An 88,456-nucleotide genomic window follows, 5' to 3' on the forward strand; every position below is an offset into this window, starting at 1 on the left:
AGTGTTGAACGACTACTCCGTCGAGTAATCATCCAACACTAGATTAGTATGTTTTATCTTTTATTGTTTAATTGTCTTTATTCTTCATCCAGCCGGTCTTGGATCCAGTCCTTGACCTTTTCCACGTTCAGCTTGGTTTCTGAAGAAAATGGAATGAAGGAAACATTGTCCTTGTTCATGTCCAAGTGCTTGCGGAAGGTCGCCTCTGTCTTATTGAAGGCGTTCTTCTTGATCTTGTCCATCTTGGTGGCCACCACCAGGATTGGCAAGTCCAGGTATTGGGCATAGTCATACATGGCAATGTCATCAGCCGTTGGCTCATGGCGGCCATCAATCAAGAGGATCAAGCCCTTGAGATAGGCCCGGGTTTCCAGGTAGTCCTGGATCATTTCCCCAAACTCTTCTCGCTGCTTCTTCGACACCTTGGCATAGCCATAGCCAGGAACGTCAACCAGGTAAAAGTCATCATTGACCCGGTAAAAGTTCAAGGTTTGGGTCTTACCCGGTGAAGACGAGGTTCTTGCCAGATTCTTTCTTTGCAAGATCGTGTTGATCAGGCTAGACTTGCCCACGTTGGAGCGGCCAGCCAGAGCAATTTCGTCTAGGCCATCTTGAGGGTATTGACTCGCCTTGACGGCGCTAACGGCAAAGTCTGATTGCTTAATGATCATCGGCGGCACTTTCCTCTAATTCTTGACGAATTACCTTAGGCTGACCTGTACCATCAATGGTCTCCTTGGTAATGATGACCTTTTCAATGTCGTCTTCACTAGGAGTCCGGTACATGATGTCCATCATGGCATTTTCAATGATGGTCCGCAGGCCTCTAGCACCCATCTTGCGTTCGATAGCCAGGTCAGCAATTTCCTTGACCGCAGCTGGTTCAAATTCCAGGTCAACGCCGTCTAATGACAAAAGCTTCTTGTATTGCTTAATCAGAGCGTTCTTTGGCTCAGTCAAGATTCTGACTAAGTCGTCGCTGTCCAGCTTGTCCAAAGTGGTGATGATCGGAATCCGGCCGATAAATTCTGGAATCAGTCCGAACTTAACCAGGTCACCGGTTGTCAGGAAGTGGTTCCAGTTGTCATCGTCCACCTTGCCTGATTCTTGTTCTGCACCAAAGCCGATGGTCTTCTTGCCTAAGCGGTTCTTAACGATTTCTTCGATCCCGTCAAAGGCCCCGCCGACGATGAAGAGGATGTTGGTCGTGTCCATCCGGATCATTTCTTGTTGTGGGTGCTTGCGGCCGCCTTGAGGCGGAATGGAGGCAATGGTGCCTTCCAAGATCTTTAAGAGTGCCTGCTGAACCCCTTCACCGGACACGTCCCGGGTGATAGAGACATTTTCTGACTTCTTGGAAATCTTGTCGATTTCATCGATGTAGATGATCCCTCTTTGAGCCCGTTCCAGGTCGTAGTCAGCATTTTGCAAAAGCTTGAGCAAGATGTTTTCAACGTCTTCACCAACATAGCCGGCTTCCGTCAAGGTCGTGGCATCGGCAATGGCAAAAGGCACGTTCAAGATTCTAGCCAGGGTTTGAGCCAGGTAGGTCTTACCTGAACCGGTTGGCCCGATCAAAGCAATGTTGGATTTCTGTAATTCAGTAGAAGAGTCAACATCCATTTGACTGATCCGCTTGTAGTGGTTGTAGACAGCCACAGATAATACCCGCTTAGCCCGATCTTGGCCAATCACGTATTGGTCAAGTTCTTCTTTGATTTGCATTGGCTTAGGCAATTCGCGGGCTTCTTTTAATGAGTCCAGACGAAGCTCATCATCAATAATTCTCTTGGCAAGTTCGATGTCTTCGTTGCAGATGTAAACGCCGTTGCCAGCGATCATCTTCTTGACTTGGCTGGCTGACTTGCCGCAGAAAGAGCATTTCACTTCTTCTGGATCTGAAAACTTTGTAGCCATTAATTTCCTCCTATTTTTGCTAAGTTCTAGATTAGCATAAATACTGCCAATATGGGCGAAATTAGCTTTGAATTAGTGGACTTTTTTTGAAAAAAATAACCCCCGAACAGGGCAGTGCCATATCGGGAGTTATTTGGAATCAGGACGATTAGTCTTCGCTGTTTTCGTCTTCTGAGTCTTCAAGCTTAGCCTTAGCTACTTGCTTAGCAGTGTCAGTAATGAGGTCCATTGCCTTACGTACGTTGATGTCATGGGCCAGCATTTCGTCACTCAAAGCGTTGCGAACAGCCTTTTCGCTCATGTTGTAAGTATCTGCCAAGTCCTTGATTTCAGCGTCAACTTCTTCCTTGCTTGCTTCGAAGCCTTCCTTGGCAACGATCGCTTCAAGTACCAAGTTAGTCTTAACGCGTTCTGCAGCGTTAGCTGACAATTGCTTGCGCAATTGATCTTCAGTAGTGTTAGTCAACTTGAAGTAAGTTTGTGGGTCGATCCCTTGACGTTGCATGTCGCCCAAGTATTGGTTCAGTTGGTTGTCAACGTCTTCTTGGATCATCACGTCAGGAATTTCTTCAACAGTTGCGTTCTTAACAGCAGTTGAGATTGCAGCTTCTTGGATAGCAGCCTTAGCAGCTTCTTCCTTTTCGCTCTTCAAGTCAGCCTTGATCTTTTCCTTCAATTCGTCAAGGGTTTCAACAGAGTCGTCTACGTCCTTAGCAAATTCGTCGTCAAGTTCTGGCAATTGCTTTGACTTAACTTCGTGGATCTTAGTAGCAAAGTGAGCTTCCTTGCCTGCCAAGTCCTTTGCGCCGTAGTCTTCTGGGAAGGTTACAACGACGTCAACGTCTTCGCCAGCTTCGTGACCTACCAATTGGTCTTCAAAGCCTGGGATGAAAGTGTTTGAGCCAAGTTCCAGTGAGTAGTTTTGAGCTGAGCCGCCGTCGAATTCAACGCCGTCAACAGTACCTACGTAGTCGATAGTTACAGTGTCGCCGTTTTCAGCCTTGCCGTTCTTCAAAACCATTTCAGCGTTTTGTTCTTGACGCTTAGCAAGTTCAGCGTCGATGTCCTTTTGGTAAACGCGAGTGTTTTGCTTTGGTACTTCGATTTCCTTGTATTGGCCAAGTTCAACTTCTGGTTCAACAGTTACAACTGCCTTCATTTCCCAGTCCTTGCCCTTGTCCATGGATACAGGAACGATTTGTGGTTGGCCAACAGCCTTGATGCCAGTTTCCTTAACAGCAGCGGTGTAAGCAGCTGGCAAAGCGATGTTCAAAGCGTCTTCGTAAAGTGCTTCTTCACCGTAGTATTGGTTAAAGATCACCCGTGATACGTGACCCTTACGGAAGCCAGGTACACGCAAGCTCTTCTTTACACGGTTAAATGCTTGGTCAAGACTCTTCTTGACTTCGTCTTGAGAAATTTCGAAAGAAAGTTCACCAGTAGTCTTACCGGTAGTTTTCCAGTTTGCAGACATTAATAAAATACCTCCAATGTCTATTTTGAGTTTGAGTTGCTACTCTGCATACTTAAATATCTTACCTTAAAGATGGGCAAAAAACAATCATCAGGCCCCATAAAATAAGGATTTTTTCAATAAAAAAAGGCGCCCTTCATAGAAGGAGCACCTTTTCTACTTGTTAGAACTAAAATTCAGAACTAAATTAGTCGTCGATTTCAGTAACAGTACCGGCACCAACAGTTCTACCACCTTCACGGATAGTGAACTTAGTACCAACTTCGATAGCGGCTGGCTTGATCAAAGTAACTGAGAATTCAGTGTTGTCACCAGGCATAACCATTTCAGTACCTTCTGGCAATTCGATTTCACCAGTGATGTCAGTGGTGTGGAAGTAGAATTGTGGACGGTAGTCTGAGAAGAATGGAGTGTGACGGCCACCTTCGTCCTTGCTCAAGATGTAGACTTGACCCTTGAAAGTTTCGTGAGTCTTGATTGAGCCTGGAGCTGCCAAAACTTGACCACGAACGATTTGGTCACGGTCGATACCACGAAGCAATACACCAACGTTGTCGCCGGCTTCACCAAGGTCAAGAGTCTTGTGGAACATTTCCAAACCAGTTACAACTGAGCTCAAAACCTTTTCTACCAAACCAACGATTTCAACGCTGTCGCCAACCTTAACAGTACCACGGTCGATACGGCCTGAAGCAACAGTACCACGACCAGTGATAGTGAAGACGTCTTCAACTGGCATCAAGAATGGCTTGTCAGTTTCACGTTCTGGAGTTGGGATGTATTCGTCAACAACGTCCATCAGTTCTTCGATCTTCTTTTGAGCTTCTTCGTCGCCTTCAAGAGCCTTAAGAGCTGAACCACGAACTACAGGAACATCGTCACCTGGGTAACCGTATTCTGAAAGCAAGTCTCTTACTTCCATTTCAACAAGGTCGATCAATTCTGGGTCGTCAACCAAGTCGCACTTGTTCAAGAATACTACGATGTAGTTAACACCAACCTGACGAGCCAACAAAATGTGTTCACGAGTTTGTGGCATAGGACCGTCAGTTGCGGCAACAACCAAGATAGCACCGTCCATTTGGGCAGCACCGGTGATCATGTTCTTGATGTAGTCGGCGTGGCCTGGGGCGTCCATGTGGGCGTAGTGGCGCTTTTCAGTTTCGTATTCAACGTGGGCAGTGTTGATAGTGATACCACGTTCCTTTTCTTCTGGAGCTGCGTCGATTTGTGAGTAATCTTCAGCTTGTGCCAAACCCTTCTTAGCCAACACAGTAGTGATAGCTGCGGTTAAAGTAGTCTTACCGTGGTCAACGTGGCCAATAGTACCAATGTTAACGTGTGGCTTAGTTCTAACGTAATGTTCTTTTTCTGCCATTAAAATGACCCTCCTGAAATTTTACAAGAAGTCCGTTGAGACAAAACTAACGGATGATTCTCTGTTGAATATTGTACTACTTTCCTAAGAAGTACGCTAGTATCTAAGCGCATCTTCTTGAAAATATCCAAAAATGATTATACTAAAAGTTGCCGAAAAGTAAAGACTTTTGCTTCAAGATTAACCAGCATTTTTCGAATAAATTTTTTCCAGCAGTTTTTGGTAGGAATATGCCGGCTTTTTCTGTAAAAAATCAAGCAAATCCTTGGCAAAGGCATCGGGATTTGAGATAAAAACTTTTTGACAAGGATAAAGACTCCCAAGAGCAAAATTTGCTTCTGCTAGGTAAAGGGGCAGTTCACTTGGCCGGTTATGAAACTTGCCAGCGATCGCAGTGATAACCTCTTTATAAACCGTATCCTGGTTGAGCAGCGGCACCTCTTTAGGAACAAAGGCGTGATTTTGCCCCAAGATGGTAACCGTAAACTGCTCTTCGCTCCCCAGTTTTACCAGATCTTCAGTCAAAGCAACCTTGACGGTTGAGTCTGCTAAAGGATCGATCAAGACGCTTTGGACAAAAGCCAGGTATGTCGGCAGATCCAGCTTAAAGAGCTCTTGATACTGGCTTAAGGTGACCGCATTGCTAGAGCGAAATTGCTGCATGATCGCCTTTTGCTCAGTTGGCTTGGCCGGCTCCACCAAAAAATCCAATTCACCTTGGGTCAAATTCCTCACTTGCAGGGCTTCAATCAGATAATGGTTGGCAGCTAAAACTTTTTCATATTCATCTAAAACCTGCTCGATAGAAAAAAGATCAGGCACCGCCTTGATGACGGCATATGCCTGATCTTCTTGGCTGCTTTGCCGGTAAAGCTTAGAAAGCTCCAAGGCAATCTGGGTGTCAAAGCCCATTCTCAAGGCTTCTTCCAGGCTGTCGATTGCCTTTTGCTTTTGTCCTTTTTGGGCAAAGTCCTTGGCCAGTTCTAGCAGGTTGTCCTGACTGCGGTTAGTCATTCTTTACCTTGCTTTCACTTTTACTTGCTTTTGCATTATTTGCATTTTTACTGTTTGACTTCTTAGCAGCATTTGCTGGCTTTTTGCCGGCAGGCTTCTTCTTGCCGTTAGTCTTCCCCTTAGGTGCTGACCTCTTGGCAGGATTCTTAGCAGTCGTCTTGCTTTGCCGCTTACGCTTATTTGGCGCCTTCTTTGCGTCTTGCGTGCCCTTGCCGTCTGCTTGGTCCTCAGCCCGCTTTTGCATCGCCCGGTGGCGGTTTTGGTTGACTTCCATGACCACTGGCAAGACCACTGGGTGGCGGTTAGTCTGCTTGTAGAGGAACTTCTCTAGGCTAGAGCGCATGTCCTGCTTTAATTCAGTCCAGTCAAACTTCTTGTGTTCGAAGTTGGCTTGAATGGAATTCTTGATGACTTCAATAGCGTCATTCATCAGCTGGTGGTTGGCCTTGATGTAGACAAAGCCCCGGCTGGTTACTTGCGGTTCAGCAATGATCTTCTTTTTCTTGCGGTCAATCGTCACTACAGCGATAAAAATCCCGTCATCTGACAAGACTTCCCGATCACGAAGAACGATGTTGCCGACATCGCCCACGCCTGAGCCATCGATCATGGTGTCTTCACCAGGAACGGCATCCGTCTTAAAGAAGCTGCCGCGCTTAGCATCATATGCCAGGCAGTCGCCATTTTGGGTAATGAAGACGTCGTCTGGGTCCATGCCCGCTTCTACAGCCAGATTCTTAACAGCTTCAAGCAAGCGGTAGTCACCGATCACTGGGATCAAAATCCGCGGCTTCAAAAGGTCAACCAAAGTTTGGATGTCCCGACCAGTAGCGTGGCCGCTCGTGTGCATGTTCCGGCCTAGTTCAACTACCGTACCGCCAGCCCGGTAAACCATGTCGCTGGTTACGGCAACCGTCGTTTCGACTGAGTGGGATGGGGTCGTCGCGATAAAGACCAAGTCCCCTTCGTGGATCCGGATCATCCGGTGGCGGTTGTTGGCCATTTTTTGCAAGGATTGGAGCGGTTCACCCATCCGGCCTGTTTCAAGGATAACGGTCTGCTTGTCAGGCATGTCCTTCAGCTCTTTAAACTTCATCAAGAGGCCATCTGGCACTTCCAAATAGCCTAATTTCATGGCCGTATGAACGATCTTGTTCACATCCCGGCCAGTCAACAGCACCCGGCGGCCAGTTGCTGCGGCAGCGTTAATTACCTGTTGCACCCGGTTCAGGTTGGAAGCCTTGCCGGCAACGATGATCCGGCCTTTAGCATTGCGGAAAACGTCAGTAATGTAGTTTCCAACCTCGTTTTCGCTAGCGTTCGGGAAGTGAGCTTCGGCGTTTGAAGAGTCGCTCAAGAGGGCTAAAACGCCGCCTTCAGCAATCTCTGCCAAGCGGGTCATATCGGTCCGGTAGGCTGGGCTAGCAGATGGGTCAAACTTAAAATCACCCGTGTAAACGATCTGCCCTTGCGGAGCGTGGATGACGATCCCTAATGAGTCAGGCACGGAGTGAGTCGTGTGGAAGAAAGAGATGCTGGCATTCTTAAAGTCGATTTCGGTGTCGGCATCGATCACGTTAAAGAGGCGATTATTCCGCTTCTTGTTTTCTCTTTGGACGTCGATCTTAGCCAGTTCAATGGTCAATTTTGACCCAAAAACAGGAATGTCCCACTTGCGCAGGATGTATGGCAAAGCACCGATGGAGTCAGCGTGGCCGTGAGTTAGGAAAATCCCGGCAACTTTATCGCCATATTGTTCAAAAAATTCCATATCTGGAATGACCACGTCAATCCCGAATAATGAGCTGTCTGGGTACTTGAGCCCAGCATCTAAAACGTAAATTTCATCGTTGACTTGAACGGCAAACATGTCCTTGCCTTGTTCGCGGACGCCGCTCAAGATCATGATTTTTAACTGATCTGACATAGATTCCTCCTTTTCGTTTACTAAATCAAATAATATTTAATTGTTTATTTTCTATGGATCTGATGATCACAACGTTTTAAATCCTTTTAATTCTATCATAAAGTAACGAGGCTTGATAGTCGATAAGCTTAGAAGAAAAAGAAAAAGGCTTGGAGAATATTCTCCAAGCCCTGAAAGTCTTTATTAGATTAACGACGCAGACCAAGACGAGCGATCAATGCACGGTAGCGTTCCAAGTCGTTTTCTTGCAAGTAACGAAGCAAGTTACGACGGTGACCGATCTTCTTCAGCAAACCAACGTATGAGTGGTGGTCGTGTGAGTGTTCACGCATGTGTTCAGTCAAGTTGTTGATGTCTTCAGTCAAAACTGCAACTTGAACTTCTACTGAACCAGTGTCACCTTCGTGAGTTGCGTATTCCTTGATGATTTCGTTCTTTCTTTCTTTTGAAACTGCCATTTTAAAAGCACCTTTCTATAAATAATTGCCTCAAACAGCGTAAACCGCTAGGTGGAGCGAGTGAACAACGTTTGAGGTTCACATAACATATATAATCATACAGGATTTTTTTGAAAAAGCAAGTAAAATTTTGCTTGCATCTAGGCCAATCATTCAGTATAATAATTGAGTGAATTTTAATCAGTTATTGGAGGTGAACCTAATGCCACAAATCAAATCTGCTATCAAGCGTGTTAAGACTCAAGCTGCTGCTAACGAACGCAACGCTGCTCAACTCAGCACGATGAGAACTGCTGTTAAGAAGTTCAAGGCTGCTCAAGCAGCTGGTGCGGACAACGCCTCCGAATTACACGTAGCTGCTGTTCGTGAATTGGACAAGGCCGCTTCAAAGGGCTTGATCCACAAGAACAAGGCTAACCGTGACAAGAGTCGTTTGGCTAAGCTTGCTAAGTAATTAAATTAGCAATCAAAAGGCGAGAAACAATGTTTCTCGCCTTTTTTATTTTCTCTTATTAATCTCATAACTAATTTCTTCAGATTAACAATTCAGCAAAAAAAGCTCTAAAAAGCGCTCATCCCGGTATGTCCCGTTCTTGTAGCCATAATCCAGCTGGATCAGTTTGCCCAGCATTTGCTGCAATTTTTCCAGCTTAATGGAATTTTTCAGTGCTAGCTTGACCCGGTAAGGGTGGGCACTGAGTTCTTGGGCAATATCTTTTTCACTCCGCCTTCTTTTAGCCAAAGTCTTGACGCAGAGCAAAAATTCCACCTGGTTGATAAAGACAGCCAAAATCTGAACAGGATAGCTCCCCTCCCTGATTTGACCATTTAGTCGCTCAATCGCTTCTGGGTAGTTGCCCTTTAAGGCCGTCTCCAAAATGGCAAAAACATTCTGGGCAAGACTGCGGTCCACATTGCGGTCGACTAGGTCCCGGCTAAAGTCCTTATCCGGGCTGATCATCTTCAGCTTCAGATAGTTGCTAAGGGCCGTATCAAGCACCTGGTCGCTCCGCTCCATCAAGAGCGTGAAGGCATCTGGATAAAACTGGTAGCCTTCGGCCTTCACCAATTTTCTCATAAAACGGTCGCTGTCATAGCTCTTGACTTCAGCAGTAACCGTATTAAACTTCTTTTCTGCCAGCTTGGTGATCTTCTTGCGCCGGTCCAGCTTTTCATAGCTGGCCACCATAACAACTACATCGTCTAGCTGATCCAAGTGGTCAAAAATTTCCTGCAGCTGTTCTAGCTGCTTTTTTATTTTGGCCTGGTTCTTCTTGGGAATCGCCTTCCCCGTCAAAAAGTAGGGATTTTTCACCAGAACCAGCTTGCTCTGGCTAAAGAGACTGGCTTCAGTTAGGTCCGCAATTAAGTCATCCAAAGAATCCGTTTCGCAGTCCACCGTCACCTTTTCCAGGTCATTAAAGGCAGCTTGAGCGACATAGCTCCGGACTAAATAATCATTTAAAAAGTCGTCTGCCCCTTGCAAGAGCAAGTTTGGGTTATTGGGCTGACTGTTTGGAAAAAGCGACACTAGATTGGCCATGTTTGCACCTCTTACTTTTTTGTTAGCTATTTAATGATAACACAGCTGCCGCCCCTGCAAAAAGCTGGTAAAGTAGCTCAGCCCAAAACCGTAATGCCAGGTGATCATCCCTGAGTCTTGAGTCGACAGGTAGGGAATCCCTAATTCCTTCAATTTTTCTAGGGTAGCGGGCTTAGGGTGGTGGTAGCGGTTGTTGCGGCCTGCCGAAATAAAGACCAGCTGCGGCTTAATCGTCTCTAAAAATTTCAAAGACGAAGAAGTATCGCTGCCGTGGTGGCCCAGTTTAAAGTAATCGATCCGCAGATCAGGGTGTTCACTGATAATTTTTTCTTCGCCGGCCTGGTCCAAATCCCCGGTAAAGCCCCAGGTCTTGCCAGCCAGGTTGCAAATTAGCGACAAGGAATCCTTGTTTTCGCCTAAGCCAGGTTCTTCTGGGTGGAGGACCTGAAAAGGAATTTTTTCTTTAACGGTCATCCCGGCCTGCAGTTCCACTAGCTGGGTATGATCCACCCGCCCGGCCAGCCTTTGGGCAAAGCTGGGGTTCTGAATGAGGCCAACCCCCATGTAAAGGCGCTTGACCGGCATTTTTTCTAGCAGAGTGCTGAGGTCGCCCACATGGTCAGCGTCCTGGTGGCTGACAAAAACGCCGTCCAAGTGGTCAATCCCCTGAGCCTTGAGCATGGGCAGGGTAATTTGGTTCAGCTGGGCGCGCGTTTTCTTATGACCAAAAGACAGCTTGCCGCCGGTGTCAATCAGGTAGCACTTCCTAAAAATCGGAGTGGTCAGCAAAATACTGTCGCCTTGCCCCACGTCAATGAAGCTGACCTGCCCCATCAGGGGAAAGTGGATGCTGACAAAAAAGAGACTGTAGGCCAAGGCTAAGAATTTTAAGAGCTTGATCCTTTTCCTTTTTTCTTGAGCAAAGAGCAAGGCTAAGACAGTTAGACTTAGCAGCAAGAGCAGCTGCCAGGGCTTGATCTGGCCAAAAATCACCTGCCCCAGCCGCTGCCCAGCGATCCAGTCAATCCCCCATTCGGCTGCTTCTAAGATTTTTTCTAAAAATTGCCAGAGAGCTAAATTGGGAACAAACACTGCCAAAAAGGTCGCCGGCATGACCACAAAATTGAAATACGGCACAACCAGTAAATTGTAAAAAATCGTCGCCACGTTCACCTGGTAAAAGAAATAGAGCAAAAACGGCGTTAACAGCAAATTCAGCCAGGCTGATTGACTTAGCCCCTGTATTTCCTGGGTTAAGACCAGCCCGGCTGCCAAAACATAGGTCAGCATCCCCCCAGTTTGGAGGAGCAGGCGCGGGTTAAAGAACAGCTGCAGGCTAAAGACCAGACCCAAGAGGTCGGCAGACGTGATATTCAGCCCTCTATAGGCTAAAAAGCGCCCCAGGCAATACATCAGGCTGGCCCGGATAAAGCCCGGCTGAAAGCCGCTTAAAAAGACTTCTAAAAGCAAAAAGACACTAGTTACGGCAAAAACTTCGTCTCGCGGGATCAACAGAGTTGACCCGACAGCCGCAAAAACTAAGACGTAAAGGCCCACATGCATCCCCGAGATGCTCAGGATGTGGATGACGCCAAGATCGCGGTAATTGTCCAGATTGCCTTGATTTTCGCTATCGGGGTTTTCCGCCAAGATCAACTCGCTGGCAAAAAAAGCAAGAAGCCGCGGCAGCTTGGCCAAATATTGCTTGATTTGCCAGCGGATGCGGTGCAGACTAATCTGCCAGTTACTCCCAGCCACCAGCACCTGATAATTGGTCACTTTGACCTGGCCGGCCAAGTGCTGACTATAGGCGTAGCGGCGGTAGTCAAATTGGCCCGGGTTAGTCGCTGGCTCTGCCTCTTTGGCTTCGCCCGCAAGTTGAGTCAGGTAAACTGCCTGGCCCTGGGCAAGGGCAGCTTCTAGATCATTTTTAGCAGGACCATACAAGCTGACCTTTTGCCCCTGACAGTGGCCTTTGCCGCTTAACCAATTATCGCTGATTTTGGCTTCATCGGGATAAAGGAGAAGTGCCGTATTTTCCCCTAACTGAAAATTTTTTGCCTGCCGGTCGCAAAGAATGGCGCCGGCCATCAGCAAAATTGCTAAAAAAGCCAAAGCGAAGGCTGCTGGGTATTTGCGCTTGATCAGCCAGGCTAGATAAAGGAGAGTCATAAGGCTCACGATTTTTAAAGTGGCTGCCTGAGCATAGACCAAACCAGATAAACTGACTAAGAGCAAGCCCAGCAAAAAGTAAAAACCGCTCTCTAGACTAGATCGTAAGCTGGTCTTTAATCGCGGCGAAGGTCTTGTCGCCAATTCCCGACACCTCTTTCAGCTCATCGATAGACTTAAAGCCCCCCTTTTCCTGCCGGTAGGCAATGATCTGCTGGGCTTTCTTTTCCCCGATACCGTTTAGCTTTTGCAATTCTGTGGCCGAAGCCGTATTGATGTTGACCTGGCCGCCACTAGCGCCGCTAGCTGAATCTCCACTTGCTGCAGAAGCATCAGCGCTAGTACTAGTGGCCATACTTGCACTGCTAGCAGTAGCAGCACTCGCTGGCACGTTCTTTTCGCCCTTATAGGGGATGTAGATCTTGTCTTGGTCGCGGAGCAGCTGACTCCGGTTAATTGCCTTTAAATCGGCCCGCTTCGTCAACCCGCCGGCACATTCAATCAGGTCTTCCAGCCGCATCCCATTTTTCAGGGTATAAACGCCCTGGTGCTTGACGGCTCCAGAAATATCACAGACCACCTTATTTGAGGAAACTTGCATACTGGACGTCTGGGCATTAGCAGTTGATGACACTCCACTGGCGCTGCTGCCTGACGAAGAAAAGGACGATCCAGCAGAGCCTGACTGCGAGCTAGTCAGCAGGGCTGAATTATCAACCTGTTTTTGATTTGCCTGGTAAAAGTAAAAGCCACCTGCAACCAGGACGATCCCAATCAGGTAGATTTTCTTTTCTAAAAGCCAGTCAACGACTTGACGAAATTTGCTTTCTGTATGGTTTTCTTGATTCATTTTTTTCACCTCACTTATTAGTACACCGAAAATCGAAATTTTCACGAAAAAAGTTGTGGATAAGTCAATTTCATCCGTCTTTCAGAAAGTGTAAATGAAAAAATAAAAGCTCAGACACTTGGTCTGAGCTTTTACTCTCGAATAATATTCTTGAATTATTTTTTATCTTAGCGATTCACCTACTTGTAATGCTTTTGCAAGTAGGTCAAAGCATCATCAAAAGTCGCAACCGGCACGATCTTCATCTTGGTATGGATCTTCTTCGCCGTTCTCTTAGCTACCGCGTAGTTGGTTTGCGACTTCTTGACGCCGGTTTGGTCGGTTGGGGCAAAGAAGACTTCGGCTCCCGCCTTAGAAGCAGAAACCACCTTCTTGTCAACGCCCCCAATGATGCCGACCTTGCCGGTCGCATCAATGGTTCCGGTTCCGGCCACCTTGTGACCATTAGTCAGGTTGGTCTTAGTGAAGTTCTGATAGCAGGCTAAGGAGAACATGAGCCCTGCAGATGGACCGCCGACATCGCCGACGCTAATCGTCGTCTTCGGCGTCACTTCCACCTTAACCCGTTCAACCATGGAGATGCCGATCCCCGGCTTGCCCGTGCCCTTCACTTTAACAATTTTCCCGGTAAAAGTCTTCTGCTTGCCAGACCGCTTAACGGTAATGGTCACCTTCTGGCCGATCTTCTGCTTTTGCAGGTAGGCCATAAAGCCCTTGACCGACTTGAACTTCCGGCCATTGGCCGCCACGATCGTGTCTCCGATCAGCAATTTTTTCTTAAAAGAAGAGCTCTTTTGCACGGCCATGACGTACACGCCCTGGTACTTGAGCTTGGGATGGCGGCCTGCCTTTTTGGCGGCGTAATAGATCGCCGTCTGCTGGCTGGTCTGCATGTACCATTCCTGCAGCTGCTCATATTGCTCAGTCGTCGCGCCTCCCGTCGCCTCTTCTAAGGTCATCCGGTCTTCAAAAGGCTGGGTGAAAGACCAGAGGTAGTCGCCCAAAACGGCGCGCCGCTCGCTAACGGTAACGAAATAGAGGTTCTTCGGCGACTTCACGCCATCAGTTTTTAAGTAGTCGCCTACCACAAAGCTCTCGCCTGGCGCCTCAATCACGTAATTAGTCGGGATCAGGGCGATAATGGCCAAAAGCAAGGCGACGCCCAGGCCGATGAGGGGCTTGCGCCATCTGGAATGCTTTTGCTGATCTTGCTTAGTCTTCGCCATGCAGTTTCTCCTTTAATGCAATAGCGGCTTTTGCCGGCAAAAATTGCGAGATGTCGCCGCCATATTTGGCGATTTCTTTCACCATGCTGGAGGCAATTGCGGCATTTTCCCCGCGGGCTAAAAACAGGGCCGTTGGCAAAGCCGGTTCTAGATGCCGGTTCATTTCCGCAATCTGCTGCTCATAAAGAAAGTCGCTAGTATTGCGGACGCCTCTGACCAACACGCCGGCACCGAGTTCTTTGGCCAGCTTGACCGTCAATTGGTTGGGCCGGGCCAGTACCTCCACATTAGGAAGGTCCCTCACGGCGTCTTGGATCAGCACTACTCGCTCTTGTTCGCTAAATAGAGGCTTTTTACTGGTATTGGTCATCACGACCACCAGCAAGCAATCAAAAACGGCTGCTGCTTGCTCAATCGTGTCTAAATGGCCCAAGGTAATTGGGTCAAAGCTGCCTGGAAATAATGCAATCGTCATCTTATTCTGCCTTTTGATAAAATCTGACCAAGGTCTTGCCCAGATGGTGTTCTTTTAAGAGGTCATAGCCGGAGATCTCTGGCAAATCCGTCTCATCGTCGGTTTCAACGACTATTTTTGCACCGTTATTGAGCAAGTCAAGATTTAGCAAGGCGCCCATGTCCTTCACCATCTGCTGCTTGGCGTATGGCGGGTCTAAAAAGACTAGGTCAAACTTGATGCCTTGATCGGCGTAATACTTTAAAGCAGCCTTGGCTGGCATGTTGGTGACGACGAATTTGTCTTCTTCCTTGGTCAAGGCCACGTTCTTTTTGATGATTTGGCACGCAGCCCGGTTGATGTCGTTTAAGTAGGCTTGGTCATAGCCCCGCGACACGGCTTCAATGCCCAAGGCGCCGCTGCCACCATAGAGGTCTAAGACGGTGCCACCTGAGAAAAATTGGCCAAGAGAATTAAACAAGGATTCCTTCACTTTGTCGCTGGTTGGCCGGGTCTTTTGACTCTTCAGGGTAAACAAGTTGCGCTTAGCGTATTTTCCAGAAATAATTCTCACTTCATCCACCCCTTTTTCTTGCTGTCATCGTTCAAGATCTCTTCCGCTTCTTTGGCCAGGTCCTTGATCTGATCTTCAATTTGCTGGTTGTCCAAATCGATTTGGTCGGCTTCAGAAACCTCAACCTTTTTGACAAAAGTCAGCCTCTCTAATTGCTGCACCGTTTCTTCGACTTTTTCCTGGTCAACATACATGATCAGGTAGTGCATTTTTTTGGAAAAATAAACGATATCGCCAAAGCGGCGGAGCTTAAACTGATCGCTATTGGCATTGCGCAGGTAAACGATCAAGCTCGTTCTCTTTGGCAGATCCAAATCGGCTAATTCCTGATTAATAGTCACTTGCTGCCTCCATTTCTTCTTGCATTCTCAAATATTCTTTGTGTTCTTTCTCTTCCCGGTCAACATTCAAAACTAGGCCGATGGCGGCTGATAAGACCCAAAGAGATGACCCACCATATGAGATAAAGGGCAGGGTCACCCCGGTGATTGGCAAAAGGCCTAAAACCGCCCCGACGTTAAAGAGGGTTTGGAAGAAGATAATTGCCGTCACGCCAAAACAGATTAAAGACGTGTATTGAGATTCGGCTCTAACGCCCTTTTCCATGATCAAGAACATGAGGTAAAAGAGCATCCCTAAGACCAGTAAGGCCCCTAAAGAGCCAATTTCTTCGGCGATAATTGACAAGATAAAGTCTGTGTAAGGTTCTGGCAGGTAGCCCCGCTTTTGGATGCTGTTGCCCAGGCCCGAGCCAAAGAGGCCGCCGTTGTGGATGGCGTAGTATGAGTTAACCAGCTGGGCCCCTTCATTGGCCGCCGTTTTGAAGGGGTGCAAAAAGGCAATGAAACGCTTGTAGACGTAGACATTTTGTAAAAAGCTGGGGTTCCAGTGAACGATCAAGCTAAAGCCGCCGACAACCATGATCAAGATCCCCAGCAGACTCAAAATGGCATAGCCAGATGGCATCCCTGAAACGGAGTACATAATGGCCACCATGCAAAAGAGGATGGCCGTCCCCCCGAAGTCCGGTTCAATCAAAACCAAGAACATGGTAACCACCGCAATCAAAGAAGTTGGCAACAGCTGATTAATGATATGTCCCCTGACCAGACGTCCATCCAGCTTAAAGAGCATTTCCGCTAAATATAGAAGCAAGATCAATTTAGCCAGTTCTAGAGGCTGAATGTTGATCGGCCCTGCCTTGATCCAGCCCCGAGCCCCATTGACTTCTTGCCCAAAAAAGCGGACATAAAAAAGCAAGCCCCAACTAATCAGCGTTAGATACATTAGATTTCTTCCTTTCCGGAAAAAATCCAAGTTCAAGCTATAAAAAGTTAGGCATATCGCCACCCCAAAGCAGGCATAGATAAACTGTCTTACGCCGTATACCGTTGCCTTAAAGCCGTTAATCATCAAGATTTCGGAACTTGCCGAATATACGGCCACGATCCCGACCGTCATCAAGAGCAGGTAGACGATAAAAATGCGGTAATTCAGGTATTTAAACTTTTCCTTGAGCTGTTTTGCGAAACTTGGCTTGCTTTGTCCCTTCACGTTTTTTCCCTCATAAAAAATAGTCTTACCTTCAATTATAAAACAAAAAAGCCTCCACTCCTATATTTAGGAGCAAAGACTTTACTAAAAAGCTAAGAAATTATCGAAATTAGTTGTTCTTGGCCTTCTTCTTGTCGAACTTTTGCCGTTCTGAAGTGTTCAAGATCTTCTTCCGCAGGCGCAAGCTTTCTGGCGTTACTTCACAGTATTCGTCATCGTTCAAGAATTCGATTGATTCTTCCAAAGTCAAGGTCTTTGGCGTTCTGATGGCTGCTGCGTGGTCCTTACCGGAAGCACGGGTGTTAGTCAAGTTCTTACCCTTAGTGACGTTAACGGCGATGTCACGGTCACGTGAAGATACGCCGACAATCATCCCTTCGTAAACTTGAACGCCGGCACCGATGAAGAGTTGGCCACGTTGTTCAACTGATTGCAAGGAGTAAGTGGTTGATTGGCCTTGGTTGATAGAAACCAAAGCACCGTTGCGGCGGCCTGGGTTCCAGTTCTTAACGACTGGCTTGTATTCGCTGAAGGTGTGGTTCATGATCCCGTAACCACCAGTTGCAGACATGAATTCGTTGTTGTAACCGATCAAACCACGTGAAGGAACTGAGAATTCCAAACGGGTTTGGCCGTTGCCCTTGGATTCCATGTTTTGCATTTCACCCTTACGTTGGGACAAACCGTCGATAACGGAACCAACGTATTCGTCTGGAACGTCAACTTGAACAGCTTCGTATGGTTCGCACATTTGGCCATCAACTTCGCGGTAGATAACCTTTGGACGAGACAGTTGCAGTTCAAAGCCTTCCCGGCGCATTTCTTCAACCAGGATGGACAAGTGCAGTTCCCCACGGCCAGATACAGTCCAAGCGTTCAATTGGTCGGTTGGTTCAACCTTCAAGGAAACGTCAGTCCGGGTTTGCCGCATTAAGCGTTCTTCCAACTTAGCTGGAGTAACTTGTGAGCCTTCTCGGCCAGCAAATGGAGAGTCGTTGGCAACAAAGTCCATTTGCAGGGTAGGTGGGTCGATCCGCAGGAATGGCAAGGCTTCTGGTTGGTCCTTAGCAGCAATGGTTTCACCAACGAAGATGTCGTTAATCCCGCTGATGGCGATGATGTCGCCGGCCTTGGCTTCCTTGATTTCGTTACGCTTCAAACCGAAGTAACCAAACAGCTTAGTAACGCGGAAGTTTTGCTTTGAGCCGTCCCGCTTCATAACCGTTACTTCGTCGCCGACCTTGATCTTGCCCCGGTAAACGCGGCCAACACCGATACGGCCAACGTAGTCGTCCCAGTCAAGCATAGTAATTTGGAATTGCAGTGGTTCGTCTTCGTTGTCAAGCGGAGCTGGGATGGCCTTCAAGATGGTGTCGAAGATTGGATCCATCGTTTCTTCTTGGTCAGCTGGGTCATCAGAGTAGCTGGAAGTACCGTTCAAAGCTGAAGCGTAAACAACTGGGAATTCCAATTGTTCATCGTTAGCACCAAGTTCGATGAAGAGTTCCAAAACTTCATCCAAAACTTCTGCTGGACGCGCACCTGGACGGTCGATCTTGTTAACGACAACAACTGGCTTAACGCCAGCTTCCAAGGCCTTTTGCAAAACGAAACGAGTTTGTGGCATTGGACCTTCGTAGGCGTCAACCAAAAGCAAGGCACCGTCGACCATGTGCATGATCCGTTCTACTTCACCACCAAAGTCGGCGTGGCCTGGGGTGTCCAAGATGTTGATCGTGGTACCCTTGTAGCTAACAGCAGTGTTCTTGGACAAGATGGTAATCCCACGTTCACGTTCAATGGCGTTAGAGTCCATTGCCCGGTCTTCCAAGTTCATGTGTTCTGGTAAAGTATCAGATTGCTTAAGCAATTGGTTAACCAAAGTAGTCTTACCGTGGTCAACGTGGGCAATAATTGCAATATTTCTGATGTTTTCTCTTCTCTTTTGATCTGCCAAAAATGTTTCCTCCCCGTTCCTCATAAAAAGAACTGTGACTTACGCACAGTTCCCTTTAGCCTGATTCAGGCTGGCCGAAGTTTTCCGTTTATATTTTTTACAATCATTTATTGTACAACCTCAAAGAAAGCAGGTCAACTGATTTCCTTTAGTTGATTATCGATTTAGGCAAATATTTCCCCATACCCGGCTATTTTGTGGTAAAAATATAGTAGCAAGAAAATACATTTTAAAAAGGAGTCTTAAATTTTGATTTTAATGAAAGATATTGTCCGCGACGGCGATCCAGTCTTACGGCAAGTTGCCAAGAAGTTGACTTTCCCTTTGTCTGACCATTACCGCAAACTGGCAGACGACATGATGGAATACCTGGTTAATTCCCAAGATCCAAAGACTGCGGCTAAGCACCAATTGCGGGCCGGCGTGGGTCTGGCAGCTCCGCAAGTTGGCGAAGGCGTGTCCATGGCAGCCTTACTTGTGCCAAATGACAAGGGCGAAATCATCTTTAAAGAAGTTTACGTTAACCCAGAAATCATTTCTGAATCAGTCCGCAAGACCTGCCTTGGCGAAGGCGAAGGCTGCCTGAGCGTAGACAAGGTAATCGATGGCTACGTTCCGCGCCCAAACAAGGTAACGATTCACTACTGGACCGTTGACGGCGAAGAAAAGACCATTCGCCTCAAGGGCTACCCAGCCATCGTTTCTGGCCATGAAATCGACCACTTGAACGGTCACCTCTTCTACGACCGCATCAACAAGAAGAACCCATTTGAATTAGCAGACGACACCATCGTGATCTACTAATTCCCTTGGCCCAAGCTAGGCTAGACCTTTCGTCTACCTGACTTGGGCTTTTTCTTACTATTAACTATGTTGTTTTCTAGCCTTGTATTTTCAAATATGCTAAAATTTAACTAGCTATTGAATATTTTTGACAAACTATCTCAAATTGAGATCTAACAAACAGTTATAATTAAGGAGATTTTTATGATCTACAAAGTTTTATATCAAAAGGACAAGATCGTTAACCCACGCAGAGAAACTACCCAAACTCTCTACATGGAAGCTGACAACGTGGTTGAAGCCAGAGCCCTTGTTGAACAAAACACCCCCTACAACATTGAGCTTATCCAAGAATTAACTGGCAACTCTTTGAAGTATGAGCAAGAACATGCCGACTTCAAGTTGACCACTTTCGGCACTGACAATAGTGAAGATTAAGAAAAACGAAGTTGCCGTTTTCGCAATCGGGGGATTACACGAAATCGGCCGGAACATGTACTGCGTCCAATACCAAGATGAAATCATCATCATGGACTGCGGGATCAAGTTCCCTGAAGATGAACTCTTAGGGATCAACTACGTAATTTCTGACTACTCTTACCTGGTTAAAAACCGGGAAAAGATCAAGGCCTTGGTAGTCAGCCACGGCCACGAAGACCACATCGGCGGGATTCCCTTCCTGCTGGAAAAGATCCCTGAAATTCCGGTCTACGCAACGCCTTTTGCCCTAGCCTTGATCAAGAGCAAGTGTGAAGAACACGGCATCTTGGACAAGACTGAGTTGCACGTTGAAAGCGAAGACCTGGTTTTGCAATTTGACAAGCTGAGCGTCAGCTTCTTCAGAACCACCCACTCCATCCCTGACACCTTGGGGATTGCCGTTCATACGCCACTTGGCGCTGTTGTCTTCACTGGCGACTTCAAGTTTGACTTGACGCCGGTCATGAACCAGCCAGCACCAAACTTCCAAAGAATGGCTCAGCTGGGCGAAGAAGGGGTCTTAGCCCTCTTGTCTGACTCAACCAACGCTGAAGTGCCACAATTTACCAAGTCTGAGCGCTTTGTTGCTGGTTCACTTCACAACATCATTACTGGGATCAAGGGCAGAATCATTTTTGCCACTTTTGCTTCAAACCTTTACCGGGTTTCAACCGCTATTAAGGCTGCCATTGATACTGGCCGCAAGGTTGCGGTCTTTGGCCGAAGCATGGAAAATGGGATCCAAAATGGGATTGAGCTCGGCTATTTGAATGTTCCAGACAACTTGATCGTGGATGCCGAAACCATCAACTCCCTGCCACCGGAAAAGGTCATGATCCTGTGTACTGGTTCTCAGGGTGAACCATTAGCTGCTCTTTCCAGAATTGCTAATGGCACCCACCGGCAAATCAAGCTGCACCCAGACGACACGGTCATCTTCTCTTCAAACCCAATTCCAGGCAACACCCTGAGCGTCAACCACCTGATCAACAAGCTGATGGAAGGCGGCGCGCATGTGGTTCACGGCAGAGTCAACAATGTCCACACTTCTGGGCATGGCGGCCAAGAAGAATTGAAGCTGATGGTCGAGCTGGCCAAGCCGAAATACATGATCCCTGTTCACGGCGAATATCGGATGCAGGTTGTTCACGCCCATCTGGCTCAACAAGCTGGCGTACCTGCCGAAAATACCTTTGTCCTGAAAAATGGTGAAGTAGTCTGCTTCAGCCCAGAAGGTGCTAGAATCGCTGGTGACCTCCACGTCAAGGACGTCTTCGTTGATACTTCAGGTGCAGCCGACGTTGGCAACGTGGTTGTCCGCGACCGGCAGATCCTGTCTGAAGAAGGTTTGGTAGTTGCCGTAGCCACGGTTGACTACAAGCACAAGCGCGTTTTGGCCGGACCTGACATCTTGAGCCGGGGCTTTGTCTACATGCGCGAATCCCAAGACCTGATCAACGCTGCGCAAAAGCACGTTTACCACATCCTGAAGACCGAAATGGCCAAGGATGAAAAACCAAAGGACAGCGAAATCAGAAAGGCGATCATTGAAAATCTGCAAGACTTCTTGTACTCAAGAACCGAAAGAAGACCAATGATCCTGCCAATGCTGATCGAAAAGAAATAAGGCTTGATAGCAAAAAAGAACTCCTCTCCGGAGTTCTTTTTTTATGTCCTTTTGTCATTTTTTACTGCTTAAAGAGATCGTTAAAGGCCTCGCTCATGGTCGGGTGGGTGTAGATTTGGTCGCGCAGGAAGCTGTAAGGCAGCTTGGCCTGCATCGCCAAGGTAATTTGGTTGATCAGCTCATGGGATTCCAGGCCATACAGGCTGGCCCCCAGGATCTGTCCGCTTGCCGGGTCAACCAGGGCCTTGAAGAAGCCCCGGCTGTCCTTGGCTACTTTGGCCTTTGGAATAGCGGCAACTGGCAACTTGAAGAGCTGATAGCTGATCCCGGCTTTTTGGGCGGCTTTTTCATTAAGGCCAACAGCTGACAGAGGCGGAGTAATGAAGACGCTGGTCGGCAGGATTTGCCGGTCACTGACTTTCCGCTTGCCTTCGCCAAAAAGCTGGTCCTTGACAATCCGGAAGTCATCTAAAGAAACATAGGTAAATTGCGGTCCGCCCTTGACGTCCCCTAAGGCCCAGACCTGGTTGGCGCTTGTTCTTAAATGGTCATCAACCTTGATGTTGCCCCGGTCATCTGTCTCAATCCCGGCTGCCGCCAGATTAAGGTCAGCCGTGTTGGCCCGCCGGCCAGCCGCGACTAAGATTTTGTCGGCTGAAAGCTGCATTTTTTCACCGCCTAATTGGTAATGGGCCACGACCTTATCAGCTTCATCGCTGACTTTATCGACATCCGCGCCTAAGATGAATTTAACTCCAACTGCTTCCAGGTCAGCCTTGACAGCGGCTCTGATATCATCGTCTTCTCTTGGCAAAAATTCCGGGCTATGGTCCAAAACAGTCACCTGGCTGCCAAAATTGGCAAACATGGCCGCGAATTCCAGACCAATGTAGCCGGCCCCCAGGATCAAGAGCTCTTTTGGCAGGTCGTTTAGATCCATGGCTTGGGTGGAGTCCAGCCGTTTCTTGCTTTCCTTTAAGCCAGGAACTGGCGGCAAAACCGGGCTGGCCCCGGTGTTGATGAAGATCCGGTCACCTTGAAAAATCTGCTTGCCTGCCGGCCCAGTGACTTCAATCTCTTTTTCGCCGATAAAATGGGCTGCCCCATCAAGCACGGTCACTGTCTCTTCTTGGGCCAACATCTGGTAGTTTTTCTCCCGCAAAAGGGCTGTCATTTCATTTTTACCAGCTACTGCCTCAGAAAAATCACTCCCGACCCCTGCTTCCAAAATCAAGCGCTTAGACGGCAGGCAGGCGATGTTGATGCAGGTTCCCCCGTACATCTTGGGTGACTTTTCAACCAAAAGAACCTCTTCGCCTTGCTGGCCCAGGAACTTAGCTAGAGTTTTGCCCCCCTTGCCAAAACCAATGATGATGTTTTTGACTGTCTTCATTGTTTCGTTTTCTATCATTTTTAAACCAACTTTCTTAAGCCATAACTAACTTTTTGTAAGTTGGTTTAAGTATACCTCATCTCTTCCTTTTTGTCAGCACTTTACTTACAAAAAGTAACCTTCTTATTTTTGGGGTAAAAAAGAAAGACCGGTCAATCCGATCTTTCTGTCAAAAACTTTCTTAAGTTAAGCTCCCGGCCCCTTGGTCCGGACAATTTCCGCCAGATTCTTGCATCCCTGAACCAGGTCCGCCATGCCAACCATCGGGGAAATCTCTCCCCGGCTGATCCGGGCCCCGGTCAAGATGTAGTCTTCGACTTTTTCGTCTACAGCAGGAATCTTCTCTTCAGGGGCACTATTTTCTTGCCCTTCATCTGCCTTTTTGCCTTCTTCAGGCTTAAAGTGATCCTTTAAGAGCCAAACCAGGTTGGTCCGCCGCTCATTGCCCTTCACGGCCAGGGCTTGGGCAAAGGCGCGCTCTTCCCCAACCATGACCAGCTTGCTGGAGGCCCGGGTAATGGCCGTATACAAGAGATTGCGCTTCAGCATGATGTAGTTCTGCATGGTCAGGCAGAGGATTACCAGCGGAAATTCTGAGCCCTGAGACTTATGGATGGTGATGGCATAAGCCCGGGTCAGGTTGTTTAAGTCCAGCTGAGTTAAAGCAACTTCCTTCCCGTCAAAATTGACGATCAGCTTGATATCATCATCCTCATCTTCCATTTCGGGTTCAACCGCAATCACCTTGCCGATTTCTCCGTTGTAGATGCCCTTATCGGGGTTGTTTTGCAGCTGCAGAACCCGGTCATTGAGGCGGAACTGCTCTTGGTGGGCTTCTACGACTTTGCTAGTCTCGCTCACCGGATTAATGACGTTCTGCAAGACGTCATTTAAGTGGGTAATCCCGCTCTCGCCCCGGTACATGGCACCTAAGACCTGGATGTCGTCAGCTGGAAAGCCGCTCTTGAGGGCGGCGCGGGTAATCTGTTCTACTGCGCTGGCAACATTGCGGGGACCGCATGGAATAAAGGAGTAGCTCTTGGTCTTTTGCGTCAGCATCTCCGGATTAGCCCCTTGGTTGACGGCGTGAGCAAGCGGGATGATGGTTGAGCCATCTTTTTGCCGGTGAACGACCGTCAACTTAGTAGTTGGAATAGTCCTTGAGGCAATTAAATCTGCAAACACGTTGCCGGCCCCTACCGATGGCAGCTGGTCCTTGTCCCCCACGAAGACCACGTGCTTAACGTTCTTGATGGCTTCCAGCAATTTTTCAAACAAGTAGATGTCAACCATCGACATTTCGTCAATGATCAAGATCTCGCCTTCCAGCTCATTAAGGTCAGCGTCTTCCCCGTCAATCCCTAGGCCAAGCAGCCGGTGGATGGTTCTAGCTTGGTAGCCCGTCACCTCGCTCATCCGCTTGGCGGCCCGGCCAGTTGGGGCGGCTAGCAGGATATTGTCTTCAGCTTCCTCTTCGTCAAAACCGGTCAGTTCTTTTAAGGCTAAAAGGATGCCGTTGATGATCGTCGTTTTCCCACTGCCGGGACCCCCGGTCAAGATAGAAACCGGCTTGGTTACCGCATTTTTGACCGACTGCTTTTGCTCAGGGTCATAGGATATCTCAAGGCGGGCCTCTGCATTTTCGATGGCCTCGCTTATTTCCGCATCCTCGTAGTCGCTGTCTTTCGTCTTTAAAAGGCGCTCAATCTCAAAAACAATATTGCTTTCAACCTCATAAGGCTGCTTGAGGCTGGCCCGGTTATTGACAGCCACGACTTTACCCTTTTCCTGCAGGCTATTGACGCCATCGGCTAGGCGGTCAAAGGGACAGTCAGTTAATTCATTAGCACGCTTTAAGAGGTCCTCTAAGTCTAAATAGGTTTCCCCATCTGCCCCTAGCGCTTGGAGCAAGACCGCGATGATGCTGCCTTCGGCCCGCTCAAGAGATGTCATTTTGATGCCAAAATGCCTTGCCAGCTGGTCAGCCATCTTAAAAGAATAGCCGGTCACGTCAAGAGGCTCATAGGGATTGACCTGGAGCTTTTGCAAGGTTTGGTCATGGAACTTTTGGTAGAGTCTAGCCGCAACTTTTTTATTAACGCCAAAAGGAGCCAATTTTAAGTAGAGGTCGTCAAATGAGTCAATGGACTTCAAGCCGGCCAGCAGGCTGTCTTTTTGCTTTTGAGTCAGGTCCAGCTGGGCCACCTGGCTTGGATCAGCCTGGAGGCTCTTTAAGCTGTCTGGGCCCAGCTGCTGGACGATCTTAGCTGCAGTTTTTTCCCCGATACCCGGAAACTTGTCTGAGGACAGGTACTTTTCCACGCTGCCATCCCCGCTTGGCAAGACTGCTTGGCAGGCATCAGCTTGAAACTGCAGGCCATAGCGGGGGTGGGTCACCAGCTGGCCAGTAAACTGGTATTCTTGCCCCTCTTCCAGGTCGCCAAAGGTGCCAGTCACCTTGATCTCATCGTCATCGTAATCTGGCACGGGACTAGTCAGGTCAATCACCAGAATTTTGTACATGTTTTGTGGATTTTGGTAGATAATGCTCTTTAAAGTACCGGTAATTTCCGTCATCTTGCACGTCCTTGCTTCTCGCTCTTACTTCTTAACTTGCCCGCCCTGCTTTTGGCTGACCAGTTTTAACAGTGACTGGTACTGGTCTTTAGCCTGTTTGTAGTATTTGGGATCCATTTTTTCTGCCTTGGCAAAAAATTGGTCCGCCCGGTCCCGGTCAGCCTCAAGGCAGCTGACCCCCAGCAAAAAATTCACCTTAGCTGAGCGCTTTTTCTCCGGAATGGCCAAAAAGCTGCCTTCAGCTGCTTTTAGATCGCCCAGTGCCAGCCAAATGTCACCAAGTAATTCTTTGACCTTGTCGCCTTGCTCTTTAATAGACAGGGCATGGGCCAAGGCACGTGAGGTCTGCCCCATTTTGAGGTAAACCAGGGCCTTTTGATAGAGGGTCAAGTCATCATTCGGGATGTTTTTTAACAATGCCAAGGATTTGTCAAAGTCACCATTGGCATAATAAGCTACAGCTAGGTCATAGTCCAGGTCGCCAGGATTGTCGACTAATCCTCTAGCCTTCTCCAAAAGCTCCTGGGCTTGTTCTGGGCTGCCCTGGTCTAATAAATAAGTGGCCAGCTGCATGTAGTTATTGGCGTTTTTGGGCTTTTGGTCAATCAAGGCAATCAACTGGTGAATTGCCTCTTTGCTCTTGCCAGCTTGGTAGAGCTCATCAATTTGCTTGTTTTCGTTCATCATAGACCGTCCGTTTCTGACATCTGGTGGCCAAGAGGCGTAACGTCTGACCACTTGACCAGGTCAAACTTGCCGCCATCCCGGCTCTTTAAAATGGTTAGGCTGGTATTGTAGATTACGCCGTTTTGCCTTAAATGAGACAGGTCATAGCCAAGCAGCGCCCCCATGATGGCAGATAAAACGGCGCCGTGGCTGACTACCAAGATCTTGTCGCTGTCTTTAGGGTATTTTTCCGCCATTTCCTGGCCAAAAGAGAGGCCTCTTTCCATGGCGCTTTGGTAGCTCTCCCCACCAACTACAGCTGCATCGTATTTTTCTGGGTGGTGCCAAAAGTTGTCGATCTCTGCTGGAAAAAGCTTTTCTGCATCAGCATACTTCATCCCTTCCAGTTGCCCCAGATTCATCTCCCGCAGGCGTTCATCTAAGTGGATGGGCAGGCGGCACTGGGCTGCATCAGCAATGCCCTGAGCAGTCTGTCTGGCCCTTTCCAAGGGACTGGAATAAACGGCTTGAAAGTGGGTCCCGCGCAGGTAGTGGCCCATTTTTTCAATGTCCTCCCAGCTGCTCTTTAAGAGCTTGGAGTCGCCTTGCCCCCCTTGAAAGCGTTGTTCCAGATTCCATTCGGTCTTGCCATGTCTGATAAAATAAATCTCCATAAATTATTTTCGCCTCTTCGTAAACTGTCTTCTTCATTATAGCAAAAAAAGGCCGAGTCAAATTGACTCAGCCTTGCTAAAAAGCAGATATTAAACTAATTGCAGCTGCCGGGCTTCCTTCCAAGCAGCATCAATGTTGCCTCCGCCCAGACACTCTTCGCCGTTATACAGGACCAAAGCCTGACCTGGCGTTACCGCTCTAGCTGGTTCATCAAAGTAAACGTCAGCCGTCTTAGTGGCTGCGTGGTACTTAACGTATACGCCGACGTCGCATTGGCGGTAGCGGAACTTAGCCGTTGCCTTAAATTCCACATCGTGGTCGGGGTTGCCGGTAAAGAAGGTCATGCCAGATGCTGTCAGGCGGTCAGCGTATAAAAGCGGACTGTCATAGCCTTGTTCCACGATCAATTGGTTCTTGGACAGGTTCTTGCCAACCACAAACCATGGGGCGGTAGATTCCTTGGTTGAGCCCAGACCCAGCCCCTGTCTTTGGCCGATGGTGTAGTACATAAGGCCGGCGTGGTGGCCTACGACTTGCCCATCTGGGGTCACCATGTCACCAGCTTGGGCTGGCAAAAATTCGCTTAAGAAGTGCTTGAAGTTCCGCTCACCGATGAAGCAGATCCCAGTTGAATCCTTCTTCTTGGCCGTTGCCAAACCAGCTTCTTCAGCAATCTGCCGCACTTCTGGCTTGGTCAAGTCTTGCAATGGGAACATCACCTTCTTGATCTGTTCTTGGCTCAGTTGACTCAAGAAGTAGGTCTGGTCCTTGTTGCCGTCCTTTGGCCGCATCATGTGGGTGACGCCTTGGTCATCCACCATGGTCTTGGCATAGTGGCCCATGGCCAGGTAGTCAGCATCCAAGTTCATGGCGTAGTCCAAGAAGGACTTAAACTTGATTTCGGTGTTGCACATGATGTCTGGGTTTGGCGTTCTGCCAGCCTTGTATTCCTTCAAAAAGTACTGGAAAACTCTCTCCCAGTATTCTTTTTCAAAGTTGATGGAGTAGTAAGGAATGCCGATCTTGTCAGCAACCTTTTTGACATCTTCAAAGTCTTCCGTTGCCGTACAAATGCCATCATCCCGGGTATCATCCCAGTTCTTCATAAAGACGCCGACCACGTCATAGCCTTGTCTCTTTAAGAGCAAGGCTGCGACTGATGAGTCCACGCCCCCGCTCATGCCGACAACGACCCTGATCTTGCTCTTGTCAACCATTAAAAATCAATCCTTCACTTCAGATAAAATCTTGCGCTCCTCCAGGTCCTTCAAAATGTAGTTTAAAAGTTCCACCGTTGGAGCCAGCTGCTTATTTTTGAAAATATTTACTTTTTGCAAACCGCTTGGATCCGTAACGACCATGGTGAGGTGGCTCAAATCGCTCTTAACCGTCATCTTCAGCTTAGTCGTCGCGTTGTATGGAGATTCATTGTAAAGTGGGTGTTCGTAGACGAAGTTGCCCCGAGCCGTCTTTTGAAAACCGGCATCGATCAAGGCATAAAGCTTCACGTCTGGGTTCAAAACAAACTTTCTTTGATCGCCATTGATTGTCACAGTATTAGCCATAAAGTAAAACCTCGCTTATTAATTGTAAGTATTTTTCTAAAAAAAGCAAGAATTTAGTCTTGCGTCTTCTTTTCCTGCATTCTCTTGGCCACCTTGATCAAGGCATCCGCAAAGGCAGCCACCTCTTCGGCCGTGTTGTAGCGGCCAAAGGAGACTCTGATTGACTCCGAAATCCGCGGAGAGTCTGGTCCAAACATGGCAGTCAAGACATGAGATGGGGTCAAGCTCCCGGCCGTACATGCGGATCCGCCAGAAACGGCAAAGCCAGCAAGGTCCAAGTTGGCGATCAAGAGGTAAGTGGAGGCGCCCTTGATCCGCAAGTTCAAGACGTGGTGAGAAACCAGACCAGTCAAGGGGCTGTTGACTTCGTAGTCAATGCCAGCTTGGTCTAAGCGGTCTAAGACCAGCTTTTGGAAGTTGGTGTACTTTTCCTGCAATTCTGCCTTAGAAACTACTTGGGTTTCCTCTACAGCCAGGCCAAAGCCGGCGATGCCGGGCACGTTTTCCGTACCAGCCCGCCGCTTCATTTCCTGGTCACCGCCGTAAATCAGGTTTGGCAGGCGGATGCCGTCTCTTTCGTACAAAAAGCCTAAGAACTTTGGCCCATTGATCTTGTGGGCCGAAGTGGACATAAAGTCAATCTTCATATCTTGCACGTCCAGGTCAATATTGCCAAGACCCTGCACAGCGTCCACATGGAAGTAGGCGTTAGTCTCAGCGACCATCTCACCGATTTCCTTTAGCGGGTTAACGGTGCCAACTTCGTTATTGACGGCCATGACTGAAACCAAGATGGTATCAGGCGTCAGAGCCTGTTTTAAGTCATCTAAAGAGATGTGGCCATCCCGGTCAACGTCCAGATAAGTAACGCTGTAGCCTTGGCTTTCCAGTTTTTGCATGGACCGCAAAACGGACTCGTGCTCAATCTTGGTCGTGATCAGGTGCTTGCCGATGTCTTTTCTCAGTTCGGCCACGCCAAAAATGACATTATTATTGCTTTCTGAACCACCAGAGGTAAAGATGATTTCCTGGTCCTTGGCGTTAATGGCTTGAGCAATGGTGTGACGGGCACTTTCGACCACGTTGCGGGCCTTGCGGCCAAAGCCGTGGGTGCTTGAGGCATTGCCAAAGTCATTCTTCATCTCATTGCTGATCAAGTCAATGACGGCTGGCGACATGGGAGTCGTCGCCGCATTGTCCAAATAAATCTGCTCCATTAAAACTCACTCTCCTGCAAGAAATTGACGATCATGTCGGCAGCCTTGGCCCCCACCTTTTTGACAAAGGCAGCAAAGTCATCATCCGCATTTTCATCGCCGTTGTCAGAAATAGCTCTTAAGGCAATCAGGGGCACGTTAAAGTGGTAGGCCACTTGGGCAAAGGCTGCCCCCTCCATTTCACAGCACAGGGCATCTGGGAAGTTCTTGATGATTTCGTCTTTTTGCGCCTGAGCAGAAATAAAGGAGTCGCCAGTCACCACTAGGCCTTGGTGGTACTGAATGCCCTTTTGGTCCAAAAAGGCCTTGAACTGGTCCCGAGCTGGGGAATCCAGCACAAAGCGGGCAGGCTCTTGCGGAATTTGCCCTTCCACATAGTTGCCGGCTGAGGTGTTGTGGGCATCGTGGTAGGCAAATTCTGTAGGCAAGACCAAGTCTTCTTTGCGAACCTTGGCGTTGAGTGAGCCAGCTGAACCCGTCATGATCACGAGGTCAATTTTTTCTTTGGCCAAGAGGCTGGTCAGGTTCATCGCTGCCTGCACCTTGCCAATCCCGGTTAAGCCCAGGTAAAGATCGTTTCCTTGAACGGAAAAATGTTCGAATTCTGTCGAACCGAACATTTCTTTCTTGCCTGAGGAAAAGTACTGGTGATAAAATTCGGCTTCTTCAGCCATTGGTACAACGATTGCAATTTTCATCGCTTATCCTCAATTCAATCAAAATTTTAATAAAATTACCCAAACTAGGATAATCAACAGACACACAATTAGAATAGCAAAGTTTAGCCTTCTTTTCAGGATTTTTGTCTTGTACTCTGCTGGAGATTCGGCTAAACCGGGCTCTTGCGGTCTTCTCGTATCTTTTCTCTTAGAAGCAGGAAAAGCAGCTGAATCAGCTGCTTCCTGAGTATTCTCTTGTTGCGCCTGGCGGCGTCTGTAATCGGAACGTTTTTCTGTCATAACTCTAACCTTGTGAACCGGTCAGCAGCATGTTTTCCCATACGGAAATAGCATAAATGGTCTTAGCATCAACTATTTTGCCCTCTGTTAACAGGTTCTTTAATTCTTCTAAGCTATACCAGTCTGCTGTCAAAAATTCGTCATCATCCAAAGCCAGCTTGTTTTCAACTTGGCTTAGAGTGTCACAGTAGTAAAGATAAAGCTTTTCATTACTAAATCCTGGTGAAGTATAGAATTCGGAGACCTTTTCCCAGTATTCGGCTTTAAGGCCCCCTTCTTCATTTAACTCCCGCTTCATTGCATCCAAGGGACTCACGTCGGTGACATCAATCATTCCAGCTGGAATTTCTAGAGTCAATTGCTTTACGGCTTCACGCCACTGGGTAACCAAGAGCATCTTTTTTTCATTGTTGATGCAGATGGCGGCAGCGGCTGGCCGGTGGTCAACCAGCTCTCGGGAAGCGGTCTTGCCGTTAGGCAGATTCACGGTTTCAACGCTGACGCTGATAAAATTGCCGCGAAAAGCTTCCTTTGATGAAATTTCAGTTTCTTTTAAATCCATACGTCATTCCTTTGCTTAGTCTTTGGCCAAGTAAACGTTAATGCACTGCAAGCCGTTCTTACCTTGGGCAAGCTGGTACCTTACCCTTTGGCCAACTTCCAGCCTCTTATAGCCCTCCTCCTTGATGGCAGTATAAAAGACAAAATATGATTTGTGGTTTAGATCGTCTTCGATAAAGCCAAAACTGGCTTTATCATCAAACTGTTTGACAATACCGGTTCTCATTACTTTTCCAGACCTTCTTCAAGTGCTTCGGGGTGATCCAGTGCTACTACGCTTGCGCAGCGGCCACACAATTCTGGCAGGCGATTGTCAGCGCCAATGTCGTTTCTGATCATCCGGCAGCGAGGACAAACTTCGCCTTCGGCGCGGCGGACAACAACGCTGGCATGGTCAAACTTGTCAGCATCTGCAGGAACTGGGCCTTGGCCGAACTTGAGCTGGGAAACGATCAAGATTTCCCGGAAGTCTTCACCAGCAAGCTTATCAAGGGCTGCTTGACTTTCTTCGTCTGGGTAAACCGTTACTTCAGCTTCAAAGGACTTACCAATCAGCTTTTGGTCACGGGCCTTTTCCAGAGCCTTCAAAACGTCATCGCGCAGCTTCATGAAGGCATGCCAGTCTTCCTTCAATTCGTCTTGACCATCATAGTCTTCGATTTCTGGGAAGTTTGACAGGTAAACGTCATCTTCGGCTTCCTTGAGGTATTCCCAAACTTCGCCCATGGTGTGTGGCAAGATTGGGGCCAAGATCTTAGCCAATTTAACGGCAGCATCGTAGATGACCGTTTGCATAGACCGGCGAGCGTGGCTGTCCTTAGCCTCGATGTAAAGGACATCCTTGGCAAAGTCAAGGTAGAAGGCTGACAAGTCATTAGTGATGAACTTGAAGACTTGCTTGTAAACATCAGCAAAGTCATACTTCTTGTAGTCGACCAGGCATTCAGCAACCAGGTCGTTTAACTTAACTTCCAAGTACTGGTCGATCTTGCGCAGGTCCTTAAAAGCAACCCGGTTTTCCTTTGGATCAAAGTCACTGGTGTTGGCCAGCATGTAACGGAAAGTATTTCTGATCTTCCGGTAGGCTTCTGACACTTGCTGCAAGATTTCCATAGATACGCCAACGTCGGCTGAGGAGTCAACTGAAGCTACCCACAAGCGGATAATTTCAGCCCCCATCTTCTTGATGACGTCGTTAGGAGAAATGGTGTTGCCAAGGGACTTAGACATCTTCCGGCCTTGCCCGTCCAGGGTGAAGCCTTGTGACAAGACTGACTTGTACGGTGCTACCCCATTAGCGGCCACGCTAGTGATCAAACTAGAGTTGAACCAGCCACGGTATTGGTCGCTGCCTTCCAGGTACATGGAAGTTGGGTATTGAACATCGTAGCCCAAGGCCCGAACGCCGCTCCAGGATGTCCCTGAGTCAAACCACACGTCCAAGATGTCCGTTTCCTTAGTAAACTTGCCATTTGGTGAGTGTTCTGAAGTGAAGCCTTCTGGAAGGAGGTCTTCAACTGGGTGGGTAAACCAAGCGTTTGAGCCTTCCTTTTCAAAGAGGTCAGCGACGTGGTTGATGGTTTCTGGAGTCACGATTGCCGTACCGTCTTCAGCGTAGAAGATTGGCAATGGCACGCCCCAAGCTCTTTGCCGGGAAATTACCCAGTCGCCCCGGTCCTTGATCATGTTGTAAAGACGAGTCTTGCCCCAGGATGGGTAGAAGTCAGTCTTTTCGATTTGGTCCAGAATTTGGTCTCTAAACTTGGAGATTGACGCAAACCACTGAGTCGTTGCCCGGTAGACAACTGGCTTCTTGGTCCGCCAGTCATGAGCTGCGGAGTGGACAAAGGTGCTGTAGTGCAGCAGGTTGCCGGCAGCAGCCAATTTGTCCTTCACGATTTCGTTGGTGTCCGTGTAGAACTTACCAACTAAGTCCTTGTCAGGGATTTCTTCAGTGAAGCAGCCCTTGTTGTCCATTGGGGACAAAACGTCAAAGCCGTAGCGCATGGCGGTGTTGTAGTCGTCTTCACCAAAGCCAGACGCAGTGTGGACCAGGCCAGTCCCATCATCGGCAGTAACGTAGACAGCGTTCATCAAAAGGCTTTCTCTGCCTTCCAGGTATGGGTGCTTGGCAACCATATATTCCAGGTCAGTCCCCTTCAGGTGCTGAACGGTCTTGTAGTCGCTCCAGCCCAAGATTTCCGCTACTGCTTCCAGGCGCTCAGTCCCAACCACGTAGCGGCGGTCACCAACTTCAACGACTGAGTAGTCAAACTTTGGGTTAACCGCGATCCCTTGGTTTGAAGGAATGGTCCATGGGGTAGTCGTCCAGATCAAGAAGTAAGTGTTCTTTTCATCCAGCTTGCCCTTGCCATCCTTAACTGGGAAAGAGATGTAAATGGATGGTGATTCAATATCGTGGTATTCAACTTCGGCTTCAGCCAGGGTTGATTCACTGGACCAAGACCAGTAAACAGGCTTCTTGCCTTGGTAGATGTAGCCATTTTCAAACATCTTGCCAAAGACGCGGATTTCTGCAGCTTCAAATTCTGGCAGCAAGGTGATGTATGGGTGGTCCCAGTCACCGATCACACCCAGACGCTTGAAGTCAGTCCGCTGCTTTTCTACTTGGCTCATGGCAAAGTCATAGCACAGCTTGCGGTAAGCAGCCCGGTCCATGGTCTTGCGATCAACGCCTTGCTTGGTCAGTTGCTGCTCAATTGGCAAACCGTGAGTATCCCAGCCTGGAGTGTAAGGAGCGTAGAAGCCTGCCATGTTCTTGCTTCTGATGATGATGTCCTTAGTAATCTTGTTCAAGGCGTGACCCATGTGGATGTTGCCGTTGGCAAATGGCGGGCCATCGTGAAGGTCAAATCTTTCATGACCTTCATTTAGCTTCAGTCTTCTTTGGTAAAACTTCTGATCTTCCCAGTTCTTTTCCCATTCCGCTTCCCGCTTTGGCAGGTTGCCGCGCATTGGGAACTTGGTCTTGCCAAGATTCAGCGTATCTTTAACTCGCATATAAAAATCCTTTCGATAAAACAAAAAATCTCATCCTGAATAGGACGAGATTCTCGTGGTACCACCTAAATTGAGCCTATTGCTAGACCCCACTTATTGCCAACTTATCGGGTCAGCTGCCGGTCAGACCAATTGGCAGCTGATCGCTTTCAGGCCTTTTGTTAATCTTCCACCATCATTAACTCGCTAGATTCGCCTTCAAGCTTGACTGTCAGTCTGAGTTTATTAATCAAAATTATGCAATAGATAAAAAGTAATGAGAAAACTTTTATCTACATTAAAAGAGTTTAAGCCATTAACTCAGGCATGTCAAATGATTATTGCCTTTTTGCGGGCCAAAATTGTCCTTCAAGGTAAAAACGGCCCTTTTTGGTTGGGTAAATTGATAAGATCTTGACTCTGCCAAAGTGGCGGAGGCTGACTAAGTCACCAATCTGCACTTCTTTTTCAGCCTTCGTTTCTGGATGCCAGTTAAGGCGAACCTCCCCCGCTTCTAAAGCCTGCTTGAGCTGGGTCCTGGATTTGCCGCTTAAAGCCGCTAAAACGGCATCTAAGCGAAGAGACGCCGCTACCCCATCAAGAGCCTTAGACCCATCTTCAATGGCCAGGAGGTCCCGCATTTCCTTTTCTTCCAGCTTCACCTTGACCGGCCCCATCCGGTAGATATTTTCGGTAAAAAAGGTTACCAGCTCTTTTTCGGCAAAAAATTGCCAGCGGCCCTGGCCATCAGTCACGATATCGCCAAAGGTCTCGGTTTTGACGCCAGAATTGGCCAAGCTGCCCAGGATTTGGCTGTGCCTTAGCTGGGCAAACTTTTGCGGATAAGAAATTTCCAGTAAAGAAACGCCAAATTCTTTTTTGGGCAAGGGCAGCCAGTCACTAGTCAAATAAACCCGCTTTTTCTCTGCTTCATCATAGCCGCCATATTCATCCAGCATGATTTCTCCGCCAGCAACAGCTTGTAAAATCTGCCTTTTGCGGGGATCCAAGAAGTCGGTTAAGACTGGTTCACCCTGGTAAAGAACCCGATTAAAAAGACCAACAAAATAGTCAATTGTTGGTCTTTCTTCTTGTTCAAAATAAGGGTAAAAGCTGCTAGCTTGTTTTTTCTCCATCATGCAAAGATCCTTGCTAAGATGTTAAAAAGCCAGCCTAGTGCCACGCTTTGGATGAAATAGATAACAAACAAAGCAATCATCGGTGAAATGTCAATTCCAGTGGAGTAGATCAAGCGCAGAACTGGTCCTTGCCGGAACAAGTTGATAAAGGGGTTGACCAAGCGGTCGATCCACTGACCAATTTGTGATTGTCTCACTCCCGGAATCCAAGACATGAAGGCGTCGATGACGATTAATAAACTGTAGGCCTCACAAATAAAATTGAGCAAGCGGTACAGAATCAGTAAAAAACTCATCATTAACCTAAAGTATCTTTCTTATCCAGCAATTCGGTAATCTTGCCGTCCGTTTCAAACTTTGGTGGAGTGGCCAAGAAAATCTTGTCGCCAACGCGTTGAATTTCGCCATTCAAGGCGTAAACGGTCCCGGTGATAAAGTCAACCACCCGGCGGGCAGACGCATCGTCCATCCGGGAGAAGTTGATGATAATCGCCTTTTGGTTGAGCAAATTCTGGGCTACTTCCTTAGCATCAGAATATACTCTTGGCTCGTACAAGACAATCTTACTTGGGCCGGCGTTAACCTGACCAGACTTAATGGAAACGACATTGTTGTCACGCGTATTGCTGCGCATGTATGCAGTGCTATCCACTTGGTCATCCATCATTTGGTCTTCGTAAGTGTCTTCTTCGTAGCTTTCGCTGTCGCCAAAGCCGAAAAAGTCCTTAAGCTTGTTGCTGCTCATTATTTAGTCGCCTCCTTAGCGGTCACGGCGATGCTTGAAGAATGGGATGTCGTCATCATCATCGTCATCGTCGTCATCAGTGCTGATATCAATTTGAGAAATCATGTTGCTTTGGTCAGCCGCAAATGGTGCTGCTTCTTGCTCTTGAGCCTGCTTTTCAGCCTTTGGGCTTTGCCGTCTAGAATAGTCATCATCGTTTAAGCCCCACACGCTGGTTGGGTCCATCATGCTGGCTGGCTTTTCTTCCTTGACTTCTTCTTTAGCTTCTTCCTTAACGGGTTCAGCTGCTTCTTGAACTTGTGGCTTTTCTTCTAAAATCTTAGGAGCTGGGGCCTTTTCGCGAGGAGCTGAAACTTGGTGACCGCGACCTGGCAATTGGCTAGATGCTTCTTCTTCAGCAGCTGAGTCAATCCCAGTAGCGATTACCGTTACTACGACTTCGTCGCCCAGGTTAGGGTTGATGGCCGTACCGAAGATGATGTTCACGTCATCACCAGCTGCACTCTTCACGATATCTGAGGCATCTTGAGCTTCAAACAAGGTCAAGTCTGGACCACCAGTGATGTTGAGCAAGACTTGCTTTGCCCCATCGATAGAAACTTCCAAAAGTGGTGAAGAAATCGCCATCTTGGTAGCTTCGGCTGAGCGGTTTTCGCCGCTGGCCCGGCCGATCCCCATCAAGGCAGCACCTTGATTTTCCATGACCGTCTTCACGTCGGCAAAGTCCAAGTTCACGTAGTCGTTAGAAGTGATCAAGTCGGAAATGCCTTGAACACCTTGCTTGAGGACATTGTCGGCTTCCTTGAAGGCTTCCATCATCGGAGTCTTCTTGTCAACGATTTCCAGCAAGCGGTTGTTGGCAACGATAACCAAAGTGTCAACGTATTGCTTCAACTTGGCAATCCCTTCAGCGGCATTCTTTGACCGCTTTGGCCCTTCAAAGCTGAATGGGCGGGTAACGACCCCAACTGTCAAGGCGCCGGTTTCCCGGGCGATCTTGGCGATCACTGGCGCAGCACCAGTACCAGTACCGCCGCCCATGCCGGCCGTAATGAAGATCATGTCAGCGCCCTTTAATGCGTCTTCGATCGTTTCTTCGCTTTCTTCAGCAGCTTTTTGTCCAGTTTCTGGATGAGAGCCTGCCCCCAGGCCCCGGGTCAACTTTGGCCCCAGCTGAATCTTGACTTCAGCCTTGTTGCTGTTTAAGGCTTGGACGTCAGTGTTAGCCGCGATGAAAGAAACGCCTTGAACGCCATCTTCAATCATCCGGTTAACCGCGTTGCCGCCCGCGCCACCAACGCCAATTACCTTGATAACTGCGTTGTTGTTGTCATCTGAATCAAAAGTAAAATCCATCTACTCTACCACCCTTAATCAAAGAACTTTCTGAAAAATGCAGCTAAGCCTTTGTCTTTGTTTTTGCTTTCTTTATTATTTTCTTCTGGGTCTGCTAGTTCTTGAGCGTCTTCAAACCCATCATGCTTAGTATTATTATAAGCTAAATCCCGGTCCTTTTCATCAGTCCGGACAGCTCTTTTAAGATTTTTTTGATTATTGCTTGCGGATCTAGTCGTTTCATTGCCAGCTAAAGCCTGATTATCATAAATCACGGTATTAGCCAAGTAGCCAATATCGCTTAGGCTGCTGGCATAGGCAACTAGACCATAAGCAACGGAATAGATCGGATTGCGCAGACCAATTTGGGCTGGCTGGTAGATCTTGGCTTTAACATCGTAGTCTTCAGCAACTAGGCCATCAATGCCCTGCAAAAGCGCGCTCCCGCCGGTAATGATGAAGCCTGCTGGCAGCCCCAAGGCACCGTGCTTATACAGGCCCTTGCCGACGTGCTTCAAGATCTGCTGCAAGCGGGCAAAAATGATCTCGCTCAGGTACTTTTCGCTGACCAAATTATTTTGGTCTTGACCAACGGCTTTAACAGAAAACTTTTCATTTTCTGAAGCCAGCTCTGGATCAGCATAGCCATAGTCCCGCTTCAAGGCTTCAGCATCGCTCATGGTCGTTGAAAGAACAACGGAAATGTCGTGGGTAATGTCAACAGCCCCTCTTAAGTCAACTGTAGCATAGCGAATCTGCCCGTCTTTGATGACCGTCGCCGTCGTGCTGCCACCGCCTAGATCCAGCAAGATTGCCCCGAAGGTTCTCTCCGCTTCGTCCAAAGCCACACTAGAGACAGCCATCGGCGCTGGCACAAAGAAATTGTTGCTGATGCCGGCGTGAGCCAAAGCAGTATTGATATTGTGAATTTCGCCAGCTGGCGCCGTCATCACGACCCCTTGCACCAGCAGAGACCGGGCGATCATCGTCCGGGGATCGTCAACGTCTTTTTCCCCATCGATCAAAAAACGGTTAGGGAAAAAGGAAACTGCTTGCCGGTCCTTCTTTTTTACAGAGCTGATCGCTGCCTGCATGACGTGTCTCACGTCTTGGTCGGTTACCTCCCGGCCTTGATCAGAAATATTGATCATGCCAGTAGCAGTTTCTAGCTGCAGCATGCTGATTGGCAGAGAGGTTACCACGCGAAAAATATGGCTACTGGTCTTTTCCCCAGCCTGCTTGAGCGTATTTTTTACAGATTCTGCGACTTGGTCAATGTCGACGATCTTGCCATGCCGCATCCCCTTGGTTGGGCTGGCCACTGCTCCATAAACCTGCAGCCCTTGTCGCCCAGCGTCGGCGACAACAACTTTGACGCTTGTGGTCCCAATGTCCAAGCCAACCAGTAAAGTTGAATTATCCAAGGTCTATTCCTCCAATACTATTATTTAAATGATATCATAAGGCTTAAAAAATATAAAGCTAAGACAAGCCATATGCCTTTTTTTCTGCACTAGTCAGGGGTCTGGTAAAGGCGCCAACCTCTAAATCCACGACGCTGCTAGTCGTCAAGTCCTGCTTAATTGAATTATAGTACTTGACCTTAGATTTGATCGTTGCCGTATTGCCGATGATCACATTGCCATCTTTCATGACCATGATAATCTGGGTCTTACGGCGGGTGTTGCCAGACAGCATCTTTACCTGCTTTTTAAAGTAGTCAGGGAAAGAATTGAAAATCTTCAGATTCTTTTTCAAAGAAACTTTCTTGCTGTAGCCAATGAAGAGCGGCTTGTCATGGTCAATCTCACTCCAAGTCAAGCGTCTAGTGCCTAGACGACCATCGGTCAAAATTTTGCGGTAGCTGCTGCCATCTTTAATATAGCCGATAATGCCTCTTTCCTGGACCTTGAAAGAAACGGTGTTGAAGTCTTCAAGAGCAAATGAGACTGACTGCACTTCTGGATAAAGCTGAGACAGCTTCTTGCTGATGCTTTTTTGCTGCTGCAAGACATCAACAACCTTTTCACTGGCCTTGATCTGGGCGGATTCGACCAAGCTATTGGCGCTCAGATCATCTGCTCCGCTCACCTTGACCGTTGACACGTCGGCTAAAGGCGACACGTAGTAGCCTAAAAAGGCGATCATCACCGCGCAAAAGACGATGATTGAGCCCAGGCGTATCAAAAGACTCCGCCGCCGCTCTTTTTGCAAAGAGGGAAGCTGATTGGACAGCTTGTGCTGGCCCTGGTGATTCGATTCATGGTTTAAAAATTTTGAAAGCTCTTCTTGAGGGTCTTTCTTGGTAATTCGCTTACGAGCCATCTTCTCAGCCTCCTTTTTGTTCTCTAAAAAATTGTTTTCTAATTCTTTTTGGCAATTTCCTGCATCACCTGGATGACTTGGTCTGAGGCATCGGGCACGCCCAAGGCCTTAGAAGCCTTGCTCATCTTTTCGGCGTAAGTGGTATCTAAGAGCAGGTGGTCGATTGATGAAACAAAGGTATTTTCGTTTAAGTCATCTTCGGCAATCACCAAGGCCGCGCCTGCCTTTTCCAGGTCCATGGCGTTCTTCATTTGGTGGTTGTGGGTAACGTTTGGACTAGGGATCAAGATGACCGGGACGCCCAAAGCCGTAAATTCAGCCAAGCTAGTTGCCCCAGACCGGGAAACAACGCAGGTCATTTCTGGTAGCAGGCCTGGCATGTTGGCAATGTATGGCACAACCTTGATGGAAGTGCCGTAGTCAACGTCAGCCAGCTTCTTTTCAATGGCCTTATAGTAGTAAGTCCCGGTTGCCCAGATAACTTGATACGGCTTTTTCTTGAGTTCCATCAAGCTCTTCAGCATGACCCGGTTGATGGCCAAGGCCCCGCGTGAGCCGCCAAAGACCAAGACCGTTGGGATTTGCGGATTTAGGCCCATTTCGCCTGCTAAGTCAACCGGCTTGGCGTTCAAGCTCAAGACCTGCTGAGAGCGCGGATTGCCAGTCTTGACCAGCTTCTTTTTCTCAGGGAATTCCTTAGCTGCATCATCGAAGCTGTAGCAAATCTTGTCCACGTAGTGGCCGAGGAACTTGTTGGCCACCCCAACCACGGAGTTTGATTCGTGGATCATGGTTGGGATGTGCATCTTGCTGGCTTCATAAACGATAGCACCGCTGACATAGCCGCCCGTCCCCAAAACGACGTCTGGCTTAAAGTCAGTCAAGATTTGCCGCGCCCGCTTAGTAGCCTTCAAGAACAGACTAATCGTCTTGAAGTTCTTCATTGGGTGCTTGCGGTCAAAGCCTTGAATTTCAATGGTTGCAAAGTTGACGCCAGCAGCTGGGACGATCTTTGATTCAAGCCCCTTTTGCGTGCCGACAAAAAGGATTTCATCGTTAGTAGAAATGCCTTCTTCTTTCAAGCGTTCGATCAAGGCCATGATTGGGTAAATGTGGCCGCCCGTGCCGCCACCGGAAAAAATAACTCTCATTTTACTTTTCTTTCAGTTCCTGTACATACTTAACAAATTTTTCGCCGCGTTCTTCAAAGGTCTTGAATTGGTCCCATGAAGCACAAGCTGGTGAGAACAAGAAGACGTCGCCTGGCTCTAAGAGCTTGGCAGCTGCCTCAACCCCTTCTTGTAAGTTGTCAACGACAACGATAGTTTTGATGCCGGCCTTTCTGGCAGCATCAGCCAGCAAGTAGCGAGTTTCCCCGTAGGTGACGATCGCCTTAACGTGCTGTTTAAAGAGGTCAACCAGGTCGTCAAAGACAAAGCCCCGGTCCAGACCCCCGCAAAGAAGGACTTCTGGCTCCTTAAAGGCCGGAATGGCGACGGACGCAGCTTCGATGTTGGTAGACTTAGAGTCGTTATAAACCTTAGCGCCATTTAATTCAGTGACGTATTGGAGACGGTGCTCAGCCCCGGTAAAGGTGGACAAGACGGCATAAATGTCGTCTTTGCCAGCACCCAGCAAGGTCGAAATGCCGATGGCAACCAGGGAGTTTTGCAGGTTGTGCATCCCCGGCAATTTGATATCAGCAATCTTCATCATCTCGTCATCGCCGTGCATCAGGTAGTCTTGACCTACGTAAAAGTCTGCCTTAGCGTCTTCTTCGCTAAAGGTCAAAATCTTAGCCTTAGTCGCCTTTTCTTCCTTAGCCAAAATGTCCTTTTGATCGTAGTTGGCCAAGAAGTAGTCATTTTCGTCTTGGAAGCGGCCGATGTTCAGCTTGGCGTCGACATAATTGTCAAAAGTCTTGTGGTAGTCCAGGTGAACGTTGTTGTAGATGTCAACGATGGCTGCAACTTTAGGCTTGATGTCGGTAACACCCATCAGCTGGAAGCTGGACATTTCTACTACCAAGAGGTCGTCTGGACCAGCTTGATCTAAGACAACTTCTGAAATTGGCCAGCCAATATTGCCGACAGCAAAGGCGCGGTGACCTTTTTGCTGCAGATAGTGGTCCATGATCATTTGCGTCAGCATGACGGTCGTGGTCTTGCCGTTTGAGCCCGTGACGCAGACATATGGCGCTTCGCTGGCGCTCAAGGCAACTTCCGGTTCCGTAATAACCGGAATCTTCTTCTCCATGGCCTTAGCCACCATCGGATTTTCGTAAGGGATGCCAGGATTTTTAACCAAGTAGTCAAAGTGCTCTTCGTCAAAAATTTCCGTTGGGTGGTAGCCGCCAATGACTCTTACGCCCAGTTTTTCCAGTTCAGCTGCTTTTTCATTATTGGCTAAATCTGCCTTGTCGTTTAAAGTCAGCTTGGCGCCAAGCTTTAAGAGCAGCTTGCTGACTGCAAAACCGCTCCGGCCGAGGCCCAAAACCAAAATATTTTTACCAGTATAGGTGTCAATCTCTTTCAACGTTATTTACCCCCAGATCAACAAATAACAAATGCTTCCGGCTAAGCCAACCAGCCAAAAGACAATATCAACTTTCCATTCCGACCAGCCCAGCATTTCAAAGTGGTGGTGGATTGGCGTCATCTTAAAGATACGCTTGCCAGTGGTTTGGAAGGAAATGACCTGCAAAATAACGCTGGCTGTCTCACAGACAAAGACAATACCAATTAACAAAAGTGACCATGGCCGGCCTAAAAAGAGGCTGACCGCAGCCAAGCCGCCGCCTAAAGCCAAAGAACCTGCATCGCCCATAAAAATCTTGGCTGGCTTGTGGTTGAACATGAAGAAGGCGATAAGCCCGCCCATAACTGCCATGCAAAAGACCATTACTTGGTAGTTTTGACTCTTCATGGCCAGCCAAGCATAAGTCCCGTAGGCAATAAAGGACAGACCCGTTGCCAGACCGTCTAGGCCATCTGACAGGTTGACAGCATTAGAGAAGCCAACCAGCCAGAAGACTTCAAACAAGACAAAGAGCACGATATTGTGCACGACGCCGGCTAAAGGAATGTACAAGGCGAAGTCAAAGTGGTCATTTGCCGCTAAAATCACGATCAAGGCTGCAACCAGTAGCTGCAAAGCCATCTTTTGCCAAGCCCGCAGGCCCAGGTTGCGCTTGAAAAAGAGCTTCAAGCCGTCATCGAGGAAACCGATAATGCCGTAGCCTAATAAGGCAATCAGCAAAATCCAAACAGTGTTGTTGATCAAGCCCTTGAAGGCGCAAACCGCAACAGTGGCAATAGCAGCCGCCAAAACAAAGACCGTACCGCCCATGGTTGGCGTCCCTGACTTTTTTTCATGCCACTTTGGGCCTTCGTCTCTGATCTGCTGGCCCTCATCGTGGCTGTGCATCCACATGATCAGCCATGGCAAAAATAAGGCACTTAGTACCAATGAAATCGTAAAAGCAATCAAACTTGCTTGCATCGAACTCTTACTCCTTTAATTCTACTTTCAATTTTGTTCCTGCTTTAATGGTCGTCCCGGCGTCAAGGCTCTGCGACTTGACCTTGCCTGACCCAGATAGGGTCAGTTTTAGTCCGGTCAATTCAGCAAAGGCTTCAACTTGGCTTTGGCTGTAGCCGGTCAAGTCCGGCATGGTAACTTTGCCGCTAGTCAGGGCAAAGACAGTGCTGCCGGCAGAAACCGTCTCGCCGGCCTTGGCATTTTGACTAGTCACCGTATTGCCAGTACCCAGCTTCACCAAAGTCAAGCCGTTTGAGCTGGCGGTGGACTTGGCTTTGGCCACGGTCATGCCGGTCAGTTTTGGCACGGTAACCGCACCAGTTGCCGACTTGTTGCCCTTGCTGAGCAAAACTAACCGCCGCATCATCGGCTTAAAGATCTGGGATAAGATCGTTTCAGCCCCGCTCCCCAGCTTGCTTGGCTGCTTCATGGTGATGTAGATGCAGTAGCGCGGGTTGTCCGTTGGGGTGATGCCGACAACGGAGAAGATGTAATTGCGGTCCCCCGTCATGTAGCCGCCCGTTGCCTTGGCAATCTGGGCCGTCCCGGTCTTGATCCCGAAGTCCTTGCCCTTCATGTAGTAGGCATGACCAGTCCCGATGGTCTGGCTCAAAACCTTTTTCATATTTTGCATGACCACCTTGCGGGTAGCTGCCGTAAAGACCGGCTTGCCCACCTTCTTGACCGTGTAGCCCTTGACCGTCTTGCCGGAAGCGTCAGTAACTTTTTCCACTAACTGCGGCTTAACCATCTGGCCGTTGTTGGCTAAGGCACTGTAAACCTGCATCATCTGCATGACATTGACCGTCACGCCCTGGCCAAAGGCGGTTACCGCTTGGTCGACGGGGCTGGCAAAAGAAATGCTGCCGGAAACTTCGCCTGGCAGGGTGACGCCTGTCTTATGGGTGATCCGGAACATCTCGAGGTACTTCTTCCAGAGCTTAGCTCCCATCTTCTTTTCTAGGTAGACCATCCCGACGTTACTTGAACGCGGAAAGGCTTGTGAAAAAGGAATCGTGCCCCAGCCTGACTTTTGCCAGTCATAAATGGTGCTGCCGGAAACCGTGATTGACCCTGACCGGTAGTACTCTTTAGGGTTGTAGTTGCCGCTATTGACGGCAGCTGACAGGGACAAAATCTTGAATACAGACCCTGGTTCATAGCTAGACTGGACCAAAAGGTTGCTTCCGGCCTTGCTGATGCCGGCTTTGGTTTGCGAGTTAAAAGTTGGTCTTTGGCTGGCTGCCAAAATTTTCCCAGTCTTTAAGTCCTCAACCACCGCCGTTATGGCCTTCGGGCTGTAATTTTTTTGCACCTTGGACATGTAGGACTCAAGGGCACTTTGCAGCTGAGAGTCAAGGGTCAAGTAGAGGTTGTTGCCGTCTTTGGCTGCTTGATACGAGTGCGAGCCGCTTGGCAGCTGATTTTCTGAGGAGTCAACGGTACTGGTCTCATAGCCGTTGGTCCCGGTCAAAGTTTTGTTAAAGTAGGCTTCAAGCCCGGTCACGCCAACTAATTCCGTAGACCCAGTCTTTTTGCTGGTCTGGTTGACCGTGTAGCCAATAACGTTTGAGGCGAAAACGCCATTTGGATACAGCCGAGATGGCGTCTCCATGAACTTGATCCCGGATAAGTGCATCGCCTGAATCTTTTTCTTTTGCGTTAAGGTCAAGCCTGATCCCGCTGTCCCAAACTGGACCTGGAAGACCGACTTTGACTTGGGCGTCAAAAACTTGTAGATTTTGGCAGCCGAAAGCGGCAGGACCGTTGCCAGTTTTTCGGCCGTTTTTTGTTTATCTTGCACATAGAGGGGCTTTTTATTTGAGTCGACATAGGTCTTGTCCAAGATGGCATAAACAGTATAAGTATGGGAATCTTGGGCAATCACCAGGCCATTTTTATCATAAATCGTCCCCCGATTTGCCGTTAAAGCGGTATTGCGGCGGTAAATGGCCGCTGTCCGCTTGCTGATGTCTTGACCATCAATGGTCTTAGAAATCGACAAATACAGCATGCGACCGGCGAATAAAAGAAAAACCAAAGCAACGGCTAGTTCAAGTGTCCTCCCGACAGTGAACCGATAGCCGTGTGCTCTGGATTTGATCTTCTTTAAATTATTGGTCTTCTTCATTAGCGAATAGTCCTAATGTTGTTTTCCCGTAACTTAAGTCCTTCTTTAGCAGCAATCTTGTTTAAACGTGAATTTGATGACAATTCACCGATTTCTTGCTGCAGGTTGGTAGTTACGTTTCTTTGCTTGGTAATTGCGGTTTCGATATTTGACAGCTGTCTTTGCACCGAAGTAGCCGAGACGCTGGCTGAGACATTTAAGGTGATCAAGGCCACAGCCACAATTACGCCAGCAGCTACCAAGACCTTCTCAAAAGGGGAATAAGGGACCTTTTGGGGGTCAACGACGATCCGGGGGCGCTGACGCTCACGTTCTTCTTGTTCTGGTTCGTAATTGTATTTTCTAACAGTATTTCCTGGCATAGTGTGGTCCTCTTTATAACTTCTCTGCTACTCTCAATTTGGCACTGTGTGAACGGTTGTTATGCTCTAGCTCTTCTGCGCTAGCCGTAATCGGCTTACGGTTAACCAGCTTCAGGGCAGGCTTCATTCCCTCGGGCACAACCGGCATCCCGCGCGGAATCTCAACTTCTGAATATTTTTTAAAAGTCTTCTTGACAATCTTGTCTTCCAAAGACTGAAAGGTAATGACGCTGATACGGCCACCTGGCGCCAGCAGCTCGATTGCTTCTTCTAGGGATGCTTGCAAGACATCCAGTTCGTGGTTGACTTCAACCCGAATCGCCTGAAAGCTCTTCTTGGCTGGGTGGCCCCCAGTCCGTCTAGCTGCCGCTGGAATGGCTTCTTTAATGATGTCCACCAATTCAAAAGTGGTCTCAATTGGCTTAATCTGCCGCTTTTCTACGATCTTCCGGGCAATTTGCCGGGAAAACTTTTCATCGCCATAGCGGTAAAGAACATCAGCCAGCTGCTTTTGGCTGTACTGGTTGACTAGCTGATAGGCATCAAAATCCTGGCTTTGGTCCATCCGCATGTCTAAGCGTGCATCAAACCGGTAGGAAAAGCCGCGCTCTGCCTGGTCTAGCTGCGGAGACGAAACGCCCAGGTCATAATAGATGCCATCGATTTGCCCATGCCCCAGCTTTTCCAGTTCTTCAGTCAGGTGACTGAAGTTGTTATGAACGAGTTCTAGCCGCGGCTGGCTGTCAGCCTGTAAATAGTCGGCGAAATTGCTTTGAGCTGTCTTGATTGCATACTCGTCTTGATCAAAGCCCACCAAGGTGCCTTTCTTGAGCTGACTGAGAAGGTAGCGGGCGTGGCCGCCCCCACCAAAAGTCGCGTCAACATAGAGGCCACCATCGTGCACTTTTAAATTGTCGATCGTTTCGTGCAAGAGCACGCTAGTATGCTTAAATTCCATCTCTATAACTCAATATCGTCCAAACTCTCTGCTATATCGTCATAACTCTCATTTGCCTCTTCAGAGTAATCATCCCAGCGCTCTTTAGCCCAGATTTCGATCCGGGTCGACACGCCAACGATTACGCACTCCTTCTTTAGACCAGCGTGTTCTTTCAAGGTGGGGGAAATATTGATCCGTCCCTGCTTATCGAACTCGCCTTCCATTGCCCCAGAATAAAACATTCTGGTGAAGCTGCGGGCATTCTTCTTGGTTAAGGAGAGCTTGGCCAGCTTGGCTTCAATCTTTGCCCATTCTTCTAAAGGATAGCCAAAAATGCAGCCTTCCATGCCCCGGGTCAATACCAATTCTGAACCAATTTGTTCACGCAATTTAGCTGGAATGATCAAGCGACCTTTAGCATCTAAATTGTGCTGATATTCACCCATCAACATGGCCTGGTCCTCCCTTCTGTTAACAATTTACCACAAATCCCCACTTTAAACCACCAAATATGGAAAAGAGAGGAAATTTTCCCTAAAAATTAAAAAAATGCACCGCTTAGCAAATTAAAGCGGTACATTTTTTAAATCATGGTGACTAGCAAGAGACCCAAATACCAGAAAAAGGAGCAAGCATCGAGGTAGCTCCAAAATTGCCGAAACATCTTGCTCAGAGAAATATTCTTGTTGATCATGGCCCACTTGATGGCCGACAGCAAGATTAAAATGAAGTAAAGCAAAAAGGCAGATGGTAAAAATGAGGGGAGCTTTTTCAAATCGGTCAGCAGCTGACATGCATAAATCAAAAAGAAAGGCATCACGTCATAGCCCCGAAAGCTGGCCTTGGGCCAAATTAGATTGACGACGTAGGCAGCCGCCAAACCGATCACAGGCAAGAGTAATATTTGTGTCATAAGAATCCTCCGTATCTAGTCTATTTTAACTTTTTTCAGCACTTAATCCTAGCAATAAATTGCAAATCAATGGCAAACAGGTTATAATTTCTTCATACAGGAGGCTCATATGGCACGCAAGAAGAAAAAGTCAACATTTCAAAAGATTGAAAATGTCATGGTTATCTTGATGGCAGTGATCACCTTGTTCGGTGTTGCTGCTTCTGTAGTCTACTACCTGATGGGTCAATAAGACTGACAAGTACCATAAAAGAGAAAAGCGATCAGCAGCTGCTGATCGCTTTTCTCTTGCGTTTATTTTAGCTTAATAACGGTAATTATCCAGGTCAATCAAGAATGGGTAGCTGCGAGCCAGTTTTGACCAGATCCAGTAGGTCAAAACCGTAATCCCCACGCTCCACAATCCCGTATAAAGCACGCTGGGCACGGCAGCTTGGAAGGATTGGTTGGTCCAAGTCAAAATGTGGAAGACCAGCCAAATGTAAAGGCTAGCCCCGCAACTGGCCAAGAAGGTCCCGATCAGGCGCACAATGAAGAGCTCCGGTGAAACGCGGGCGTACCAGCGGCCAAATGCCGACAGGGCCGGCAAAACGACGATGTAAATGCCAATAATGCCGTAAAAGTATAAATCTGCTACTAGCCCAGCGCCAAGGGCCAGCCAAAACTCTTTCGGGTTGCGCTCATCTTCAAAATTGATGACCAAAACTGCTAAAGGGAGCAGCATCAAGCTAGCCTTACCGTTGCCATATTTTAAGATCGGCTGCAGGTAAACGGACAAAACGCCATCAAGGGTCAGGGCAACATATAAGGCAATTGCCAGGATCCACTGCTTAAAAATGCGCATTAGGACACGCTCCTTTGAACGACCGTGACGACCGATGGGTCAGACAGGTTGCCGGCAGGCGTGATCTTGATCAAGTCAGACAAGCCAAAGCTGTCTTTGGTTGTTTCGCTAACCGTCCCGATCAAGAGGCCCTTTGGTGAAACGCCGCCAAGACCACTGGTATAAACCTTGGTGCCCTTGGCCAATTTGCTAGAGCTAGAAGCCTGGGTAAAGGTCAAGACGCCGCCTGATTGAACGCTAATGATGCCGTGCAGGGTCTTGCCAGAACTAGAAACAGCTTGAACGGCAAAGCGGTTGGCTGAGCTGTCAGTCGTCGTGATCAATTCAACCTTGCTAGTTGCCGCATCAACTTCGGTCAAACGGCCGATAACCCCGCCGCCAGACATCACCGCCATGCCCTTTTTAAAGCCGGCATTTTTGCCCTTGTTGATGGTTAGCTGCTCGCTCCAGCTGTCAGAAGAGCGGGAAATAACTGAAGCGGTCGTAGTCGTATAACTGGTCAGGGTCTTTTTGATCCCGGCAGCGGCTTTCAGCTGCTTGTTTTCCTTTTCTAAGACGGCATTTCTCGCTTCAACTTGCGCCAATTCAGAGACCTTTTTCTTCAAGTGGTCGTTTTCACTAGCCGCATTGAGGAGGTCATCAATCGAATTGATCCCATCAGACAGCCAAGCAACTGGAGCACTGACGATTCTGGAGCCAACTGAAACCAGGTCGTTGCCCAGCCTTTGCACGAATAAAGGAGCATTTAAGTTATTCCGCAAGGTCACGGTTGAGCCCAGCAAGGCCGCCACCACAGCGACCGTTGCCAAGGCTGATAACATTTTTCTGTTTTGAAAAAACTTCTTCATATAAACTCAAATCCAAGATAAAAACCGGCCTAAGGCCGGTTTATTGCTGCTTATCTACTAGTTCTGCGCATTACGTCCAAATGCTTCAGTGATTCACCAGTACCAATAGCTACGCAGTCAAGTGGATCTTGGGCGATAAATACTGGTACCTTGGTTGCGTCAGAGATGACTTCTGGCAGGTTCTTGAGCAAGGCACCACCACCGGTCAGGACGATACCATGATCAATTACGTCAGCCGCAATTTCAGGAGAAGTCAATTCCAGAGTTTCCTTGATAGCCACGATAATGTCTTGAACGACATCTTGAATGGCCGTAGCCACGTCAACGGCGCTGATTTCCAAAGACTTAGGCAAGCCTGAAACTAGGTCCCGGCCACGGATCGTCATTGATTCAATTTCCTTGGCTGCTTCAACAGAAGCTGAGCCAATTTGAATCTTGATGTCTTCAGCAGTTCTTTCACCGATCAGCAGGTTGTACTTGCTGTGAACGAAGTTGGTGATCGCTTGGTTGAACTTGTCGCCGGCTTGGCGGATTGAAGTTGAAGAAACGATCCCGCCTAAAGAAATAGTGGCAACGTCGGTCGTACCGCCACCGATGTCAACAACCATTGAACCAGTTGGTTCCATCACTGGAAGACCAGCACCGATGGCTGCGGCAAAAGGTTCTTCGATGACGTAAGCTTCACGGGCACCAGCCACGCGGGCAGCGTCAATGACAGCTCTCTTTTCAACTTCGGTAACGCCGGAAGGAACACAGATCATGACTGATGGCTTTGAGTTGCCAACCGTCTTGCCCATGAAGTACTTCAGCATAGATGCAGTAGTGTCGTAGTCGGCAATTACCCCATCCTTCATTGGCCGAATGGCCACAATTGAACCAGGAGTACGGCCAATCATTTCCTTGGCTTCAGAACCAACGGCGATGACTTCGCCAGTCTTGGTGTTCTTTGCCACAACAGAAGGTTCGCGCAAAACGATGCCCTTGCCTTCAACATAAACCAGAGTATTGGCAGTACCCAGGTCGATACCAATATTTTTTGAACCAAATCCAAACACGGATATCTCTCCTTATTTACTCGCTTAATCTTGCTTAATTATAGCATAATGCCCGTGAAAGTCATGGATTGGCAGAAAATTAAGCTAAATTTAAAACAATTCTCTTTCACGCAGGCTCAAATAGTCGCCCCCACCCACAATGAAGTGGTCCAAGAAGGCGATCTTCATGATCTTGCTTGCCTCCTTGAGCCCCCTGGTCAGCTCCAGGTCATTTTTGGACGGGGTCAAATAGCCACTTGGGTGGTTATGAGCCACAATCATGCTGGCACAGCCGTAAACGACCGCCCAGCGGAAAATTTCCCTTGGGTGCACCCAGGAGCGGTCCAGGGTGCCTTGGAAAAGCATCTTCTCTCCTAACAGATTTTGCTGCTTGTCAAAGTAAAGAACCCAGAACTGCTCTTGCTTTTGCCCTTGCAGCTTTTCAGCCAGGTAATTGCCGATCTTGGAGCTGGATGACCAGTCACAAGACCGGCGGTGGTCGGTTGCTCTCAACCGGTCCATTACCACCTCGATGGTCAATGCTAGGTCTGGCGGACAAGCGGGACCTGATGCATAATCCAGCAAGTCCTTGAAGCTGGTGATCTTGTCTTTCCGCAGCCGCTTGTCCAGGTCCTCCCAGCTGGTCAGCTGCAACTGGCTGGCTAAAAGCTTGAGCAAGTCCAGATCATTTTCGATGTAGTAGTAGTTAAACGTTTGTTCAGTCATGACAACTGCCTCCTAAAAATAAAAACGCCTCTACTTGTTATTACACCGAAAATCAGAAAATTAACGTCGAAAGTTGGAAGAAGTTTTGGCACACTATTATTGCTCTTTGTCTATCAACCGCTCTAGGTGCCTTCAGGTCGGGAATCATCACGCAATCGATGCCGGCATTGGCCGCTGCTTCAACCCCCATGCTGGAATCTTCAAAGATCAACAGCTCCTCTTTAGCTAGGCCGCTTCTTTTTTGCGCTTCCAGGTAGAGATCAGGAAAAGGCTTAGAACGCAGCTTGTGTTCAGCCACTTCGTCGTGGGTGACGATGTAGTCAAAATAGTTGCGGCATCCCGTAACCCAGAGGTCATGGTCAACCACGCTCTTGTAGTTGTTGCTGGCTAGACCCATGTTGATCCCGAGCTCTTCAAACTTATCGAGGATTTCTTGAACGCCGGGCTTTAAGACTAGCTTGCCTTCATCGGCCCATTGCCAAACCAGGTCATCGGTTCTCTTGACGAAGGCCTGGCGGACTTCGTCACTAGCAAAATACTTGGCGTAAAAGTCATCCATCGTCTTGACGCTGGCCCCGACCAAGGTGAGGTAACTGTCGTCAGGGATGCCCAAATTATACTCTTTAGAAGCCTGAATGTTGGCCTTCCAGTAGAGCTCTTCTGAATTGACTAAAAGACCATCCATGTCAAAAATGACGCCCTGTTTTTCGTGTTCAATGCCTTTGATCTGCATTTTTCCTCATCTCTTTTCTTGCTCATTTTTGCTTTTTTTCAATTTTGCTTTTTTGTCAACCTATTTTGTTTTGCCGGCTCTTTTTAACCAGCTGCAAGACGGCACTGACCAGGTAAAAAGATCCCGTTACTAAAACAATGTCGTTTTTCTTGGCCTTTTCTAGCTGCTGGTCTAACGCAGCCTTGAGGTCGCCCTCATAAGGGAACTTTTCCTGGGCCCAGGCCGGGAAATCAGCTTTTTTAGCTGCCCGCGGGTAAGGCAGGCTGGTCAAGAGCAGGTCTTTAGCTTGAAACAGGCTCAAGAAATCGCTCAAGTCCTTATCTTTCATCATCGCTGTCAGTACTAAGACCTGCCCGCCCCTTTGCCCGGCCAGCTGGTCAGCATATCTGAGCAAATTTTGCCCAGCTTGGACATTGTGGGCTCCGTCTAAGAGCAGCATTGGCGCTTCCCCCAGCTTTTGGTAGCGGCCAGGGACTACCGTTTCAGCAATCGCCGCTTCTGCATCCCCTGTAGCTAACGTTAGACCCAGGCAAGAAAATGCCTTTAACGCCATGGCTGCATCTTTGCCTTCGGCTTCGGGCATAACCGGCAAGATGTATTTTTCTGGCAAGGAAATTTCAGTTTTGCCATTTTTTTCCATTACGAAAAAATCTTTCCCCAGCCAGTAGCCTTGGCTGTCCGCTTTTTCCAGCTTGTCCTCGACAATCCCTTTTACGCTTTCTGGGATGTCGCCTAAGACAGCTGGGACATGCTTTTTGATGATGCCACTTTTTTCTTTAGCAATGTCAGCCAGGGTTGGCCCGATGATCTGCTCATGGTCCAGGCCAATCGTCGTAATTAGGCTGACTGCCGGAATGATCACATTTGTCTTGTCATGTTCAGCCCCAATGCCCACTTCAATCACAGCATAGTCGCAGTGCATTTTGGCAAAATACAAAAAGGCCATTGCCACTTCGTATTCAAAGGTCACGAGCGAAAAATCAGGCTCATTTTTCTGAATTTCGCCAATTTTTTCATCCACCTGGTTGGCGATTGCCAAAAGCTCCTGGTCACTGATCGGCTGGCCATTTAACTGGATGCGCTCATTAAAGCTGACGATAAAGGGAGAAACAAAAAGGCCAGTCCGCTGACCAGCCTTTTGGAGCAGATTGCTCAAATAATATGCAGTTGACCCTTTACCGTTGGTGCCAGTAATATGGCAGCACTTGACTTCTCTTTCTGGATGGCCAAGTTCAGCCAAAATCCTCTTCACATAACTCAGGTCGCTTTTTTCATGCAGCTTGGGCAAATGATAGAGGTAATCTGTAAATTCGGTAACAGTCTCAAATTTCACGTCTTTAACGACTTTCCTTCAATTCTTGGATTCTTTCCTTGACCCCAGCCAGTTGGCTTTCGTATTCAGCCTTCTTGGCCTTTTCCTTGTCAACGATGGCTTGCGGAGCGTGATCTACAAAGCCCTTGTTGGCCAGCTTCTTTTCAGCCCGGTCAACTTCGCTTTGCAGGCGCGCTTCTTCCTTGGTCATCTTGGCGATTTCTTCATCAAGGTCAACCAGTTCTGACAGTGGGACAAAGATTTGCGCCCCGGCAATCACAGCAGTCTTGGCCAATTTTGGCGCATCGATCTTGGTTGAGATTTCCAGCTTCTTAGGGTGTAGGAAGTTTTCAACGTAATCCATGTTGTCCTTCAGTATGTGTTCGCTAGCTTCATCGTCTAATTGGATCAAGATATCGATTGCACTTGACATTGGCGCGTTCACTTCCATCCGGATGTTCCGAACAGCCTTGATTGTTTCGATCAAGAAGGCCATGTCACTGTCGGCTTGGGCATTGTCAAATTCCTCATGGGCTACTGGGTATTCAGCCACCATGATGGACTTGCCTTCATGTGGCATGGACAGCCAAAGCTTTTCGGTTACGAATGGCATGATTGGGGAGATGAGGCGCAGGATTTGGTCCAGGATGTAAGTCAAGTTGGCTTGCTTTCTGGCCTTCAATTCTGCATCGTCGCCGTACAGGGCAACCTTGGAAATTTCGATGTACCAGTCACAGAAGTCGTTCCAGATGAAGCTGTACATTTCCCGGCCGGCTTCACCAAATTGGAATTCGTCAAAGAGACGGGTGGTTTCCTTAACCGTGTGGTTCAGGCGGTCAAAAATCCAGGCATCAGCCAGGTCAAAAGTGCTAGTATCTGGCATTTGAGCAGGCTTAGCGTCTTCTGGCAAGTTCATGATCACGAACCGGCTTGCGTTCCACAGCTTGTTGATGAAGTTCCAAGCAGAATCCATCTTCTTGTAGCTAAAGCGAGTGTCTTGACCAGGCGCCGTTCCGTTCAACAGGAACCAGCGAAGTGCGTCAGCGCCGTACTTGTCGATGACGTCCATTGGGTCAATCCCGTTGCCCAAAGACTTAGACATCTTCCGCCCTTGTTCGTCCCGGATCAAGCCGTGCAAGACAACGTTGTCAAATGGCCGCTTGCCGGTAAAGTGCAGACTTTGGAAGATCATCCGGGAAACCCAGAAGAAGATGATGTCATAACCCGTTACCAAGGCGTTGGTTGGGAAGTAGCGCTTGAAGTCTTCAGAGTCTTCATCTGGCCAGCCCAAAGTGGAGAATGGCCACAAGGCACTAGAGAACCAAGTGTCCAAAACGTCTTCGTCTTGATCCCAGTTTTCGATGTCCTTTGGCGCTTCTTCGCCAACGTACATTTCACCGGTTTCCTTGTTGTACCAAGCTGGAATCCGGTGACCCCACCAGAGCTGACGAGAGATTACCCAGTCGTGGACGTTTTCCATCCAGTGACGCAGGGTCCCTTCAAAGCGTTCTGGCACGAAGTTGACCTTGCCGTCAGTGTCTTGGTTTTCCAAAAGCTTGTCAGCCAATGGCTTCATCTTGACGAACCACTGGGTTGACAGTCTTGGTTCAACTTGCACGCCGGAGCGTTCTGAGTGACCAACTGAGTGGACGATTGGCTCAACCTTGATCAGGTAGCCTTCTTCCTTCAGGTCTGCTACCAATTGCTTGCGGCAGTCAAAGCGGTCCATGCCAGCGTACTTGCCAGCCTTGTCGTTCATGGTGCCGTCATCGTTCATGACGTTGATTCTTTCCAGGTTATGCCGGTTGCCGACTTCAAAGTCGTTCGGGTCGTGGGCTGGTGTAATCTTTACCAGACCAGTCCCAAACTCTGGATCAACGTGTTGGTCTTCGATGATTGGAATTTCCCGGCCAACCAGTGGCAGGATCAATTTTTTGCCAACCAAGTCCTTGTAGCGTTCATCGCCAGGTGCAACGGCAACGGCGGTGTCACCAAACATGGTTTCTGGACGGGTCGTTGCAATTTCAACAGAGCCTGACCCATCTGCTAGTGGGTAGTTGATGTGGTAAAAAGCACCTTGGTCATCTTGGTGGATAACTTCGATATCAGACAGGGCAGTCCGCAATTTTGGATCCCAGTTGATGATGTATTCACCGCGGTAGATCAAGCCTTCGTTATACAGCTGCACGAAGACGCGGCGAACGGCCTTGGACAAGCCCTTGTCCAAGGTAAAGCGTTCTCTTGAGTAGTCAAGAGACAAGCCTAATTTTTGCCACTGGCTCTTGATAATGTTGGCGTATTCATCCTTCCATTCCCAGACCTTGTCGACAAACTTTTCCCGGCCTAAGTCATAGCGGCTGATGCCTTGTTCGCGAAGGCGCGCCTCAACCTTGGCTTGAGTCGCAATCCCGGCGTGGTCCATCCCTGGCAAGTACAAGGTGTCATAGCCTTGCATCCGCTTGTAGCGGATCAGGGTGTCTTGAATCGCCGTGTCCCAAGCGTGACCTAAGTGCAACTTGCCAGTTACGTTTGGGGGCGGGATAACGATTGAGTAAGGCTTAGCTTTCTTGTCGCCAGATGGCTTGAAGAGGTCTTCGTCAAGCCATTCTTGGTAGCGACCAGCTTCAACCTCTTGTGGGTTATATTTTGGTGCTAGATCTGTCATAAATTTCCTCCATAAAAAAAGTCCTAGACAAACTGTCTAGGACGATTTAATTAACCGCGGTACCACCTATTTTGAGCATGCTGCTCCACTTAAAGGCGGTTAACGGGGCATAACCGGATTGGCCTACTGGGCTTCAGCCAATCAGCTCTTCAAGCTACTAGGTGCTTCCGGTCTCTCAGCATGCTGACCTTTCTCTGTCATGAAGCGCCACCTCTTGATCTTTGCTTTGTCAAAAAGTATAGCATATTTTTTCAGATCATTAAAGGGTCTTTGCCTTTAACTGAGCAAGTTCTTCAGCGGTCAGTTCCCGGTAGGCAGCAGGCGCCAATTTTTCATCTAGCCTTAAAGGACCCATCGATAGGCGCTTTAAGGCAACCACCTTCATCCCTTGGGAGGCAAACATCCGCTTGACCTGGTGGTACTTGCCCTCAGTGATGGTCACTTCGATTTCTGATTCATCGCTTGCAAAGTTCTGCGACAAAATTCGCAGCTTGCCAGGCTTGAGAATCGTGCCATCCTTTAATGCCAGCCCCTTGGCAAAAGCTTCAGCTGTTTCCGCAGTTGCTACGCCAGCAAGTTTAGCATAGTAAACTTTCGGCACGTGATGCTCTGGGGCTAGCAGCTGGTGGGTCAATTGACCATCGTTAGTGATCAATAAGAGACCCGTCGTATCCTTGTCCAAGCGCCCGACCGGTGCTAGATTTTGGTAGCGGTCCTTCTCCTTTAACAAATCTAGTACCGTCTTTTGGCTCCGGTCTTCAGTTGCTGATAAAACGCCAGCCGGCTTATTGAGCAAGAAGTAGTGGAATTCCTGGTAGACGACCGCTTGCCCGTTAACCGTCACCTGGTCGCTTTCTTTGACCTTTTGCTTAGCCGTCCGGCAAACCTTGCCGTTGACCTGGACCTGCCCTTTTTTAATGATTTCATGAACCTGGCTTCTTGAGCCAACTTTCATGTTGGCCAAAAATTTATCAAGGCGCAGCATTAAAGGAGGTCCGCGTCTTCTTCAGACAGGTCGTTTAAGAAACTTTGGCCTGGGTAAATTGGCGTCACCTTGATGCCGGCCAAGGCCCGTTCGATAAGGCCATCGACGTCCAGACGGCTTTCGTATTCCCGGGCCTTGTCAATCCGCGGCTTGGTCTTCGGACGCGGCGGCGCAAAGATGGTGCAGCAGTCTTCAAATGGCTGGATGGACAAATCAAAGGTGCCGATTTCCTCAGCCTTGGCAATAATTTCGTTCTTGTCCATGGTGGCAACTGGACGGATAACTGGCGTAGTCGTCACGTCATTGATGGCTGCCATGGATTCCAGGGTTTGCGAAGCAACCTGGCCAACGGATTCCCCGTTAAAGATAGCCAAGCCATGCCGCTTTTCTCTGATAATGTCAGCTAAGCGGAGCATGAAGCGGCGCTGCACCGTCATTAAGTAGCCTTCTGGCAATTTTTCCTTGATGGTTTCCTGGATTTCGGCAAATGGGACTTCAATGAAGTTGATCCGGCCGCTGTACTTGGCTAAGATGCTGGTCAAGTCCTTAGCCTTAGCCAGCGCCTTTTCAGAGGTATAAGGCGGTGAGAAAAAGTGCACCATTTCAATGTTGACGCCGCGCTTCATGGCTAAGTATGAAGCAACTGGGGAGTCGATCCCGCCGGACAGCATCATCACTGCCTTGCCGGCCGTGCCCACTGGCATCCCGCCGGCCCCGTGGAGGAGCTGGTTAGAAATATAGGCCCCATCTTGGCGAACTTCTAGACGCAAGACCATGTCCGGGTGCTTCATTTCCGCTTCCAAGCCTTCCATGTGGTTGTAGAGGTAGTCGGCCACTAATTGGTTCAACTGGTTGGTGTCATAGATAAACTTGTGGTCGCTTCTTCTCGTATTAACCTTAAAGGTCATGCCTTTCTTGTAAGTAGCCTGCATCAGCTCTAAAGCGGTCTTTTCAATGGCTTCTAGGCTCTTTTCCGTCTTGATGACTGGGGAATAGGTCTGGATGCCGAAGACTACCTTCAAGCGCTCATCTACTGCTTCAAAAGGCGTCCCGTTCAACAGGATGTGCATCCGGTCATGGTGGGTTTGAATCTTTAAGTCCTTGAAGTCATGCAAAACCTTTTGCACGTTGGCTGAGAGCCGGTTGATAAAGTCCATCCGGTTCTTGCCCTTGGTTGACAATTCGCCGTAGCGAATCATGATTTCTGTGTATTGCAAAATTTACTCTCCTAAATGGTTAATCTTGGCAAAGTGCTGGTAGATCTTGTCAAAGACGGCGATAAACTGGTCAGCCTCTTCCAAGGTGTTGCTTTCGTCAAAACTGAGGCGAACGGCGCTAGTCGCAATTGGGTCTGGCGTCTTCATCGCCACTAAGGTTGAAGCCTCATCAGCCGTCTTAGATGAGCAGGCTGAGGTCGTTGAAATAAAGATGTCTTGCTCTTCCAAGGTGTGGACCAGGGTTTCGCCCCGGATGCCTTCTAGGGCAAAGCACAAGATGTGTGGCGCAAAGTCGTCCTTAAGCGGTGAAAAGATATGAATGCCTGGCTTGTCTTTCAGGTAGTCTGAAATTCTGGTCTTGATGGCCAATTCCCGAGCAGCCTTTTCACTTTCGCCGTCTAACAGCAGCCGGGTCGCCTTGGCCATGGCCGCAATGGCTGCCAGGTTTTCGGTCCCGCTCCGCAGGCCCTTTTCCTGTCCGCCCCCTTCACATAATGGCATGATCATCCGGCCCTCTTTTTTATACAAGATGCCGATGCCGCGCGGGCCATGGAATTTGTGAGAAGAAAAGCTCATCATGTCCACTCTTGGGGTGAAGACTTGGTCCCAGATCCCCTTGCCTAAAGCTTGAACATTGTCGACATGGAAGTGAACGTTTGGGTAGTCTTCCAAGATTTCGGAAATCTCTTGAATTGGCTGAATGGTCCCTACTTCGTTATTGACGCCCATGATGGAAACCAAGGTGGTGTCTTTGTCGAGAGCTGCCTTTAGGTCTTCTGGATTAACCCGGCCTTCCTTGTCAACTGGCAGTCGGGTCACCCGGAAGCCCAGGTTTTCCAGTTCGGTAAAGGCATTGGCTACGGAAGCATGCTCAACTGAAGAGGTGATCAGGTGCTTGCCGAATTCCCGCTTGGCCCAAGCCGTCCCCTTGATAGCCGTGTTGTTTGACTCGGTCCCGCCGGAAGTAAAGAAGATCTCGTCTGCCTTTACCCCCATCAAGTCCGCAATCTGCCGGCGCGAAGCCTCAAGCAGCTGGTGGGCCCGGTCGCCAAGTTTGTGCAGGCTGGATGGGTTGCCCCAGATCTTGGTCACGACTTGGCTATAGGTATCTAAAGCTTCTGGCGCCATCTTGGTCGTGGCGCTGTTGTCAAAATAAATCAAAGTCTTACTCCTTAAAAAAAGCGGCCAACAATTGACCGCTTAATCTTAATAATGTTCAATTTTAATCCAAAAGCCGCTTAACTGCAATTAATTACACTCTTAATCCAGCATTTCTTTTTGCTCTTGGTAGTAAGCATTTTCGATCCGCTGGTAGCTACCAGGATCAACCCGCTCAACTGCCGTGGCAATCGTGTCTAAGGCGTCTTTATAGTTGTAGTCGCGGTCATAAAGCTTCATCGCGGCTTTTCTAGCCCGGACTACCCCTTCATTGTCTAAAAACTTGTTGGAGTACTGCATGGTCAATTCAAAAAGATCTGCTGAATTGACGATATCAGCGGCATCTTTTTTCAAACGGTCCACGTCATCAGAAATCTGCACCAGTTCTTGGGAGATCTTCTCCATGTTGATCCGGATCTGGTTGAGCTCCCTGGTCGTCTTGCTGATCTCATTGATGACCAAGGTGTACATCTGCAAAAAGGCATCCGGGATGCCGGGCAGCTGGTGCCGGCTCAAGCGTCTGTAGATCAGGGAAACTTCCTGCTTAAATTCCTTGATGGAGCGGTGAGCCACTTCTTCTGCTTCATAAAGGCCATCCACTGCTTCTGAGAGTTCTTGCTGGCGCTGACCGATTTCGCTTAAGCGATTTAAGATCCGAACCCAGGCACTTTCAACTTCAGAATAAACGGCATTACCATCGGCAATCTTTTGACTGCTTCTGATGTAGTCAGAATCCATCTTGTGGACTTCCCGCTCAAGGCCCCGAGCCTCATCCAGCTCACCGTGAGTCAATTCGTAGCTCTCATCGATGTGGCGCAATTTCTTAACTAGCTGCTGGCTGACCACTTGCTGGTGGGCCAGGAGGTTTTGCAGCTTGTCTTGATTTTCTTCGACAAAAGGCCGTGCCCGGTATTCCTTCTCCAGGATCTTGTACAAGGTATCAATTTCCTTGTCAACCTTCTTCATGCCCTTCTCGCAAGCGTCTAAATCCAGCTTAGCCAGGTCTTGGAGCGATTTGTCAATTTGGTCATTGCTTTGCTTGATTTCCAGCAAAATGTCCAAGCTGCCGAAGCTGTATTTTTCTGACCGCATCTTCTTGTAGGCATCGGCAATTTCCGATAATTGCTCGGCAAAAACCGTCTCCAGTTCATGCTGGTCTTTTTTCACTTCTGGCAATTGCTTGCCCAAACTGTCCAAAGCTGCCCGAATCTTGGATAAAACACGCTTCGCTTCCACATGGTCACCTTGAGCTGAAAGGTTTTTAGCTTGGGCAAAATCTTCTTCCATCGCTGACAAGCGGTTTTCGATTTCATCTAAAGCTGAGCTGTAGTCAAAAGAAGCTGCTAAAATTTCCTTGCGCATTTCCCGGTAGGTCTTCATCAGCTCATCGTATAGAGCTTGATTCTCCCGGTTAGATTCTAAAAGCTGGGTAAAGACGTCAGAAGAATTCTTAACGTCTTCACTGATGGTGTCCAGAAGCTCTCGAGCCTGTTTAATATCCTGGTGTGCCTTCACCAAGCGGTAGCGGGCATTTTCATCAGCGCCGTCTTCAATCAGCTGCTGAATTTCCGGAAAAGCCTCAGCAGCTTTTTCATAGCTCTTCTTCCAGGTGGTTAAGGTTGCTAGGCTCTCCCCAGCCAATTCCATCTGGTCTAGCTTGCTGATGGCCCGCTCCAGGTGCAGATCTTCCATGTTGCCTAGATCATTGTCCAGCTCTTCAATTTCTTGCAGCTGGTGGCGGTTGGCGATGAGCATGGCAGCCACGGCAACAATAATTGCAATAATGATCGTGATGAGTAGTAGAGATTGTGTTGATGACATAACTTTCTCCTCCGAACTTTATTTCATTATACCAAACTCCAGGCTAAAAATATTTCCTTACACGCAGACTTTCTGTGCTTTTTTATCTTTTTCCTTGCTTTCTCCAGTCAAACCCCTTATAATGGTCAACGTGTAAAATATTTGCAGCCATAAGTGACAAGAACGTCAACATCTTGGGACGCCTAAGTGAACGAGTAACCCACGCTGCACGGGTGAAAATGTAAACTCAAGATGCACGAATGTTGAACTTATATTGTGATATTTTACTCCAAGAATTTTATTAATTTTTATTGGAGGAATTTTATATGTCAAGATACACTGGTCCAAGTTGGAAGCGCTCAAGAAGATTAGGCATCTCTTTGTCAGGCACTGGCAAGGAACTTGCTCGTCGTTCATACGCTCCAGGTCAACACGGCCCTAACCAACGCGGTCGTCTTTCAGAATACGGTATGCAATTGCACGAAAAGCAAAAGCTGCGTTGGATGTTCGGCTTGAACGAACGCCAATTCCGTACTTTGTTTGAACGCGCTGGTAAGATCCGTGAAGGCCAACACGGTACCAACTTCATGATCTTGCTTGAACGTCGTTTGGACAACGTTGTTTACCGTTTGGGTCTTGCTACTACTCGTGAACAAGCTCGTCAATTGGTAAACCACGGCCACATCACTGTTGATGGCAAGCGCGTTGACATTCCTTCATACGAAGTTAAGGTTGGTCAAACCATTAGCTTGAAGGAAAAGTCAAAGAACTTGCAACAAGTTAAGGACGCTTTGGAAGCTACTGCTTCACGTCCATCATTTGTTTCATTTGACGAAGACAAGATGGAAGGTCAATTGGTTCGTTTCCCAGAACGTGACGAAATGGAACCAGAAATTGACGAAGCCTTGGTTGTTGAATACTACAACAAGTTGCTGTAATTCATCGCCTGCTTCAAAGCCTTTCCCCTTTGGGGAGAGGCTTTTTTCTTGCCTAAAAAGCCCCCAAGATTGCTATAATTAGGAAAAAGACAATTTATTTTTTCCAAATAGAAAGGGTAAAAAGATGTCTGAAGACTTAGAGAAAAGAGTTGAATACGCGGCAAGCGGCATCACCCCGCAAACCAAGCCCGACGAACGGCGCCGCTACCTGGGCTCTTTAAGAGAACGGGTCTACCTCCGCATGAATTTAACAGAATGCCAAGACCCTGCCCTTACCCAGCTGTTTTTGGCGCATTTAAAGGACTACCAGGGCTATACCATCTTGATCAACGGCAATACGCCTAACCCCGCCTTCATCGGCAAGATTGAGAGCCAGGCCAGCAAGCTGGGCATCCCCTTCCGCCTAGTTAACGATGAAACAGCGAAAAACGGTGATGACGACTCTGCCATCTTGGTTGTGTCAAATACTGCTATCAACAAAATGCGGGTTGAAATTGGCCAGGTCTACCCGCCAGAATTGCCTAAAGAAGAGTTGCCGGCACCGAAGAAAAAAGGGCTATTAGAAAGATTGTTTGGTGATCACCAGTGAAGCCTTTAGCCTACCGCATGCGGCCCCGCGACTTAGATGAAGTGGTCGGCCAGCAGCACCTAGTTGGGCCCCATAAAATTATCCGCCGGATGGTTGAGGCCCACCGCCTGTCTTCCATGATCCTCTATGGCCCGCCAGGCATCGGCAAAACCAGCATTGCCAGCGCCATTGCCGGCTCAACCAAATACGCTTTTCGCCAGCTAAACGCTGCGACTGATGGGCAAAAAGAACTGGCACAAGTAGCTGCTGAAGGCAAGATGAGCGGGACCGTTATTTTGCTCTTAGACGAAATTCACCGCCTGAACAAGGTTAAGCAGGACTTTTTGTTGCCCTTGCTCGAGAGTGGCCAGGTGATTTTGGTTGGGGCAACAACGGAAAATCCATATTTGGCCATCTCCCCTGCTATCCGGTCGCGCTGCCAGATTTTTGAGCTCAAGCCCTTGAGTGAAGCGGATGTCTTGACTGCCGTCAACCGCGCTTTAACCGATGAAGAGCGCGGCCTTGGCAAATACCATGCCAAGCTGACTGAAGAAGCGGGAAAATTTTTAGCCGAAAAAGGCAACGGAGACCTGCGATCAACCTTAAACAGCCTGGAGCTGGCGGTCTTGTCAACCAAGCAAGAGCTGGCAGACGAAGGCAAAGACACAGAAGCCTTCACCATTGGTCTCGAAGAAATGGCGGATTCGCTCCAAATGAAGGCGCAAAATTTTGACAAGGACGGGGACGGCCACTATGACCTGGTTTCCGCTTTTCAAAAGTCCATCCGGGGTTCTGACACCGATGCCGCTCTCCACTACCTAGCCCGCTTGATCGAATCCGGCGACCTGATCTCCATTTGCCGCCGGCTCACCGTCATTGCCTACGAAGACATTGGCCTAGCCAACCCGCCGGCCTGTGAAAGGACTGCTCTAGCCGTCCAAAGCGCCCAGCAGCTGGGCCTGCCGGAAGCACGGATCCCTTTGGCAAATGCCGTTATCGAGCTCTGTCTGTCCCCAAAGAGCAACTCGGCGATGGCAGCCTTAGACCGGGCCCTAACCGACGTCAGAGAGGCTAATATCGGCCAAATACCAGACAATTTGAAAGATGCCCACTATCAAGGGGCAGCGAAGCTGGGACACGGCAGCGGCTACATCTACCCACATGATTATCCAGGCGACTGGGTACCGCAGCAGTACCTGCCGAGCAAGCTCACCGGCAAGCAATACTTTCAGCCTAAGGGCGAGAGCAAGTATGAGGGTGCTTTTAAGAAGCAGTATGATCGCTTGCATCAAATGCAAGCCGAAGGTTTAAAAAAGGCACAAAATCAAAAGAAAAAAGGTTAAGATTTTGTAAGCGCTGTTTTTGGCCTTGACAAGAGGCATGGCTTTCTATATTATAATAAGTGATCTGAGTTGATCGTCAGAAGCTTATTTGTAAATTAGTTGACCGATCAAACTTAAGGACGTGGTGGCCTGTCAGTAACTACTGAATCGGAATGCTGCCTTGGCAGAATCCATATTCACTGCGCGATGGGCCGGATTTTGTGATTTTTTTACGGGATCAACAAGCGCCATTTATGCTTTGGTCAACTCGGATTTTCTTAGATAATAAAGGCGGCCCAAATGGGCCGTTTTTTTGTATATCCAGTATTATTAAGAAAGAGAAAGTTGGTTTAATGCTTTACATTCGCATCTTCATGGGGATCTTCATCTTAATGCTCCTCCTCACCTCCTGGTACCTCTGGCACCGCAGAAACGGCGCCTTTCTTGTCTTTGACGTTGCTGGCAATCCTGGCCTCCATACCCTGATGACGGCCTGCTCAATCGCCCTTTTGGCCGTCAGCATTATCGGGATTATCCTGCTCTTTATGCCCAACAGGTACCTGAATTTAATTACACTTTTCCTTGGCTCTGGCGTCATTTTTGCCTTTGCGCTGCTGCTTTCACAAAACCAGCAGTAAGATGGAAAAAACTATTAAAATGCTTTCATTTTTTTGGTAAAATAGGAGTAGGAAGAGGTGTTAAAAATGACTAAGCAATATCAATACAAACACATTCAAGTTGCTGTCGATGGCTCAAAGGAAGCTGATTTGGCCTTCAAGAAAGCAGTCACGGTAGCCAAGCACATGAACGCCACTTTGGAAATCCTGCACGTAATCGATACTCGCTCTTTCCAAAACGTTTCCAGCTTTGACTCAGCCATGGTTGAACAAGTTTCCAATGACGCCAAGAAGAAGATGGAAAAGTACTACCAGGAAGCCGTTGATGCCGGCGTTAAGGAAGTTCACTACTCAATTGAATTTGGGTCACCTAAGTCAATCATCAGCCGGGAATTCCCTAAGAAGCACGATATTGACTTGATCGTAGTTGGGGCAACTGGCCTTAACGCCGTTGAAAGACTCTTAATCGGCAGCGTTACCGAATACATCACCAGAACCGCTGACTGCGACGTATTAGTCGTTCGCCACAATAAAGCTGGTTTAGACCGTTAGTCTATTAACAAACTAGCAAAAAAGAAGTCATCCGTTTGGATGACTTCTTTTTTGCTTTATTTTTCAGGCTTTAGAAGTCGCCTGAAGTACTAAACATGTAGTCCTTATTATGCCATTTCATCGACATAATCAAACCAATCCCGATCATGTTCCCGATCAAGGCCGACCCCCCTTGTGAAACAAATGGGAGGGGCACCCCGGTAAGGGGCAGTAAATCAATACTCATGCCAATATTTTCAAAGACGTGGAACAAAATCATCATGATAATCCCTGTGGACACGTAGGAATAAAAGGCGTTTCTAGTTGAAAAGGTAATCTTCACCATTTGAATGATCAAGACTAGGTAAATCCCAATCAGGCCCACCCCACCGACAAAGCCCAGGGTTTCTCCAATAACGGAGAAAATCATGTCGGAATTTCTAACTGGCACGTAAACCTTGATGTTGTTCAGACCATTGCCAAAAACCTGCCCTGAGCCGATCGCCTTCATGCTCTGCCAGAGTTGGTAGGCACTGTTAGAGTTATCGCTTGACGGATCGCTCCAGGACTTGATTCTTTCTAGCTGGTAGGTCTTAAAGTAATGCTTTAAGATGGTCTGCCCTTCACTGGTAAAGACCAGCAAAATTGCGCAGGCCCCAACGATTACCAGGAGTAAAAAGACTGGAATAATAATCTTCCAGGAAATCCCGGAAACTAGTAAAATCCCGGCGGTAATTGCGACAAAGACCAGGGTCGTCCCAAAGTCAGGCTGCAGCATCAGCAAAATGGCGACTGGCAAGAACCAGGCCATGACCTTACCGATGAGCAGCCAGTCGTTGCGCAAATTGTGGGCATAGCGTTCATTGTGCTCCCGCACGACCCGGGCCAATTGCAGAATAAAGGCCGGCTTCATGACTTCTGATGGCTGGAAACTGACGGGACCAACGACAAACCAGCTCTTGGCCCCGCTGCTGGCTGCCGTCGTTCGGTCGTAAAGGAACAAAACAGCAACTAATAAGAAAATCCCGGCTCCATAAAGGTAAGGAGCCAACTTAAAGATCTGCTCAGCATCAAAGCGCATGATAAAGGCAACCATAACCCAGGAGATGGTATACCAAACGATCTGCATCGCGACCGTTTTGGTTGGCGTCCCATAGCTGGAATCGTTGACAGATGCATTGTAAATTGCGTAAAAACTGACGAATGACAGCAAAACGACGGGGATGATCACTCCCCAGGCAATGCGGTCATACCATTTGCTTTCTTCTTGAACTTTTGCCATTAAATATCACTGCTTAATTTTTTACTTTTCGTGCAAAGTGAAGTAAGCCAGCAGGTCGTTAATGCCTGCATCCAGCGTTTTCGCATACATAACGCTGTTTGACTTGCTGCTGGTTACCCGGTATTTGCCATCAACCAGTTCAATCAAGCCAATTTGGAACTTCTTAGGAATGACGACTTCCCAGGTCGGAACCTTCCGCCCAGTCAGTTCATTAACCTCAATGCCGATGTTTTCTTGCTTTCTTGACATATTCCCTCCTTGTTAGTGACTGTGAAATTTTCTAACAATTATTTCATCCTCATCTTCTTCTGGGTGGGGGTTGCGCAAAAGCGTAAAGTAATCCGGAACCGGATCCACCCCGCCGCGGTTAAAAGGATTGCAGCGCAGAATCCGGGCACTCCCCATCAGCAGCCCCAAAATCAGTCCGTGCTTTTCCAGCGCGGTAATCATGTAGCTAGAACAAGTCGGGTAGAAGCGACAACTAGCTGGGAAAAGAGGCGAAATCGCCTTCTGGTAAAAGCGAACCAGAAGAATCAGCACGTGGCGCATGATTAGTGCTTTTCGTGCTTTTCAATGTGCTGAAGCAAAATCCCAGTACCCAAGGCCACTGATTCAAGTGGTGACTCAGCGATCAAAACTGGTACTTGCAAGCGTTCGGCAATCAGCTTATCAATGTTCTTCAGCAAGGCCCCACCACCGGTGATCATGATGCCGCGGTCAATAATGTCGGCAGACAATTCTGGTGGCGTTTCTTGCAAAACTTGCTTGGTTGCGGTAATGATTGATTCCAAACCGTCTTGCAAGGCCTCGGTAACTTCCTTGGCAGAAACAGTGATTTGCTTTGGCAAGCCATCAATCGTGTCCCGGCCACGCACGTTCATGCTAGCATCTGGATCTGGATCAGTGGCAGCGCCAATTTCAATCTTGATGGCTTCTGCCGTTCTCATCCCAATCAAGAGCTGGTGGTGCGTCTTGATGTAGTTGACAATCGCCTGGTTCATCTTGTCACCAGCATAGCGCAAGGACTTGGATGTAACGATTTCGCCCATTGACAAAATCGCAATATCAGTGGTGCCACCGCCGATGTCAATTACCATGTTGCCTTGAGGCTTGAAGATGTCAAGACCCGCACCAACGGCTGCTACCTTTGGCTCGTAGTCCAAATATACCTTGCCACCGCCAGACTTTTCAGCTGCTTGAATGATCGCCTTTTGCTCAATTGAAGTGACGCCAGTTGGGGTGCAGACCAAGATGTTTGGCTTGCTCATGAAGCCTTTAACATTGATCTTCTCAATAAAGTAAGACAGCATTTCTTCGGTCACGTCAAAGTCAGCGATCACGCCGTCTTTCAATGGCCGAATAACGCGAATGTTGCCAGGAGTCCGGCCTACCATTTCATATGCGTCAGTGCCGACTGCAACGACCTTGTTAGTGTTCGTATCAATTGCCACTACAGATGGCTCATCAATCACAATGCCTTTACCAGAAACGTTGATTAAAACGTTTGCGGTACCCAAATCAATACCAATATCTTTTGACACGTTAATTTCCTCCATAACATATTAATTTTAATTGTACCATAAAAGGGCTCTACATAGCGGATGTTACAATTGTTTAACTGATTCTTTTAAAATAAATTCGATAGCTGCATGGAGGTATCGATCAAGGCAATGATAAATTGAGCTACCAGATAGCCCAGACCAATTGCGGAAAATAACAAGAAGATCTGTGATTCAAAAACGCGATTGCTTCTAATCAGCTTTTCAATTCTGACGGCCTTGATTGCTTGGAAAGCCAAGGCTATACAGATAAAGTAGATTATTAAACTAATAACAGCATGTATTCCAAGTTGTCTCATTTATGTCACCATCAAAAAAGAGCGGAATAATTCCGCTCTTTTCCCTTTATTTGTGTAGCGCATCGTAAACGTGAATTCGGTTTACTGCACGCCGCAAAGCAATTTGGGCACGTTCAAGTGATTGCTCATCATGCTTTTCCTTAGCTTCTTTGATATGAGCCTCAGCACGCTGCTTAGCGGCTTCTGCCCGGCTAAGGTCAATGTTACGTGCACGTTCTGCATTGTCGGCAATAATCGTTGCCTCGTTGTTGGCAAATTCGATAATCCCACCGCTGACGGCAATGTGGTCAACTTTATGATCCACATCCGCGCCGCGCTGAACCCGAACTTCACCAATCGTTAATGGCGTCAAAATTGGCAAGTGATTGTACAAAATCTCTCGGTCACCATCAATAGCCCGCATAAAGACGGCGCTGCCACGGTGATTGTAGATAAGGCCATTTGGAGTAACGATCTTAATCTTAAACAGTTTTTCTGCTTCTGCCATCATGCATCACCCTACTTTTCTAATAAGGCTTGTGCTTCTGGATCGCTTGGGGTAACGCCCATTTGTTGGGCCTTCTTAACAACGTCTTCGATCGGGCCAACGCCTCTGAAGGCATCTTCTGGCAGATCGTCCAGGTGACCATCAAGGATCATCTTAAAGCCCTTTACAGTGTCCTTAATTGGCACGTATGAGCCTGGCACGCCAGTGAAGACTTCAGCAACGAAGAAGTTTTGTGACAAGAAGAATTGAACCTTACGAGCCCGAGCAACGATCAGCTTTTCTTCATCGGACAATTCGTCCATACCCAAAACGGAGATGATGTCTTGCAGTTCGTGGTAACGTTGCAAGATGTGCTGTACCCGAGTAGCAACTTCGTAGTGTTCTTGACCAACGATTTCTGGGTCCAAGGCACTTGAAGTAGATTCAAGTGGGTCAACGGCTGGGTAGATACCTTGTTCAACCAAGCTACGTTCCAAGTTAGTCGTTGCGTCCAAGTGGGCGAAAGTCGTCGCTGGAGCTGGGTCGGTGTAGTCATCGGCAGGAACGTAGACAGCTTGAATAGAGGTAATAGAACCCTTCTTGGTAGAAGTAATTCTTTCTTGCAATTGCCCCATTTCAGTTGCCAAAGTTGGCTGATAACCAACGGCACTTGGCATCCGGCCAAGCAAGGCTGAAACTTCTGAACCGGCCTGGGTGAAACGGAAGATGTTGTCGATAAAGAGCAACACGTCTTGACCTTCAACGTCTCTGAAGTATTCAGCGATCGTCAAACCAGTCAAAGCAACCCGCATTCTGGCACCAGGTGGCTCGTTCATCTGACCAAAGACCATGGCAGTCTTGGACAAAACGCCAGATGCCTTCATTTCAAAGTAAAGGTCGTTACCTTCACGCGTTCTTTCACCAACACCGGTGAAGACGGAAATACCGTTGTGTTCTTGGGCGATGTTGTGGATCAATTCTTGAATGATCGTGGTCTTACCAACACCGGCACCGCCGAACAGACCAACCTTACCACCACGAAGATATGGTTCAAGTAAGTCAATAACCTTAATCCCGGTTTCCAGGATTTCCCGGCTAGTAGTTAATTCATCATACTTAGGAGCTTCTTTGTGGATCCCTGACCGAGGGTGGTCAGCTGGAAATTCCGGACCACCATCGATTGGTTGACCTAACACGTTGAAGACGCGGCCTAAAGTGTCGGGACCAACTGGCACAGAAATTGATGAACCAGTATCTTCGACCTTCATCCCGCGGCGAAGCCCATCGGTAGATTCCATTGCGATGCAGCGCAAAACGCCATCGCCTAGTTCAAGAGTAACTTCAAGGATAATTGAATCAGTGTCTGACTTGATAACCTTCAAGGCATTGTTAATGTCTGGCAGGTCTTTGTCAATTGGGAACTTGACGTCAACGACTGGTCCAATTACTTGAACGATTTCACCTTGACTCAAACTTCTACCTCCTTTAATTTTATTCAAGTGCGTTTGCACCACTGACGATTTCAGTCAATTCAGTGGTGATTTGTGCTTGTCTTGCACGGTTTAATTGTAAGCTAAGACTAGAAACAAGATCCTTAGCGTTGTCAGTGGCACTCTTCATCGCCGTCATTGAGCTTGCGTGCTCTGCAGTCTTGGCATCCAGGATGGCCCCGTAGATTTCTGCACGGGCAAACTGCGGAAGCAAGGTTGCTAAAACGCTGTCGATGTCAGGTGCGACTTCAAACTCGATCTTCTTACTTTCCTTGGCTTCAACGGTACCAATGTCTAAGTCGACGATTGGTAGCATCTTTTCAGCCCGGAAGGCCGAAGACAGAGAGTTAACGTGGTGAGTATAGCAAACGTACAGCTCATCGTAGACGCCGTTAAGGTACATCTTGATTGCAGTAGAGACAATTGGCAGAGTTTCTTTAAAAGTTGGCACGTCTGAAACGCCGTTTTTTTCATAAACCACGTTCAGGTTGTTCTTCTTAAAGAATTGGGAGCCAACGCTGCCGATTGACAAGATCTTCGACTCGCGCCCTTGCGCCTTGTCATCTTCAATGATGCTCATCATCTGCTTGATGACGGAGCTGTTGTATGAACCAACAAGGCCCCGGTCACCGGTCACTACCAAGTAGCCGACTGAGCGCACTTCTTTACGAGGCTTGATCATGTCGGAAATAATCCCCATCCCAAAGACGTCATTGTAGTCAATGCTATCAATGTTGTCTTGGGTCAGCTTGTAGTTAGCCTTGTTCAAGTGGTTAACCACGCTGGCACTCATCAGCCGAGAAACGGTTTGGTGCAGGAGCTGATTATATTCTTGGTAGCCCTTGTCTCTTTTTTCAGTCTGATTCAGCTTAGCAGCGGAAACCATGTGCATGGCTTCCGTGATTTTACTTGTTTGCTTAACTGAAGCAATTCTCTTCTTCAATTCAAGTAAAGATGCAGGCATAGTCTACCTCCTATTCGTTACTTGATGAAAAGCCATCAGCGAATTGTTGAAGAGCTTCCTTTAGCTTATCCTCATCTGGCAACTTACCAGTTGACTTAATCGTATCAAGCAAGTCAGCATGGTTGGCATCAAAGTCAGTATACAGTTCTTGTTCAAAGCGAGCGATGTCAGCAACTGGCACTGCATCCATAAAGCCGTGAGTCAAAGCGTAAAGCAAGACAACCTGCTTTTCAACAGGAATTGGCTTATGAAGTGGCTGCTTCAAAACTTCAACGGTCCGCCGTCCCCGGGCTAAACGTGCCTGGGTAGCTTGGTCAAGATCGCTACCGAACTGAGCAAAGCTTTCAAGTTCCCGGTATGAAGCCAGGTCAGTACGCAAGGTACCAGCAACCTTCTTCATGGCTGGAATCTGGGCTGCCCCACCAACACGGGAAACTGAGGCACCGGCGTCAATGGCTGGCCGGGTGCCTGAGAAGAACAGGTCACTTTGTAAGAAGATCTGTCCGTCAGTGATAGAAATCACGTTAGTTGGGATATAAGCTGAAATGTCCCCAGCTTCAGTTTGAATAAATGGCAAGGCAGTCAATGAACCGCCGCCAAGTTCTGCACTCAGCTTAGCGCTGCGTTCAAGCAGACGTGAGTGCAAGTAGAAGACGTCACCTGGGTAGGCTTCACGGCCTGGTGGACGCCGCAAAAGCAAGGACAATTCACGGTAGGCAACGGCTTGCTTGGACAAGTCGTCGAAGACAACCAAAACGTCCTTGCCGTTGTACATAAACTCTTCACCCATCGCAGTACCAGAATATGGCGCAATGTACAGCATTGGCGCTGGTTCTGATGGACCGGCTTCAACAACAATGGTATAATCCATTGCTCCAAGCTTCTTTAATGTTTCAACTTGAGCTCTAACCGTTGATTCCTTTTGACCGATTGAAACGTAAATACAAATAACGTTTTGACCTTTTTGGTTCAAAATGGTGTCAATTGCCAAACTAGTCTTACCGGTCTTACGGTCACCAATGATCAACTCACGCTGACCACGACCGATTGGAACCAACGCATCGATAGCCTTAATCCCAGTTTGCAGTGGTTGGTTAACTGATTGACGCTGCATAACGCCTGGCGCCTTAGACTCGATTGGACGAGTCTTATCAGTCTTGATTTCGCCCAAGCCATCAACTGGTTGGCCTAGTGGATTAACAACTCTACCAATCAATGCGTCCCCAACTGGAACTTCCATGATTCGGCCAGTTCTCTTGACTTGGTCCCCTTCACGAATATCGTCAAACTTACCCAAGATAATGATACCAACGTCATTAGCTTCCAAGTTTTGGGCGATACCGTAAGAACCATTGTCAAACTGCAAAAGCTCACTAGACAAGACATTGTTCAAGCCGTGAGCGCGGGCGATACCATCGCCGACGTAAGTTACGACACCGACTTCATCAATGTCCAGCTTATCGTCGTAGTGTTCAAGTTGCTGCTTGATTAAAGAGCTGATTTCTTCCGCTTTAATGCTCAATGGTTTCACCTCTTTATAATATTACTTCGTTAAAACGGCGCGGATTTTTTCCAATCGATGCTTTACTGAGCCATCGATTACGCGGCCTTGAACCTTCAAGACCACACCGCCGATAATTTCTGGATCAACTTCATTTTCAAGATGAAGTTCTTGCAAGCCATACTTCTTTGCATAGCTGTCTGCAAGACGCTGCAGTTGATCTTTGTCGAGCTTAACTGCAGTCTTAGCAATACCCGTTCCGATGTGGTTGACCTTGTTGTACAAGTCGGTAAACTCGTCAATAATGTCAAGCAAGTTTCCAAAACGATCATAGCTAAGCAGGAAGTTTAACACTTCTTGAAGCTCCGCAGAAAAGCCCTGTTCAACAGCCGTCAAAAGCTCTTTCTTTTCATGGCTGTTAATGACAGGATTGCTGAGAACCTGCACAAAACGTGGCTCTGCTTGAACGGCCTTCTTTAATTCGGTCAGTTCCTTAAACATCAGCTCAGTCTTGCCTTGATCTTTTGCAAAATCAAAGATAGCAGTTCCGTAGCGTCTTGCAATTTCTTCTCTACTTAAGGCCATTAATCGTTCAACCCCTTAATAAACTGATCAACCAATTCCTTTTGATCAGCAGCAGATAAGTTCTTAGCAATTACCTTTTCTGCAATCGTTACAGAAAGATCAGCAACTTGGTCGCGAGCTGCTTGCAAGGCATCTGCCTTAGCTTGAACAGCATCGGCTTTTGCCTTTTCGCGAATTTGAGAAGCCTCATCATTGGCTTCGCTCACGATTTGCTTGCCAGTCTTCTGTGCATTGTCTTTTGCATCGGAGAGAATTTGAGTAGCTTCTTGTCTTGAATTCTTCAAAGCAGCTTCCCGTTCGTTGGCCAAGGTTTCAGCCTTCTTACGGTCGCTAGCTGCTTGATCCAAGTCATCAATGACTTTTTGGCGGCGCTTCTCCATCATGTCCTTAACTGGGCCCCAAGCGTAGTGCTTAACGGCGAGCAGCAGGAGTGCAAATACAATTAAATACCAAAGGGTATTAACGATTGAGATTTCGGCGCCGGCGAATACTGGTTGAAATTCCATCGACAATCCTTCTCTCTCAATTTATTAGTGATAGTAAAGTTTTTTAAAAAAGACTTTATTACAGGAACAAAATCAAGAAAGCGATAACGATGGCCAAAATTGGAACGGCTTCGATCAAACCAACACCGATGAACATGGTTGATCTCAAGTTACCAGCGCTTTCTGGTTGGCGAGCGATACCTTCGATAGTCTTTGAAATAACCTTACCGTTACCCCATGAAGCAGCTAAGGCAGCAATACCAGCAACGAGAGCAGCTGCTAAATCCTTCAAACCTGTAGTCATAATAAAACCTCCGAAAAATTATTCTTGCGTAACCTTCTTGCCAATGTAAACCATAGACAGAGTTACAAAAACATACGCCTGGATAGAGCCAATGAAGACAGAGAAACCTTGCCAAATCATTGCGAGTGGGGCTGCCAAGATTCTCGTGACAATCCCCATGCTTGGTCCCAGCTGCCCCCCGATCAGGGTCAGCAGAACTTCGCCCGCAAAAATATTACCGTAAAGACGCAGTGACAACGTTAAGAAGTTAGTAAATTCTTCGATAACGTTGATTGGCAACAAAAAGCCAACTGGACGTGCATAATTCTGCAAGTAGCCCTTCGTGCCAAACTTCTGAATCCCAAAGGTAAAAGATAGGAGCAAGGTCATCATCGCAAACGACATTGTCGTCACTGGATCAGCAGTTGGTGATTTGATGACCATATAGTCACCGACTTTCACTTCTAAGAACAACCCAAGTTGATTCATGCAGAAGATGAAAAGGAACAATACGAATGCGTAAAGAGACAGATGTTTTTGCGCGTCTGGGTCTTCGACGTTGTCCTTGACGATCCCATCGGTAAAATCGATCAGATATTCTAGGACATTCTGCTTCTTGTTCGGTTTCATTTCAACTTTACGTGAAAGAGCGTAACAAATGACAAAAACCACAATTGCCATCAAGGTTGAGCCGATAATGCCAACCATATCGACATTCAACCCGTGAATATTGAAGACAAGTGATTTCTCCAATTCTTCGTGACCTCCCTTCTTGTGTTGAATTCTTCGAACACGACATTAATTGTACACCTTTAAAAGTTTTTTGGTACTTATGCAAACGTTTTAAAGGATAAATTTAATTATTTCGTGCCAAAAATCCGGTCACCGGCATCCCCCAAGCCTGGGAAGATGTAGCCGTTAGGGAGCAGCTTTTCATCAAGGGCAGCTGCATAGATGTCAACGTCAGGGTTTTCATCTTGGACAGCCTTCACGCCTTCTGGAGCAGCCACTAAAACGGCCAGCTTGATGTCCTTGACGCCGCGCTTCTTCAAAGCGGAAATTGCCAGGTTGGCTGAGCCACCAGTGGCCAGCATTGGGTCAACGACCAAGCATTCTCTTTCGGTGACATCCTTTGGAACCTTGAAGAAGTATTCAACTGGCTGCAAGGTTTCTTCATCGCGGTACATCCCCACGACGCCGACCTTGGCAGAAGGGATCATTTCCAGGACCCCGTTGACCATCCCCATCCCGGCACGCAGGATCGGTACGATTGTCAGCTTCTTGCCGGCCAATTCCTTTTGAACCGTCTTGCCCATTGGCGTTTCGATTTCAACGTCCTTTAAAGGCAGATCACGGGTGATTTCATAGGTCATCAGACCTGCGATTTCACCGACAATTCTTCTAAATTCATTTGACCCAGTTTCCTTGCGGCGAATAATCGTCAGCTTGTGCTGGATCAATGGATGGTTTAACACAGTAAACTTTCCCATAAAGTTCCTCCATTCAAAAAAATACCATGTCACACATATTATAGTAAAAAACGGAAATGGTTTAAAGCCATTTCCGTCTCTTTAATATCTTAAATGTGTTTGCCACCAGCGGCCTTGTTCAGCCGGTTCATGTAGGCCCAGCTTTCTTCACCTTCATTGAAGGCTTCAACATAAATTGCATTAATATTCTTCATGTCATCGAAGTAGCGCAGGCCGGCAAAGAGGTTGTGGTCAGCTTCAAGCAGACTGTCACCCAAGCTAAACTTATTTTCTTCTGGAATGGTCAGTTTAGCCAAAATATCGCTGGTAGCCATAACGCCGCTTCTGCTATCAAGCGCCAATTTCAAAAACTTTTCTGGGCGGTCGACAACATAAACCTGGGCACTAGGAGCATAGTGGCGGTACTTCATGCCGGGAGCTTTAGGAACGTCCTTGTCAGCAACCTTGCCCCGGTTGATCAGGACTTTTTCCCCTAATACCTGGCTGATCTCTTCTGGGGTAATCTTGCCTGGCCGCAAGACAACCGCTGGCTCAACCGACAAGTCGACAATGGTGGACTCTAGGCCAAAGCTGGTTTGACCCCCGTCCACGATCCCAGCGATCTTGCCCTTTAGATCATGGTAGACGTGCTCAGCGCTGGTTGGACTAGGCTTAGTCGAGGTATTGGCTGATGGCCCCACGATGGGATAACCAAGCTTTTTAATCAAGTCATGGGTCAATTGGTCATCTGGGCAGCGGAAGGCCACGGTCTTCAGTCCCCCCGTCACCGAAGTCGGCAAGGCTCCTTCTTTGGCAAAAAGCAAGATGGTCAAGGGACCTGGCCAAAAGTGCTTGATCAGTTTCTCAGCTCTTTCTGGCACTTCTTTAGCATAGGGCCGCATCATTTCTTCATCAGCCACCGTGACAATCAAGGGGTTGTCGCTTGGACGGCCCTTGGCTGCGTAAACCTTTTTGACAGAATCATCCCGAGTAGCGATTGCCCCCAAGCCATAGACGGTTTCGGTAGGAAAAGCAACTAGTTCCCCCTGCCGCAAGAGGTCGGCAGCTTCATCCAGCTCATCGCGCTTAAAAATCTTGGTTTCCATTATTTCGTCCACTTCCCAAACAGCATTCTTGGCTTGCCGGCCATGTCTTTTCTGAATTCCACTTCAAAATCCGGCAATTCTTTGGCAAAAAGCGCCTTTAATTCCGCTTCTTCGCTGAAGCCAAATTCCATGAAGAAACGGCCACCTGGATTTAAGTGGTCCCGGACTTCTTTGGCAAATTTTCGGTAAAAGTCTATCCCATCTTCGCCGCCAAACAAGGCTTCTTCTGGCTCATTGGCCAAAACATTTTTGTCCATTACGCTTTTTTCGCTTGGCTTAATGTAAGGCGGGTTAGAAATGATCAAGTCAAACTTGCCTAGCCCCAATAACACGTTGGACTTTCTGGTCGTTACGTTTAAGCCGTAGGTTAAAAAGTTTTCTTCACTGATCAAGAGCGGCTTGTCCTTGATGTCGCTAGCAAAAAAGTGGAGATCCTTGATGCCCTTTTTTTCAGCTTCTTTAGCCAATGCCACGGTAATGCAGCCTGAACCCGTCCCCAGGTCTAAGACCGTATCGCCACCTTGCAAATTGTCCAGTGCCCATTCCACCAGTTCTTCGGTTTCAAAGCGCGGGATCAGGACGCCCCGGTCAACCAGCAGCTTGTAGCCTAAAAACCAGGCATAGCCCAAGATGTATTGGGGAGACACGCCCTTAGCCAGTTTTTTCATATCGCGGCTGATTTGTTTGACCTGGTCATCGGTTAAGACTAAGTCTTGCTTTAACTCGTATTCGCTAGGGGTTAAAGCAAGACGTTCCGCGATCACATAGTCAATATCTTCAGGGCGAGCTTCTTCAGCCGTTTCACTCGCCCAAATCCGCATTTCTTTTATAGTTTTAGGCATTTTCAGCCAGCTCCTCTAATTGCTTGGTTTGGTAGTAAACCGTCAAAGCATCGATGATTTCGTCCAGTTCCCCGTTCATGATCCGGTCCAGCTTGTTCAAAGTCAGGCCAATCCGGTGGTCAGTTACCCGGTTTTGTGGATAGTTGTAGGTTCTGATTCTTTCAGACCGGTCCCCGGTACCAACGGCATTCTTACGCTTAGCATCGTACTTGTCCCGGTTTTGACTTTCGTAGTAGTCGTAAACTCTAGACTTCAAGATTTCCATGGCCTTGGCCCGGTTTTGCTGCTGGGACCGCTGGTCCTGCATAGCAACCACGATCCCAGTTGGGAGGTGGGTCATTCTAACGGCTGAGGAAGTCTTGTTGATGTGCTGACCACCGGCACCAGATGAGCGGTAAACGTCAACTCTGATGTCCTTTGGATCAAGGTCAATGTCCACTTGTTCATATTCTGGCATGACGGCAACGGTCGCCGTTGACGTGTGCACCCGGCCAGCTGATTCGGTTACTGGGATTCTTTGCACCCGGTGAGCGCCGTTTTCGTACTTCAGCTTAGAGTAAACCTTGTTGCCCGTAATCATGATGGCGACGCGCTTGTAGCCGCCCACTTCGGTTTGTTCGCTGTCGACGATCGACACGTTCCAGCCTTGGTTTTCAGCATACTTTTCGTACATCCGGAGCAGGTCCCCGGCAAACAGGGAAGCTTCATCCCCGCCGGCAGCCCCGCGGATTTCCATGATGATGTCCTTGTCGTCGTTAGGGTCTTTAGGCAGCATCAAGATCTTGATTTCATCTTCCAGCTTAACGACTTCATCCTCCAGCTCAGAATTTTCCATCTTGGCCATTTCAACCAATTCGGCATCGGAACCATCAGCGATGATTTCCTTGTTGCCGGCGATTTCTTCCTTGTCTGCCTTGTACTTGCGGAACTTTTGTACGACTTCGCGCATTTCCGCTTCTTCTTTGGTAATTTCCATGTACCGCTTGGTATCAGCGATTACTTCTGGGTCCGCCATCATTTCTTGAATTTCTTCATAGCGTACTTCCAAGCTCTCCAGCTGAGCCATTACATTGTCCATTTAGTCAACCTTCCAATCTTTTTTGATAGTTATCTTGTTTTACTTTTTACCTGTATTTAGTTAGTCTCTGGCCTGTCCGGGGTGGAAATAGTGGAAGCGGCATACTGGGTAATAGGCCTCGTCGCCGCCAATCTGCACCTGCTCGCCTTCATAAACCGGCTTTCCATCCTTATAGCGCAAGGCCATAATTGCCTTATGCCCGCAAAAATGGCAGATGGTCTTCATCTCTTCTATTTTATCAGCATATAAGAGCAAATACTCGCTGCCTTCAAAAAGATGGTTTTGAAAGTCATTTTTCAGGCCAAAAGCCATCACCGGAATGTGCAGCTCATCCACAATCTTAGCACATTGAATGACCTGCTCCTTTTTTAAAAATTGAGCTTCATCAATCAAAACCGCAGCCAGCGGGTAGCCATCTGCCTCTTGCTCTTGCTGGTTAAGCTTAGAAATATATGCAAAAAGGTCCTGGTCAGGGGCAATTGGCTGGGCCTGACGGCTCAGGCCGATTCTCGAAGCCACGACGCCGGTGCCTGACCGATCGTCTAAGCTGCTGGTCATCAGCACCACCTTGCGGCCTTGCAATTCATAGTTATGGGCAACCTTCAAGATTTCGATCGTCTTGCCGCTGCCCATTGCTCCGTATTCAAAGAAAAACTGTGCCATAATTCCCACCTTTAATTTTATCTGCTAAATAAGTATAGCAGTATTTTTCAAAAGTTTAAAAGCTTCGCATTTTATCCACTAAAAAATTCTCTATATGGTAAGATTTACTTTAGCCAAAATGCAAGAATAGGAAGTAAATTCATGAGTATCAAATCAAGCATTGCAACCTTTGCCGGCAAGTCTTCATACTGGTTTTTGCATAACGTCTTAAAGGGCGGCACCAGTTTTCCAGGCAAGCTGGCGATGAAAATTGACCCAGAAGTCTTGGAAGACCTGGGCAAAAACTACGAAACCATCATCGTCACGGGGACCAACGGTAAAACCATGACCACGGCCTTGATCACCCAGACCCTGAAGGAAAAATACGGCGACATCTTGACCAACCCATCCGGTTCCAACATGGCCCAGGGGATCGTCACTGCCTTTTTAGCCCACAGCCAAAAGGGGCAAAGAAAGATTGCGGTTTTGGAAGTCGACGAAGCCAACGTTAAGGCAGTCACCCAATTGGTGCACCCCAAGGCCTTTGTCTTGACCAACATTTTTAGAGACCAGATGGACCGGTACGGGGAAATCTACACCACCTACGAAAAGATCGTGAACGGGATTAAATTGGCGCCAGAAGCTACCGTTATTGCCAATGGCGATGCCAGCATCTTCTCTTCCGTTGACCTGCCAAATCCAAAAGTCTACTTTGGCTTTGAAACTGAGCAAGACAAGCCGCAAAATGACTTAAAGGCTGGCGTCAACACCGACGGCGTCTTATGTCCAAAGTGCAACCACATCCTCCACTATCACGCCATCTCTTATGCCAACTTGGGCGACTTCTTCTGCCCCAACTGCGGCTACAAGCGGCCAGAATTGACCTACAAGCTGGAAAAAATCAGCGAGCAAACGCCAAGTAAGATCGCCTTTACCATCGATGGACAAGACTTTGCCATCAATATCGGCGGGACCTACAACATCTATAACGCCTTAGCAGCCTTCGCCTGCGCCCGGGAATTTGACGTTTCCGGCGAAGAAATCGCGCAAGCTTTTGCTAAAAACAAGCGGATTTTTGGCCGGCAAGAACTGATCAACTACCAAGACAAGGAAATCAACATTATCTTGGTTAAAAATCCAGTTGGCCTAAACGAAGTCTTGAGCCTGCTCAATACCGAAAAAGAGCCTTACACCCTGGCTGCCCTCTTAAATGCCCACCACGCCGATGGGATCGACACCAGCTGGATCTGGGATGGGGACTTTGAAAGCCTAGATAAAGACAAAATCAAGCAGATCATCGTCGGCGGCGAGCGGCACAAGGACATGGACTTCCGCTTAAAGGTTGCCGGTTTTGATCCGGCAATCATGACGGTCGAAGCCGACTTTGACAAGCTGCCAGATGCCTTTGCCAAGGCAGAAACCAAGAAGGTTTACGTTTTGTCCACTTATACGGCCATGCTCCACTTGCGGCAAATCTTTACCGACAAGGGCGTCTTGAAGCGGCGGATCAACTAGCAGCTGATTCCAAAATTATCCAACCCACACAAAAAGCTAGATCAATGATCTAGCTTTTTCTTTTGCCTTCAGTAAGTTACTAAATTAGTTACTAAATAGCCGTGGTAATGACCGCAATCAGGGTTACGATCGCTACTAGCAAGGCAGCCTGAGCCACCGTCCGGTAGGTTTTAGCTTCTTTGGCCTTCTTTTGAAAAATCAGGCTCAAGGCCATTTCGATCACGGCCACTAACAGCGCCCCAATCACGGTAATTACGAAAAAAGGTTGCAAGCGGCTATTAAAGTGACCCCAAATAATGATGATTAGGCCATAGATGGCCAGAATGATATAGCTAATCTGCTTCTTGCTCAGCTTCTTTGTTTTTTTCACGAAAGTCTCCTTTGGGTTTTCTATTGGTTTTCTATTTGTTTTCGGCTAAAAAGGCGTGAATGATCCGGCTCCGCATGGTCAAAAAGGCCTGGTTGTGCCGGGTCGGGTGGACCCGGTTGGTCAGTAAGATCAAGCCTGATTGCTTGATCCGGTCAAAGAGAATCAAGGTGCCGGTATAGCCCGTATGGTAGATGATGGGATAATTTTTTTCTGGATCAAAAATAAGATTCCAGCCCCAAGACCGCTCTTTTAGCCCTGCCGGCGTCTTGACCTGGTACAAATCTTCTACGCTTTCTCTTTTTAAAAAAGGCAAGTCGCTCACGCCCATGTAGCCCTGGCCCATTTTGACCAGGTCTTCCATCACGGAAAAAAGCCCTGCTGACCCGCAGCGCTTGCCCAGCTGCTGGGCCTTAGGATCATGGACCGTCCCTTGCAAGACCTGTCCGTCAACCAGCTCTGTCGGCACGCATTCAGCCTTGGGCGGGTCAAAAGTGGTTTCCGTCAAGCCCATTGGCTGAATCACCCGCTCCATGGCCAAGTCCTGTACTGGCTGGCCCGTTAGCCGCTCTAAGGCAAGCCCCAGCAAGACGAAGTTGGTATCGGCATAGCGGACGACCCGGTTAAATTCACTGGTCACTGGCAAATTGATAATGGCAGAGGCCAGCTCTTCTCCTGACAATTGGTCCCGGTTGGGGATCCAGCCCTTAATACCGGACGTATGGGTGAGCAGGTGGCGGATCTCCACCCGGCTGTCTTTAAATTCGGGGATGAACTTTTGCAAGGGATCGGCAAAAGCCATCCGCCCTGCTTCCACCTCTTGCAAGACTAGCGGCGTCGTTGCCAAGACCTTGGTGCAGCTGGCCAGGTCATAGTAGGCAAAGGGGCTGAGCTGTGTAACTTTGGGATAGATGCTGGCAAAGCCCACGGTTGATGCAAAGACCTGCTCGCCCTTTAAGAAGGCATAGTTGACCCCTGGCACGATCCGCTCTGAAGCTAGTGCCTCAATCAGGGTCTGGGTTTTGGGAAAATAGATCATGCCTTGCCTCCTTCATGCGCAAAATAAAACTATGATCTATTATAAGCTATTGGCGCAAATCTTTATCACTTTTTTCACCATCTTGAAAAAACTTTTGCTTTTTTCCGCCTGATAACTTGACTTTCTTTTCTAAAAAAAGCATAATAATAAACGTCGGTGATGAACACTGAACTTCGCCCGTTGGTCAAGTGGTTAAGACGCTACCCTCTCAAGGTGGAGTCATGAGTTCAATTCTCGTACGGGTGATTTTACTGCGATGTAGCCAAATTGGTAAGGCAGTGGACTCTGAATCCATAATGTTCCGGTTCGAGCCCGGACATCGCAATAAATAAAAGCGAAGCTTGTAATCAAGCTTCGCTTTTTTGTTATCTTCTAAACTTTTTTCGCTTCAAGACTGAGCTACTTGATGTAGGCATTCTTGAAGTCCCAGTCAGCCCGGGTGCAGAGCCAGCCCTTAACGTTTGGCCGAATCATCCATGCATCGTCTTCGTAGTAGACTGGAACTACGCCGCAGTCCTTCAGCATTATGCTTTCAGCCTGGCTCATGTCCTTCATCCGCTCATTTTGATCGTTGGTGTTCTTTGAAGCCTTGATCAAGCGGTCATATTCACTGTTCTTCCAAGAGCCGTAGTTTGAAGCATTGGTGCTGGTCAGCAATTCCAAGAAGGAAATTGGGTCGCCGAAGTCCGCAATCCAGTCAGATCCACAAAGCTGGAAGTTGCCATTTTCCCGGCGAGCCAGTCTGGTCTTAAATGGCACGCTGGTCACCGTTAATTTGAGGCCGGACAAGTTGCTTTCCAGCATGCTTTGGAGAGCTTCACCGGTCTTCTTGGCTGAGTCCGTGTCACTGGTCAAGAGGTTCAAAGTGAGTGAGCTCTTGCCCAGTTCTGCCAAGCCCTGTTTCCAGTACTTCTTAGCCAAACTTGGATTGTAGGTTGCCATCTTCTTGGCGCTGCTATCAATCATGCTCGTGTAGTCCTTACCGTTCACCTTGGTCAAGTCCTTGGCCGTGTAAGTATTAGCCGGCAGGTTGTTGCCGCCCAAGATGCTGGTCAGGTTCTTCCGGTTGATGGACAGAGAAATCGCCTTCCGGATATTGGAGTTAGCCAGGTTTTGGTTCTTTTCGTTTAATTCCAGGTAGTAGGTACCACCGTTTGCCAGGCTCTGGTAAGCGGACTTGCCCTTAAACTGCTTGGTCAAGTTGGAATCTAGGCCAAAGCCGTCCAGCTTGTTTGATTCATAGAGGTTGTAGGCCGTTGATGGGGTCTTGTTAACCGTGTAGTTGATCTGGCTCAGCTTGACACTGGACTTGTCCCAGTACTTGCTGTTTTTCTCCAGCTTCCAAGATAAGTTAGAGCCGGTCCAGCCCTTTTGGACAAATGGCCCGTTGTATGCCATATACTTGGATGCCGTCCCGTACTTATCGCCGTACTTCTTGACGGCTTTTTCTTGTTGCGGGAAGAAGACTGGAAAGGCCATCAGGTCCTTAAAATAGGCCATACGCTTCTCTAAAGTGACGACTAGCTGATACTTGCCCACAGCCTTGATGCCGAGGCTAGAAACCGGCTTTTTGCCGTTTTGAATGCTGTCAGCATTCTTGATCCCGGAAAAGAGGTAGGCATATTCTGATTCAGTCTTAGGGTTAACGGTTCTGCGCCAAGAATAAACAAAGTCCTTCGCCGTTACCGGACTCCCATCGCTCCAGGTAGACTTGCGCAAATTGAAGGTATAGGTCAGGCCATCTTTAGATACCGTTGAACTAGTTGCCAGGCCAGGCGTTTGCCCATTCTTGCTGCTCCGGTACAAACCTTCCATGGTGTTGACCATTTGAGTAAAGCTGACGACGTCAGTTGCCTTGGAGGGGTCCATCGTGGTAATTTCCCCAGCTACCGACCAGCTCAAATCCTGCTTGCTTGAGCTGCTCTTCTTTGAACTGCCACAAGCCGTCAAAGCGGTCGCTGCTAGCAGCACTGCCCCGGCTTGCCAAAACTTCTTCTGCTTCATCTTTTTCACTCCTTTTTCATCATTTTACAATCACAATTCATAAGGGATTATTTGTTGTATCCCCTTACAATCTATGTTATACTTTTACATTTTTATTTCAAGAGCAAAAAAGTAAGTAAAAAGTAAAGATTTTTGACCACAAAGAAAAAGAGCAAAGCATTTGCTTTGCTCTTTTCATTGTTAAGACATAATCTTTTTGCTTGATTACAGGCGGCTTGCCAATTCGTCGTGCAAGTCTTCATAGCCTGGCTTGTTCAGCAAGCCAAACATGTTGCGCTTGTAGGCTTCAACGCCTGGTTGGTTGAATGGGTTGATCCCGTTCAGGTAGCCTGAAATAGCAACTGACAATTCGAACCAGTAGATCAAGTAGCCCAAAGTGTGTTCAGTTTGGTCAGCAATGTTCACAGTCATTACTGGAACGCCGCCGTCAGTGTGGGCCAAAACCACGCCTTCGTAGGCACGGTCGTTTACGTAGTTCATGGTCTTGCCTGACAAGAAGTTCAATTGGTCCAAGTTGCTTTCATCACTTGGGATTTCAACGTCAGCGCGTGGGCCAGCAACCCGGACTACAGTTTCCATCAAGTTGCGGCGACCTTCTTGGATGTATTGACCAAGTGAGTGTAAGTCAGTGGTGAAATTGGCACTTGATGGGTAGATGCCCTTTTGGTCCTTGCCTTCTGATTCACCCATCAATTGCTTCCACCATTCGCCAAACATTCTGATGCTTGGTTCGTAGTTTTCAAGGAGTTCAGTAGTGAAGCCCTTGCGGTAGAGAATGTTTCTCAAAGCGGCGTATTGGTAAGGTGAATCCTTGGTTACGTCGGTGTCAGTGTAAGCAGCGCGGGCGTCTGCAGCACCTTGCATCAAGGCGTCGATGTCGCAGCCAGCAGCAGCGATTGGCAATAAACCAACTGCTGACAAAACGCTGAAACGACCACCAACGTCATCTGGAACTACGAATTCTTCGTAGCCTTCAGCGTCGGCTTCAGTCTTCAAGGCACCCTTCTTGCGGTCAGTGGTTGCGTAGATACGCTTAGCTGCTTCTTCCTTGCCGTACTTTTCAATCAGCTTAGCCTTCAAAACGCGGAAGGCAACTGATGGTTCAGTGGTGGTACCTGACTTAGAAATGATGTTCAAGGAGAAGTCCTTGTCGCCAAGCCAGTTGATCAGGTCTGACAAGTAAGTGCCTGACAAAGAGTTGCCGCAGAAGACAACCTTTGGATAGTCACTCTTTTCAGCCATGTAGAAGGATGAGTTCAAGAATTCAATAGCGGCTTGGGCACCCAAGTATGAGCCACCGATACCGATACCGATCAAAACGTCTGAGTCGCTTTGAATCTTCTTGGCTGCCTTCTTGATTCTGGCAAATTCGTCCTTGTCATAGTCAACTGGCAAGTCAAGCCAGCCGCGGAAGTCGTTGCCGGCACCAGTGCCGTCGCGAAGCTCCTTGTCAGCTGCGTTGACCATTGCTTGCATTTCCTTCAGTTCGTTGTCGTGAACAAAAGGAGTTAACTTACTACTATCAAAACTAACTACACTATTCATTGATTTATGCTTCCTCACTAGAAAATGTTAAATAAATCATTCACAAGATAATAGTATCATTTATACCCTTACATTGCTAGTCTTTTTGCGTTTTTTTACACAAATTTGAACTAGCTTGTAGAGGCTATACCCTAATAATACACCGCAAGTGTTAAAAAAGACATCATCGACATCGCTCACTCCGGTTAAAAGTAAAAATTGCAAAATTTCGATCGAAATTGAGCTCAGCATCCCGCTGACCAGCACCCGCCAAAAGCAGGCTTTTTGCTGCAAAAAGTTGGGCACTAAGAGGCCAAAAGGCACAAAGGCCAAGATATTTCCCAGGGAATTATAGTAAAAATCGACCTTGCTTGGGGCATAGATCAGCTTCCAGGTATTTTTTAAAAAGACAAAATTGACATTGTCCAGGCTCCGGTCCCAGTGAAAGTTGAGTTCCCACGGGAAATAAGTATAGCGGAAGGTCGTCAGCATCAAAACCAAGATGAAGTAAAAGGCAAAGAGCCAGACGCCAAATTCTGACTGAACCGACCGCCTTTTCCGGATGACCAAAAGCCAGCAAAGCCGAATCAAGGCAAAGATCAAGAAGTAAAAAATAGTCTTGTCTAACCCTTGCAGGGTTAATTTTACCAGGGCAAAGTGATTGATACTGGTCGCGTACCGGCTTGCCAAAAAGCTGTATAAGGGTCCTAAAAATAACATCTGCACCAGTCCAATCTATCGAGTCTGCTTTCAATTATACAAGTTTTCCTGGAGTAAGTTTTTAAGAAAAAGATAACTCTTCGGAAATATTTGTCTATTTTCTTCCCAACCATTAAAATTAAGACAGATATAACAAGGAGATTACAATTTTGAAAAAGAAGAACGTTCTCAGCAAAGTTCAAACCAGAACGGGCTTTTTAGCCTTGCTGGTGCTCACTTACTGGCTGAAGTATCTTTTTGTTGCCTATTGCGACTTTAATCTTGGCTTAGGCGACCCCCTCCAGCACATCATCATGTGGCTGAGCCCTTTTGGCTTCTCGATCATTTTGCTTAGCTTGGGCTTTTACTTTTCTAAGCCCCTCGTTTCTTACCTGGCCATGCTGGGCATCGACATTGCCAACACTGGCCTCTTATTTGCCAATGTCTTATATTACCGGCAGTTTGCCGATTTCATCACGGTCAAGACCATGGCTAATTTCAGCAAGGTCTCGCAAGGCTTAGGCAAATCCAGTGCTGCCCTCTTAGAACCCAGTGATCTCTTGATCTGGCTGGACCTGATTGTCATTATTTTTCTCTTGATTTTTAAAGTCATCAAGATCGATCAAAGATCCTACGGCTTCTCCCGCACTTTTGCCATTACCTCTTTTGGCTTCTTTGTCTTGGGACTCAACTTAATGGTCGCCGAATTCAGCCGGCCGCGTTTGCTTAAAAACACCTTCGACCGGACTTACGTGGTCAAATATCTCGGCATCGATGCCTTTACTGCTTATGACGGGATCAAGAACGAGTCAAGCACGACCGTGACCAAAAATGCCACTAGCAGCGAGCTCAACAAGATCTTGGACTTTGTCCAGAAGAATTACGCCAAGCCAAATTCTCAGTATTATGGCAAGGAAAAAGGCAAAAACGTCATTGTCATCCACCTAGAGAGTTTCCAGCAATTTTTGATCAACTTAAAGGTCAACGGTAAAGAAGTCACTCCATTCCTGAACTCTTTATACAAAAACAAGCACACCCTCTCATATAGCAACTTCTACCACCAAGTAGGCTTGGGGCGGACCAGTGACGCGGAAAACATGCTGGAAACCAGTACTTACGGCATTTCTGACGGATCCCTTTTTACCTCTTTGGGCTCCACCAACACCTTCCAGGCAGCTCCGCAGATTCTGAGAAACAATGGCGGCTACACCTCCGCTGTCTTCCACGGCAATGTTGGCAGCTTTTGGAACCGAAACGATGTTTATAAAAATATGGGCTACAACTATTTCTTTGACAAAAACTACTTTAGTCAAGGAGACAGCGACAGTTCTGGCTACGGCTTAAAGGACAAGCTGCTCTTCAGTGAAAGCATCAAGTACCTGGAAAAGATGCAGCAGCCTTTTTACGTTAAATACATCACCGTCACCAACCACACGCCTTTTGAGCTGGACGAAGAAGACCAGGATTCGGACTTTAAGACCAGCAACACTTCGGACAAGACGATCAACAATTACTTCTTAACAGCCCATTACCTAGACCAGTCCTTAAAGGAATTTTTTGCCTACTTGAAAAAGTCTGGCCTTTACCAAAAGTCCATGATCGTCATCTACGGTGACCACTATGGTCTCTCTAACGATGAATATACGACCCTGGCACCCTTGATTGGCAAGGATCCAAGTGACTGGTCCAGCTTTAATACCGCCCAGATGCAGAAGGTACCGTTCATGATCCACGCTTCTAACTTAAAAGGCGCCATCAAGGATACCCTGGCTGGGGAAATCGACGTGCTACCGACGCTCCTCCATCTTTTAGGGATTAACAACAGTCAATACGTCCAATTTGGGACCGACATCTTGTCAAGCGAGCACAAGCAGATCGTCGTCTTTAGAAACGGGACGGTGATCACGCCGACTTACACCCTGATCGGGGGCAAGACTACAAAGGGCAATGTCTATAACTCAAAGACTGGCGAGGCCTTGACCAGCTTGACTGCCAAGCAAAAAGAAGCTGTCACGAAGATTTCTCTTTATGCTAAGCAGTCCCTTGCCTTGTCCGATACCTTAAACAGCAAAAACCTGCTCCGCTACTACACCCCAAAGGGCTTTACGCCGGTGACGCCAAGCTTTGACTACAGCAACAACTACCAGCAGATGATGGACATGATCGCCAGCTTAGGCAATGAATCAACTGCCCTTTATAGTCAAAAGGGCTCAACTACCAGGCTTTATAAGACGGATGCCAAGGAATTGGTCGGCCGGCAAAGCGAGATCACCAAGGTACCCGAGAGCGTCTTGAATGCTTCTACTTCCTCTAGTTCAGGATCAAGCAGCTCATCAGCAAGTTCATCCAGTTCTAGTTCAGCTAGTTCCGCAAGCTCAAGCAAAAAGAGCAGTAAGCAGTAAAAAGCATAATAGAAAGTAAGATAAGTTAAATAGTCAACAAAAAACATCTCGGTCAAACCGAGATGTTTTTATTTCTACTCTAAGTCAAGTATTATCAACGATTTTAGGCAATTTTATTTTGAAATA

88 protein-coding genes and 2 tRNA genes are annotated in these 88,456 nt (G+C 47.9%); 14 read left to right on the forward strand and 76 right to left on the reverse strand.

Annotated features, from left to right (window positions below; genetic code table 11):
* Nucleotides 1–77 precede the first annotated feature (77 nt).
* The 7 genes from yihA to rpsO all read right to left on the reverse strand — a co-directional run bounded on the left by yihA (nt 78) and on the right by rpsO (nt 8,168).
* The gene (gene yihA, locus ACI4WN_RS05735) at nt 78–671 is read right to left on the reverse strand and encodes a ribosome biogenesis GTP-binding protein YihA/YsxC (RefSeq protein WP_439777361.1); all 594 of its coding nucleotides are present in this window, start codon (nt 669–671) and stop codon (nt 78–80) included.
* Nucleotides 661–1,917: an ATP-dependent Clp protease ATP-binding subunit ClpX gene (gene clpX / locus ACI4WN_RS05740; protein ID WP_009558479.1), complete on the reverse strand. Its 1,257-nt coding sequence runs from the start codon at nt 1,915–1,917 to the stop codon at nt 661–663. Before clpX ends, yihA begins: the two co-directional genes overlap by 11 nt.
* A gap of 148 nt (nt 1,918–2,065) precedes the next feature.
* Entirely contained in the window at nt 2,066–3,391 is a 1,326-nt protein-coding gene (gene tig, locus ACI4WN_RS05745; protein ID WP_439777362.1) for a trigger factor, read from the reverse strand.
* Between the two features lie 187 nt (nt 3,392–3,578).
* A complete protein-coding gene (gene tuf, locus ACI4WN_RS05750; RefSeq protein WP_439777363.1) occupies nt 3,579–4,769 on the reverse strand; it encodes an elongation factor Tu in 1,191 nt (396 codons plus the stop codon).
* Between the two features lie 180 nt (nt 4,770–4,949).
* A complete protein-coding gene (locus ACI4WN_RS05755) occupies nt 4,950–5,783 on the reverse strand; it encodes a tetratricopeptide repeat protein (RefSeq protein WP_439777364.1) in 834 nt (277 codons plus the stop codon).
* Nucleotides 5,776–7,710 (reverse strand): ribonuclease J, encoded by a 1,935-nt coding sequence (locus tag ACI4WN_RS05760; RefSeq protein ID WP_439777365.1) that lies wholly within the window; start codon nt 7,708–7,710, stop codon nt 5,776–5,778. Before ACI4WN_RS05760 ends, ACI4WN_RS05755 begins: the two co-directional genes overlap by 8 nt.
* 188 nt (nt 7,711–7,898) lie before the next feature.
* Complete coding sequence (gene rpsO, locus ACI4WN_RS05765; RefSeq protein ID WP_008463722.1) at nt 7,899–8,168, reverse strand: 30S ribosomal protein S15; 270 nt, start codon at nt 8,166–8,168, stop codon at nt 7,899–7,901.
* A 202-nt stretch (nt 8,169–8,370) separates the two neighbouring features.
* On the opposite strand from rpsO, the gene rpsT reads away from it, so the two are divergent.
* A complete protein-coding gene (gene rpsT, locus ACI4WN_RS05770) occupies nt 8,371–8,622 on the forward strand; it encodes a 30S ribosomal protein S20 (RefSeq protein WP_439777366.1) in 252 nt (83 codons plus the stop codon).
* A gap of 84 nt (nt 8,623–8,706) precedes the next feature.
* Here the strand turns inward: rpsT and holA are convergent, their stop codons facing one another.
* The 9 genes from holA to typA all read right to left on the reverse strand — a co-directional run bounded on the left by holA (nt 8,707) and on the right by typA (nt 18,522).
* A complete protein-coding gene (holA, locus tag ACI4WN_RS05775) occupies nt 8,707–9,711 on the reverse strand; it encodes a DNA polymerase III subunit delta (RefSeq protein WP_439777367.1) in 1,005 nt (334 codons plus the stop codon).
* Nucleotides 9,712–9,741: 30 nt separating this feature from the next.
* The gene (locus ACI4WN_RS05780) at nt 9,742–12,027 is read right to left on the reverse strand and encodes a DNA internalization-related competence protein ComEC/Rec2 (RefSeq protein ID WP_439777368.1); all 2,286 of its coding nucleotides are present in this window, start codon (nt 12,025–12,027) and stop codon (nt 9,742–9,744) included.
* Nucleotides 11,981–12,733: a helix-hairpin-helix domain-containing protein gene (locus ACI4WN_RS05785; protein ID WP_439777369.1), complete on the reverse strand. Its 753-nt coding sequence runs from the start codon at nt 12,731–12,733 to the stop codon at nt 11,981–11,983. Before ACI4WN_RS05785 ends, ACI4WN_RS05780 begins: the two co-directional genes overlap by 47 nt.
* Nucleotides 12,734–12,912: 179 nt before the next feature.
* Entirely contained in the window at nt 12,913–13,959 is a 1,047-nt protein-coding gene (locus ACI4WN_RS05790) for a SepM family pheromone-processing serine protease (protein ID WP_439777370.1), read from the reverse strand.
* Nucleotides 13,946–14,434, reverse strand: a complete 489-nt coding sequence (gene coaD / locus ACI4WN_RS05795; RefSeq protein ID WP_439777371.1) for a pantetheine-phosphate adenylyltransferase — start codon at nt 14,432–14,434, stop codon at nt 13,946–13,948. Before coaD ends, ACI4WN_RS05790 begins: the two co-directional genes overlap by 14 nt.
* 1 nt (nt 14,435) lies before the next feature.
* Nucleotides 14,436–14,987, reverse strand: coding sequence for a 16S rRNA (guanine(966)-N(2))-methyltransferase RsmD (gene rsmD, locus ACI4WN_RS05800; RefSeq protein WP_439777372.1), 552 nt, complete (start codon nt 14,985–14,987; stop codon nt 14,436–14,438).
* Nucleotides 14,984–15,328 (reverse strand): YlbG family protein, encoded by a 345-nt coding sequence (locus tag ACI4WN_RS05805; RefSeq protein ID WP_439777373.1) that lies wholly within the window; start codon nt 15,326–15,328, stop codon nt 14,984–14,986. The genes rsmD and ACI4WN_RS05805 overlap by 4 nt, the downstream gene beginning before the upstream one ends.
* Nucleotides 15,318–16,541, reverse strand: a complete 1,224-nt coding sequence (locus ACI4WN_RS05810) for an FtsW/RodA/SpoVE family cell cycle protein (RefSeq protein ID WP_439777374.1) — start codon at nt 16,539–16,541, stop codon at nt 15,318–15,320. Before ACI4WN_RS05810 ends, ACI4WN_RS05805 begins: the two co-directional genes overlap by 11 nt.
* Before the next feature lie 109 nt (nt 16,542–16,650).
* Nucleotides 16,651–18,522, reverse strand: a complete 1,872-nt coding sequence (typA, locus tag ACI4WN_RS05815) for a translational GTPase TypA (protein WP_035173736.1) — start codon at nt 18,520–18,522, stop codon at nt 16,651–16,653.
* A gap of 225 nt (nt 18,523–18,747) precedes the next feature.
* On the opposite strand from typA, the gene def reads away from it, so the two are divergent.
* From def to rnjA, 3 genes are all read left to right on the forward strand, one after another.
* Entirely contained in the window at nt 18,748–19,302 is a 555-nt protein-coding gene (gene def, locus ACI4WN_RS05820; protein WP_039944487.1) for a peptide deformylase, read from the forward strand.
* A 183-nt stretch (nt 19,303–19,485) separates the two neighbouring features.
* Entirely contained in the window at nt 19,486–19,719 is a 234-nt protein-coding gene (locus ACI4WN_RS05825) for a DNA-dependent RNA polymerase subunit epsilon (RefSeq protein ID WP_008463689.1), read from the forward strand.
* Nucleotides 19,709–21,388, forward strand: a complete 1,680-nt coding sequence (gene rnjA / locus ACI4WN_RS05830; protein ID WP_009558489.1) for a ribonuclease J1 — start codon at nt 19,709–19,711, stop codon at nt 21,386–21,388. Before ACI4WN_RS05825 ends, rnjA begins: the two co-directional genes overlap by 11 nt.
* Nucleotides 21,389–21,449: 61 nt before the next feature.
* Here rnjA and ACI4WN_RS05835 read toward each other — a convergent pair whose 3' ends face one another.
* From ACI4WN_RS05835 to ACI4WN_RS05960, 26 genes are all read right to left on the reverse strand, one after another.
* A complete protein-coding gene (locus ACI4WN_RS05835; RefSeq protein WP_439777375.1) occupies nt 21,450–22,799 on the reverse strand; it encodes an FAD-dependent oxidoreductase in 1,350 nt (449 codons plus the stop codon).
* 168 nt (nt 22,800–22,967) lie between these two features.
* Nucleotides 22,968–25,358 (reverse strand): SF1B family DNA helicase RecD2, encoded by a 2,391-nt coding sequence (gene recD2, locus ACI4WN_RS05840; RefSeq protein WP_439777376.1) that lies wholly within the window; start codon nt 25,356–25,358, stop codon nt 22,968–22,970.
* 24 nt (nt 25,359–25,382) lie between these two features.
* Nucleotides 25,383–26,042: a tetratricopeptide repeat protein gene (locus tag ACI4WN_RS05845; protein WP_439777377.1), complete on the reverse strand. Its 660-nt coding sequence runs from the start codon at nt 26,040–26,042 to the stop codon at nt 25,383–25,385.
* Complete coding sequence (locus tag ACI4WN_RS05850; protein WP_439777378.1) at nt 26,042–26,698, reverse strand: histidine phosphatase family protein; 657 nt, start codon at nt 26,696–26,698, stop codon at nt 26,042–26,044. Before ACI4WN_RS05850 ends, ACI4WN_RS05845 begins: the two co-directional genes overlap by 1 nt.
* A 90-nt stretch (nt 26,699–26,788) precedes the next feature.
* Nucleotides 26,789–27,916, reverse strand: a complete 1,128-nt coding sequence (gene mnmA, locus ACI4WN_RS05855; RefSeq protein ID WP_439777379.1) for a tRNA 2-thiouridine(34) synthase MnmA — start codon at nt 27,914–27,916, stop codon at nt 26,789–26,791.
* A 6-nt stretch (nt 27,917–27,922) separates the two neighbouring features.
* Nucleotides 27,923–28,264 carry a DUF1831 domain-containing protein gene (locus ACI4WN_RS05860; RefSeq protein WP_008461179.1) on the reverse strand — a complete coding sequence of 114 codons (342 nt, stop codon included), beginning with the start codon at nt 28,262–28,264 and terminating at the stop codon, nt 27,923–27,925.
* Between the two features lie 53 nt (nt 28,265–28,317).
* Entirely contained in the window at nt 28,318–29,481 is a 1,164-nt protein-coding gene (locus ACI4WN_RS05865; protein WP_439777380.1) for a cysteine desulfurase family protein, read from the reverse strand.
* On the reverse strand, nt 29,481–30,179 hold the full coding sequence (locus tag ACI4WN_RS05870; protein WP_279201170.1) for a 5'-methylthioadenosine/adenosylhomocysteine nucleosidase: 699 nt from the start codon (nt 30,177–30,179) through the stop codon (nt 29,481–29,483). Before ACI4WN_RS05870 ends, ACI4WN_RS05865 begins: the two co-directional genes overlap by 1 nt.
* Nucleotides 30,180–30,197: 18 nt before the next feature.
* Entirely contained in the window at nt 30,198–30,440 is a 243-nt protein-coding gene (locus ACI4WN_RS05875) for a hypothetical protein (RefSeq protein ID WP_008461174.1), read from the reverse strand.
* Nucleotides 30,441–30,444: 4 nt separating this feature from the next.
* Complete coding sequence (locus tag ACI4WN_RS05880) at nt 30,445–31,002, reverse strand: NUDIX hydrolase (RefSeq protein WP_008461172.1); 558 nt, start codon at nt 31,000–31,002, stop codon at nt 30,445–30,447.
* Between the two features lie 15 nt (nt 31,003–31,017).
* On the reverse strand, nt 31,018–31,227 hold the full coding sequence (locus tag ACI4WN_RS05885) for a cold-shock protein (protein WP_008461171.1): 210 nt from the start codon (nt 31,225–31,227) through the stop codon (nt 31,018–31,020).
* A complete protein-coding gene (ileS, locus tag ACI4WN_RS05890) occupies nt 31,227–34,022 on the reverse strand; it encodes an isoleucine--tRNA ligase (protein WP_439777381.1) in 2,796 nt (931 codons plus the stop codon). The genes ACI4WN_RS05885 and ileS overlap by 1 nt, the downstream gene beginning before the upstream one ends.
* 317 nt (nt 34,023–34,339) lie before the next feature.
* The gene (locus ACI4WN_RS05895) at nt 34,340–35,137 is read right to left on the reverse strand and encodes an RNA-binding protein (protein WP_439777428.1); all 798 of its coding nucleotides are present in this window, start codon (nt 35,135–35,137) and stop codon (nt 34,340–34,342) included.
* Complete coding sequence (locus tag ACI4WN_RS05900) at nt 35,137–35,439, reverse strand: YggT family protein (RefSeq protein WP_008461165.1); 303 nt, start codon at nt 35,437–35,439, stop codon at nt 35,137–35,139. The genes ACI4WN_RS05895 and ACI4WN_RS05900 overlap by 1 nt, the downstream gene beginning before the upstream one ends.
* On the reverse strand, nt 35,439–35,885 hold the full coding sequence (locus tag ACI4WN_RS05905; protein ID WP_009558496.1) for a cell division protein SepF: 447 nt from the start codon (nt 35,883–35,885) through the stop codon (nt 35,439–35,441). The genes ACI4WN_RS05900 and ACI4WN_RS05905 overlap by 1 nt, the downstream gene beginning before the upstream one ends.
* A gap of 15 nt (nt 35,886–35,900) precedes the next feature.
* On the reverse strand, nt 35,901–37,241 hold the full coding sequence (gene ftsZ, locus ACI4WN_RS05910) for a cell division protein FtsZ (protein WP_439777382.1): 1,341 nt from the start codon (nt 37,239–37,241) through the stop codon (nt 35,901–35,903).
* 14 nt (nt 37,242–37,255) lie between these two features.
* Nucleotides 37,256–38,644: a cell division protein FtsA gene (ftsA, locus tag ACI4WN_RS05915; protein ID WP_439777383.1), complete on the reverse strand. Its 1,389-nt coding sequence runs from the start codon at nt 38,642–38,644 to the stop codon at nt 37,256–37,258.
* A gap of 58 nt (nt 38,645–38,702) precedes the next feature.
* Complete coding sequence (locus tag ACI4WN_RS05920) at nt 38,703–39,545, reverse strand: cell division protein FtsQ/DivIB (RefSeq protein WP_439777384.1); 843 nt, start codon at nt 39,543–39,545, stop codon at nt 38,703–38,705.
* A gap of 38 nt (nt 39,546–39,583) precedes the next feature.
* On the reverse strand, nt 39,584–40,696 hold the full coding sequence (gene murG, locus ACI4WN_RS05925; RefSeq protein WP_439777385.1) for an undecaprenyldiphospho-muramoylpentapeptide beta-N-acetylglucosaminyltransferase: 1,113 nt from the start codon (nt 40,694–40,696) through the stop codon (nt 39,584–39,586).
* Between the two features lies 1 nt (nt 40,697).
* Nucleotides 40,698–42,080, reverse strand: a complete 1,383-nt coding sequence (gene murD, locus ACI4WN_RS05930) for a UDP-N-acetylmuramoyl-L-alanine--D-glutamate ligase (RefSeq protein ID WP_439777386.1) — start codon at nt 42,078–42,080, stop codon at nt 40,698–40,700.
* 6 nt (nt 42,081–42,086) lie between these two features.
* Nucleotides 42,087–43,046, reverse strand: a complete 960-nt coding sequence (gene mraY / locus ACI4WN_RS05935; protein WP_439777387.1) for a phospho-N-acetylmuramoyl-pentapeptide-transferase — start codon at nt 43,044–43,046, stop codon at nt 42,087–42,089.
* Nucleotides 43,047–43,053: 7 nt separating this feature from the next.
* Nucleotides 43,054–45,216, reverse strand: a complete 2,163-nt coding sequence (locus ACI4WN_RS05940; protein ID WP_439777388.1) for a penicillin-binding transpeptidase domain-containing protein — start codon at nt 45,214–45,216, stop codon at nt 43,054–43,056.
* Nucleotides 45,216–45,578 (reverse strand): cell division protein FtsL, encoded by a 363-nt coding sequence (gene ftsL / locus ACI4WN_RS05945; protein ID WP_439777389.1) that lies wholly within the window; start codon nt 45,576–45,578, stop codon nt 45,216–45,218. The genes ACI4WN_RS05940 and ftsL overlap by 1 nt, the downstream gene beginning before the upstream one ends.
* A 13-nt stretch (nt 45,579–45,591) precedes the next feature.
* Nucleotides 45,592–46,536: a 16S rRNA (cytosine(1402)-N(4))-methyltransferase RsmH gene (rsmH, locus tag ACI4WN_RS05950; protein WP_439777390.1), complete on the reverse strand. Its 945-nt coding sequence runs from the start codon at nt 46,534–46,536 to the stop codon at nt 45,592–45,594.
* 2 nt (nt 46,537–46,538) lie between these two features.
* Nucleotides 46,539–46,970, reverse strand: a complete 432-nt coding sequence (gene mraZ, locus ACI4WN_RS05955) for a division/cell wall cluster transcriptional repressor MraZ (RefSeq protein ID WP_439777391.1) — start codon at nt 46,968–46,970, stop codon at nt 46,539–46,541.
* Nucleotides 46,971–47,101: 131 nt separating this feature from the next.
* Nucleotides 47,102–47,431, reverse strand: a complete 330-nt coding sequence (locus ACI4WN_RS05960; RefSeq protein ID WP_439777392.1) for a DUF3397 domain-containing protein — start codon at nt 47,429–47,431, stop codon at nt 47,102–47,104.
* 109 nt (nt 47,432–47,540) lie between these two features.
* Here ACI4WN_RS05960 and ACI4WN_RS05965 point away from each other — a divergent pair, with 109 nt between their 5' ends.
* Nucleotides 47,541–47,663 carry a DUF4044 domain-containing protein gene (locus ACI4WN_RS05965; protein WP_439777393.1) on the forward strand — a complete coding sequence of 41 codons (123 nt, stop codon included), beginning with the start codon at nt 47,541–47,543 and terminating at the stop codon, nt 47,661–47,663.
* A 72-nt stretch (nt 47,664–47,735) separates the two neighbouring features.
* Here ACI4WN_RS05965 and ACI4WN_RS05970 read toward each other — a convergent pair whose 3' ends face one another.
* The 11 genes from ACI4WN_RS05970 to ezrA form a co-directional block, all read right to left on the reverse strand.
* Complete coding sequence (locus tag ACI4WN_RS05970) at nt 47,736–48,275, reverse strand: rod shape-determining protein MreD (protein WP_439777394.1); 540 nt, start codon at nt 48,273–48,275, stop codon at nt 47,736–47,738.
* Nucleotides 48,275–49,123 (reverse strand): rod shape-determining protein MreC, encoded by an 849-nt coding sequence (gene mreC, locus ACI4WN_RS05975; protein WP_439777395.1) that lies wholly within the window; start codon nt 49,121–49,123, stop codon nt 48,275–48,277. Before mreC ends, ACI4WN_RS05970 begins: the two co-directional genes overlap by 1 nt.
* A 50-nt stretch (nt 49,124–49,173) precedes the next feature.
* Nucleotides 49,174–50,178: a rod shape-determining protein gene (locus tag ACI4WN_RS05980; protein WP_008459991.1), complete on the reverse strand. Its 1,005-nt coding sequence runs from the start codon at nt 50,176–50,178 to the stop codon at nt 49,174–49,176.
* A gap of 90 nt (nt 50,179–50,268) precedes the next feature.
* Entirely contained in the window at nt 50,269–50,883 is a 615-nt protein-coding gene (locus ACI4WN_RS05985) for a JAB domain-containing protein (protein ID WP_439777396.1), read from the reverse strand.
* A gap of 52 nt (nt 50,884–50,935) precedes the next feature.
* A complete protein-coding gene (locus tag ACI4WN_RS05990) occupies nt 50,936–51,616 on the reverse strand; it encodes an HAD family hydrolase (RefSeq protein WP_439777397.1) in 681 nt (226 codons plus the stop codon).
* 55 nt (nt 51,617–51,671) lie between these two features.
* The gene (locus ACI4WN_RS05995; protein ID WP_439777398.1) at nt 51,672–52,949 is read right to left on the reverse strand and encodes a bifunctional folylpolyglutamate synthase/dihydrofolate synthase; all 1,278 of its coding nucleotides are present in this window, start codon (nt 52,947–52,949) and stop codon (nt 51,672–51,674) included.
* A 4-nt stretch (nt 52,950–52,953) separates the two neighbouring features.
* Entirely contained in the window at nt 52,954–55,593 is a 2,640-nt protein-coding gene (locus ACI4WN_RS06000; RefSeq protein ID WP_439777399.1) for a valine--tRNA ligase, read from the reverse strand.
* Between the two features lie 259 nt (nt 55,594–55,852).
* Nucleotides 55,853–56,578 carry a pseudouridine synthase gene (locus ACI4WN_RS06005; protein WP_439777400.1) on the reverse strand — a complete coding sequence of 242 codons (726 nt, stop codon included), beginning with the start codon at nt 56,576–56,578 and terminating at the stop codon, nt 55,853–55,855.
* Nucleotides 56,578–57,795, reverse strand: coding sequence for a tRNA uracil 4-sulfurtransferase ThiI (gene thiI, locus ACI4WN_RS06010; protein ID WP_439777401.1), 1,218 nt, complete (start codon nt 57,793–57,795; stop codon nt 56,578–56,580). Before thiI ends, ACI4WN_RS06005 begins: the two co-directional genes overlap by 1 nt.
* 3 nt (nt 57,796–57,798) lie before the next feature.
* On the reverse strand, nt 57,799–58,956 hold the full coding sequence (locus ACI4WN_RS06015) for a cysteine desulfurase family protein (RefSeq protein WP_439777402.1): 1,158 nt from the start codon (nt 58,954–58,956) through the stop codon (nt 57,799–57,801).
* Nucleotides 58,957–59,055: 99 nt separating this feature from the next.
* The gene (gene ezrA / locus ACI4WN_RS06020) at nt 59,056–60,774 is read right to left on the reverse strand and encodes a septation ring formation regulator EzrA (RefSeq protein WP_439777403.1); all 1,719 of its coding nucleotides are present in this window, start codon (nt 60,772–60,774) and stop codon (nt 59,056–59,058) included.
* Between the two features lie 305 nt (nt 60,775–61,079).
* On the opposite strand from ezrA, the gene rpsD reads away from it, so the two are divergent.
* From rpsD to ACI4WN_RS06045, 5 genes are all read left to right on the forward strand, one after another.
* Nucleotides 61,080–61,691 carry a 30S ribosomal protein S4 gene (gene rpsD / locus ACI4WN_RS06025; protein ID WP_008459978.1) on the forward strand — a complete coding sequence of 204 codons (612 nt, stop codon included), beginning with the start codon at nt 61,080–61,082 and terminating at the stop codon, nt 61,689–61,691.
* Nucleotides 61,692–61,815: 124 nt separating this feature from the next.
* Nucleotides 61,816–62,280 carry a YueI family protein gene (locus tag ACI4WN_RS06030; RefSeq protein WP_439777404.1) on the forward strand — a complete coding sequence of 155 codons (465 nt, stop codon included), beginning with the start codon at nt 61,816–61,818 and terminating at the stop codon, nt 62,278–62,280.
* Nucleotides 62,277–63,602, forward strand: a complete 1,326-nt coding sequence (locus tag ACI4WN_RS06035) for a replication-associated recombination protein A (RefSeq protein WP_439777405.1) — start codon at nt 62,277–62,279, stop codon at nt 63,600–63,602. The genes ACI4WN_RS06030 and ACI4WN_RS06035 overlap by 4 nt, the downstream gene beginning before the upstream one ends.
* Nucleotides 63,603–63,934: 332 nt before the next feature.
* A complete protein-coding gene (locus ACI4WN_RS06040) occupies nt 63,935–64,219 on the forward strand; it encodes a hypothetical protein (protein WP_439777406.1) in 285 nt (94 codons plus the stop codon).
* 66 nt (nt 64,220–64,285) lie between these two features.
* Entirely contained in the window at nt 64,286–64,750 is a 465-nt protein-coding gene (locus tag ACI4WN_RS06045) for a universal stress protein (RefSeq protein ID WP_439777407.1), read from the forward strand.
* A gap of 70 nt (nt 64,751–64,820) precedes the next feature.
* Here ACI4WN_RS06045 and ACI4WN_RS06050 read toward each other — a convergent pair whose 3' ends face one another.
* From ACI4WN_RS06050 to ACI4WN_RS06135, 18 genes are all read right to left on the reverse strand, one after another.
* Nucleotides 64,821–66,011, reverse strand: coding sequence for an FtsW/RodA/SpoVE family cell cycle protein (locus tag ACI4WN_RS06050; protein ID WP_439777408.1), 1,191 nt, complete (start codon nt 66,009–66,011; stop codon nt 64,821–64,823).
* A 21-nt stretch (nt 66,012–66,032) separates the two neighbouring features.
* Nucleotides 66,033–66,260 (reverse strand): DUF2969 domain-containing protein, encoded by a 228-nt coding sequence (locus ACI4WN_RS06055; RefSeq protein ID WP_439777409.1) that lies wholly within the window; start codon nt 66,258–66,260, stop codon nt 66,033–66,035.
* A 12-nt stretch (nt 66,261–66,272) separates the two neighbouring features.
* A complete protein-coding gene (gene yidD / locus ACI4WN_RS06060; RefSeq protein WP_439777410.1) occupies nt 66,273–66,560 on the reverse strand; it encodes a membrane protein insertion efficiency factor YidD in 288 nt (95 codons plus the stop codon).
* A gap of 2 nt (nt 66,561–66,562) precedes the next feature.
* Nucleotides 66,563–67,552, reverse strand: a complete 990-nt coding sequence (locus ACI4WN_RS06065) for a rod shape-determining protein (RefSeq protein WP_412130759.1) — start codon at nt 67,550–67,552, stop codon at nt 66,563–66,565.
* 86 nt (nt 67,553–67,638) lie between these two features.
* Nucleotides 67,639–67,869: a DUF1146 domain-containing protein gene (locus tag ACI4WN_RS06070; protein WP_439777411.1), complete on the reverse strand. Its 231-nt coding sequence runs from the start codon at nt 67,867–67,869 to the stop codon at nt 67,639–67,641.
* A gap of 46 nt (nt 67,870–67,915) precedes the next feature.
* A complete protein-coding gene (locus ACI4WN_RS06075; RefSeq protein ID WP_035173761.1) occupies nt 67,916–68,356 on the reverse strand; it encodes a F0F1 ATP synthase subunit epsilon in 441 nt (146 codons plus the stop codon).
* 11 nt (nt 68,357–68,367) lie between these two features.
* Entirely contained in the window at nt 68,368–69,807 is a 1,440-nt protein-coding gene (gene atpD / locus ACI4WN_RS06080) for a F0F1 ATP synthase subunit beta (RefSeq protein WP_008462325.1), read from the reverse strand.
* A gap of 19 nt (nt 69,808–69,826) precedes the next feature.
* On the reverse strand, nt 69,827–70,789 hold the full coding sequence (locus ACI4WN_RS06085; RefSeq protein WP_439777412.1) for a F0F1 ATP synthase subunit gamma: 963 nt from the start codon (nt 70,787–70,789) through the stop codon (nt 69,827–69,829).
* A 10-nt stretch (nt 70,790–70,799) separates the two neighbouring features.
* Nucleotides 70,800–72,311 (reverse strand): F0F1 ATP synthase subunit alpha, encoded by a 1,512-nt coding sequence (gene atpA, locus ACI4WN_RS06090; RefSeq protein WP_439777413.1) that lies wholly within the window; start codon nt 72,309–72,311, stop codon nt 70,800–70,802.
* Nucleotides 72,312–72,332: 21 nt separating this feature from the next.
* The gene (atpH, locus tag ACI4WN_RS06095; protein ID WP_439777414.1) at nt 72,333–72,875 is read right to left on the reverse strand and encodes an ATP synthase F1 subunit delta; all 543 of its coding nucleotides are present in this window, start codon (nt 72,873–72,875) and stop codon (nt 72,333–72,335) included.
* On the reverse strand, nt 72,875–73,381 hold the full coding sequence (atpF, locus tag ACI4WN_RS06100) for a F0F1 ATP synthase subunit B (RefSeq protein WP_439777415.1): 507 nt from the start codon (nt 73,379–73,381) through the stop codon (nt 72,875–72,877). The genes atpH and atpF overlap by 1 nt, the downstream gene beginning before the upstream one ends.
* A gap of 58 nt (nt 73,382–73,439) precedes the next feature.
* Entirely contained in the window at nt 73,440–73,652 is a 213-nt protein-coding gene (gene atpE / locus ACI4WN_RS06105; RefSeq protein ID WP_279201455.1) for a F0F1 ATP synthase subunit C, read from the reverse strand.
* A gap of 30 nt (nt 73,653–73,682) precedes the next feature.
* Complete coding sequence (gene atpB, locus ACI4WN_RS06110) at nt 73,683–74,396, reverse strand: F0F1 ATP synthase subunit A (protein WP_008462314.1); 714 nt, start codon at nt 74,394–74,396, stop codon at nt 73,683–73,685.
* Nucleotides 74,397–74,503: 107 nt separating this feature from the next.
* Entirely contained in the window at nt 74,504–75,133 is a 630-nt protein-coding gene (gene upp / locus ACI4WN_RS06115) for a uracil phosphoribosyltransferase (RefSeq protein ID WP_439777416.1), read from the reverse strand.
* A gap of 89 nt (nt 75,134–75,222) precedes the next feature.
* Nucleotides 75,223–76,218, reverse strand: a complete 996-nt coding sequence (locus ACI4WN_RS06120; protein WP_439777417.1) for an L-threonylcarbamoyladenylate synthase — start codon at nt 76,216–76,218, stop codon at nt 75,223–75,225.
* Complete coding sequence (gene prmC, locus ACI4WN_RS06125) at nt 76,218–77,060, reverse strand: peptide chain release factor N(5)-glutamine methyltransferase (RefSeq protein WP_439777418.1); 843 nt, start codon at nt 77,058–77,060, stop codon at nt 76,218–76,220. Before prmC ends, ACI4WN_RS06120 begins: the two co-directional genes overlap by 1 nt.
* Nucleotides 77,053–78,138 (reverse strand): peptide chain release factor 1, encoded by a 1,086-nt coding sequence (gene prfA, locus ACI4WN_RS06130; protein ID WP_439777419.1) that lies wholly within the window; start codon nt 78,136–78,138, stop codon nt 77,053–77,055. The genes prmC and prfA overlap by 8 nt, the downstream gene beginning before the upstream one ends.
* Before the next feature lie 60 nt (nt 78,139–78,198).
* Nucleotides 78,199–78,801, reverse strand: a complete 603-nt coding sequence (locus ACI4WN_RS06135) for a thymidine kinase (RefSeq protein WP_439777420.1) — start codon at nt 78,799–78,801, stop codon at nt 78,199–78,201.
* 141 nt (nt 78,802–78,942) lie between these two features.
* Between ACI4WN_RS06135 and ACI4WN_RS06140 the strand changes: the two genes are divergently transcribed.
* Nucleotides 78,943–80,295: a MurT ligase domain-containing protein gene (locus ACI4WN_RS06140; RefSeq protein WP_439777421.1), complete on the forward strand. Its 1,353-nt coding sequence runs from the start codon at nt 78,943–78,945 to the stop codon at nt 80,293–80,295.
* Between the two features lie 91 nt (nt 80,296–80,386).
* Here ACI4WN_RS06140 and ACI4WN_RS06145 read toward each other — a convergent pair whose 3' ends face one another.
* The gene (locus ACI4WN_RS06145) at nt 80,387–80,665 is read right to left on the reverse strand and encodes a hypothetical protein (RefSeq protein WP_439777422.1); all 279 of its coding nucleotides are present in this window, start codon (nt 80,663–80,665) and stop codon (nt 80,387–80,389) included.
* A 31-nt stretch (nt 80,666–80,696) separates the two neighbouring features.
* Nucleotides 80,697–81,701, reverse strand: a complete 1,005-nt coding sequence (locus ACI4WN_RS06150) for a serine hydrolase domain-containing protein (RefSeq protein WP_439777423.1) — start codon at nt 81,699–81,701, stop codon at nt 80,697–80,699.
* A gap of 174 nt (nt 81,702–81,875) precedes the next feature.
* Here ACI4WN_RS06150 and ACI4WN_RS06155 point away from each other — a divergent pair.
* Together ACI4WN_RS06155 and ACI4WN_RS06160 are read left to right on the forward strand one after the other, a co-directional pair.
* Nucleotides 81,876–81,947: transfer RNA gene (locus ACI4WN_RS06155), tRNA-Glu, on the forward strand.
* Nucleotides 81,948–81,953: 6 nt separating this feature from the next.
* Nucleotides 81,954–82,026: transfer RNA gene (locus ACI4WN_RS06160), tRNA-Gln, on the forward strand.
* Between the two features lie 74 nt (nt 82,027–82,100).
* On the opposite strand, the gene ACI4WN_RS06165 is transcribed toward ACI4WN_RS06160, so the two are convergent.
* From ACI4WN_RS06165 to ACI4WN_RS06175, 3 genes are all read right to left on the reverse strand, one after another.
* A complete protein-coding gene (locus tag ACI4WN_RS06165; protein WP_439777424.1) occupies nt 82,101–83,705 on the reverse strand; it encodes a peptide ABC transporter substrate-binding protein in 1,605 nt (534 codons plus the stop codon).
* Between the two features lie 204 nt (nt 83,706–83,909).
* The gene (locus ACI4WN_RS06170; RefSeq protein WP_439777425.1) at nt 83,910–85,250 is read right to left on the reverse strand and encodes a glucose-6-phosphate isomerase; all 1,341 of its coding nucleotides are present in this window, start codon (nt 85,248–85,250) and stop codon (nt 83,910–83,912) included.
* Between the two features lie 60 nt (nt 85,251–85,310).
* The gene (locus ACI4WN_RS06175; protein ID WP_439777426.1) at nt 85,311–85,949 is read right to left on the reverse strand and encodes a VanZ family protein; all 639 of its coding nucleotides are present in this window, start codon (nt 85,947–85,949) and stop codon (nt 85,311–85,313) included.
* 149 nt (nt 85,950–86,098) lie between these two features.
* Between ACI4WN_RS06175 and ACI4WN_RS06180 the strand changes: the two genes are divergently transcribed.
* Entirely contained in the window at nt 86,099–88,330 is a 2,232-nt protein-coding gene (locus ACI4WN_RS06180; RefSeq protein ID WP_439777427.1) for an LTA synthase family protein, read from the forward strand.
* Nucleotides 88,331–88,456: the final 126 nt, after the last annotated feature.

The sequence above is a fragment of the Lactobacillus sp. genome, assembly GCF_051893255.1.
GTDB lineage: Bacteria > Bacillota > Bacilli > Lactobacillales > Lactobacillaceae > Lactobacillus.

Excerpts from the sequence above, each read along its gene's own strand:
- yihA (WP_439777361.1), bottom strand. The coding sequence starts at position 671 with ATGATCATTAAGCAATCAGACTTTGCCGTTAGCGCCGTCAAGGCGAGT.
- clpX (WP_009558479.1), bottom strand. The coding sequence starts at position 1,917 with ATGGCTACAAAGTTTTCAGATCCAGAAGAAGTGAAATGCTCTTTCTGC.
- tig (WP_439777362.1), bottom strand. The coding sequence starts at position 3,391 with ATGTCTGCAAACTGGAAAACTACCGGTAAGACTACTGGTGAACTTTCT.
- tuf (WP_439777363.1), bottom strand. The coding sequence starts at position 4,769 with ATGGCAGAAAAAGAACATTACGTTAGAACTAAGCCACACGTTAACATT.
- ACI4WN_RS05755 (WP_439777364.1), bottom strand. The coding sequence starts at position 5,783 with ATGACTAACCGCAGTCAGGACAACCTGCTAGAACTGGCCAAGGACTTT.
- ACI4WN_RS05760 (WP_439777365.1), bottom strand. The coding sequence starts at position 7,710 with ATGTCAGATCAGTTAAAAATCATGATCTTGAGCGGCGTCCGCGAACAA.
- rpsO (WP_008463722.1), bottom strand. The coding sequence starts at position 8,168 with ATGGCAGTTTCAAAAGAAAGAAAGAACGAAATCATCAAGGAATACGCA.
- rpsT (WP_439777366.1), top strand. The coding sequence starts at position 8,371 with ATGCCACAAATCAAATCTGCTATCAAGCGTGTTAAGACTCAAGCTGCT.
- holA (WP_439777367.1), bottom strand. The coding sequence starts at position 9,711 with ATGGCCAATCTAGTGTCGCTTTTTCCAAACAGTCAGCCCAATAACCCA.
- ACI4WN_RS05785 (WP_439777369.1), bottom strand. The coding sequence starts at position 12,733 with ATGAATCAAGAAAACCATACAGAAAGCAAATTTCGTCAAGTCGTTGAC.
- ACI4WN_RS05790 (WP_439777370.1), bottom strand. The coding sequence starts at position 13,959 with ATGGCGAAGACTAAGCAAGATCAGCAAAAGCATTCCAGATGGCGCAAG.
- coaD (WP_439777371.1), bottom strand. The coding sequence starts at position 14,434 with ATGACGATTGCATTATTTCCAGGCAGCTTTGACCCAATTACCTTGGGC.
- typA (WP_035173736.1), bottom strand. The coding sequence starts at position 18,522 with ATGAGGAACGGGGAGGAAACATTTTTGGCAGATCAAAAGAGAAGAGAA.
- ACI4WN_RS05825 (WP_008463689.1), top strand. The coding sequence starts at position 19,486 with ATGATCTACAAAGTTTTATATCAAAAGGACAAGATCGTTAACCCACGC.
- ACI4WN_RS05835 (WP_439777375.1), bottom strand. The coding sequence starts at position 22,799 with ATGATAGAAAACGAAACAATGAAGACAGTCAAAAACATCATCATTGGT.
- recD2 (WP_439777376.1), bottom strand. The coding sequence starts at position 25,358 with ATGACGGAAATTACCGGTACTTTAAAGAGCATTATCTACCAAAATCCA.
- ACI4WN_RS05845 (WP_439777377.1), bottom strand. The coding sequence starts at position 26,042 with ATGAACGAAAACAAGCAAATTGATGAGCTCTACCAAGCTGGCAAGAGC.
- ACI4WN_RS05850 (WP_439777378.1), bottom strand. The coding sequence starts at position 26,698 with ATGGAGATTTATTTTATCAGACATGGCAAGACCGAATGGAATCTGGAA.
- mnmA (WP_439777379.1), bottom strand. The coding sequence starts at position 27,916 with ATGGTTGACAAGAGCAAGATCAGGGTCGTTGTCGGCATGAGCGGGGGC.
- ACI4WN_RS05860 (WP_008461179.1), bottom strand. The coding sequence starts at position 28,264 with ATGGCTAATACTGTGACAATCAATGGCGATCAAAGAAAGTTTGTTTTG.
- ACI4WN_RS05865 (WP_439777380.1), bottom strand. The coding sequence starts at position 29,481 with ATGGAGCAGATTTATTTGGACAATGCGGCGACGACTCCCATGTCGCCA.
- ACI4WN_RS05870 (WP_279201170.1), bottom strand. The coding sequence starts at position 30,179 with ATGAAAATTGCAATCGTTGTACCAATGGCTGAAGAAGCCGAATTTTAT.
- ACI4WN_RS05875 (WP_008461174.1), bottom strand. The coding sequence starts at position 30,440 with ATGACAGAAAAACGTTCCGATTACAGACGCCGCCAGGCGCAACAAGAG.
- ACI4WN_RS05880 (WP_008461172.1), bottom strand. The coding sequence starts at position 31,002 with ATGGATTTAAAAGAAACTGAAATTTCATCAAAGGAAGCTTTTCGCGGC.
- ACI4WN_RS05885 (WP_008461171.1), bottom strand. The coding sequence starts at position 31,227 with ATGAGAACCGGTATTGTCAAACAGTTTGATGATAAAGCCAGTTTTGGC.
- ileS (WP_439777381.1), bottom strand. The coding sequence starts at position 34,022 with ATGCGAGTTAAAGATACGCTGAATCTTGGCAAGACCAAGTTCCCAATG.
- ACI4WN_RS05895 (WP_439777428.1), bottom strand. The coding sequence starts at position 35,137 with ATGGAGAAAAAACAAGCTAGCAGCTTTTACCCTTATTTTGAACAAGAA.
- ACI4WN_RS05900 (WP_008461165.1), bottom strand. The coding sequence starts at position 35,439 with ATGATGAGTTTTTTACTGATTCTGTACCGCTTGCTCAATTTTATTTGT.
- ACI4WN_RS05905 (WP_009558496.1), bottom strand. The coding sequence starts at position 35,885 with ATGAGCAGCAACAAGCTTAAGGACTTTTTCGGCTTTGGCGACAGCGAA.
- ftsZ (WP_439777382.1), bottom strand. The coding sequence starts at position 37,241 with ATGGATTTTACTTTTGATTCAGATGACAACAACAACGCAGTTATCAAG.
- ACI4WN_RS05920 (WP_439777384.1), bottom strand. The coding sequence starts at position 39,545 with ATGGCTCGTAAGCGAATTACCAAGAAAGACCCTCAAGAAGAGCTTTCA.
- murG (WP_439777385.1), bottom strand. The coding sequence starts at position 40,696 with ATGAGAGTTATTTTTTCCGGTGGCGGCACGGGCGGCCACATTTACCCA.
- mraY (WP_439777387.1), bottom strand. The coding sequence starts at position 43,046 with ATGCAAGCAAGTTTGATTGCTTTTACGATTTCATTGGTACTAAGTGCC.
- ACI4WN_RS05940 (WP_439777388.1), bottom strand. The coding sequence starts at position 45,216 with ATGAAGAAGACCAATAATTTAAAGAAGATCAAATCCAGAGCACACGGC.
- ftsL (WP_439777389.1), bottom strand. The coding sequence starts at position 45,578 with ATGCCAGGAAATACTGTTAGAAAATACAATTACGAACCAGAACAAGAA.
- rsmH (WP_439777390.1), bottom strand. The coding sequence starts at position 46,536 with ATGGAATTTAAGCATACTAGCGTGCTCTTGCACGAAACGATCGACAAT.
- mraZ (WP_439777391.1), bottom strand. The coding sequence starts at position 46,970 with ATGTTGATGGGTGAATATCAGCACAATTTAGATGCTAAAGGTCGCTTG.
- ACI4WN_RS05960 (WP_439777392.1), bottom strand. The coding sequence starts at position 47,431 with ATGACACAAATATTACTCTTGCCTGTGATCGGTTTGGCGGCTGCCTAC.
- ACI4WN_RS05965 (WP_439777393.1), top strand. The coding sequence starts at position 47,541 with ATGGCACGCAAGAAGAAAAAGTCAACATTTCAAAAGATTGAAAATGTC.
- ACI4WN_RS05970 (WP_439777394.1), bottom strand. The coding sequence starts at position 48,275 with ATGCGCATTTTTAAGCAGTGGATCCTGGCAATTGCCTTATATGTTGCC.
- mreC (WP_439777395.1), bottom strand. The coding sequence starts at position 49,123 with ATGAAGAAGTTTTTTCAAAACAGAAAAATGTTATCAGCCTTGGCAACG.
- ACI4WN_RS05985 (WP_439777396.1), bottom strand. The coding sequence starts at position 50,883 with ATGACTGAACAAACGTTTAACTACTACTACATCGAAAATGATCTGGAC.
- ACI4WN_RS05990 (WP_439777397.1), bottom strand. The coding sequence starts at position 51,616 with ATGCAGATCAAAGGCATTGAACACGAAAAACAGGGCGTCATTTTTGAC.
- ACI4WN_RS06000 (WP_439777399.1), bottom strand. The coding sequence starts at position 55,593 with ATGACAGATCTAGCACCAAAATATAACCCACAAGAGGTTGAAGCTGGT.
- ACI4WN_RS06005 (WP_439777400.1), bottom strand. The coding sequence starts at position 56,578 with ATGCTGCGCCTTGATAAATTTTTGGCCAACATGAAAGTTGGCTCAAGA.
- ezrA (WP_439777403.1), bottom strand. The coding sequence starts at position 60,774 with ATGTCATCAACACAATCTCTACTACTCATCACGATCATTATTGCAATT.
- rpsD (WP_008459978.1), top strand. The coding sequence starts at position 61,080 with ATGTCAAGATACACTGGTCCAAGTTGGAAGCGCTCAAGAAGATTAGGC.
- ACI4WN_RS06030 (WP_439777404.1), top strand. The coding sequence starts at position 61,816 with ATGTCTGAAGACTTAGAGAAAAGAGTTGAATACGCGGCAAGCGGCATC.
- ACI4WN_RS06040 (WP_439777406.1), top strand. The coding sequence starts at position 63,935 with ATGCTTTACATTCGCATCTTCATGGGGATCTTCATCTTAATGCTCCTC.
- ACI4WN_RS06045 (WP_439777407.1), top strand. The coding sequence starts at position 64,286 with ATGACTAAGCAATATCAATACAAACACATTCAAGTTGCTGTCGATGGC.
- ACI4WN_RS06050 (WP_439777408.1), bottom strand. The coding sequence starts at position 66,011 with ATGGCAAAAGTTCAAGAAGAAAGCAAATGGTATGACCGCATTGCCTGG.
- ACI4WN_RS06055 (WP_439777409.1), bottom strand. The coding sequence starts at position 66,260 with ATGTCAAGAAAGCAAGAAAACATCGGCATTGAGGTTAATGAACTGACT.
- yidD (WP_439777410.1), bottom strand. The coding sequence starts at position 66,560 with ATGCGCCACGTGCTGATTCTTCTGGTTCGCTTTTACCAGAAGGCGATT.
- ACI4WN_RS06070 (WP_439777411.1), bottom strand. The coding sequence starts at position 67,869 with ATGAGACAACTTGGAATACATGCTGTTATTAGTTTAATAATCTACTTT.
- ACI4WN_RS06075 (WP_035173761.1), bottom strand. The coding sequence starts at position 68,356 with ATGGCAGAAGCAGAAAAACTGTTTAAGATTAAGATCGTTACTCCAAAT.
- ACI4WN_RS06085 (WP_439777412.1), bottom strand. The coding sequence starts at position 70,789 with ATGCCTGCATCTTTACTTGAATTGAAGAAGAGAATTGCTTCAGTTAAG.
- atpH (WP_439777414.1), bottom strand. The coding sequence starts at position 72,875 with ATGGCCTTAAGTAGAGAAGAAATTGCAAGACGCTACGGAACTGCTATC.
- atpF (WP_439777415.1), bottom strand. The coding sequence starts at position 73,381 with ATGGAATTTCAACCAGTATTCGCCGGCGCCGAAATCTCAATCGTTAAT.
- upp (WP_439777416.1), bottom strand. The coding sequence starts at position 75,133 with ATGGGAAAGTTTACTGTGTTAAACCATCCATTGATCCAGCACAAGCTG.
- ACI4WN_RS06120 (WP_439777417.1), bottom strand. The coding sequence starts at position 76,218 with ATGGAAACCAAGATTTTTAAGCGCGATGAGCTGGATGAAGCTGCCGAC.
- prmC (WP_439777418.1), bottom strand. The coding sequence starts at position 77,060 with ATGCCTAAAACTATAAAAGAAATGCGGATTTGGGCGAGTGAAACGGCT.
- prfA (WP_439777419.1), bottom strand. The coding sequence starts at position 78,138 with ATGGACAATGTAATGGCTCAGCTGGAGAGCTTGGAAGTACGCTATGAA.
- ACI4WN_RS06135 (WP_439777420.1), bottom strand. The coding sequence starts at position 78,801 with ATGGCACAGTTTTTCTTTGAATACGGAGCAATGGGCAGCGGCAAGACG.
- ACI4WN_RS06140 (WP_439777421.1), top strand. The coding sequence starts at position 78,943 with ATGAGTATCAAATCAAGCATTGCAACCTTTGCCGGCAAGTCTTCATAC.
- ACI4WN_RS06150 (WP_439777423.1), bottom strand. The coding sequence starts at position 81,701 with ATGATCTATTTTCCCAAAACCCAGACCCTGATTGAGGCACTAGCTTCA.
- ACI4WN_RS06165 (WP_439777424.1), bottom strand. The coding sequence starts at position 83,705 with ATGAAGCAGAAGAAGTTTTGGCAAGCCGGGGCAGTGCTGCTAGCAGCG.
- ACI4WN_RS06170 (WP_439777425.1), bottom strand. The coding sequence starts at position 85,250 with ATGAATAGTGTAGTTAGTTTTGATAGTAGTAAGTTAACTCCTTTTGTT.
- ACI4WN_RS06175 (WP_439777426.1), bottom strand. The coding sequence starts at position 85,949 with ATGTTATTTTTAGGACCCTTATACAGCTTTTTGGCAAGCCGGTACGCG.